The sequence below is a fragment of the Methylobacterium cerastii genome, from assembly GCF_022179125.1.
In the GTDB taxonomy this organism is placed as follows: Bacteria; Pseudomonadota; Alphaproteobacteria; order Rhizobiales; family Beijerinckiaceae; genus Methylobacterium; species Methylobacterium cerastii.
This window is the reverse complement of sequence record NZ_BPQG01000052.1, coordinates 1-110330: the sequence shown is the minus strand read 5'-3', so window position 1 is coordinate 110330 and position 110330 is coordinate 1. Positions and strand designations below refer to the sequence as shown.

Annotated in this window: 120 protein-coding genes and 1 pseudogene (1 of these 121 running past the window's edge); 50 read left to right on the top strand and 71 right to left on the bottom strand. The window is 69.9% G+C overall.

All coding sequences use genetic code 11. From position 1 onward, the window contains the following. The 10 genes from MFF13_RS17460 to MFF13_RS17410 all read right to left on the bottom strand — a co-directional run. A protein-coding gene (locus tag MFF13_RS17460) for an efflux RND transporter permease subunit (RefSeq protein WP_147708269.1) crosses the window boundary here: on the bottom strand, positions 1-1056 show its 5' portion. Its footprint begins 2103 nt before the window's first position; 1056 of the gene's 3159 nt are visible here — the first part of the coding sequence; the start codon lies at positions 1054-1056; its stop codon lies off the left edge, out of view. Then, positions 1053-2558, bottom strand: a complete 1506-nt coding sequence (locus MFF13_RS17455) for an efflux RND transporter periplasmic adaptor subunit (protein WP_147708268.1) — start codon at positions 2556-2558, stop codon at positions 1053-1055. The genes MFF13_RS17460 and MFF13_RS17455 overlap by 4 nt, the downstream gene beginning before the upstream one ends. Further along, complete coding sequence (locus tag MFF13_RS17450; protein WP_056220820.1) at positions 2555-2950, bottom strand: FixH family protein; 396 nt, start codon at positions 2948-2950, stop codon at positions 2555-2557. Before MFF13_RS17450 ends, MFF13_RS17455 begins: the two co-directional genes overlap by 4 nt. A gap of 82 nt (positions 2951-3032) precedes the next feature. Further along, positions 3033-3428: a hypothetical protein gene (locus MFF13_RS17445; RefSeq protein WP_147708345.1), complete on the bottom strand. Its 396-nt coding sequence runs from the start codon at positions 3426-3428 to the stop codon at positions 3033-3035. Between the two features lie 288 nt (positions 3429-3716). Continuing rightward, a complete protein-coding gene (locus MFF13_RS17435; RefSeq protein WP_147708267.1) occupies positions 3717-4697 on the bottom strand; it encodes an arsenic resistance protein in 981 nt (326 codons plus the stop codon). Continuing rightward, positions 4694-5080 (bottom strand): ArsR/SmtB family transcription factor, encoded by a 387-nt coding sequence (locus tag MFF13_RS17430; protein ID WP_147708266.1) that lies wholly within the window; start codon positions 5078-5080, stop codon positions 4694-4696. Before MFF13_RS17430 ends, MFF13_RS17435 begins: the two co-directional genes overlap by 4 nt. Positions 5081-5253: 173 nt before the next feature. Beyond that, positions 5254-6426: an MFS transporter gene (locus tag MFF13_RS17425; RefSeq protein ID WP_147708265.1), complete on the bottom strand. Its 1173-nt coding sequence runs from the start codon at positions 6424-6426 to the stop codon at positions 5254-5256. Positions 6427-6433: 7 nt separating this feature from the next. Then, positions 6434-7729, bottom strand: a complete 1296-nt coding sequence (locus tag MFF13_RS17420; protein ID WP_147708264.1) for an arsenic transporter — start codon at positions 7727-7729, stop codon at positions 6434-6436. Positions 7730-7765: 36 nt separating this feature from the next. Continuing rightward, positions 7766-8191, bottom strand: coding sequence for an arsenate reductase (glutaredoxin) (arsC, locus tag MFF13_RS17415; protein ID WP_147708262.1), 426 nt, complete (start codon positions 8189-8191; stop codon positions 7766-7768). Beyond that, a complete protein-coding gene (locus MFF13_RS17410; protein ID WP_147708344.1) occupies positions 8191-8538 on the bottom strand; it encodes an ArsR/SmtB family transcription factor in 348 nt (115 codons plus the stop codon). Before MFF13_RS17410 ends, arsC begins: the two co-directional genes overlap by 1 nt. A gap of 47 nt (positions 8539-8585) precedes the next feature. Between MFF13_RS17410 and arsH the strand changes: the two genes are divergently transcribed. Continuing rightward, positions 8586-9332: an arsenical resistance protein ArsH gene (gene arsH, locus MFF13_RS17405; RefSeq protein ID WP_147708260.1), complete on the top strand. Its 747-nt coding sequence runs from the start codon at positions 8586-8588 to the stop codon at positions 9330-9332. 216 nt (positions 9333-9548) lie between these two features. Here the strand turns inward: arsH and MFF13_RS17400 are convergent. Next, positions 9549-10433 (bottom strand): annotated as a pseudogene (locus MFF13_RS17400) (DUF4131 domain-containing protein); the annotation flags it as partial. A gap of 243 nt (positions 10434-10676) precedes the next feature. On the opposite strand from MFF13_RS17400, the gene gltX reads away from it, so the two are divergent. Continuing rightward, positions 10677-12104, top strand: coding sequence for a glutamate--tRNA ligase (gene gltX, locus MFF13_RS17395; protein WP_147827863.1), 1428 nt, complete (start codon positions 10677-10679; stop codon positions 12102-12104). 208 nt (positions 12105-12312) lie between these two features. Next, positions 12313-13602 (top strand): citrate synthase, encoded by a 1290-nt coding sequence (gene gltA / locus MFF13_RS17390; RefSeq protein WP_147750515.1) that lies wholly within the window; start codon positions 12313-12315, stop codon positions 13600-13602. 44 nt (positions 13603-13646) lie between these two features. Here gltA and lpxB read toward each other — a convergent pair whose 3' ends face one another. The 9 genes from lpxB to MFF13_RS17345 form a co-directional block, all read right to left on the bottom strand. After that, entirely contained in the window at positions 13647-14795 is a 1149-nt protein-coding gene (lpxB, locus tag MFF13_RS17385) for a lipid-A-disaccharide synthase (protein ID WP_238272590.1), read from the bottom strand. Beyond that, the gene (locus MFF13_RS17380; RefSeq protein ID WP_147827861.1) at positions 14792-15673 is read right to left on the bottom strand and encodes an LpxI family protein; all 882 of its coding nucleotides are present in this window, start codon (positions 15671-15673) and stop codon (positions 14792-14794) included. The genes lpxB and MFF13_RS17380 overlap by 4 nt, the downstream gene beginning before the upstream one ends. A gap of 8 nt (positions 15674-15681) precedes the next feature. Further along, entirely contained in the window at positions 15682-16500 is an 819-nt protein-coding gene (lpxA, locus tag MFF13_RS17375) for an acyl-ACP--UDP-N-acetylglucosamine O-acyltransferase (protein WP_147827860.1), read from the bottom strand. Next, complete coding sequence (gene fabZ / locus MFF13_RS17370; protein WP_147750511.1) at positions 16497-16961, bottom strand: 3-hydroxyacyl-ACP dehydratase FabZ; 465 nt, start codon at positions 16959-16961, stop codon at positions 16497-16499. Before fabZ ends, lpxA begins: the two co-directional genes overlap by 4 nt. 153 nt (positions 16962-17114) lie before the next feature. After that, positions 17115-18173, bottom strand: coding sequence for a UDP-3-O-(3-hydroxymyristoyl)glucosamine N-acyltransferase (gene lpxD / locus MFF13_RS17365; RefSeq protein ID WP_147827859.1), 1059 nt, complete (start codon positions 18171-18173; stop codon positions 17115-17117). A gap of 57 nt (positions 18174-18230) precedes the next feature. Further along, on the bottom strand, positions 18231-20810 hold the full coding sequence (gene bamA, locus MFF13_RS17360) for an outer membrane protein assembly factor BamA (RefSeq protein WP_147762662.1): 2580 nt from the start codon (positions 20808-20810) through the stop codon (positions 18231-18233). 417 nt (positions 20811-21227) lie between these two features. Further along, on the bottom strand, positions 21228-22382 hold the full coding sequence (gene rseP / locus MFF13_RS17355) for an RIP metalloprotease RseP (RefSeq protein WP_147762661.1): 1155 nt from the start codon (positions 22380-22382) through the stop codon (positions 21228-21230). A gap of 229 nt (positions 22383-22611) precedes the next feature. Further along, positions 22612-24210, bottom strand: coding sequence for a DHA2 family efflux MFS transporter permease subunit (locus tag MFF13_RS17350; protein WP_147827857.1), 1599 nt, complete (start codon positions 24208-24210; stop codon positions 22612-22614). Between the two features lie 5 nt (positions 24211-24215). After that, positions 24216-25436, bottom strand: coding sequence for an HlyD family secretion protein (locus MFF13_RS17345; RefSeq protein ID WP_238272589.1), 1221 nt, complete (start codon positions 25434-25436; stop codon positions 24216-24218). Positions 25437-25564: 128 nt separating this feature from the next. Between MFF13_RS17345 and MFF13_RS17340 the strand changes: the two genes are divergently transcribed. Further along, positions 25565-26206, top strand: coding sequence for a TetR/AcrR family transcriptional regulator (locus MFF13_RS17340; RefSeq protein WP_147750505.1), 642 nt, complete (start codon positions 25565-25567; stop codon positions 26204-26206). A 173-nt stretch (positions 26207-26379) separates the two neighbouring features. Here MFF13_RS17340 and dxr read toward each other — a convergent pair whose 3' ends face one another. The 5 genes from dxr to pyrH form a co-directional block, all read right to left on the bottom strand. Then, positions 26380-27558: a 1-deoxy-D-xylulose-5-phosphate reductoisomerase gene (gene dxr / locus MFF13_RS17335; protein ID WP_238272587.1), complete on the bottom strand. Its 1179-nt coding sequence runs from the start codon at positions 27556-27558 to the stop codon at positions 26380-26382. 14 nt (positions 27559-27572) lie between these two features. Next, complete coding sequence (locus tag MFF13_RS17330; RefSeq protein WP_147827854.1) at positions 27573-28433, bottom strand: phosphatidate cytidylyltransferase; 861 nt, start codon at positions 28431-28433, stop codon at positions 27573-27575. A gap of 174 nt (positions 28434-28607) precedes the next feature. After that, positions 28608-29174, bottom strand: a complete 567-nt coding sequence (frr, locus tag MFF13_RS17325) for a ribosome recycling factor (RefSeq protein WP_147750502.1) — start codon at positions 29172-29174, stop codon at positions 28608-28610. A 153-nt stretch (positions 29175-29327) separates the two neighbouring features. Further along, the gene (locus tag MFF13_RS17320) at positions 29328-29885 is read right to left on the bottom strand and encodes a BLUF domain-containing protein (RefSeq protein WP_238272586.1); all 558 of its coding nucleotides are present in this window, start codon (positions 29883-29885) and stop codon (positions 29328-29330) included. Between the two features lie 80 nt (positions 29886-29965). Then, the gene (gene pyrH / locus MFF13_RS17315) at positions 29966-30688 is read right to left on the bottom strand and encodes a UMP kinase (protein WP_147750500.1); all 723 of its coding nucleotides are present in this window, start codon (positions 30686-30688) and stop codon (positions 29966-29968) included. Between the two features lie 183 nt (positions 30689-30871). On the opposite strand from pyrH, the gene MFF13_RS17310 reads away from it, so the two are divergent. Together MFF13_RS17310 and MFF13_RS17305 are read left to right on the top strand one after the other, a co-directional pair. Beyond that, positions 30872-31144 carry a BrnT family toxin gene (locus MFF13_RS17310; RefSeq protein ID WP_147827908.1) on the top strand — a complete coding sequence of 91 codons (273 nt, stop codon included), beginning with the start codon at positions 30872-30874 and terminating at the stop codon, positions 31142-31144. Continuing rightward, the gene (locus MFF13_RS17305; RefSeq protein WP_147827853.1) at positions 31113-31391 is read left to right on the top strand and encodes a helix-turn-helix domain-containing protein; all 279 of its coding nucleotides are present in this window, start codon (positions 31113-31115) and stop codon (positions 31389-31391) included. The genes MFF13_RS17310 and MFF13_RS17305 overlap by 32 nt, the downstream gene beginning before the upstream one ends. A gap of 90 nt (positions 31392-31481) precedes the next feature. Here MFF13_RS17305 and tsf read toward each other — a convergent pair whose 3' ends face one another. The 11 genes from tsf to MFF13_RS17250 all read right to left on the bottom strand — a co-directional run bounded on the left by tsf (position 31482) and on the right by MFF13_RS17250 (position 41465). After that, positions 31482-32402 (bottom strand): translation elongation factor Ts, encoded by a 921-nt coding sequence (tsf, locus tag MFF13_RS17300; protein ID WP_238272585.1) that lies wholly within the window; start codon positions 32400-32402, stop codon positions 31482-31484. A 121-nt stretch (positions 32403-32523) separates the two neighbouring features. Continuing rightward, a complete protein-coding gene (locus MFF13_RS17295) occupies positions 32524-33591 on the bottom strand; it encodes a 30S ribosomal protein S2 (protein ID WP_147750497.1) in 1068 nt (355 codons plus the stop codon). A gap of 124 nt (positions 33592-33715) precedes the next feature. Then, positions 33716-35080, bottom strand: coding sequence for a diguanylate cyclase (locus MFF13_RS17290; RefSeq protein ID WP_238272584.1), 1365 nt, complete (start codon positions 35078-35080; stop codon positions 33716-33718). Positions 35081-35127: 47 nt separating this feature from the next. Continuing rightward, positions 35128-35871 (bottom strand): pseudouridine synthase, encoded by a 744-nt coding sequence (locus MFF13_RS17285; protein WP_238272583.1) that lies wholly within the window; start codon positions 35869-35871, stop codon positions 35128-35130. A 28-nt stretch (positions 35872-35899) separates the two neighbouring features. Then, on the bottom strand, positions 35900-36820 hold the full coding sequence (locus MFF13_RS17280; protein ID WP_147827850.1) for a class I SAM-dependent methyltransferase: 921 nt from the start codon (positions 36818-36820) through the stop codon (positions 35900-35902). Positions 36821-37041: 221 nt separating this feature from the next. Further along, a complete protein-coding gene (gene era, locus MFF13_RS17275; protein ID WP_147750522.1) occupies positions 37042-38040 on the bottom strand; it encodes a GTPase Era in 999 nt (332 codons plus the stop codon). A gap of 5 nt (positions 38041-38045) precedes the next feature. Next, a complete protein-coding gene (gene rnc / locus MFF13_RS17270) occupies positions 38046-38840 on the bottom strand; it encodes a ribonuclease III (RefSeq protein WP_147827849.1) in 795 nt (264 codons plus the stop codon). 8 nt (positions 38841-38848) lie between these two features. Next, the gene (gene lepB, locus MFF13_RS17265) at positions 38849-39646 is read right to left on the bottom strand and encodes a signal peptidase I (RefSeq protein WP_147750492.1); all 798 of its coding nucleotides are present in this window, start codon (positions 39644-39646) and stop codon (positions 38849-38851) included. 139 nt (positions 39647-39785) lie between these two features. After that, positions 39786-40199, bottom strand: a complete 414-nt coding sequence (acpS, locus tag MFF13_RS17260) for a holo-ACP synthase (RefSeq protein WP_147750491.1) — start codon at positions 40197-40199, stop codon at positions 39786-39788. Then, positions 40196-40957, bottom strand: coding sequence for a pyridoxine 5'-phosphate synthase (locus tag MFF13_RS17255; protein ID WP_147827848.1), 762 nt, complete (start codon positions 40955-40957; stop codon positions 40196-40198). The genes acpS and MFF13_RS17255 overlap by 4 nt, the downstream gene beginning before the upstream one ends. Positions 40958-41192: 235 nt before the next feature. Next, positions 41193-41465: a hypothetical protein gene (locus MFF13_RS17250; RefSeq protein ID WP_147827847.1), complete on the bottom strand. Its 273-nt coding sequence runs from the start codon at positions 41463-41465 to the stop codon at positions 41193-41195. A 520-nt stretch (positions 41466-41985) separates the two neighbouring features. On the opposite strand from MFF13_RS17250, the gene rpsF reads away from it, so the two are divergent. The 6 genes from rpsF to MFF13_RS17220 all read left to right on the top strand — a co-directional run bounded on the left by rpsF (position 41986) and on the right by MFF13_RS17220 (position 46811). Next, positions 41986-42459: a 30S ribosomal protein S6 gene (gene rpsF, locus MFF13_RS17245; RefSeq protein WP_147762646.1), complete on the top strand. Its 474-nt coding sequence runs from the start codon at positions 41986-41988 to the stop codon at positions 42457-42459. Between the two features lie 3 nt (positions 42460-42462). Beyond that, positions 42463-42729 carry a 30S ribosomal protein S18 gene (gene rpsR, locus MFF13_RS17240; RefSeq protein WP_147725733.1) on the top strand — a complete coding sequence of 89 codons (267 nt, stop codon included), beginning with the start codon at positions 42463-42465 and terminating at the stop codon, positions 42727-42729. Positions 42730-42875: 146 nt separating this feature from the next. Continuing rightward, entirely contained in the window at positions 42876-43910 is a 1035-nt protein-coding gene (locus MFF13_RS17235) for a hypothetical protein (protein WP_147762645.1), read from the top strand. Positions 43911-43960: 50 nt separating this feature from the next. Beyond that, positions 43961-44533 (top strand): 50S ribosomal protein L9, encoded by a 573-nt coding sequence (gene rplI / locus MFF13_RS17230; protein ID WP_147750486.1) that lies wholly within the window; start codon positions 43961-43963, stop codon positions 44531-44533. Between the two features lie 273 nt (positions 44534-44806). Beyond that, entirely contained in the window at positions 44807-46294 is a 1488-nt protein-coding gene (locus MFF13_RS17225; protein WP_147750485.1) for a replicative DNA helicase, read from the top strand. Positions 46295-46328: 34 nt separating this feature from the next. After that, positions 46329-46811, top strand: coding sequence for a DUF29 domain-containing protein (locus tag MFF13_RS17220; protein WP_147827846.1), 483 nt, complete (start codon positions 46329-46331; stop codon positions 46809-46811). Between the two features lie 9 nt (positions 46812-46820). Here the strand turns inward: MFF13_RS17220 and MFF13_RS17215 are convergent, their stop codons facing one another. Further along, positions 46821-47138 carry a cupin domain-containing protein gene (locus tag MFF13_RS17215; protein WP_147762643.1) on the bottom strand — a complete coding sequence of 106 codons (318 nt, stop codon included), beginning with the start codon at positions 47136-47138 and terminating at the stop codon, positions 46821-46823. Positions 47139-47332: 194 nt separating this feature from the next. Between MFF13_RS17215 and alr the strand changes: the two genes are divergently transcribed. The 8 genes from alr to MFF13_RS17175 all read left to right on the top strand — a co-directional run bounded on the left by alr (position 47333) and on the right by MFF13_RS17175 (position 55887). Next, positions 47333-48418: an alanine racemase gene (gene alr / locus MFF13_RS17210; protein ID WP_238272582.1), complete on the top strand. Its 1086-nt coding sequence runs from the start codon at positions 47333-47335 to the stop codon at positions 48416-48418. A 47-nt stretch (positions 48419-48465) separates the two neighbouring features. Further along, positions 48466-49905, top strand: coding sequence for a DNA repair protein RadA (radA, locus tag MFF13_RS17205; RefSeq protein WP_147827844.1), 1440 nt, complete (start codon positions 48466-48468; stop codon positions 49903-49905). Positions 49906-50124: 219 nt separating this feature from the next. Then, positions 50125-50733, top strand: coding sequence for a CvpA family protein (locus MFF13_RS17200; protein ID WP_147750480.1), 609 nt, complete (start codon positions 50125-50127; stop codon positions 50731-50733). Between the two features lie 184 nt (positions 50734-50917). Further along, positions 50918-52396 carry an amidophosphoribosyltransferase gene (gene purF, locus MFF13_RS17195; RefSeq protein WP_147827843.1) on the top strand — a complete coding sequence of 493 codons (1479 nt, stop codon included), beginning with the start codon at positions 50918-50920 and terminating at the stop codon, positions 52394-52396. Positions 52397-52406: 10 nt separating this feature from the next. Then, the gene (locus MFF13_RS17190) at positions 52407-53153 is read left to right on the top strand and encodes an SDR family NAD(P)-dependent oxidoreductase (RefSeq protein WP_147762641.1); all 747 of its coding nucleotides are present in this window, start codon (positions 52407-52409) and stop codon (positions 53151-53153) included. Positions 53154-53190: 37 nt separating this feature from the next. Then, a complete protein-coding gene (locus MFF13_RS17185) occupies positions 53191-53598 on the top strand; it encodes a dihydrofolate reductase (protein ID WP_147750477.1) in 408 nt (135 codons plus the stop codon). Between the two features lie 58 nt (positions 53599-53656). Further along, on the top strand, positions 53657-54781 hold the full coding sequence (locus MFF13_RS17180) for a carboxylate-amine ligase (RefSeq protein ID WP_147827841.1): 1125 nt from the start codon (positions 53657-53659) through the stop codon (positions 54779-54781). 35 nt (positions 54782-54816) lie between these two features. Beyond that, positions 54817-55887, top strand: coding sequence for an SGNH/GDSL hydrolase family protein (locus MFF13_RS17175; RefSeq protein ID WP_147827840.1), 1071 nt, complete (start codon positions 54817-54819; stop codon positions 55885-55887). Position 55888: 1 nt separating this feature from the next. Here MFF13_RS17175 and der read toward each other — a convergent pair whose 3' ends face one another. The 3 genes from der to MFF13_RS17160 all read right to left on the bottom strand — a co-directional run bounded on the left by der (position 55889) and on the right by MFF13_RS17160 (position 58767). Further along, the gene (gene der / locus MFF13_RS17170) at positions 55889-57232 is read right to left on the bottom strand and encodes a ribosome biogenesis GTPase Der (protein WP_147827839.1); all 1344 of its coding nucleotides are present in this window, start codon (positions 57230-57232) and stop codon (positions 55889-55891) included. A 124-nt stretch (positions 57233-57356) separates the two neighbouring features. Continuing rightward, positions 57357-58067, bottom strand: a complete 711-nt coding sequence (locus tag MFF13_RS17165) for a tetratricopeptide repeat protein (RefSeq protein ID WP_147827838.1) — start codon at positions 58065-58067, stop codon at positions 57357-57359. A gap of 94 nt (positions 58068-58161) precedes the next feature. Beyond that, the gene (locus MFF13_RS17160; RefSeq protein WP_147827837.1) at positions 58162-58767 is read right to left on the bottom strand and encodes an NnrU family protein; all 606 of its coding nucleotides are present in this window, start codon (positions 58765-58767) and stop codon (positions 58162-58164) included. A 165-nt stretch (positions 58768-58932) separates the two neighbouring features. Between MFF13_RS17160 and MFF13_RS17155 the strand changes: the two genes are divergently transcribed. Both MFF13_RS17155 and MFF13_RS17150 read left to right on the top strand, forming a co-directional pair. Continuing rightward, complete coding sequence (locus MFF13_RS17155; protein WP_147827836.1) at positions 58933-60135, top strand: hypothetical protein; 1203 nt, start codon at positions 58933-58935, stop codon at positions 60133-60135. Positions 60136-60197: 62 nt separating this feature from the next. After that, positions 60198-60509, top strand: coding sequence for a cupin domain-containing protein (locus tag MFF13_RS17150; RefSeq protein WP_147827835.1), 312 nt, complete (start codon positions 60198-60200; stop codon positions 60507-60509). A gap of 60 nt (positions 60510-60569) precedes the next feature. Here the strand turns inward: MFF13_RS17150 and MFF13_RS17145 are convergent, their stop codons facing one another. Both MFF13_RS17145 and MFF13_RS17140 read right to left on the bottom strand, forming a co-directional pair. Then, positions 60570-61019, bottom strand: coding sequence for a hypothetical protein (locus tag MFF13_RS17145; protein WP_238272581.1), 450 nt, complete (start codon positions 61017-61019; stop codon positions 60570-60572). A gap of 2 nt (positions 61020-61021) precedes the next feature. Next, positions 61022-61609 (bottom strand): hypothetical protein, encoded by a 588-nt coding sequence (locus tag MFF13_RS17140; RefSeq protein WP_147827834.1) that lies wholly within the window; start codon positions 61607-61609, stop codon positions 61022-61024. Positions 61610-61959: 350 nt separating this feature from the next. On the opposite strand from MFF13_RS17140, the gene glyA reads away from it, so the two are divergent. The 5 genes from glyA (at position 61960) to MFF13_RS17115 (ending at position 65887) form a co-directional block, all read left to right on the top strand. Then, positions 61960-63264: a serine hydroxymethyltransferase gene (gene glyA, locus MFF13_RS17135; RefSeq protein WP_147750467.1), complete on the top strand. Its 1305-nt coding sequence runs from the start codon at positions 61960-61962 to the stop codon at positions 63262-63264. Between the two features lie 135 nt (positions 63265-63399). Further along, the gene (nrdR, locus tag MFF13_RS17130; RefSeq protein ID WP_147750466.1) at positions 63400-63912 is read left to right on the top strand and encodes a transcriptional regulator NrdR; all 513 of its coding nucleotides are present in this window, start codon (positions 63400-63402) and stop codon (positions 63910-63912) included. Between the two features lie 17 nt (positions 63913-63929). Further along, entirely contained in the window at positions 63930-65024 is a 1095-nt protein-coding gene (gene ribD / locus MFF13_RS17125; protein WP_147827907.1) for a bifunctional diaminohydroxyphosphoribosylaminopyrimidine deaminase/5-amino-6-(5-phosphoribosylamino)uracil reductase RibD, read from the top strand. 3 nt (positions 65025-65027) lie between these two features. Then, positions 65028-65657: a riboflavin synthase gene (locus tag MFF13_RS17120; RefSeq protein WP_147750465.1), complete on the top strand. Its 630-nt coding sequence runs from the start codon at positions 65028-65030 to the stop codon at positions 65655-65657. Next, positions 65654-65887 (top strand): hypothetical protein, encoded by a 234-nt coding sequence (locus MFF13_RS17115; RefSeq protein ID WP_147827833.1) that lies wholly within the window; start codon positions 65654-65656, stop codon positions 65885-65887. The genes MFF13_RS17120 and MFF13_RS17115 overlap by 4 nt, the downstream gene beginning before the upstream one ends. Before the next feature lie 100 nt (positions 65888-65987). On the opposite strand, the gene MFF13_RS17110 is transcribed toward MFF13_RS17115, so the two are convergent. The 4 genes from MFF13_RS17110 to MFF13_RS17095 form a co-directional block, all read right to left on the bottom strand. Continuing rightward, a complete protein-coding gene (locus tag MFF13_RS17110) occupies positions 65988-66410 on the bottom strand; it encodes a PaaI family thioesterase (protein ID WP_147750463.1) in 423 nt (140 codons plus the stop codon). Positions 66411-66492: 82 nt separating this feature from the next. Further along, complete coding sequence (locus MFF13_RS17105; RefSeq protein ID WP_147750462.1) at positions 66493-67437, bottom strand: prephenate/arogenate dehydrogenase family protein; 945 nt, start codon at positions 67435-67437, stop codon at positions 66493-66495. Further along, on the bottom strand, positions 67430-68545 hold the full coding sequence (locus MFF13_RS17100) for a pyridoxal phosphate-dependent aminotransferase (protein ID WP_147750461.1): 1116 nt from the start codon (positions 68543-68545) through the stop codon (positions 67430-67432). Before MFF13_RS17100 ends, MFF13_RS17105 begins: the two co-directional genes overlap by 8 nt. Positions 68546-68644: 99 nt before the next feature. Next, positions 68645-69535 carry a chorismate mutase gene (locus MFF13_RS17095; RefSeq protein ID WP_238272580.1) on the bottom strand — a complete coding sequence of 297 codons (891 nt, stop codon included), beginning with the start codon at positions 69533-69535 and terminating at the stop codon, positions 68645-68647. Positions 69536-69774: 239 nt separating this feature from the next. On the opposite strand from MFF13_RS17095, the gene metX reads away from it, so the two are divergent. Next, entirely contained in the window at positions 69775-70980 is a 1206-nt protein-coding gene (gene metX / locus MFF13_RS17090) for a homoserine O-acetyltransferase MetX (RefSeq protein ID WP_147827831.1), read from the top strand. Positions 70981-71045: 65 nt separating this feature from the next. Next, positions 71046-71687, top strand: coding sequence for a methionine biosynthesis protein MetW (gene metW / locus MFF13_RS17085; RefSeq protein ID WP_147750519.1), 642 nt, complete (start codon positions 71046-71048; stop codon positions 71685-71687). An 83-nt stretch (positions 71688-71770) separates the two neighbouring features. Here the strand turns inward: metW and MFF13_RS17080 are convergent, their stop codons facing one another. From MFF13_RS17080 to MFF13_RS17070, 3 genes are all read right to left on the bottom strand, one after another. After that, complete coding sequence (locus MFF13_RS17080; protein WP_373322569.1) at positions 71771-72256, bottom strand: RES family NAD+ phosphorylase; 486 nt, start codon at positions 72254-72256, stop codon at positions 71771-71773. A 15-nt stretch (positions 72257-72271) separates the two neighbouring features. Continuing rightward, positions 72272-72697, bottom strand: coding sequence for an antitoxin Xre-like helix-turn-helix domain-containing protein (locus MFF13_RS17075; protein ID WP_238272578.1), 426 nt, complete (start codon positions 72695-72697; stop codon positions 72272-72274). Between the two features lie 104 nt (positions 72698-72801). Beyond that, positions 72802-73806, bottom strand: a complete 1005-nt coding sequence (locus tag MFF13_RS17070; RefSeq protein ID WP_147750457.1) for an alpha/beta fold hydrolase — start codon at positions 73804-73806, stop codon at positions 72802-72804. A gap of 341 nt (positions 73807-74147) precedes the next feature. Between MFF13_RS17070 and MFF13_RS17065 the strand changes: the two genes are divergently transcribed. Together MFF13_RS17065 and MFF13_RS17060 are read left to right on the top strand one after the other, a co-directional pair. Then, positions 74148-75467 (top strand): MFS transporter, encoded by a 1320-nt coding sequence (locus tag MFF13_RS17065; RefSeq protein WP_238272600.1) that lies wholly within the window; start codon positions 74148-74150, stop codon positions 75465-75467. Positions 75468-75530: 63 nt separating this feature from the next. Further along, positions 75531-76328, top strand: a complete 798-nt coding sequence (locus tag MFF13_RS17060; protein WP_147832347.1) for an SDR family NAD(P)-dependent oxidoreductase — start codon at positions 75531-75533, stop codon at positions 76326-76328. Between the two features lie 112 nt (positions 76329-76440). Here MFF13_RS17060 and MFF13_RS17055 read toward each other — a convergent pair whose 3' ends face one another. After that, the gene (locus MFF13_RS17055; RefSeq protein WP_147754595.1) at positions 76441-76797 is read right to left on the bottom strand and encodes an SWIB/MDM2 domain-containing protein; all 357 of its coding nucleotides are present in this window, start codon (positions 76795-76797) and stop codon (positions 76441-76443) included. Between the two features lie 216 nt (positions 76798-77013). On the opposite strand from MFF13_RS17055, the gene MFF13_RS26430 reads away from it, so the two are divergent. The 3 genes from MFF13_RS26430 to MFF13_RS17045 all read left to right on the top strand — a co-directional run bounded on the left by MFF13_RS26430 (position 77014) and on the right by MFF13_RS17045 (position 78320). Then, positions 77014-77136, top strand: coding sequence for a hypothetical protein (locus MFF13_RS26430; protein ID WP_281407971.1), 123 nt, complete (start codon positions 77014-77016; stop codon positions 77134-77136). 173 nt (positions 77137-77309) lie between these two features. Next, positions 77310-77792, top strand: coding sequence for a DUF2721 domain-containing protein (locus MFF13_RS17050; protein ID WP_147762622.1), 483 nt, complete (start codon positions 77310-77312; stop codon positions 77790-77792). A 90-nt stretch (positions 77793-77882) separates the two neighbouring features. After that, entirely contained in the window at positions 77883-78320 is a 438-nt protein-coding gene (locus tag MFF13_RS17045) for a PRC-barrel domain-containing protein (protein ID WP_238272577.1), read from the top strand. A 290-nt stretch (positions 78321-78610) separates the two neighbouring features. On the opposite strand, the gene MFF13_RS17040 is transcribed toward MFF13_RS17045, so the two are convergent. Continuing rightward, the gene (locus MFF13_RS17040; RefSeq protein WP_238272576.1) at positions 78611-79057 is read right to left on the bottom strand and encodes a hypothetical protein; all 447 of its coding nucleotides are present in this window, start codon (positions 79055-79057) and stop codon (positions 78611-78613) included. A gap of 341 nt (positions 79058-79398) precedes the next feature. Between MFF13_RS17040 and MFF13_RS17035 the strand changes: the two genes are divergently transcribed. From MFF13_RS17035 to MFF13_RS17025, 3 genes are all read left to right on the top strand, one after another. After that, a complete protein-coding gene (locus tag MFF13_RS17035) occupies positions 79399-80064 on the top strand; it encodes a PRC-barrel domain-containing protein (protein WP_238272599.1) in 666 nt (221 codons plus the stop codon). Then, entirely contained in the window at positions 80061-81410 is a 1350-nt protein-coding gene (locus tag MFF13_RS17030; protein ID WP_187273741.1) for an MFS transporter, read from the top strand. Before MFF13_RS17035 ends, MFF13_RS17030 begins: the two co-directional genes overlap by 4 nt. Positions 81411-81722: 312 nt before the next feature. Beyond that, a complete protein-coding gene (locus MFF13_RS17025; RefSeq protein ID WP_147831243.1) occupies positions 81723-83489 on the top strand; it encodes an ABC transporter ATP-binding protein in 1767 nt (588 codons plus the stop codon). Positions 83490-83686: 197 nt separating this feature from the next. Here the strand turns inward: MFF13_RS17025 and MFF13_RS17020 are convergent, their stop codons facing one another. The 3 genes from MFF13_RS17020 to MFF13_RS17010 form a co-directional block, all read right to left on the bottom strand. Beyond that, on the bottom strand, positions 83687-84367 hold the full coding sequence (locus MFF13_RS17020) for a glutathione S-transferase family protein (protein ID WP_147831209.1): 681 nt from the start codon (positions 84365-84367) through the stop codon (positions 83687-83689). A gap of 93 nt (positions 84368-84460) precedes the next feature. Next, positions 84461-85918 (bottom strand): M48 family metalloprotease, encoded by a 1458-nt coding sequence (locus tag MFF13_RS17015; RefSeq protein ID WP_238272575.1) that lies wholly within the window; start codon positions 85916-85918, stop codon positions 84461-84463. A 38-nt stretch (positions 85919-85956) separates the two neighbouring features. Beyond that, on the bottom strand, positions 85957-86766 hold the full coding sequence (locus tag MFF13_RS17010) for a thermonuclease family protein (protein ID WP_238272574.1): 810 nt from the start codon (positions 86764-86766) through the stop codon (positions 85957-85959). A 735-nt stretch (positions 86767-87501) separates the two neighbouring features. Between MFF13_RS17010 and MFF13_RS17005 the strand changes: the two genes are divergently transcribed. From MFF13_RS17005 to MFF13_RS16980, 6 genes are all read left to right on the top strand, one after another. Next, positions 87502-88959, top strand: a complete 1458-nt coding sequence (locus MFF13_RS17005) for a helix-turn-helix transcriptional regulator (protein ID WP_147750659.1) — start codon at positions 87502-87504, stop codon at positions 88957-88959. Between the two features lie 398 nt (positions 88960-89357). Beyond that, a complete protein-coding gene (locus MFF13_RS17000; RefSeq protein ID WP_147765095.1) occupies positions 89358-89702 on the top strand; it encodes a CsbD family protein in 345 nt (114 codons plus the stop codon). Positions 89703-89740: 38 nt separating this feature from the next. Then, positions 89741-90649, top strand: coding sequence for a PhnA-like protein (locus tag MFF13_RS16995; RefSeq protein ID WP_147831217.1), 909 nt, complete (start codon positions 89741-89743; stop codon positions 90647-90649). A gap of 97 nt (positions 90650-90746) precedes the next feature. Next, on the top strand, positions 90747-90950 hold the full coding sequence (locus MFF13_RS16990) for a CsbD family protein (protein WP_147831219.1): 204 nt from the start codon (positions 90747-90749) through the stop codon (positions 90948-90950). A gap of 100 nt (positions 90951-91050) precedes the next feature. Then, a complete protein-coding gene (locus MFF13_RS16985; protein WP_147831221.1) occupies positions 91051-91434 on the top strand; it encodes a CsbD family protein in 384 nt (127 codons plus the stop codon). 275 nt (positions 91435-91709) lie between these two features. Then, entirely contained in the window at positions 91710-92219 is a 510-nt protein-coding gene (locus MFF13_RS16980; RefSeq protein WP_147831223.1) for a MarR family winged helix-turn-helix transcriptional regulator, read from the top strand. A 21-nt stretch (positions 92220-92240) separates the two neighbouring features. Here MFF13_RS16980 and MFF13_RS16975 read toward each other — a convergent pair whose 3' ends face one another. Then, positions 92241-92684: a DMT family transporter gene (locus MFF13_RS16975; RefSeq protein ID WP_147750654.1), complete on the bottom strand. Its 444-nt coding sequence runs from the start codon at positions 92682-92684 to the stop codon at positions 92241-92243. Positions 92685-92818: 134 nt separating this feature from the next. On the opposite strand from MFF13_RS16975, the gene MFF13_RS16970 reads away from it, so the two are divergent. Beyond that, the gene (locus tag MFF13_RS16970) at positions 92819-93550 is read left to right on the top strand and encodes a DUF3750 domain-containing protein (protein ID WP_147831227.1); all 732 of its coding nucleotides are present in this window, start codon (positions 92819-92821) and stop codon (positions 93548-93550) included. 16 nt (positions 93551-93566) lie between these two features. Here MFF13_RS16970 and MFF13_RS16965 read toward each other — a convergent pair whose 3' ends face one another. The 5 genes from MFF13_RS16965 to MFF13_RS16945 form a co-directional block, all read right to left on the bottom strand. Continuing rightward, the gene (locus MFF13_RS16965; protein WP_147831229.1) at positions 93567-94940 is read right to left on the bottom strand and encodes an LLM class flavin-dependent oxidoreductase; all 1374 of its coding nucleotides are present in this window, start codon (positions 94938-94940) and stop codon (positions 93567-93569) included. After that, positions 94937-95590 carry a methionine ABC transporter permease gene (locus MFF13_RS16960; RefSeq protein ID WP_147750651.1) on the bottom strand — a complete coding sequence of 218 codons (654 nt, stop codon included), beginning with the start codon at positions 95588-95590 and terminating at the stop codon, positions 94937-94939. Before MFF13_RS16960 ends, MFF13_RS16965 begins: the two co-directional genes overlap by 4 nt. Continuing rightward, the gene (locus MFF13_RS16955; protein ID WP_373322567.1) at positions 95571-96704 is read right to left on the bottom strand and encodes a methionine ABC transporter ATP-binding protein; all 1134 of its coding nucleotides are present in this window, start codon (positions 96702-96704) and stop codon (positions 95571-95573) included. The genes MFF13_RS16960 and MFF13_RS16955 overlap by 20 nt, the downstream gene beginning before the upstream one ends. A gap of 2 nt (positions 96705-96706) precedes the next feature. Continuing rightward, positions 96707-97507, bottom strand: a complete 801-nt coding sequence (locus MFF13_RS16950) for a MetQ/NlpA family ABC transporter substrate-binding protein (RefSeq protein WP_147831233.1) — start codon at positions 97505-97507, stop codon at positions 96707-96709. An 86-nt stretch (positions 97508-97593) separates the two neighbouring features. Beyond that, positions 97594-98394 (bottom strand): MetQ/NlpA family ABC transporter substrate-binding protein, encoded by an 801-nt coding sequence (locus tag MFF13_RS16945; protein ID WP_238272572.1) that lies wholly within the window; start codon positions 98392-98394, stop codon positions 97594-97596. 367 nt (positions 98395-98761) lie between these two features. Between MFF13_RS16945 and MFF13_RS16940 the strand changes: the two genes are divergently transcribed. Continuing rightward, on the top strand, positions 98762-99418 hold the full coding sequence (locus MFF13_RS16940; protein WP_238272571.1) for a DUF47 domain-containing protein: 657 nt from the start codon (positions 98762-98764) through the stop codon (positions 99416-99418). Between the two features lie 5 nt (positions 99419-99423). Beyond that, positions 99424-100428: an inorganic phosphate transporter gene (locus MFF13_RS16935; protein WP_147750684.1), complete on the top strand. Its 1005-nt coding sequence runs from the start codon at positions 99424-99426 to the stop codon at positions 100426-100428. Between the two features lie 43 nt (positions 100429-100471). Here MFF13_RS16935 and MFF13_RS16930 read toward each other — a convergent pair whose 3' ends face one another. Both MFF13_RS16930 and MFF13_RS16925 read right to left on the bottom strand, forming a co-directional pair. Further along, entirely contained in the window at positions 100472-100939 is a 468-nt protein-coding gene (locus MFF13_RS16930; RefSeq protein WP_373322566.1) for a YeeE/YedE family protein, read from the bottom strand. Beyond that, positions 100936-101370, bottom strand: coding sequence for a YeeE/YedE family protein (locus MFF13_RS16925; RefSeq protein WP_147831235.1), 435 nt, complete (start codon positions 101368-101370; stop codon positions 100936-100938). Before MFF13_RS16925 ends, MFF13_RS16930 begins: the two co-directional genes overlap by 4 nt. Before the next feature lie 358 nt (positions 101371-101728). Here MFF13_RS16925 and MFF13_RS16920 point away from each other — a divergent pair, with 358 nt between their 5' ends. The 4 genes from MFF13_RS16920 to MFF13_RS16900 all read left to right on the top strand — a co-directional run bounded on the left by MFF13_RS16920 (position 101729) and on the right by MFF13_RS16900 (position 106768). Continuing rightward, a complete protein-coding gene (locus tag MFF13_RS16920; RefSeq protein ID WP_147750683.1) occupies positions 101729-101926 on the top strand; it encodes a hypothetical protein in 198 nt (65 codons plus the stop codon). 28 nt (positions 101927-101954) lie between these two features. Next, positions 101955-102815 (top strand): serine O-acetyltransferase, encoded by an 861-nt coding sequence (gene cysE, locus MFF13_RS16915; RefSeq protein ID WP_373322565.1) that lies wholly within the window; start codon positions 101955-101957, stop codon positions 102813-102815. A gap of 490 nt (positions 102816-103305) precedes the next feature. Beyond that, on the top strand, positions 103306-104697 hold the full coding sequence (locus tag MFF13_RS26425; RefSeq protein ID WP_147750647.1) for a family 2B encapsulin nanocompartment shell protein: 1392 nt from the start codon (positions 103306-103308) through the stop codon (positions 104695-104697). Then, entirely contained in the window at positions 104684-106768 is a 2085-nt protein-coding gene (locus MFF13_RS16900) for a family 2A encapsulin nanocompartment cargo protein cysteine desulfurase (RefSeq protein ID WP_147831239.1), read from the top strand. Before MFF13_RS26425 ends, MFF13_RS16900 begins: the two co-directional genes overlap by 14 nt. Before the next feature lie 1009 nt (positions 106769-107777). Here MFF13_RS16900 and MFF13_RS16895 read toward each other — a convergent pair. From MFF13_RS16895 to MFF13_RS16855, 9 genes are read right to left on the bottom strand one after another with little or no spacing between them, the layout of a single operon-like run. Next, positions 107778-107972, bottom strand: a complete 195-nt coding sequence (locus MFF13_RS16895) for a hypothetical protein (protein WP_238272569.1) — start codon at positions 107970-107972, stop codon at positions 107778-107780. Further along, the gene (locus tag MFF13_RS16890; protein ID WP_238272568.1) at positions 107969-108151 is read right to left on the bottom strand and encodes a hypothetical protein; all 183 of its coding nucleotides are present in this window, start codon (positions 108149-108151) and stop codon (positions 107969-107971) included. The genes MFF13_RS16895 and MFF13_RS16890 overlap by 4 nt, the downstream gene beginning before the upstream one ends. After that, on the bottom strand, positions 108148-108447 hold the full coding sequence (locus MFF13_RS16885; RefSeq protein WP_238272567.1) for a hypothetical protein: 300 nt from the start codon (positions 108445-108447) through the stop codon (positions 108148-108150). The genes MFF13_RS16890 and MFF13_RS16885 overlap by 4 nt, the downstream gene beginning before the upstream one ends. Next, entirely contained in the window at positions 108444-108692 is a 249-nt protein-coding gene (locus MFF13_RS16880) for a phage terminase large subunit family protein (RefSeq protein ID WP_238272566.1), read from the bottom strand. The genes MFF13_RS16885 and MFF13_RS16880 overlap by 4 nt, the downstream gene beginning before the upstream one ends. Then, positions 108689-108982: a hypothetical protein gene (locus MFF13_RS16875; RefSeq protein ID WP_238272565.1), complete on the bottom strand. Its 294-nt coding sequence runs from the start codon at positions 108980-108982 to the stop codon at positions 108689-108691. The genes MFF13_RS16880 and MFF13_RS16875 overlap by 4 nt, the downstream gene beginning before the upstream one ends. Before the next feature lie 3 nt (positions 108983-108985). After that, a complete protein-coding gene (locus MFF13_RS16870; protein ID WP_238272564.1) occupies positions 108986-109345 on the bottom strand; it encodes a hypothetical protein in 360 nt (119 codons plus the stop codon). A gap of 3 nt (positions 109346-109348) precedes the next feature. Then, complete coding sequence (locus tag MFF13_RS16865) at positions 109349-109609, bottom strand: hypothetical protein (protein WP_238272563.1); 261 nt, start codon at positions 109607-109609, stop codon at positions 109349-109351. A 2-nt stretch (positions 109610-109611) separates the two neighbouring features. Then, a complete protein-coding gene (locus tag MFF13_RS16860; protein WP_238272562.1) occupies positions 109612-109941 on the bottom strand; it encodes a hypothetical protein in 330 nt (109 codons plus the stop codon). After that, positions 109938-110162: a hypothetical protein gene (locus MFF13_RS16855; RefSeq protein WP_238272561.1), complete on the bottom strand. Its 225-nt coding sequence runs from the start codon at positions 110160-110162 to the stop codon at positions 109938-109940. Before MFF13_RS16855 ends, MFF13_RS16860 begins: the two co-directional genes overlap by 4 nt. Positions 110163-110330: the final 168 nt, after the last annotated feature.

The window sequence follows — 110330 nt, the reverse complement described above, 5'->3', positions numbered from 1 at the left end:
CACGACGCAGACGAGGGCTACGATGACGCTTTCCTCGATCAGCGTGCCCTTGAGGGTCTCGATGGCCGCCTCGATGAGGTGCGAGCGGTCGTAGACCGGAAGGATCTCCGTGCCCTCGGGCAGGCTGGCGGCGACATCGGAAAGCCGGGCCTTCACGTTCTCGATGACGTTCAGGGCGTTGGCACCGAACCGTTGCAGGACGATCCCGCCGGCGACCTCGCCGTCGCCGTTCATCTCGGTGATCCCGCGGCGCTCGTCGGGACCGAGCTCGACCCGAGCCACGTCCTTCACCCGCAGGGGTGTGCCCGCCTCCGTCCTCAGGACGATGCTCTCGATGTCGGCGACGCTCTTGAGGTAGCCGCGGCCACGGACGACGAACTCGAACTCGGAGAGCTCGACGGTACGGCCGCCGACGTCGGCGTTGCTCGACCGGATCGCCTCCCGGAGCTTGGACAGGGTGATGCCCTGTGCCCGCAACCGGTTCGGATCGACGACCACGTTGTACTGCTTCACGAAGCCGCCGACGCCGGCGACCTCCGCCACGCCCTCGGCCCGCGACGCCCCGAAGCGGACGACCCAGTCCTGCAGCGACCGGAGCTCGGCCAGCGTGCGCTCCTTGGCGACCACGACGTACTGGTAGACCCAGCCGACCCCGGTCGCGTCGGGTCCCAGGGTCGGGGTGACGCCGGCCGGCAGGCGTTTGGCCACGGTGTTCAGGTATTCGAGCACCCGGCTCCGGGCCCAGTACGGGTCGGTGCCGTCCTCGAAGATGACGTAGACGAACGACACCCCGAAGAACGAGAAGCCGCGCACGACTTTCGACCGGGGCACCGTCAGCATCGCGGTGGTCAGGGGGTAGGTGACCTGGTCCTCGATGACCTGGGGCGCCTGCCCGGGGTACTCGGTGTAGACGATGGTCTGGACGTCCGAGAGGTCCGGGATCGCGTCGAGCGGCAGGGTCCTCAGGGCGTAGAGCCCGGCTCCCACCGCGAAGACGGTCCCGATCAGCACCAGCACCAGATTCCGGGCCGACCAGGCGATGAGGCGGGCGATCATGGCGCCTTCCCCTCGGCGGCGGCCTGCGGCCCGGGATCGGGCTTGGGTTCCGAGAGCCCCTGCAGCGCCGCCTTCAGGTTGCTCTCGGCATCGATGAGGAAGTTGGCCGAGGTCACCACGCGGTCGCCGGCGACGATGCCGTCGCGGATCTCGACGTAGCCGTCGCCGCGGGTGCCGAGCCTGACCGGCCGCGGTTCGAAGCGACCCTCTCCCCTGTCCAGCAGGACGATCTGCCTGGTGCCGGTGTCGATGACCGCGTCGTCGGGCACCGCCACCACCGGCCTGTCGCTGCCGGTGGCGATCGTCACGTCGGCGAACATCCCCGGGCGCAGGTCGCCGTTCGGGTTGGGCAGCTCGATGCGCAGGCGGGCGGTCCGGGTCCCCATGGCGAGGTGCGGGTAGATCCGGGTCACCGCGCCGGTGAAGACGCGGTCCGGGAACGTCCGGGCGCGCACGGTCGCCGTCTGGCCCTCCGCCACGGCAGCCAGGTCGCGTTCGGTGACGTCGGCCAGGACCCAGACCCTGGAATGGTCGACGAGCTTGAACAGGGTGTCGCCGGACTTGGCGCGCATGCCGTCCGAGACGTTGCGCTCGACCACGACCCCGTCGCGGGGCGCCGACCACGTGATGGTGGAGGGCACCTTCCTGGTGCGCTCGATCTCGTCGATGACCTCGGGTGGGATGCCGAGGTTCTCCAGGCGGCGCCGGGCGCCCTCGTAGCCGATGCCGGTGAGGTACTGCGCGGCGGCCGCGTTCATCTCCGGCGAGAATAGGCGCAGGAGTGGCTGACCCTTGCGGACGTGGTCGCCGGTGGTGACGGCCTCAACCTTCTCGATGAACGCGTCGGTGCGCATCGCGATGACCGAGATCCGGCGCTCGTCCTCCTCGATGGCGCCCGGCGCGCGCACAGGCATCGACAGGACGCGTCGCTCGACGACCGCCGTCCGGACCCCGGTGCGCTGGAGCTTGCCGGGCGAGATTTTTACGGTGCCGTCGTCGGTGTCCTCCCCCTCGTAGACGGGGAGGTAGTCCATCCCCATCGAGTCCTTCTTGCGGGTCGGCGAGGTGTCCGGCAGGCCCATCGGGTTGCGGTAGAACCGCACCTTGCGGGCGCTCGCGGGCATCGTGGCCTGACCCATGGCCATGTCGCCGTGCCCGGCGTCGGGCATCGCCTCCGCCTCGTCGGGTTCGTCGAAGCGCACGTCCTCGCTGGCGCGGACGGCGCGAAAGTCGCGACCGTCCGCCGTGCGCCTCAGCTCGGAGGCGTAGTCCGGCTTCCCGTCCGGGTCCTGATAGTAGACGACCGGTCCCGTCGCCTTCGCCGCGTCCGATGCCTGTATCGGGGAAGCCGGCCGGGGCGTGCCCGGCAGCCAATGGGCGAACCCGGTCCGCGCCTGCTGGACGAGCGCCGGCACGGGGCTGCCCTCATGCCCCGCGCCAAATCCCAAAACCCCCGCCGCCAGCGCGGCGAGGGTCCCGGCGGCCCATGCCGTCCGGCTCACTTGGTGGCCTTGAACACCAGCTTGTTCTCGACGGTGCCGGTCTCACCCTGGACCTTGGCCCCGAGCGAGAGGCGCCAGCCACCGGCCATCGTCAGCTTCGCCTTGAACCGGTAGAGGCCCGGCTCCGGCGACGGCAGCTGCTCGATCTTCGAGGTCATCTCCTCCATGCTGTCGGGCGCCATGTCGATGCGCTTGGCGAAGATGACGGCGTTCGGCACGGGCTTGGACGTGCGCTTGTCGACGAGGCGGACATCGAGGATGGCCTCCCCCTGCTTGGCCTCGTCCTTTACCAGTTGGAACTCGTAGTCCTTGGTGTCGGCCCGGGCCGCGGCGGTCAGGGCGAGGCCGAGCAGCGCAGCCGTCAGGGCGCGCGAAAACGATGTCTTGGACACGGTCGTTGATCTCCTGAAAATGATGTGACCCGGGCCTTCAGGCGCGCGGGATCGACCGGCGCAGGCGCCGGCGGCATCGAATTCAGGCTCGGGGAGGCTCGGTGGGCGGCCCTTGCGACAGGCTGTCGAAGGAGGCGGTGCCGCCCCAGGTCGGCCCCTCGACGCCGGCGACGCGGCCCGGAAGTCCGAGGGCCACCGGCAGCCCGGTGGCGACCTTCGCCAGGCAGAGCGCCATCAAGGGGCAGACCTTCGAGCAGTCGGGCAAGTCCGGCCGCTCCTTGGGACAGCACGGCATCTCGTCCATGGCCATCCCGGCCATGTCGTCCATGGCCTCGTCGGGCGCCGCCATGGCGTGCCCCTGAACGGCTATCGGCGCGCGCATGCCCGCGGCGGCCGCGGAAGCGGTCACCGGCGCAAGGGCGAGGCCGAGTACCGCCATAAGCGGGAGCAGGCGCCGAAGGGCGAGCCAGAAGGTCACGAACGGACGATGCCACATCGCGTGTCGGCGCGGAAGGGACAGGGACTACCTGACGAAAGCCCCACCCGCGGAGAGACCGAACCCGCGACGGGGAAGCCGAGGGACAGGCCCCCGATGACCCATCTCAGAGGCCACCCCGTGTCCTCCGATATTAGGTTGGCGAGCATGCACAGCAGGTAGAACGAGGCCCCCCAGGTCAGGATTTGGATCGAGCCAAGGGCAGGGATCACCACGAGACGGTGGCGATGCGGGATCACGGGTACGCTCCGCCGTATCATCGGGGCCGACCTAGACGGCCGGGACCGGCAACGCCGACGTTCGGCCGAGCCTGGGCATGACACGGACGTAGACGAGCTCGCTCACGAGCTCGACCAGCGTCTGGGTGACGATGACGGCCGGCAGCAGCGGGACGGCGCCGGGGACGGCGAAGGCCAGCGGCAGGACCACCAGGGAGTTGCGGGTGGCGGCGCTGAAGGCCAACGTCCGCACCGTGGGGGCGTCGAGGCGGAACGCGCGCCCGACCGCCCAGCCCATCAAGGGAGCCGCCACCGCGAAGGCGACGTAGACAGGAACCACCCGCAGGGCATCGTCGAGGGCGGGTCCGAGTTGGGGCAGGACGGACGCGATCACCACGAACAGGACCAGCGCCGTCGCCGGCACCGGCAGGAGCCCGAGGCCCGTAATCACCCGTTGCCCGGCCGGGCGGCGTCCGGCCCAGATCTGCACGGCCGCAGCAAGTCCGAGGGGAACCGCGATGAGCCAGACGAACGCGTGCACGAAGGGACCGACCTGGACGAACCTGGCGGCATCCTCGCCGAGGAAGACGTTCAGATAGATCGGCAGCAGCAGCATCTGCGCGATCAGCAGCGCCGGGGTGGAAGCCAGCAGCACCTTGGCGTCGGCCCGTCCGAGATGGGCGAAGGTCACGACGTAGTCGATGCACGGCGTGAGAAGGACCATGAGCACGCCCAGCCGCAGCATCGGATTGGCGGGCAGGAACTGGATCAGGCCAGCCACCAGGATCGGCAGCACCACGAAGTTCGTGACGAGGAGCGCCGCCAGGAAGCGGACCCGCGTGAAGGCCCGGCCGAGTTCCGGCAACGGCACCTGCAGGAAGGTGACGAACAGCATCAGCGCCAGGGCCGGATTGATCCCGACCTCCAGGGCCGTGGTGCCGGGCAGCGTCAGGGCGATCAGCGCCGCCGCGCCGATGGCCGCGAAGTAGATCGCGATCTGGTTGCCTTCGAGGGTGTCGCGCAGGCCCGTCATGCTTCCTCACAGGCGATCTTGGATGGCTGAGCGACCTGCTGGGGCCGACCGGTGCACCGGGCGAACAGGGCGATGGCTCGGTCGCAGACCTCGCAGTGTCCCTCGCAGCAATCGCGCATCAGGAAGGCCACCAGGTCGGACAGGGCGGTGAACACCGCGCTGTAGATGATCGACCGCCCCTCCCGGCGGCTGACCACGAGCCCGGCGTTCTCAAGGTGGCTGAGGTGGAACGAGATGCGTGGCGCCGAGGCGCCCGCGATGGCCTCGGTGATGGCCCCGGCCGCCATCCCGTCCGCGCCGGCAGTGACCAGCAGGCGGACGATGCGAAGACGGGTTTCCTGGGCGATGGCTCCGAAACCGTCGAGGGCTTGCTTCTCGTCCACGTCACTTAAACCGTTATGGAAACGTTTAAGCGTCATTAGGCTCGGAATGGGTCGAGGGCAAGAGCCGCCTAGCCAGTCCACGCTCGCCGACGAGACCGCTTCGTCCCCGGACGGAAGGCGATCGGTCTGATCGGGATCGGATGCCGCGAACGTCGGAGGCGGACGTCGACCTGTTAGGCCTCGGACCGGACGCGCCACAGGGCCAGGGCAAGCGCGACATTCGCCACAGCGAGGACGCACAGGAGGACGTAGGTCGTATCCGCGCCTGCGTGGGTTAGGACCACGGCTCCGATGGAGGGGGCGAGCGCCTGAGCCACCAGTCCCGGACGGGCGAGCCGGCCTACGAGCGGGGCGTAACGCTCGGGTCCGAACAGTGCCAGGGGCACCGTTCCCCGGGCAATCGAGTAGATCCCGTTGCCCGCCCCGTACAGGACTAACGCCAGCCCGACCACGGGCAGTCCTGCGGCAAGCATCGCAACCCCGATGGCGACCAGCACCATCGCCGCCGTCAGGGTCCAGAGCGGATGGTGCCGGCCCTTTCCGGCCATCTCGACGATGCGTGCCCCAACCTGGGCCGGTCCGATCAGGGCGCCGTAGGCCACGGCCGAGGTAAGAGCCACCCCACGGGCCTGAAGCAGGGTGATGAGGTGCACCGAGACCATGGCCATCACCGTGCCGCCCAGCGTGAGGACCCCCGCCATGAAGAGGAAGGCGCGCCGCTCCCGACCATCGAGCCGAATGACGGGGCTTGGGCCTACGGGTCGCGTGATCGGATGTGCGGGGGGCCGGGGGATCGCGATCAGGACGAGCGGCAGCGTGACCGAGAGGTGCAGTCCGGCATAGGCGAGACAGGTCCCGCGCCAGCCCACCTGTTCGATCAGGAAGGCCGAGAGGGGCCAGCAGACCGTGCTCGCGAAGCCGCCCCACAGGGTCAGCGTGGTGATGGCGGGCCTTGCTTCGGCCCCGTAGAGCCGACCGAGGGTGGCGAAGGCGGGGTCGTACAGTCCGGTGCCCATGCCGAGGCCGATCAGGAGCCAGCCTCCGAGATATGTCGGTAGGTTCGGCGCCAGACCGAGGATGGCAAGGCCGACGGCGAGGGCGACGGACGCGAAGGCCAGGACGGGGCGCCCGCCATGCTCGCCGATGTAGGTGCCGACCCGCGGCGAGGCCAAGCCCGCAACGAGGAGACCGAGGGACAGGCCGCCGATGACCCATCCCAAGGGCCACCCCGTGTCCGCCGACATCGGGGCGGCCAACACCGACAGCAGGTAGAACGACGAGCCCCAGGTCAGGATCTGAACCACGCCCAGGGCCGAGATCACGGGCCATCGGCGCGCCGGGGCCATCGGATCGCTACCGGGCGCCGAGCACGGGTAGCCAGAGGGCCAGCGCCGCCAGGGTGGCGAGCAGCACCGGCGGGGTGATGACCAGGCCGACCCGCATGTACTGGCCCCAGGTGATGTGCTGGCCCTTGGTGTCGAGGACGTGGAGCCAGAGCAGGGTGGCGAGGCTGCCGATGGGCGTGAACTTCGGGCCGAGGTCGCAGCCGATGACGTTGGCGTAGACCATCAGCTCGCGCATCAGGGGCGACAGGTCCGGGGCCTGCTGGATCGACAGCGCGCCCACCAGCACGCTCGGCATGTTGTTCATGACCGAGGACAGGATGGCTGCGGCGACCCCCGTGCCGATGGTGGCGACGAACGGTCCGTGGCCCGAAAGCCAGGCGAGGCCTTGGGCCAGGTAATCGGTCAGGCCGGCGTTCTTCAGGCCGTAGACGACGAGGTACATTCCGAGGCTGAACAGGACGATCTGCCAGGGGGCGCCCGCCAGCACCTTGCGGATCGGGATGACGCGGCTCCGGCTGGCCAGCGCCAGCAGCACCACGGCGCCGGCGCAGGTCACCACCGAGACCGGCACGCCGAACGGGGCTGTCACGAAGTAGGCGACCAGCAGCAGGCCGAGGAGCGGGAAGGCTGCCTTGAACACCAGCGGATCCTTGATCGCGTGGCGCGGCGGTTCGAGCTCGGTCACCGGGTACGTCGCCGGTAGGTCGCGCCGGAAGAACAGCCACAGGACCACCAGGGTCGTGGCGAGCGAGACGAGGTTCACCGGGACCATCACGGCGGCGTAGCGGCTGAAGGTGATGTCGAAGAAGTTCGCCGAGACGATGTTGACCAGGTTCGAGATCACCAGGGGCAGGCTGGTCGAGTCCGCGACGAACCCGCAGGCCACGATGAAGGCCAGGGCGGCCGCCGGCTTGAAGTCCAGCCGCAGCAGGATGGCCAGCACGATGGGTGTGAGCAGTAGGGCGGCGCCGTCGTTGGCGAACACTGCCGCGATGGCGGCGCCGAGTAGGATCACCAGCGGGAACAGCAGGCGCCCCCTGCCTCCGCCCCAGCGGGCGATGTGGAGCGCCGCCCAGTGGAAGAAGCCGGCTTCGTCGAGCAGCAGCGAGATGATGATCAGCGCCACGAAGGTGAAGGTGGCGTCCCAGACGATGTGCCAGACCACCGGGATGTCACCCGGGTGGATGACGCCGGTGGCCAGGGCCACCGCGGCCCCGATGAGGGCGCTCCACCCGATCCCGAACCCCTTGGGCTGCCAGATGACGAAGACGAGGGTGACGACGAAGATGGCGAGCGCGAGCATCCGGACCGTTTCTTATTCTTGGTGGCTGGGGATGGATCAGGCGGTGGCGACGCGGCGCCCGTGCTCGTCGACGACGCGTTCGCCGCCCTCCTTGACGAACTCGCCCTGCTGGGCCGGCAGGAGGTCGAGGACCGCCTCTGACGGGCGGCATAGCGAGACGCCTTTCGGGCTCACCACCAGCGGCCGGTTCAGCAGGATCGGGTGCTCGGCGATGGCATCGAGAAGCTGGTCATCCGTGAGGTTCGGGTCCGCGAGGCCGAGCTCGGCGTAGGGCGTCCCCTTCTCCCGAAGCAGGTCGCGCACGGTGATGCCGGCGCGCTCGGCGAGTTGCCGGACCAGGAACCGGTTCGGCGGGGTCTTCAGGTACTCGACGACGTGCGGCTCGATGCCGGCGTTGCGGATCAGTGCCAGGGTGTTGCGGGACGTGCCGCAATCCGGGTTGTGGTAGATGACGACGTCCATCAGGCGGTCTCCGTGCAGCAGGCGGATAGGGCGGCGACGGCCGGGGCGCAGACCTCGGGGCGGCCCTGGCAGCAATCGCGCATCAGGAACTGGATGAGCTCGGACAGGTCCGGGTAGGCGGCGCCGTAGATGATCGACCGGCCTTCCCGGCGCGAGGTGACGAGGCCGGCATGGCTGAGCTCCTTGAGGTGGAACGACAGGTTGGTGCCCGAGATGCCGACCGCCTCGGCCAGGATACCGGCCGCCATGCCGTCCGGCCCGGCGGTGACGAGTTGGCGCACGATGCGCAGGCGATGCTCCTGCCCCAGGGCCGCGAAGGCGGCGACGGCTTGCCGTTCGTCCATCATCATGTCAATATCTCAACCATCATTGAAACGTAGAGGATAGACGTTCCTTGGACAAGCCCCGACAGCCCTTCGCCGACGGCCTGCCGAACCTGAGCGAGGGACACTTCGTCGTCCCGACGAGCGCCGACCTGGAGGTGGCGACGCCGTTCGCCCACGCCCCGCGCTTCCTGATCATCTACGGGTCGCTCCGGGAGCGCTCGTTCAGCCGCTTCCTCGCCTACGAGGCCGCGCGCCTTCTGGAGGCGATGGGCGGCGACGTGCGGATCTACGACGCGCACGGGCTGCCCCTGCCCGACGACAGCACCGCCGACCACCCCAAGGTCCAGGAGCTCCGGAACCTCTCGATCTGGTCCGAGGGGCATGTCTGGGTCAGCCCCGAGCGGCACGGCGCCATGACCGGTGTCATCAAGAGCCAGATCGACTGGCTCCCCCTTTCGGAAGGGTCAGTGCGTCCGACGCAAGGGCGGACCCTGGCCGTGATGCAGGTCTCGGGTGGGTCGCAGTCGTTCAACGCGGTCAACGGCCTGCGCATCCTCGGGCGCTGGATGCGGATGATCACCATCCCGAACCAGTCATCCGTGCCGATGGCCTACAAGGAGTTCGACGACGCCGGCCGGATGAAGCCGGGACCGCTCTACGACCGGGTGGTCGACGTCTGCGAGGAACTGATGAAGTTCACGCTCCTTACCCGCGAGCGGTCCGACGACCTCGTCGACCGCTACTCGGAGCGGAAGGAGCGCGAGCCGGAGCGGCTCAAGGCCGTCGCCGTAGACATCGGCTTCGTCAGGCGCTGAACCACCGACCGACGGTGGCAGGTTCGGCGACGGCGTCGACCTGTTCGAGTTTTACGACAAGATTGGTTTTGTCGAAATCCCCAAGCCTGGGCTTGCCTGAAGTCCGACCCATCCATGGACGATCGCGGGGAAGGCCACCGGGCGGCACTCAGGCGTCGAACGACGGCGTGGCGACACGAGAAGCGATGCGTCCGGGGAATGCCGGCCAACCCTGTCGATCGAGACGACGTGATAAATTCCGGCCGCCCGCAAGGTGTCGTTGGTCGCCGGCGCGATCAGCCCGCGCTTGCCGGTCACGAGGGCGGCCGCCACCGCGCCGGCCTGGCCGCCGTTGGCGTCGGTGATCCGGCGGGTGAGCGCGTTTCGGGCGTCGTCCACCGCAGCCGCAAGGCGGAGCGACCACGGCACCGGCTCCGGCGGCGGCTTCACCGCGATCTTTCCCAACAAGGACCCGACCGCGCCGATGCCGCGGAAGTAGGCGTCGCGGGCGAAGTCGTAGCCGCCCGGCCGCGCCGCCTCCGGGGGCGGCAGCAGGCGGGCGGTGGCGGCGATGAAGTCGCCCGGGCGCAAGGGCGGCGCCTTCTTGAACGAGACGCGCACGCGGACCGGGCGCTCGGCCGCCGCCATCGTGCCGAGGCTCGCGACCCGGACCACGACGCGGGCGCCCTCCTCCCGCTCCTCCAGCGACTCGATCAGCCCTTCGAGCGGCGCGATCATCGTGCGGTTCAGCACGGGCGCGGCCACTCGCGACACCCGCAGGGCGCTCGCCGAGAACCCGAGGAGCGCTGCGGCAAGCCCGAGCGCAATCGCCAAAGCCACCGGCCGACCACCGAGGAACGGCAGGGTCGCGGCGCAGGCCGCCGTCGCAGCGAGGGGGGCCCAGAGCGCGGGCATCCCGTCGGTGGCGGTGAAGAACACAAGGATGCCGGCGCCGAAGGCGACCGCGAGCCAGGGGAACAGCCGGCGCTGCTCGGCCTCGATCACAAGGCCGCTGATGACCCAGCCGCGCAAAGCCGGCCCGAGCACGGCGGGCGCGAGGAAGCGCCCGAGAGCCGGTCCAGCGACGGCCCGTCCCGTCGATCGTACGATGTCCCGCGCCATGATCGGCACACCGGCCGGCGCGAGGCCGCTGCGCCGTCGCGGATTGTTAACGCATCCGCGCGGGCGTGCTAGAGCCGTCCGAACCGGGTTCCGGTGCAGGTCCCCAGCTTTGCGTGCGTCGTCGCGGACGCCGAACCGCCTTTCCCTTCGCCGCGGAGCGATCTAGACGCGCGCAACCGGATCGGTCGATCCGCGCCACGACCAGAGTGCTCCTCGCCCCTTCACCAGAAGATCCATCGTCCGATGTCGTCAGCCGTCGTCACGCGCTTCGCGCCCTCGCCCACGGGCTACCTCCATATCGGCGGTGCCCGCACTGCGCTGTTCAACTGGCTCTACGCCCGCCGGATGGGCGGCCGGATGCTGCTGCGGATCGAGGACACCGACCGCGAGCGATCGACGCAAGGGGCGATCGACGCCATCCTCGACGGGATGCGCTGGCTCGGGCTCGACTGGGACGGCGACGTGGTGTTCCAGTACGCCCGCGCCGAGCGCCACCGCGAGGTCGCCGAGAATCTGCTGGCCTCGGGCAACGCCTATCGCTGCTACGCGACGCAGGACGAGCTGACGCAGATGCGTGAGCAGGCGCGGGCCGCCGGCAAGCCGCTGCGCTACGACGGGCGCTGGCGCGACCGCGACCCGTCCGACGCGCCGGCGGGGGTGAAGCCGGTGATCCGGCTGCGCGCCCCGAGCGAGGGCGAGACGGTGGTGGACGACGCGGTGCAGGGCCGCGTCACCTGGGCCAACCGCGACCTCGACGACCTCGTACTGCTGCGCTCGGACGGCAACCCGACCTATATGCTCGCCGTCGTCGTCGACGACCACGACATGGGCGTGACCCAGGTGATCCGCGGCGACGACCACCTCACCAACGCGGCCCGCCAGAGCCAGATCTTTGCAGCGCTGGGCTGGGAGGTGCCGCGGATGGCGCACATCCCGCTGATCCACGGGGCCGACGGGGCCAAGCTGTCCAAGCGCCACGGCGCGCTCGGCGTCGACGCCTACCGCGACCTCGGCTACCTGCCGGCGGCGCTCCGCAACTACCTCGTCCGCCTCGGCTGGAGCCACGGCGACCAGGAGGTGTTCTCCACCGAGGAGATGGTGGCGGCCTTCGACCTCAAGGCGATCGGCCGCTCGCCGGCGCGGTTCGACTTCGCCAAGCTCGAGAACCTCAACGGCCTCTACATCCGCGGCGCAGCGGATGGGGACCTGGTCGACGCGATCGAGCGCATCCTGCCGAACGTCGGCCCGGAGCGCGGCCTCGTCGCCCCCCTCGCGCCGGACCTGCGCGAAAAGCTCGTCGCGGCGATGCCGGGGCTGAAGGAGCGGGCCAAGACCCTGATCGAGCTGCTCGACAGCGCCTACTACCTGACCGCCGCGCGTCCGCTGGTACCGGACGAGAAGGCCGCCGCCCTCCTCACCGACGAGGCCCGCGCACGCCTCGCCGCGATCCTGCCGGCGCTCGAGGCCCTGCCCGAGTGGAGCGCCGCCGCGACGGAAGCCGCGGTGCGGCTCTTCGCCGAGACCGAGGGGCTGAAGCTCGGGCAGGTGGCGCAGCCGCTGCGGGCGGCGCTCACCGGCCGCACCACCTCGCCGCCGCTGTTCGACGTGATGGCGGTCCTCGGCCGCGAGGAAAGCCTCGCCCGGCTCGCCGACCGGATCACGAAAAGCTGAGCGGTTTGCCGCATCGCACGCGCGGCCCGGTTTTCGCTTGGCGTCGGGGCGTGGTTGTCATCCGCGCCGTTGCTGGCGCCCGGCCGATCCGCTAACCGGTGGGCCTGTGAGCACCTGCAGCAAAATGCAGGTGACTTCGGGTCCAGGGCGGCGCGGAGCCGAGCCTTGGGCCGGCACCGATTCGTTGCCAGGAAAGGGTCCACGTTCCATGAGCGCAGCCAGCACCATCACCGTGGACGGCAAAGAGGTCTCTCTGCCGGTCAAGAGCGGTACGATCGGCCCCGACGTCGTCGACATCGGCAAGCTCTACGCGCAGACCGGCGCCTTCACCTTCGATCCCGGCTTCACCTCGACCGCCTCGTGCGAATCGAAGATCACCTACATCGACGGCGACGAGGGCGTGCTGCTCTATCGCGGCTACCCGATCGAGCAGCTCGCCGAGCAGGGGGACTTCCTCGAGACCTGTTACCTGATGCTGTTCGGCGAGCTGCCGACGCCGGGTCAGAAGGCCGACTTCGACTACCGCGTCACGCGCCACACCATGGTGCACGACCAGATGAACCGGTTCTTCACCGGCTTCCGCCGCGACGCGCACCCGATGGCGGTGATGGTCGCCTCCGTCGGCGCGCTCTCGGCCTTCTACCACGACTCGACCGACATCACGGACGAGAGCCAGCGCATGATCGCGTCGATGCGCATGATCGCCAAGATGCCTACGCTGGCGGCGATGGCCTACAAATACTCGATCGGCCAGCCGTTCGTGTATCCGAAGAACGATCTCGACTACACCTCGAATTTCCTGCGGATGTGCTACGCCGTCCCGTGCGAGGACTACCAGGTTAACCCGATCTTTTCGAAGGCCCTGGACAAGATCTTCATCCTGCACGCCGACCACGAGCAGAACGCCTCGACCTCGACGGTGCGGCTCGCGGGCTCGTCGGGCGCGAACCCGTTCGCCTGCATCGCGGCCGGCGTCGCCTGCCTGTGGGGGCCGGCGCATGGCGGCGCCAACGAGGCGGCCTTGAAGATGCTGATGGAGATCGGCACGCCGGACCGCGTCGATCAGTACGTCGCCAAGGCCAAGGACAAGAACGACCCGTTCCGCCTGATGGGCTTCGGCCACCGGGTGTACAAGAACTACGACCCGCGCGCGCGGATCATGCAGAAGACCACCCACGAGGTGCTGAAGGAACTCGGCAAGAACGACGATCCGCTGCTTGAGGTCGCGATGAAGCTCGAGGAGATCGCGCTCAAGGACGAGTACTTCATCGAGAAGAAGCTTTACCCGAACATCGACTTCTACTCGGGCATCACCCTGAAGGCGATGGGCTTCCCGACCGACATGTTCACGGTGCTGTTCGCGGTGGCGCGCACCGTCGGCTGGATCGCGCAATGGGCCGAGATGATCGAGGACCCCTCGCAGAAGATCGGCCGCCCGCGCCAGCTCTACGTCGGCCCGACCAAGCGCGACTACGTCGGCATCAACGAGCGCGGCTGACGGCTGGTCTACCCTCCCCCCTCTGCGGGGGAGGGATGAGACGCTCAGCCCTTGATCGCAGCCAGAACCACCCGCGCCGCGCTGCGGCTCGGCGCCTCGTCGCCGGGGAGCCGCATCAGGCCGTCGATGCGCTTCAGGGCCGCCACCTGGCGGTCGCGCGCGGTGCCGCCGGTGACGAGGGGGGCGAGCGCCGCCGCGAGGCGGTCCTCCGTGCATTCCGCCTGAACGAATTCCGGCATGGCGTTCTCCGACAGGATCAGGTTCGGCAGCACGATGGTCGGCACCTGGATCAGGCGCCGGGCCACCGCTTCCTCCACCCGCGAGACCTTGTAGGCCACCACCATAGGCACCCCCGCCAGCGCGAGTTCCAGCGTCACCGTGCCGGAGGCGGCGAGCGCGGCCCGCGCCTGGCGGAAGGCGGCGTACTTCGCGCCCTCGCCCGCGACGATGCGCACGGGCGCGTCCCAGGCGTTCGCCATGCGCTCGATCAGGGCGCAGTGCCGGGTGACCGCGGGCAGCACCGCCTCGATCGGGCCGACGTCCCGCGCCAGCCGCGCCAACGTCCGGCCGAAGACCGGCATCAGCCGCTCGATCTCGGAGCGGCGAGAGCCCGGCAGCACCACCACGCGCCACGGCACGGCCTCCCGCAGGGCGGCGTCCGACGCGTCCGGCCGCAGCTCCGAGAACCGCTCGATCAGGGGGTGGCCGACATAGGTGCAGGGCGGCCCGTTCAGCCGTAGGTGCGCCGCCGGCTCGAACGGCAGCAGCGCCAGCACGTGATCGACGAACCCTCGCATCGAGGCCGCCCGCCACGGCCGCCACGCCCACACGCTCGGCGAGACGTAGTCGACGATCGGGATCTCCGGGGCGCGCTTGCGCACGCGCGAGGCGACCGCGTGGGTGAAGCCGGGGCTGTCGATGATGACGAGCACGTCTGGGCGGTTGGCGACCACGTCGTCCACGGTCTGGCGGATGCGGCGCAGCAGCGTGCGTAGGCGCGCCAGCACCGGCAGGTAGCCCATCACCGCCACGTCATCGAGGGGGAAGAGCGAGGTCAGCCCCCGCGCCGTCATCGCCTCCCCGCCGACGCCGCCGAAGGTTACCGGGCCGGGCGCGGCCTCGCGCAGCGACGCCATCAGCTTGGCGCCGAGCTGGTCGCCGGAATCCTCGCCCGCCACGAGCCAGATCTTCATGGGCCGACTCCGATGCCGATCAGGAAGAGGCCGAGCCGGTCGGCCTCGGCGATCGTTTCCGGGCGGTCGATCAACAGGGTGCGGCCGGCCTCGACCGCGAGGCCGACGCAGCCGGCGGCGGCCGCGTTGCGGACGGTCCGCGGGCCGATCGCCGGCAAGTCGATGCGCAAGTCCTGGCCGTCCTTGGCGCACTTCACCAGGACGGTCGCAGGCAGCGACCGCATGCGGCCCCAGGGCAACAGATCCCAAGGCTTCCGTGCGAGCGCGCGGGCGCGGGCGAGCATGCGGTCGGTGCCCTCCGGCCCCTCGACCGCGAGCACCCGGTCGGCCGCCACCACCACCGCTTGGCCGACATCGAAGGACGAGAGCGCGGCCAGCACCGCCCGGCCGGTCGCGATGGAGGCCTCACCCGCCGCGTCCGGCCGGTGGCCGCCGATCGTGCCGGCGGGGCTCAGCAGGTCGGGAGCGACCTCGTGGACGCCGCAGACGGTGTGGCCGTTCTCCTCCAGCAGCGCGAGGGCGCCGCGCAGCAGCCGGTCGTCGCCGCCGTCGGCGAGGTTTCGGAGCGCGACCCGGTTGCGGAAGGCGGCGGCCGCGTTGAGGATCGCGGCGGGGCTCGGCCGCGCGACGCCGCCGGCCGGCACGACGGTGGCCGGCCCCCAGCCTTCGAGGATGCGCAGGGTCTCGCCGATGTCGAGGAGGTCGACCGTGGCGTCGGCCCGCGCGCGCAGGGCGTGGTCGGTGAAGCCGCGCAGCGCCAGCACCTTGAAGGCGCGGCCGGCACGATCGAGGGAGTGGGCGACCTGTTCCGGCAGGCGCCCGGCGCCTGCGACCAGCACCAGCCTCGCGTCCGGCCGTGCGGCCCGAGGAGCCGACATCGGCGGGCTCAGGCGCCGCCGACGGGAGCCGGCGCCTCGCGCGGCGTGCAGATCGAGCGCTTGCCGCCGGCGCGGATGAAATCGAGGATCTCGCGGACCGCCGGGTGGCTGTCGAACTCCGAAGCCACGTCTTCCACCCGCTCCATCAGCGTGCCCTCGGCCGCGAAGAGCGAACGGTAAGCGCGGCGCAGCGCATGGATGTCTTCGCGGGCGAAGCCCCGTCGCTGGAGGCCGACGATGTTGAGGCCCGAGAGCGAAGCGCGGTTGCCGAGCGCCATGCCGTAGGGGATGCAGTCGTTCTCCAGGGCCGACAGACCGCCGACGAAAGCATGCGCGCCGACGCGGGCGAACTGGATCACCGCGGCGCCGCCGCCGAGGATCGCGTAGTCGCCGACGCTGCAATGGCCGGCGAGCATGACGTTGTTCGAGAAGATCACGTCGCTGCCGACATGGCCGTCATGGCCCACATGGGCGTTGGCCAGGAAGGTGCAGCGGTCGCCGACCACGGTCTCCAGGCCGCCGCCCTCGGTGCCCGGATTCATGGTCACGCCCTCGCGGATCAGGCAATCGGAGCCGATCCGCAGCGTCGAGGCCTCGCCCTTGTACTTCAGGTCCTGCGGCGGGTGGCCGATCGAGGCGAAGGGATAGATCTTCGTCCGCGCGCCGATCCGGGTGTCGCCCGCCACCACCGCGTGGCTCACGAGCTCGCAATCGACGCCGAGCACCACCTGCGGGCCGACATGGCAGAACGGCCCGATGCGGCAGCCATCGCCGATCTCGGCGCCGTCCTCGACAATCGCGCTCGAATGGATCGCGGGCGCGCTCACGCGGTCACCAGCATGGCCCCGATGTCGGCCTCCGCCACGAGGACGCCGTCGACGCGGGCCTCTCCGTGGAACCACCACATCGTCTTGCGATTGTTGGTCTTCTTCATGTGGAAGCGGACCTGGTCGCCCGGCACCACCGGCTTGCGGAACTTGCACTTGTCGATGGTCATGAAGAACACTTGCTTGGTCTGCACGTTGCTCTCCATGATGTGCCGGCAGCAGATCGCGCCCGCCGTCTGGGCCATGCCCTCGATCAGCAGCACCCCGGGGAACACCGGCATGTTCGGGAAGTGCCCGGTGAATTGCGGCTCGTTGACGGTGACGTTCTTGATGCCGATGCAGCTCTCGTCGCCGTCGATCTCGATGATCCGGTCGATCATCAGGAACGGGTAGCGGTGCGGCAGCAGCTCAAGCACCTTCTGGATGTCGGCCGAGCCGAGTTCACGCGCCGTCTCACTCATCGATCTCTTCGATCCTCGCCTCGACGCCGCGCATCCGCGCCCGCCCGTCGTCACCGATCCCCGTCCTTTCGACCCAAACGGCGCCCGGATGCAAGCGCGGCCGACGCCGGATCTTGGACGATCAGGGCCTTGGACGATCGGGAGCTTGGACGATCAGCCCTTGTCGGCAGGCTCGTCGCGGCCGCTGCGCTCGGCGAGGCGGGCGAGCGTGGTCAGCTCGCGGAACCAGGCGCGGACGGGCTTGGCCGGCGTGCCACCCCAGCGGCTGCCGGGCGGCACGTCGCGGTTGACGTTGGAGGAGCCGGCGATCTGCGACCCGCGGCCGATGCGAAGGTGGCCGACGACCCCGACCTGCCCGCCGAGTACGACGTAGTCCTCCAGCGTCGTCGAGCCGGAGATGCCGACGCCCGAGACGATCACGCAGTGGCGGCCGATCACCACGTTATGGGCGATCTGCACGAGGTTATCGATCTTGGTACCCTCGCCGATCACCGTGTCGCGCGAGGCACCGCGGTCCACCGTCGTGTTGGCGCCGATCTCGACGTCGTCCTGCACGATCACCCGGCCGACCTGCGGCACCTTGAGGTGGGTCGCGCCCATGTGGAACCCGAAGCCGTCCTGGCCGATGCGGGCGCCGGGATGGAGGATGACGCGGTTGCCGATGAGCGCGTGGCTCAAGGTGACGCCGGCGCCGACGGCGCAATCCCGCCCGATCCGCACGTTGGGACCGATGCTGGCGCCGGGGCCGATCACCGTGCCCGCGCCGACCTCGGCCCCGGGGCCGACGACCGCGCCGGGATCGACCGTGACGCCGTCTTCCAGGCGCGCGTCGGGGTGGACGTGGGCGCCCGGCGCGACGCCACGGGCGCCGAACTGCGAGCCGGGGCGGAGTGCGTCCGGATGCAGACGGCCGAGGAGATCGGCGTAGACGCGGTAGGGATCGCGCATGACGAGCCCGGCAGTGCCGGCGGGGACGCGGGCGGCGAAGCGCGGGGCGACGAGGCAGATGCCGGCCCGGGTCGCGGCGAGCGCCTCGCCGTAGCGGGCGTTGTCCATGTAGGCGAGGTCGTGCGACCCCGCGGTTTCCAGGGGCGCGGCGGCGTCGACCCGATGCGCCGGATCGAAGCCCTCGGGCACGAGAAGGCCCGCCGCCTCGGCGACGTGGCCGAGGGTCAGACCGGGCTGTGGGATGAAGAAGACGGGATCAGGCATGCACGACAACGCGCCGCCCCGGGAAACCCGAGGCGGCGCGTGACCTTTTTTCCGAGATCAGAACCGCGAGCCGCCGGAGAAGCGGAACGCCTGCGTCTGGTCCGCGCCGATATGGCCGTACTTGCCGAGCGTCGGCACGAAGACCTTCACACCTTCGTCCTTGCTGAGGGCATAGGCGTAGTCGAAGCGGATCGGACCGAGCGGCGAGTTCCACAGGATCGAGGCGCCGACCGACGAGCGAATCGTGGTCTTGTCGCGGACGTTCACGCATTCCGGCTCGACGCCGATGCTGAAGGCGTTGAAGTTGCAGGCGCCGCCGGGCGCGGTGCCGTTGATGAAGTTGTCGCCGTTCACGTCGAAGTTCGTGCGGCCGTGATAGCCGAACAGCGTGCCGGCGTCGGCAAAGACCGCGCCCTTCAGGCCGAGATCACGCGGCACGTAGGGGAGCGGGAACTGGATCTCGAGGGTGCCGCCGACGTAGGTCGAGCCGCCGATGGCGTTGGAGCGGGCGTCGGTGGTGCCGACGTCGCGCGGTCCGATGCCGTTGGGGGCGAAGCCGCGGACGAGCGACGGCCCGAGGAAGAACTGGTCGGTGATGCGCAGCGGGTTGCTGTCGAGTGCCTCGATGTGACCGCCCTGGATGCGGACGAAGCCGACGACGTCCTCGTAGAGCTCCTTGTAGTACCGGGCGTCGCCGGTGACGCGGAAGAACTTCGAGTCGCCGCCGAGACCCGCAAGGTCGGGCTTCAGCTCGGCGTAGAGGCCGTTGCGCGGCGCGCCGATCACGTCGAGCGTCGAGTAGGCCAGCGTCAGGCCGGCGAGCGAGGTGAGTGTGTTTCCCTGCGAGCCCTTGATCGCGATCGACGCTTCACCGTTGTAGGCGCAGTTCGGGTAGGAGGCGAGGCCGACGCGGCTCCGGCCGGTCGCGGGATCGACCGTCCCACGCGCGTCGTTGGCGGTGTAGACGTCGGTGAGGCCCGGGATCGGGTTCGAGCAGTCGTTGTAGGGCTGCTTGATCGAGTTCGGGACCTTCAGCTCGGTGTTGTACAGCGAGTAGCGCAACGTGACGCCGAACTGCTCGGTCACCGGCAGGCCGATGCGGAGCTGGCCGCCGTAGACGGTGGTCTCGTAGCGCGAGTAGCGGGTCAGGTCGCTGTACTTGTAGAACGCGTCGAAGCCGGCGGCGAGGCGGTAGCCGAGGAAGTACGGCTCCGTGAACGAGAAGTCGACGCCGCGGGAATACTGACCGCCGGTTCCGGCGAGGCGGACGTACTGGCCGCGGCCGAGGAAGTTCGACTCGGAGACCGAGACCTCGCCGATGATGCCGTCCTGGGTGGAGTAGCCGCCGGCCACCGAGAACGAGCCCGTGGGCTGATCCTCGACGTCGATGTTGATCACGACGCGATCGGGCGAGGAGCCCGGCTCGTTCGAGAAGCGGACCTTCTTGAAGAAGCCCAGGCCGTTCAGGCGGCGCTCGGCCCGGTCGGTCAGCACGCGGTTGTAGGCGTCGCCCTCGGCGATATCGAGCTCGCGGCGGATGACGTAGTCGCGCGTGCGGGTGTTGCCGCGGATGTTGATGCGCTCGACGTAGACGCGCGGGCCGTCCTCGACGACGAAGCCGAGGGAGACCTGGTGGGTCGCGCGGTCGCGCTGGCCGGTCGGGCGGACCTGGGCGAAGGGGTAGCCGGCACGCGCCACGTCGTTGGTCAGGCCCGACAGGGTCTTCTCGACGTCCTCGGCGTTGTAGATGTCGCCGACCGCGGTGCGGACCTCGCCATCGAGGCGCGTCGTGTCGAGGCCCGGCAGGCGGGAATCCACCGCCACGGCGCCGACGGTGTACTGCTCGCCTTCCTCGACGGTGACCGTGATCACCCAGCCGTTGGCATCCGGACCCTCGACGTAGCGGGCGTCGGCGTTGACGATGCGGAAGTCGGCGTAGCCCTTGCGCAGGTAGTAGCGGCGGACGAGGTCGAGGTCGTTGGCGATGCGATCGGGATCGTAAACGTCGGAGGTCTTGATGAACGACAGGAAGTTCATCTCGGACGAGGAGACCAGCCCCTTCAAGGTCCGCTCGCTCACGGCGCTGTTGCCGACGAAGCTGATCGACACGATGCCGGTCTTGTCGCCCTCGTCGATCTGGTAGATCACGTCGACCGAGCCGTTCGGCAGATCGACGGTGCGGTAGGTGACCTTGGCGGTCCCGCGGCCGGCGCGGCGGTAGACTTCCTTGATCCGGGCCATGTCGGACTTGACCACGGCCTCGTTGAAGGCGCCGCGAGCTTTCGCCTCGACCTGACCTTCGAGGGTCGCCTTCTCGATCTTCTTGTTGCCCTCGAACACGACCCGGTTGATCAGGTTGTTCTCGCGGACCGTCACGACGGTGCGACCGCCGCTGGCGGCGACCTTCACGTCGGCGAACATGCCGCTCGCCAGCAGGTTGCGGCGGGCTTCCTCGGCGGAGCCTGATGCGGTGCCGGTGACGTAGGAACGGATGGTGTCGGCGTCGACGCGCCGGTTGCCCTGGACGACGATCTGCTGGGCCTGCGCGACCCCGGTCAGCGCAATGCCCGCCGCGGCGGCTAGGACGATGGTCCGCTTCACCGACTTACGCCGGTGCTTCCCCGTCATCGACATCATCTATTCGCCCGTCTGTCTTATTATCGGATCGGGTTCGCACCCGCCACGGGCGGCCGTTGACCGGCCGTCCCGTAATACCTGGTCCAAGCGTAGCTCTTACCGGGATTCCCGAGCCAAGCAAACGGCGCGGGAGGCCCCATGACCTGGATTTTGGAGGGCCGTGGCCTTCAGGCCACTTAACGGTGACGCGAAGTTCCCGTCCAATTCGTCGCAGGGTAAACGAACGGTAAATCCCTGCCGCATCACGACATTCCTGGCGCGAATGGGATCGCCGCAACGCCTTCGAAACCATTTGGAGGCGTCTCGGCGGGTGCGGTGCCGCGGCCCGATCGGGCGCCCGGCAAGGCTCCAGCGGGCCCAATCACGGCGGGAATGCGGCGCCCCGCGCCGGGCGCCCGCCGAAGGGCGCCGCGACGCTCAGGTCGCGCGCCAGGAGGCGCCGAGATTGAGGATGTCGTTCCAGGCCGCGAAGATCATCAGGACCAGCACGAGCGCGAGCCCAAGTCGGAAGCCGATCTCCTGCGCACGCTCGCTCAGGGGGCGGCCGCGCACCACCTCGAAGGCGTAGAACAGCAGGTGCCCGCCATCGAGCAGCGGCACCGGGAACAGGTTGAGCAGGCCGATCGAGACCGAGAGCAGCGCGATCAGCCCGATCAGCCCGCCGATGCCGCCGACCTTGGCGACCTCGCCGGAGACGCGGGCGATGCCGATCGGGCCGGAGAGCTGGTCGGCGGATTCGCGGCCGGTCACCAGCTTGCCGAGATAGGAGAAGGTCCGCTCCACCACGAACGCGGTCTCGTGGACGCCGAGCCCGAGGGAGGCGACGGGGCCGTAGGTGACGAGCTTCGCCTCGGAGGCTGCCGGCGAGCGGATGCCGAGGCGCCCGATCCGGTGGCGGCCGAACTTGGTGCTCTCCTCGTAGACGGCCGGGGTCGCGACGATCGGGACGTCGGCCCCGGCGCGCTCGACGACGAAGTTCAGCGGCGTCCCGGCGCTGCCGGTGACGATGCGGTACATCGCGTTGAAGTCGGCGACCGGCTCGCCGTCGATGCTCTTCACGAGGTCGCCGGGCTGGAAGCCGGCCTGCGCGGCGGCGCTGTTGGGGTCGATCGCCGAGACCCGGGCCGGCAGCTCCATGCGGCCGCCGAGCCAGATCGCGCCGGCGAACAGCAGGATCGCCAGGATGAAGTTTGCCACCGGCCCTGCGACGACGATCGCCGCGCGCTTGGCCACCGGCTGGGTCGGGAAGCTGGTCGCCCGCTCCTGCGGGGTCATCCGCGAGATCGCCTCGGGCGAGGGTACACTGGCGCCGTTGGCGTCGCCGTGGAACTTGACGTAGCCGCCGAGCGGGATGGCGCAGAGCTTCCAGCGGGTGCCATGCCGGTCGTTAAAGCCGACGAGCTCCGGCCCGAAGCCGATCGAGAAGGCGTGGACGCCGACGCCGCACCAGCGGCCGACGAGGAAGTGCCCCATCTCGTGGACGAAGACCACGACGGTCAGAACGAACAGGAACGGGATCACCGCACCGAAGAAGCCGGTGGCCGTGCCGCCCATCGCGGTCAGGAAATCCATGCGTCGATCCTCGGGCCGCGCGCGGGCCCAGCGTTCCGTCCTAGCAGATCGGTGCCGTGGTGATCCAACGCAAACCTGCGCGACCCGATCTCAAGCGTGGCACGAGCGCGCGCGCGCCGCGACGCCTGCGGGGCGCAGGCCGTGGTTTTCCCCGCAATCCCGTTCTTCGAACGCCGCTTGCGAACGCAGCCTGCGAACCCAGCTTTCGAACGCAGCCTGGACCGATGCGTCAGTGCGCGCCGCCGGCGACGGCCGCCGGCTTACGGATCAGGGGGGTGGCGAGCGCCATCGTCAGGAACAGGCCGGTGAGCACCAGGAACACGTCCTCGAAGCTCATCACCAGGCCCTGCATCCGCACGGTGTTGGTCATCGCCTTCAAGGCCATCTTCTCCGCGTCGCCCCCGGTCGCCTCGAACTGGCGCCGCATCGCGTCGAGGCGCTCCAGGGCCGCGCCGTTGGCCCAGGTGAAGCGCTCGTGCAGGCGGGCGAGGTGCAGGTCCCAGCGGTCGTTGAGCAGGGTGTTGATCAGCGCGAGCCCCACCGCGCCGCCAAGGTTGCGGGTGAGGTTGTAGAGACCCGACGCGTTCTTGATCCGGGCCGGCGGCAGGGTGCCGAGCGCGATGTTGTTGATCGGAATCATGCACAGCATCAGCGAGCAGCCGCGCAGCACCTGCGGCCACAGCAGCTCCCAGAAGTCCCAATCCTTGGTCAGGCCGGTGACGATCCAGGTCCCGGCGGCGAAGCCCGTGAACCCGATCGCCATGAGGATGCGCGGATCGACCTTGCCGGAGAAACGCCCGGCGATCGGTGCGGTGGCGAACATGCACAGGCCCGAGACGAACATCGTCTCGCCGATCTGCAGCGCCGAGTAGCCGCGGACCCGGGCGAGGTAGACCGGATAGAGGTAGGTCAGCCCATACAGGCCGATGCCGAGGACGAAGCTTGCGGCGCAGCCGGCGGCGAAGTTCCGGTCGGTGAAGGCGCGCAGGTCCACGATCGGTTGTTTCGCGGTGAAGACCCGCCAGAAGAAGCCGACCGCCGACACCACGCCGATCACGGTGCAGATCGCCACCGCGTCGTCCTGCAGCCAATCGTGGTTCGGTCCCTCTTCGAGAACGTATTCGAGGCAACCGAGGAAGCCGGCCATGCCGGCGAGCCCGTACCAGTCGAAGCTCTTGAACAGGTCGAGGTTCGGCTCGTCGAAGTCGACGAGGACGTAGGTCGAGACCGTGACGGCGATACCGGGCACCACGTTGATCAGGAACAGCCAGTGCCAGGAGCCGAGATCCGTCAGGTAGCCGCCCACCGTCGGGCCGATGGTCGGCGCCAGCGTCGCCACGAGGCCGATCATCGGCGAGACGATCGAGCGCTTGGACGGGGGGAAGATGGTGAAGGCGGAGGCGAACACCGTCGGGATCATGCCGCCCCCGATGAAGCCCTGCAGCGCGCGCCAGACGATCATCTCGTTGATCGACGAGGAGGTGGCGCACATCACGCTCATCAGCGTGAAGCCGCCGGCCGAGATCACGAACATCCACCGGGTCGAGAGCACCCGCGAAAGGGTGCCCGAGAGCGGGATCGAGATCACCTCGGCGATGAGATAGCTGGTCTGGACCCAGGGGATTTCGTCGCCCGAGGCCGAGAGGCCCGCCTGGATCTCGTTGAGCGAGGCCGAGACGATCTGGATGTCCAGGATCGCCATGAACATCCCAAACACCATGCACAGGAACGCCACCATCCGGCGGCGGTCGAGCGGCGGCTCGGCCGCCACCGCCGGCACGGCGGGGATCGGGCCGCGGCCGGGGCCGACGGCGGCGCTCGCGGCCATGGGCGTCAGTCCTGCTTGTGCGCGGTGCGAAGCAGCGGCGCGTCGGCGCCGTCGCGGGTGTCGATGCGGACCGTCACCGACAGGCCGGGCCGGAGCAGGCCTTCGGCGGCCATGTCGGCCGGCACCTTCACCCGAACCGGCAGGCGCTGGACGATCTTGGTGAAGTTGCCCGTGGCGTTGTCGGGCGGCAACAGGCTGAAGACCGAACCGGAGGCGGGCGAGAGCGACTCGACCTCACCCTCGATCTCGCGGCCGGGATAGGCGTCGACCTTGACCTGGACGCGCTGCCCCGGGCGGACGCGCACGAGCTGCGTCTCCTTGAAGTTCGCATCGATGCGTACGCTTTTCAGCGGCACCAGAGCGGCGACGCGAGAGCCCGGCGCGACGTAGGCGCCAGCCTCGACAGCCTTGTTGCCGACGACGCCGTCGAACGGAGCCCGGATCGTCGAGAAGGCCACGTCGCGCTTGGCGCGATCGACGGCGGTGCGCAGTTCGGCGGCCAGGCTCTCGGCCTCGCGCTGCTGGGCATGCAGCACCTCGACGTTGGCCTTCGCCGCGATCAGCCCAGCCTCTGCGCCCTTCACCGCGGCGTCGGTCCGGTCGCGGTCGGCCTTGGCCTGGTCGAGGCGGGATTTGGCGACGTAGTCGGATTGCATCTGCGTCGCGCGGTTGTAGTCGGCGAGCGCGCGCACCGCGTCGGCCTTGGTGGCGTCGATCTGTGCGGCCATCTGCGCGACCTGCGCCTGGGCTGCGTCGGCCTGCCGGCCGATCCGCACGATCGTGCTTTCCTGGGTCGCGAGCTTGTCCTGCGCCGCCTGCTGCGCGAGCCGATAGTCGCCGTCGTCGAGCCGGGCGATCACGTCGCCCTTCTTCACCGACTGGCCGTTCACCACCGGCACCGCTTCGAGGTAACCGGACACCTTGGCCGCGAGCACCGAGATGTCGGCCTGCACGTAGGCGTCGTCCGTGGACACGAAGAACCGCCCGACCGTCCAGTACTGCCAGCCCTGGTAGCCGCCCCCAGCGAGGACCGCACAGAGCAGGCCGGCCAAGACCAGCTTCTTGCGCGAGCGCGTCTTTGCTGCCGGCGGCTCGGCGACCTTCGGGGCGGCGGGCGGCGGCTCAACCGCCTTCTGGGCAGCACGCGGCGCCTCGGCGCGGTCGTCCCGCACGGCGTCTGTCGTCTCGATCGCATCGATCCGGTCGCCATCCTCGCGCAACGACATGCCCGAAATCCCAGTCTCGTAACTTGCTGACCGAACCGTTCGGTCATCGGCGCTAAAAGTTTGACGTCTGCCGATCCAACGCGGTAAATACCATTGACCGAACGGTTCGGTCAATCAGGATCGGCAAGATGCCCGCGACCTCCGCCACGCTGGAACGAGATGCCGCGACGCCGGAAAGCGACAAGCGCCGCCAGATCCTCGACGGCGCGCGCCAGGTCTTCATGGGTGCGGGCTTCGACGGGGCGAGCATGGGCGAGATCGCCCGCACGGCTGGGGTCTCGAAAGGCACGCTCTACGTCTACTTCGACAGCAAGGAGGCGTTGTTCGAGGCGCTGACCCTGGAGGAGAAGCGCGGCCTCGCCGAGGCGCTGTTCAGGCTCGACGCCGACGACCCCGACGTCGCCGCCGTGCTGACGCGGCTCGGCACCACCTACCTCATCGAGATGGTCCGCCCCGAGCACGTGGCGGTGATCCGCATGGTGATCGGGGCGTGCGAGAAGTTTCCGCGCTTCGGCCAAGCCTTCTTCGAGGCCGGCCCGGCGATGGGCGTGGCGCGGCTCACCGCCTACCTCGACGCGCAGGTCACGGCCGGGCGCCTGAAGGCTGACGACACGAACCTCGCCGCCAAGCACTTCCTCCACCTCTGCCAGGCCGGCCTGCTGACGCGGTTGCTGTTCAATGCCGGCGATCCGGTGACGCGGGACGAGATCGACTATCGCATCCGGGAAGCCGTGCGGGTGTTCTTCGCGGGGTACGGCCCGGAGCGGTGACGAGCCGCGTTTGGGTATGATCGGCGTCGATGCTTACCGCATCCGCTCCATCATTCCGGGGCTGCGAAGCAGAACCCGGAATCCAGAACCCTAGGTCGTGATCGAGATGGCACCGTCGGCGGCTCTGGATTCCGGGCTCGCCTGCGGCGCCGCGGAATGACGGCGGAGACGGCTTACCCCGCCGCGCGCAACCGCGGCAGCGCCGCCGTGCTCCAGGCCCGGACTTCGGCATCGATGGCCAGGGCCTCCTCGACGCCGTCCGGCGCCGTGCGGTGGAGGCCTGAGAAATGCGCGATGGCGCGCTCGACGAGGTCGGCGATGCCGTAGAACGGGATCGCGCCGGCGATGAAGACCGCCACCGCGATCTCGTTGGCCGCGTTCATCACGGTCGGCGCGGCGCCGCCCTCGGCGAGCGCCGCGCGGGCTAGCGCCAGGCAGGGGAAGCGCGCTTCGTCGGCCGCCTCGAAGGTGAGGCTGCCGAGGGCCACGAGGTCGAGGGGCCGGCCGCGGGCGATGGTCAGGCGGTCACCGAGGCCCAGGCAGTGCGAGATCGGAACCCGCATGTCGGGCAGCGCCAGCTCGGCGGTGACGGCGCCGTCGAGCCAGTAGATCATGCCGTGGATCACCGATTGCGGATGCACCACCACGTCGAGGCGGTCCGGCTCGATGCCGAACAGGTGGTGCGCCTCGATCAACTCCAGCCCCTTGTTCATCAGGGAGGCGGAATCGATGTTGATCTTCATGCCCATCGACCAGGTCGGGTGGGCGGCGGCCTCGGCCGGCGAGGCGGCCGCGATGCGTTCGCGTGTCCAGGTCCGGAAGGGGCCGCCGGACGCGGTGATCATCATGGTGCGCACGTCCGCGAGCGGCCGCCCGGCCATCGCCTGGCTGAGCGCGTCGTGCTCGGAATCCATCGGCAGGATCGTCGCGCCGTAGCGCTTGGCGTCGCGCATGAAGGCGTCCCCGGCGCAGACCAGGCTCTCCTTGTTGGCGAGCGCGACCCGTCGCCCGAGGCGGAGCGCCGCGTGGGTCGGCTTCAGCCCGGCCGCGCCGCTGATCGCGGCGACGACGATGTCGGCGTCCTGCGCCACCGCGTCGAGGACCGCCGCCTCGCCCGCCCCGCTCGGGATGCCGGAGCCCGACAACGCCTCGGCGAGCGCCGGCCCGCCGGCCGGGTCGGCCAAGGCGGCGAAGCGCGCCCCGGTCTCGCGCGCGACCTTGGCCAGGGCGGCGGCGTCGCAGCCGCCGACGACGGCGCCGACCCGGAAGCGGTCCGGGTGCTGGGCCACCAAGTCGGTGGTCGAGCGGCCGATCGAGCCCGTGGCGCCCAGGATGGTGACGGTGTGGGTCACGGCGTAAAACTCCGTCAGGCCGCGAGGCGGCGCAGGATCAGGTAGAGGCCGGCCAGCAGCGCGACGGCAAAGAACCCGTCGAGCCGGTCCATCACCCCGCCATGGCCGGGGATCGACGCGCCGGAATCCTTCACGCCGTAACGGCGCTTCAGGCCCGATTCGACGAGGTCGCCGCCCTGGCTCAGGACGGAGGCGACGGCGCTGGCGAGCCCGACCCAGACCAGCGAGGTCGCGGCGAGCGGGCTCCAGCCCTGTGCCCGGGCGAGCATGACGACGCCGATCCCGGCGGCGACCGCCCCGGCGAGGCCGCCGAGCGCGCCGGACCAAGTCTTCTTCGGCGACACCCGCGGCATCAGCTTCGGGCCGCCGAGCGTCCGGCCGGTGAAGTAGGCGACGACGTCGGTCGACCAGACCACGGCGAACATCCAGGCCGGCCCGAGGATGCCGATCGTCGGCGCATCGCGCAGGGCCACCGGCACCAGGGCGATCACGGCGCCGCCGGACAGCGCACCGAGCGCCCGCAGGCGTCCAGCATTCCCCTGCGCCAGGACGAGGCAGAGCACGGCGCCGAGCACCAGGATGGCCGCCACTGCGTAGCGCGGCGCGGCGCCCTCGAAGCATGCGGCTGTCAGGATCAGCGTGCCGGCGACGACGGCGAGGAGCGCGCGGCGCGGCACCGTACGGCTCATGCCGATCCACTCGGCGGCCCCGACGATGCCGGCCACGAGCCAGATCGCGGCGAACGCCCAGCCGCCGAGCACCAGGGCGGCCACGACGATCGCCGCCAGCACCAGCCCCGAGACGACGCGAAGGCCGAACTCACGGTTCGCGAAAGGGTTCTTCCGGGCGCCAGCGGTGGCGTCGGGGACGGCCATCAGCGGATCTCCGGCCCTCGAAACCGCACGAGGGCAAGATGCGCAAAATGCTTCTCGTCCACGCCGCCCAACTCCGTCACATCGTCGTTTCGGACGCGATCGATCCCGGCGCCACACATCTCGGAAGCAGTCACGGGTTCGTTCTCCACTTGGGAGATTGAGCCGCAAGCCGCCTCACACCTGCATGATTTCCTTTTCCTTGGACGCCAGCACCCCGTCGACCTCGCCGATGTACTGGTCGGTGACCTTCTGCACTTCGGTGGCCTGGCGCTTCTCGTCGTCCTCGGAGATGGCGCTGTCCTTGAGCAGCTTCTTGAGGTGGTCGAGCCCGTCGCGGCGCACGTGGCGGACCGCGACGCGGGCCTCCTCGGTGTACTTGTGCGCGACCTTGACCATTTCCTTGCGGCGTTGCTCGTTCATCTCGGGGATGCGCAGGCGAATGGTCTGGCCTTCCGTCTGCGGGTTGAGGCCGAGGTCGGATTCGCGGATCGCCTTCTCCACCGCCGTGACCATGCCGCGGTCCCAGACCGAGATCGAGAGCAGGCGCGGCTCGGGCACGCTGACGGTGGCGACCTGCGCCATCGGCATCGAGGCGCCGTAGGCGTCGACCTGGATCGGGTCGAGGATGCTGGGGGTCGCGCGGCCGGTGCGCAGCGATCCGAGGTCCTTGGAGAGCGATGCGACGGCGCCCTGCATGCGGCGCTTGATGTCGGACAGGTCGAAAGGGGTTGGTGTAGCCATGCGGGCGGTATTCCGACGCGAAGATCAGGAGTGAGATGGGCCTTGGGGCCGTTCGGGCGTTTCCATGGACCAAAATCCGACTCGCCGCAAATGGCGTCCGTCCGGATCGGGACCGCGATCGGAGCCTCTCGGCTCGGCAGCGGGCGCGGGTTCTCAAGCGCCCCGGCGGGCCGGGTCTTTCGGCACGATCGGCCCAGCCCCGGACTTCTGGACGAAATGGCCGCCGTCGAGATGCGCGAAGGCACGCAGGAGTTTGATGGCGCTCTGGACCGGCATCGCGCTCGGGTCGAGCTTCGGGGTCGCGCCGTAATCCATGTAGATCGCGTCGAGGGCGTCGGAATGGCCGGCGAAGCCCACCATCCAACCCTCGAAGTCGCGCTGCTCGATGGGACGGCTCGACATGAGCACCATGCCGCTGTGGCGGTTGTCTGCGGCGAGCTTCCAAAGCTGTTCCGAGATCGCCGCCCTCTCCCCCTCCATCGCCTGAAGGAAGAAGTGATCGTTGAAGACCAGGGCCCCGGTCAGCCCGGACACGCGATCGTAGCGGTTGCAGGCAGTCAGGATGTCCTTGACCATCTCGCGCATGGAGCCACCGGCCAGCCTGATCTGATTTCGACTGAAAAACACGATTTGCGAAAGCGGCATTCGACGGGTCCGTCGTTTCCGCGCAAAGCTTATCCCGCGCGACGCGCCGGAATTAAAACCCTTCAATCCTCACCAAACCGTCACGACGAACTTCGCCCGCTGGTTGTTTTTCGCGGGCGTGCCCGAGCCGACCCGCGGGTGCCGTCTCAAGGCACGACCAGGGTGGAGGGCGCCTGCCCCGTCAGGATCGCGGTGATCGAGGACGGCGGGTGCACCGAGCCGACGACGATCGACAGCCGGCTCTCGCGGGCGAGGGCGAAGGCCGCCGTATCCATTATCTTGAGGTCACGACTGATCGCCTCGTCGTGGGTGATGCGGTCGTAGCGGGTCGCGTCGGGGTGGGTCTTGGGGTCGGCCGAGTAGACGCCGTCCACCTGCGTCGCCTTCAGAACCGCGTCGCAGCGCAGTTCCGCGGCACGGAGCACGGCGGCCGTATCGGTGGTGAAGAACGGGTTGCCGGTGCCGCCGGCGAGCACCACCACCTGGCCCTTGTCGAGGTGGTGCAGGGCGGGCTGGCGCGCGTAGGTCTCGCAGATCGTCGGCATCGACACCGCCGACATCGTGCGGGCGGGCACGCCGGCCGCGTTCAGCGCGGTCTCAAGCGCCAGCGAGTTCATCACCGTCGCCATCATGCCGAGCGAATCGCCGGTGGCTCGATCGATGAAGCCGGCCTGGGAGATCCGCGCGCCGCGGATCATGTTTCCGCCGCCAACCACCAGCGCGACCTCGATCCCGGCCTCGATGGCGCGGGCGATGTCCTCGGCGAGCCCCGCCAGCGTCGGCGGATGGAGCCAGTACCCGTCCGGGGCGGCCAGCGCCTCGCCGGAGAGTTTGACCAGCACGCGGCGAAACGGCGTCGTCTCCGGCATCGTCCACCTCATAGGGTCCGGCGACACGGCCGCACCTGATCCAGAACCGAGGGGCTTCTACGTCACCCCGCCCCGGACCGTCGAGGGCTCGGAGACCCGGTCGGCGAACCGCTTCCGAAAAATCGGCGGCCGACCACGAGGATGAACTTGCCAGAAGTACGGAAATTCCGCACTCATCATCGGATGAACGAGCCGTTCGATCCCGGCAAGGACGCGATCAACCGCGAGCGGCACGGCCTGTCGCTCGCATTCGGCGACAGGATCATGCCGGACGAAGCCCACCTGATCATTCCCTCTGTCCGCCCGCAGGACGGGGAGGAACGCTTCAAGGCCGTCGGGTCGGTTGAGGGCAAACTACATACGGTCGTGTTCACCTGGCGGAACGGGCGACCGCGGTTCATCTCGGTCAGAAGGAGCAACGCCGGTGAAGGACGAGCCTGCCATTCTGGCCTCTGAGACCAGAGACCCGGAGGATTTCGACGTCTCGGCCACGGCTTTGGATCGGGCGCAGAAGGCTCGGCTGATCCGTATGGCGCGCACGAGCCTCGGTTTATCGCAAGGCAAGTTCGCTCTGCGCTTTCGGGTGTCGCTCGGAACCTTGCGCGATTGGGAGCAGGCGCGGACCACGGCACCCGATTTCGCGGTCGCCTACGTCCGCGTCATCGCCCTGCATCCGGACATGGTCGCCGCCGCCATCGCCTGAGGCGAACGCCGGCAGCCACGCCGTTCGACGGTACAACGCAAAAAGCCCCGGCCTTGCGGCCGGGGCTTCCCGAAACGATCGTGCTGCGGCTCAGCGCGACATGGCGGCGACTTCGCTCGCGAAGTCGGGGCCCTCTTCCTTCTCGATGCCGTCGCCGAGCGCGTAGCGCACGAAACCGGTGAGCGCGACCGGGGCGCCGGCCTTGCCGGCGGCCTCCTTGATCACCTGGCTGATCGTCTTCGAGCCGTCGTGCACGAAGGGCTGCTCCAGGAGAGTGACCTCCTTGTAGTAGCTCTTGAGGCCGCTCTCCACGATCTTGGCCATCACGTGGTCGGGCTTGCCGGCGTTCTTCTCGCGCAGGATGTTCGACTCGCGCTCCAGCGTGGCGTCGTCGACGCCGGAGGCGTCGAGCGCAACCGGGTTGGTGGCGGCGACGTGCATGGCGATCTGGCGGCCCAGCGTCGAGAGGTACTCGACGTCCCCCTCGGACTCGAGCGCGACCAGCACGCCGATCTTGCCGAGGCCCTCGGAGATCTGGCCGTGGACGTAGCTCGCGATCACGCCCTTGCTCACGTCGAGCTTGGCGACGCGGCGCAGGTTCATGTTCTCGCCGATGGTGGCGATGAGGTTCTGCAGCTTCTCCGAGACGGTCTCGCTGCCGCCGGGGAAGTGGGCGGCCTGCAAGCTGTCGAGGGTGCCGTCGGAGTCGAGCGCCATCTTGGCGGCCTCGCGGGCGAAGGCCTGGAAGGCGTCGTTGCGGGCGACGAAGTCGGTCTCGGAGTTGACCTCGACGATCGCGGCGTGGTGGCCGGCGGACTCGACGGCGACGAGACCTTCCGCGGCGACGCGGCCGGCCTTCTTGGCGGCCTTGGCGAGACCCTTGGTGCGCAGCCAGTCGACGGCGGCCTCGAGGTCGCCCTGCGTCTCGTTGAGCGCGCCCTTGCAGTCCATCATGCCCGCGCCGGTCTTCTCGCGGAGTTCCTTCACCATCGCGGCGGTGATGTTGGCCATGGCCGGTCCTTTCGTATCGTTCAGATGAGAGGAGCCCGACGTTCAGGGGTGAACGCCGGGCCCGAATGTGATGGTGCGGATCACGGCGCCCCGGACGGGGCCGCCGCGATCCAGCGGGCGATCAGGCGGCGGCCTGGGCCTCGACGAAGCCGCGAGCCTGGGCGACCCAGCCGTCACGGCTGAAGCGGTCGTTGAGCTTCAGGTCAGCGTCGACCTTGGCGACGTCCTCGGGGCTCATCGCCGCGATCTGCCAGTAATGGTAGATGCCGCCTTCGTTGAGCTTCTGCACGATCTGCGGGCCGGCACCGTGGAGCTTGGACAGGTCGTCCGGCGCGCCGCGGGGGGCGGCGAGCAGCTCGAAGTGCTCGGTGGTCTCGGCGAGCATCGCCACGTCGGCCGGGTCGAGGGCGCCCGACTCCACCGAGACGGCGGCAGCCTCCTCGCCGGGAAGCTCCTCGGCCATCGGCTCCTCGGAGGCGCCGAGGTCGACGCCCGACGTGCCCTGGCCGCGGGAGATGCCGTCGATGGCGGCGCGGGCGATCAGGTCGCAGTAGAGCGCGATGGCGCGGCCGGCGTCGTCGTTGGCCGGGACCACGTAGGTGATGCCGTCCGGGTTGCAGTTGGTGTCGACGATGGCGGCGACCGGGATCCCGAGGCGCTGGGCCTCCTTGATCGCGAGCTGCTCCTTGTTGGTGTCGATCACGAACAGCAGGTCGGGCACGCCGCCCATGTCCTTGATGCCGCCGAGCGCCTTCTCGAGCTTGTCCTTCTCACGGGACAGCATCAGGCGCTCCTTCTTGGTGAGGCCCGGGCCGCCGGTGTCGAGGGTCTCGTCGACCTTGCGCAGGCGCGAGATCGAGCCGGAGATGGTCTTCCAGTTGGTCAGCATGCCGCCGAGCCAGCGGGAGTTGACGTAGTACTGGGCCGAACGCTTGGCGGCCTCGGCGATCGTGTCGGCCGCCTGGCGCTTGGTGCCGACGAACAGCACGCGGCCGCCCTTGGCGACCGTGTCGCTCACCGCCTGCAGCGCGGTGTGCAGGGCCGGCACCGTCTGGGCGAGGTCGATGATGTGGATGTTGTTGCGGGTACCGAAGATGTAGGGCTGCATCTTCGGGTTCCAGCGGTGCGACTGGTGCCCGAAGTGGGCGCCGGCCTCGAGGAGCTGGCGCATGGTGAAATCGACGGCCATGAGTGTTCGCTTTCTTTCCGGTTTATGCCGCCGCGGAGGTAGCGACCGGCTGAAGCTTCAGCCGATCACCGGAAACGCCCCATTCAGGCATGGGGCCGGCTCCGCGTGTGGAATGGGCGGGGCCTTAGCAGAGGATCGCCGCCGGGGCAACGGTGTCGCCGGGCTCCGACCGGTGCGAGGGAGGACCGTCCTGCTCCGCCGCCACGGGGACGGGGCCGGGAAGCGCGCGGTTGCGGCCGGCCCGCTTGGCGGCATAGAGCGCGGTGTCCGCGGCGGCGACGAGGTCGCTCAGCGCGATGCCCGGCACGAGGCCGCTGGCCACGCCCAGGCTGGCGGTGACCACGCGGCCGGCCCCGAGCGCCGGGTGCGGGATCGCGGTCGCCTCGATGGCCGCCCTCACCGCCTCCGCCAGCTGCATGCCGTCGGCCAGCTCCATGCCCTGCACCAGGATCAGGATCTCCTCGCCGCCGAATCGGAAGGTCACCCCGCCGCGCCGGGCGGCGACCGCGGCGACGCCGGCGCTCACCCGGCGCAGGCAGTCGTCGCCCTCGATATAACCGCGGCTGTCGTTGAAGGCCTTGAAGTGATCGATGTCGAGCAGGATCGCCAGGATGGTGCGGACCGGCGGCGATGGGGCCAGGGCGTCGAAGTATTCGGCCAGGTACCGCCGGTTGAAGAGGCCGGTCAGCGCGTCCGTCCGCGCGGCGCGCGTGATCTGCTCGCGAAGCAGGGTGGCATGGAGCCCGAAGAGGAAACTCCTGCGCTCGTGGTATTCGATGATGTAGGCCGCGATCGAGAGGTGGATCAAGCACGTCGAGTAGAACATGACGATCGCCATGGAGTTGGCGACGTCGAACATTCTCCACCAAAATATCACACTGAAATGGATGGCGATACTCGATACGAGCGCGATGAGCGCGTATCGAAAGCGGTTCTGCTGGACCACCGCTACGAACATCATGATGAGAACGTTCGTGTACTGATAATTGAGCTTGAAGACGCTGTCGCTCTGCGCCAGGACAAGTGTCGGCAACAGCAGGGAGAGCAGGCCGCAGACCACCGAGCTGCCTTCCATCCGAAACCGGGTCGGGTGCCGGCGTGCGATCCACAGCATTCCGAGCGCGAACGGCGTGAAGATCCCGATCCGGGCGACGACCATCATCGCGAAGACGTCGGGCAGGAGGATCTGGTCCAGCACGAGGAACAGGTCGTAGACCAGCACCCCGACGAGGGTCGTGATCGTCATGACGCGGGCGCGGGCCTCCCGGCCGTTCCGCTCGAACAACGTCTCGATCGGCCGCGCGAAGGCGAGCCGGCGGCTTCCCGCCGCGATTTCACGCTCGACGATGTCCGGCTGCAAGCCCTCGCCGATATCGTAGGATTGCATCGACGCGTACCTCGGCCTCTCGGCGACCACCTTAGGTCTAGATACCTTTCGAAGCGTTTTCATCGTCGATCGACGCCGTCGCATCGTCGGCGCCTGCGACAAGATGGACCACGCATCCGCAGGTGGGCGCGTAGGACCGACCGCCGGGCTTACTCCGCCGCCGCGAAGACCGCTGCGATCGCGAGCGAATCCATCACCCGATACGCCCCCGCCGGCAGGTCGGCCGGCAGGTCGAGCCCGCCGACGCGGTCTCGGTGGAGGGCCGTGACGTGGTTGCCCATCGCCGCGAACATGCGGCGGACCTGATGGTAGCGGCCCTCGTGCAGGGTCACGGTGGCGTGGGTCGCGTCGTCGGCGGAGAATCCCACGGGGAGGAGCGGCTTGTCGTCGTCCTCCAGGGTCAGGGTGCCGGCGGCGAGGATCGCGCCTTCGTCGCCCCGGAGCGGGCGATCCAGCGTGACGCGGTAGCGCTTGGCGACGTTGGCCTTGGGCGCGATGATCCGGTGCAGCAGCGCGCCGTCGTCGGTCAGGAGCAGCAGGCCGGAGGTTTCCTTGTCGAGGCGGCCGACGGTGGAGAGCGCCGGGTCGCGGCGGCGCCAGCGCTCGGGCAGCAGCCCGTAGACCAGCGGGCCGGCCTCCTTGTGCGAACAGGTCACGCCCAGCGGCTTGTGCAGCATCAGCGCGAGGCCGGGCGGCGGGTCGATGCCTTCGCCGTCGACGGTCAGGCGTGCGGGCAGGTCCAGGGTCACGGCGATGCGGGCGCCCGCGTCGTCGAGGGACGCGCCGTCGAGGACGATGCGGCCGGCCCGCGCCAGGCCCGCGATCTCGCGGCGCGAGCCGTAGCCGAGGTTGGCCAGCAGCTTGTCGAGCCGGGCGGTCGGGACCTTGCTCATCGAAGACCCCGACTCGGACGAATCCGCCTCACTTGCGCGCCTCGAACACCTTGTAGCCGTGGGCCGACGCCTTCACCGTCACCGCCTTGAAGGCCTCGCCGAGAACGCGCTCGTAGGGCAGGTGCGCGTTGGCCGTCAGCCACAGGCTGCCGCCGGGGCGAAGCGCCTCCGCGGCGCGGCGGATGAAGACCTGGCCGAGCTTCTGGTCCTCGGCACCCCCATCGTGGAAGGGCGGGTTCGTCACCACGAAGTCGAGGCGCGTCAGGCCCAGGTCGGCGGCGCGGATGTCGGCCCAGCGGATACTGCTACGCGGGTCGCCGACGTTGCGGCGCGCCATCTCGACGGCGCGGCGGTCGACGTCGACCAGCGTCAGCGCGGTGACGGCGGGCGAGGCCAGCACCGCGCGCGCCAGGATGCCGAGGCCGCAGCCGAGGTCGGCGCCGGCGCCCTTCAGCGCAGGCAGGGTCGCGAGCAGCAGTGCGCTGCCGGGATCGAGCCGGTCCCACGAGAAGATGCCGGGCTGCGTGCAGAGCGCGAGGTTGTCGATGTGGCGCGGTGCGCCCTCGGAGAGCGCCGCGTCCAGCGGCAACGCGCCCTCGGGCCGGACGACGCGGCAGATCCGGTGGTGGCGCCTGGCCTCCTCGGCGCTGCCGCAGCCGAGGTCGGAAAGTTCACGCGCGAGCCGCGCCCCGCCGCGATCCTTCGGCGCCAGCGCCAGGAGGTCGCCGCCGGGCCGGAGTGCGCGAAGCGCCTGCGCCAGGACGAAGCGGCGCTCCACGGTCCCGGGCGGCGCGAGCATCCAGACCCGCGCGAGGCTCAGGTCGGCGCAATCCTCCAGTCGGGCCGACCCGGGAACGAGGGGCGAGACCTGGACGGCGCCGGGCGGAACGTCGGCGAGCTCCGCGGGCGGTAGGCCGTAGACGGCATCGGATAAGGACGTGTCGGACATGGGTGTCGTGAATTTCGGTGTCGCGGATTTCGGTGTCAGTCGACGGAAGAGGCCATGGAGGATGCGGGCGACGCCGCGATGCGGCCGCTCCGCGCGGGAACGGCTCGGGATACGCGGTCGGCTCGTCGTCGCGGAATCCGCTCACCGCCGGGTCGGCACGGGGAGCCCGACGCATCAACACGCCGTTTCGCGCGATTCGAAAAGGCGCGCGCCGAAAAGAATCAGCCGCGCGGGAATTCCAGGCCCATCTCGCGGTAGCGGGCCGGGTCGTCGGCCCAGTTCTCGCGCACCTTCACATGCAGAAACAGATGCACTGTGGTCTCGGCCACCTCGGCGATCTCGCGGCGGGCCGCCGTGCCGATCGCCTTGATGGTCTGGCCGTCCTTGCCGAGCACGATCGAGCGCTGGCTCTCGCGCTCGACGAAGATGGTCTGCTCGATGCGCACCGAGCCGTCCTTGCGCACCTGCCACTGATCGGTCTCGACGGTGGAGCGGTAGGGCAGCTCCTCGTGCAACCGGTCGTAGAGCTTTTCGCGGGTGATTTCCGAAGCGAGCATGCGGATCGGCGCGTCCGAGACCTGATCCTCCGGGTAGAGCCAGGGGCCGGCCGGCATCAGCTTGGCCAGAGCCTGCTTCAGCGTGGCGATGCCGTCGCCGTTCAGCGCCGAGATCATGAAGGTGTCGGCGAAGGGGATGCGCTTGTTCAGCTCCTCGGCCAGCGCGAGCAGCTTCTCGCGCAGGATGAGGTCGATCTTGTTGAGGATCAGGATCTTGTGCCGGCGCACGTCCGGCAGGCGCGCCAGGATCGTCTCCAGCTCCTCGTCGATCCCCTTGCGGGCGTCGACCAGCAGGCAGACCGCGTCGGCGTCGGCCGCCCCGCTCCAGGCGGAGTGGACCATCGCCCGGTCGAGCCTGCGCTTCGGCTGGAAGATGCCGGGCGTGTCGACGAGCACCACCTGGGCCGAGCCCTCGATCAGGATGCCGCGCACCAGCGCCCGCGTGGTCTGGACCTTGCGCGAGACGATCGAGACCTTGGTGCCGACGAGGCTGTTCAGGAGCGTCGACTTGCCGGCGTTGGGCACGCCGATCAGGGCGACGAAGCCGGCCTTGGCATCGGTGGGCGTGCCCGGCAGCAGGCTCGGGGGCGCCCGCTCCGGCGCCGCCTCGAACGCGTCCTCGGAATCGTCCTGCGGGTCGTCCTGGGGCTCTTCTTGGGCCATCGCGCTCATGTTCGGTCCTCGCTCGGCCGCTCGCCGACCCCGTGCCTTGCCTCGTGCCCGCCAGGGCCGCCACCCTCGACGATGCCCTCGCGGCCCAGTACGGCGCGGGCGGCGTCCTGCTCGGCGAGGCGCTTCGAAGGCCCCTCCCCGATCCCCGCCTCCAGCCCGGCGACGCGGGCGGCGATGCGGAAATGCGGGGCGTGGTCGGGGCCGGAGCGCTCGACGACCTCGTAGACCGGGATCGCGAGGCCGCGGCCCATCGCCCATTCCTGCAGCGCCGACTTCGCGTCGCGGCCGCGGGGCGCGCCGGTCGGCTCGGCCGGGCGGAAGGCGGATTCGATAAGCGCCCGGGCGGCCTCGTAGCCGGCATCCATGTAGACCGCGCCGAGGATGGATTCGCACACGTCGGCCAGGATCGTCTGGTTGCGGCGCCCGCCGCCCAAAACCTCGCCCTGCCCGAGGACGAGGTGGGGGCCGACGTCCCAGGCGGTGGCGACGGCGGCGCAGGTCTCGCGCCGAACCAAGCCCGCGAGGCGCCGCGAAAGGTCGCCCTCGTCGGCCTCCGGGAAGGCGGCGTAGAGCCTGTCTGCGATGGCGAGGCCGAGGACGCGGTCGCCGAGGAACTCGAGGCGCTGGTAGCTGCCGACGCGGCCGGCCGCCTTGCTGACATGCGTCACCGCGCGGACGAGCAGCGACGGGTCGGCGAAGCTGTGCCCGATCCGCGCCTCCAGCGCCGACAGGTCGGGCCTGGGCCGCGCCTTGCGCCGGGCGCGGGCGGAGGGGCGCGCCTCGTCGGCCAAGGCGGAGGTCAGTGGATCGTCGAGAACAGGCGGCCCCAGCGCACGTGGGCCGGCCAGTTCCAGATCTGCCAGGCGGGCGTACCCTCGTCGATCGAGAAGAAGATCATCTCGGCGCGGCCGACGAAGTTCTCGAACGGCACGTAGCCGACGTTGGCGAGGTCGCGCGAATCGGTCGAGTTGTCGCGGTTGTCGCCCATCATGAAGAAGTGGCCCGGCGGCACGGTGTAGAGTTCGGTCTTGTCCCAGAACCCGTTGTCGCCGTCGCGCTCGATTGTGTGGTGCACGACGCCGTTCGGCAGCGTCTCGTTGTACTGCGGCACCTTCGTCGCCTGGCCGTAGGGGTCGATGGTCTCGTAGTCGGCGATGCGCTCGCGCTTGACCGGCTTGCCGTTGATGTTGAGCACGCCGTCGATCATCTGGATCTTGTCGCCGGGCAGGCCGATCACCCGCTTGATGTAGTCGGTGGCGTTGTCCTTGGGCAGCTTGAACACCGCGATGTCGCCGCGCTTGGGCTCGGCCGCCCAGACGCGCCCTTCCGACTTGATCGGAAGGTACTCGCTCAACGGCAGGGAGTATTTCGAGTAGCCGTAGGAGTACTTCGACACGAATAGGTAGTCGCCGATCAGCAGCGTCGGGATCAGGGAGCCGGAGGGGATGTTGAACGGCTGGAACAGGAGCGTGCGCACCACGAGCGCGATCAGCAGCGCCTGGATCCCGACCTTCAGCGTCTCGCGGATGCTGGCCCAGGTGCCCGGCTGCGTGCGGACTTCGTGCTTTCCGTCCCGATCCAAGCGCGCGCGTTCCATCTGTCGATCCGTCTGGCGATCCGTCCGGGACGAGGCCGACGGCCCGCGCGGGCGCCGCCCGCGGCGCCCCACCCGTGTCCGTTGCGTCGCGGGGGTCTAGACCAACCCGGGTTCCCCCGCAACGCGCCGGGATCGCGCGTCAATCCCGTCCGGTACCCTCCGGCACGGCCTCGATGATCACGAAAGCTTGTGCCATCGGCGGATCGTCGGTGAGCGTGACGTGGACTTTGGCCCCGTGGCCGGCCGGAAGCATCGCGGCGAGCCGCTCCTGGGCACCCCCGGTGAGGCGGAGGGTCGGCTGACCGCTGGGGAGGTTCACCACCTCCATGTCGCGCCAGAACACGCCGTTGGCGAGGCCGGTGCCGAGCGCCTTGGCGCAGGCCTCCTTGGCGGCGAAGCGCCGGGCGTAAGAGGGCGCGCGAGCGGCCTTGCGGTCGCATCGGGCGCGCTCGCCGTCGGTGAACACCCGGTGGGTGAAGCGCTCGCCGAAGCGCTCCAGCGAGCGCTCGATCCGGCGGATGTCGCAGAGGTCGGAACCGATCCCGAGGATCATCGGCCCCGGCCTCCGGCGCGGGCCTCATCCATCGCGGTGCGCATGTCGCGGATCGCCTGGGGCAGCCCGACGAAGATCGCGTCGGCGATGAGGGCGTGGCCGATGTTGAGCTCGCGGATCTCCGGGATCCGCGCGATCGGCCCGACGCTGCCGGTGGTGAGCCCGTGTCCGGCATGGATCTCGAGACCGAGACCCTGCCCGTGCGCGGCCGCGCGGACGATCCGGTCGCGCTCGTGCGCCGTGGCCGCCGCGTCTCCCGCGATCGCGGCCTCGCAGTAGCTGCCGGTGTGGAGTTCCACCACTGGCGCGCCCAGCGCGTGGGCCGCTTCCATCACGGCGGGGTCGGGCTCGACGAACAGCGAGACGCGGATGCCGGCCTCGGCCAGCGCCCGGATGCGGGGCGCCAGGTGCGCGCGCCCGCCGACGATGTCGAGGCCGCCCTCGGTGGTGCGCTCCTCGCGCTTCTCCGGGACGAGGCAGGCGGCGTGCGGCTTCAGCTTGAGCGCCAGCGCCACCATCTCGTCGGTGGCGGCCATCTCGAAGTTGAGCGGCACCGTGAGCGTGCGGGCGAGCGCCTCCATGTCGGCGTCGCGGATGTGCCGCCGGTCCTCGCGCAGATGCGCGGTGATCCCGTCGGCACCGGCTTCCACCGCCAGATGCGCGGCCTTCACCGGATCGGGATAGGCCCCGCCGCGGGCGTTGCGGACGGTGGCGACGTGGTCGATGTTCACGCCGAGGCGGAGAGGCTGTGCCGACATACGCCGACCTTTATCAGAGGGCTTCGGGTTGGACGCGTCGTCCATAGCCCAGATCGCGCCGCCGTGGCGCCTCGCCGGAGCGGAAAATCCGCCGCATCGCCGGGGCTTCGAAGGCGGATGCGCCCGCCGGCGGATCGTCGCGCCCTCCCTCGAAGGCGCCCTCGAACGCGAAAAGGCCGGGCGCGATACGCCCAGCCTTTCCGAAGATGCCGAAAGACTCGGCGGTATGCAGAGCTTAGCGAACCGGGTTGGCGCCGGCGTTGCCCGGAACCGTGCGGGTGCCGTCCTCGCGGGCGGCCGGCATCGTGGTGGCGGCGCCCGCGGCGCCCGGAGCGGTGCCGGTGGTGGCCGGCATGTCGCCGCGCACGGTACCACCCTTCTCCATCGCCTTCTCGGAGTTGCTCTTCACGCTGCCGGGGTTGTTCATGTTGCCGGTGGCGGACTGCGCGAACGCTGCACCCGACAGCGCGAGCACGAGCGCCGTGGCGGAGATGAGGGTCTTACGCATCAGATGTATCCTTTATTTGATCGATGTGGATCAGGAACGTTGCGCGACACCGATAGTTCGGAAGAATTTTTTCGCGGCGATGCCCGGCCACAGGGAACCGGGCCTAACCAGCTGTCCCCATTTCGATTTTCGGGACTGATAAATCACTGTCGCCGTCCCGAAGCGCTTCGCGCGGCGCGATCGCTACCGGGCAAGCATCCGTGCGACCCGGCGGGTGCGCCTTCTCGATCCGGCCTTGCGGGCGGGCCTTGCGATTTTCGGCGAAACCGACTATCGGCCCCTTCGCGTTCGCTCCGGCTGGGGGCTGAACGGACGGTGCCGTTCGCGGCACAGGCTTTCTTCGCGTCGCCTCGGGCGACATCCGAATGAGCCGTCGTCCCGTGTCTCCGCCTTCGATCAACCGCTCGGGCCCCTTAAACGGCTCGGAGGGCTTGGCGCCGGGCGATCTCGCGAACCGAACCGGCCCGGAACTCATCGTGCATCTGCATGTCCGGGCCTCATTCAAGCTGAAGGGCCCGTAATGCCTCTCTACGAGCACGTATTCCTGGCACGCCAGGACGTGACGTCCCAGCAGGTCGAGACGATGATCGAGACCTACAAGGGCGTCATCGAACAGAACGGCGGACGTTTCGAGAAGATCGAGATGTGGGGCGTCAAGTCCCTCGCCTACCGGATCAAGAAGAACCGCAAGGCGCACTTCACCCTGCTCAACATCGACGCCCCCCCGGCCGCCATGGCCGAGATGGAGCGCCAGATGCAGATCTCGGAAGACGTGCTCCGCTTCATGACCATCCGCGTGGAAGAGCTCGAGCACGAGCCGTCCGCGATGATGCAGAAGCGCGACCGCGACGACCGCAAGGATCGTGAGCGCGGCCGTCGTCGCGACGACGAGGGCTTCGGTGGTGGCGGCGGCGGCTTCGGCGGCGACCGCGACCGTGGGGATCGCGGCGATCGCGGCGACCGGCCCGAGCGCAACTTCGGCGGGGAGAACTAAGCCATGGCATTCGGTGCAAGTGCTGGTGGAGCCGCCGGCGGCGGTGGCCGTCGTCCGTTCTTCCGTCGTCGCAAGACCTGCCCCTTCTCCGGCGCCAACGCGCCGAAGATCGACTACAAGGACGTGAAGCTGCTGTCGCGTTACGTCTCGGAGCGCGGCAAGATCGTCCCGTCCCGCATCACCGCGGTCTCGGCCAAGAAGCAGCGCGAGCTCGCCCAGGCGATCAAGCGCTCGCGCTTCCTCGGCCTGCTCCCCTACGTCATCAAGTAGGCTTTTCACGAGGTTCGCCGGTCCGGTCTACCGAGCCGGCGGCCTCGATTCCCGGGCGGCGGACATCACCGCCGCCCGATCGTTGGGGCGCTTCCTGCCTCTAACCCCGCCCGCATTTCGAGCGCGGCGGCGGGACAGCGGATTTCATGGTCCAGAACCTCGGCATCGGTATCGGCGCGGGCCTCGTCTCGGCACTCCTGTTCGGAATGCTGCTGAAGGCCACCCCGCTCGCGATCGTCCTCTACCTCCTGGCGCCCCTGCCGATCCTCATCGTGGGTCTCGGCTGGAATTCGCGCGCCGCGCTCGCGGCGGCCGCCTCCGGCAGCCTCGCGCTGGCGCTCGTCGTCTCCCCTTATCTCGGCCTGGGCTTTGCGGCCTACCTCGCGGTGCCGGCCTGGTGGCTGGCCTACCTCGCCCTGCTCGGCCGCCCGAACGCCGACGGCACCCTCGAATGGTATCCGACCGGGCGCCTGCTCGGCTGGACCGGAGCCACGGCGGCGCTCGCCTTCATCGCCATCGCCGTGATGTCGGCGCCGAGCCACGAGGCGTTCGAGGGGCAGCTCAAGGGCTTGGCCGGAACCATCGTCCGCGCCCAGATGCGCGACCTGCCGAGCGCGCCGGCCAAACCCGGTACGGACAAGCCGGGCGCCGACACGGCCACCGCCGACAAGGCCGAAGCTGGCAAGCCCGGCGAGACCGCCGACGCCGCGCCCGCGGCCGCGGAAGCCCATGCCGAGCTGGTCGACGCGCTGGCCCGCACCGTGCCGGCCTTCGCCGCGAACGGTCTCGCCCTGCTCCTGACCTTCTATCTCTGGGCCTCCGCCCGCATCGTCCAGCTCTCGGGCCGCCTGCCGCGGCCCTGGCCGGACATCCCTGCGACCATCATGCCGCGCACCATGCTCGGCCTGCTGGCGGTGGCGGCGGTCCTCGCCTTCGCGCCGGGCTACGCGGGCGTCCTCGGCACCGCACTCGTCGGTTCGGTGAGCGCGGTCTTCGCGCTGCAGGGGCTCGCCGCCTTCCACGATCGCAGCCGCGGCCGGCCCGCCCGCGGCATGATGCTGTTCGGCCTCTACCTGATCCTGTTCTTCACGCAGGGCATCGCCCTGATCGTGCTCACCCTGTTCGGCCTCGCCGACACCGCGCTCAACCGCCGCCGTCGACCCGACGGCGCGGCCCCTTGAGACCCCGGCCGGCCCGCAGCGGCGGCCCCACTGAGAGAAGGACGAAGACCATGGAAGTGATCCTGCTTGAGCGCGTCGCCAAGCTCGGCCAGATGGGCGAGACCGTGAACGTGAAGCCGGGCTTCGCCCGCAACTTCCTCCTCGCCCGCGGCAAGGCGCTGCGCGCGACGGAGGGCAACAAGAAGCACTTCGAGACCCAGCGCGCCCAGCTCGAGGCGAAGAACCTCGACCGCAAGAAGGACGCCGAGGCCGTCGCCGAGAAGCTCGACGGCCAGACCTTCGTGCTCATCCGCCAGTCGGGCGAGTCCGGCGTGCTCTACGGCTCGGTCTCCACCCGCGACCTCGCCGAGGTCGTGACCAAGGACGGCTTCACCGTCGAGCGCGGCCAGTTCACCCTGAACCAGCCGATCAAGACGCTCGGCCTGCACGTGGTCCCGGTGGTGCTGCACCCCGAGGTCGACGTGAAGGTCACCGTCAACGTCGCCCGCAGCCCCGAGGAGGCCGAGCGTCAGGCCCGCGGCGAGTCGGTCACCGAGCGCGAGGCGTTCAACCTCGACGACCTCGGCCTGGAAGTCGGCATGGCGCTGGCCGAGGCCGGCGAAGGCGCCGACGACCGCGGCTGATCGCGCCGCCCTCCCGCCTCCTGCGATGGAGACGGAGGGCTGTGGATGGCGGTGACAGCGGGGACGGCGCCCCAAGAGGGTTGACGCGTTCATCGTTTGTTCCAAGATGGACGCCCGTTCCTCGAACCGAGGGGCGGGCGTCCTCGCGTTCCGGGCTACCGTGACGCGGACGTCGGCGGCTAAGCATCGGTCAACCCTACCGGTGCCATGGTCGTCGGATCTTGTTCGGGATGCGGGGCCGGCCCGGCCCGCATCGATTCGGAGCGACCGCCGATGGCCCTGCCCAATGCCCTAGCGGCCAAGCTCGAAGCCGTGCAGGCGGAGTACCGCGTCGCGCCGCACAACATCGACGCGGAGCAGGCGCTGCTCGGCGCGATGCTGGTGAACAACGACGCCTACTACCGCGTCTCGGACTTCCTGCTGCCCGAGCACTTCATGGAGGACGCCCACCAGCAGATCTTCCAGGTGGCGACCTCGCTGATCAAGGCAGGCAAGCTCGCGACCCCGATCACCCTGAAGACCTATCTCGGCGACGCCGACTTCGGCGGCCAGACGGTGATGCAATACCTCGCGCGGCTCGCCGCCGACGCCACCACCGTCATCAACGCCGGCGAGTACGGCCGCACGATCTACGACCTCGCGATCCGCCGCCGGCTGATCACCATCGGCGAGGACCTCGTCAACGGCGCCTACGAGGCGCCCGTCGAGCAGGCGCCGCGCGACCAGATCGAGGAAACGGAGCGGCGGCTCTACGAGCTGGCGGAAGCCGGCCGGTACAGCGGCGGCTTCCAGAAGTTCTCGGACGCGCTGACCACCGCCGTCGACATGGCGGCCAAGGCCTACCAGCGCGAGGGCAAGCTCTCGGGGCTGGCCACGGGGCTCTCGGACCTCGACGCCAAGATGGGAGGCCTGCAATCCTCCGACCTGATCATCCTCGCCGGCCGTCCGGCCATGGGCAAGACCTCGCTCGTGACCAACATCGCCTTCAACATCGCAAAGGCCTACCAGGGCGAGAAGCAGGCCGACGGCACGATCAAGACCAAGAACGGCGGCATCGTCGGGTTCTTCTCGCTCGAGATGTCGGCCGAGCAGCTCGCCACCCGCATCATCGCCGAGCAGTCGGGCGTGCCCTCCTACAAGATCCGCCGCGGCGACATCCGGCCGGAGGACTTCTACAAGATCACCGACGCCGCCCGCGACATGCAGACGATCCCGTTCTACATCGACCAGTCCGGCGGCATCTCGATCGCGCAGCTCGCCGCCCGCGCCCGGCGCCTCAAGCGCCAGAAGGGCCTCGACGTGCTGATTGTCGACTACCTGCAGCTGCTCGCCGGCTCCGGCAAGCGCTCGGACAACCGCGTGCAGGAGATGACCGAGATCACCACCGGCATGAAGGCGCTGGCCAAGGAGCTGTCGGTGCCGATCATCGCGCTGTCGCAGCTGTCGCGCCAGGTCGAGAACCGCGACGACAAGCGCCCGCAGCTCTCGGACCTGCGTGAATCGGGCTCGATCGAGCAGGACGCCGACGTGGTGATGTTCGTGTTCCGCGAGGAATACTACGTCAACAACAAGAAGCCCCGCGAGGGCACCGAGGAGTTCTTCGCCTGGGAGGCGGAGATGAACCGCGTCCACGGCAAGGCCGAGGTCATCCTCGGCAAGCAGCGCCACGGCCCGACCGGCACGGTGGAGCTGCAGTTCGACGCCAACATCACCCGGTTCTCCAACCTCGCCCAGAGTGACCGGCTGCCGGACCAGATGTGATAGGCTGTGACCGCGCGAATGAAGGAGGACGACCGTGGCGGCGCCGAGACGCGTGGAGAGCCCGAGATCCGGAACGGCATACGAGGCCGACCTCGCGGCCTGGTCGCTGGAGCAGGCCGCGCACCTGCGCGCGGGCACCTGGGATCGCCTCGATCTCGCGCATCTCGCCGATGAGATCGAAGCCTTGTCCCGCACGGAACACCATGCCCTGACGAGCGCCCTGCGCGTGATCCTGCTTCACCTGCTGAAATGGGATCACCAGCCCCAGCGGCGCACGTGCGGCTGGGCCACCTCGATCAAGACGCAGCGCCTCTCGGTCGCCGAACGGATCGAGGACTGCCCGAGCCTCGTGCCGCTGCTTCCGCAATTCCTGGCTCGCGCCTACCGCCGGGCTCGGATCGAGGCCGCAGGCGAGACCGGCCTCGACGAGTCGGTGTTCCCCGCCGCGTGCCCGTATCCCTACGAGGCGATCATGACCCGCGCGATCGCGTGGCCGCCCGAACCCGAGGTCTCGTAGGCGTTTGCGCTACAGCGTCACCAGCGCACCGGGCTGCTTCACCTCGATCTCGACGAAGGCGATCGGATGATCCGAGCCGTTCATCACGTCGTGGCGGATGCCGGCCGGGCGACTGTAGGCCTGCCCCGCGGCGAGCGCGGTCTCGCCGACCTTCTCGCCGTCGTGGACCCGGAGCGTCCCGGCCACCAGCATCACCACGAAGTAGGGCCAACCGTGCTCGTGCCAGCCGGTCACCGCGCCGGGGGCGAAGTCCCACCGGGTGATGCGAAGCGTCGCATCGTCCTGCTGGACGGTGGGAATCGCCGGGATCGTGCAGGCGAACGCCATTCTCGGTGATCCTTCCTCGCGGGCCTTCGACGCGCCGACGGCTCCGGCGTCGGCGGGAGCCCAGCCTTGCAGGCGCCGTGCCTTCCGGCCGCTGGCGCGTTAATGGCATGCCTTGCGGGTCGCCCGCACGCATGGCGAATCGACCGCACGTTTGGCAAAAACCTCGGAGCTCGACGATTTCCCGAGACAGCACCGTGACAGATGCCACCGGGCACGGCGCCCGCCTCACCGTCGATCTCGGCGCCGTCGCGGAGAACTGGCGGCGGCTCGCGGCCGAGGCGCCGGGCCGCGCCTGCGCCGCGGTGGTGAAGGCCGACGCCTACGGCTGCGGCTCCGACGCCGTCGTGCGGGCGCTGTGGACGGCCGGCTGCCGCACGTTCTTCGTCGCGCATCTCGGAGAGGCCGCACGGGTGCGGGATGCGCTGCCGGAGGCTGCGATCTACGTCCTGAACGGGCTGCTGCCCGGCGCGATGCCGGCCTATGCGGCACTGGACCTTCGCCCGGTGCTCGGCTCGGTGCAGGAGCTGTCCGATTGGGCCGCCTTCGGAGGCGGGACGCGGGCCGCCGCGCTGCACGTCGACACCGGCATGAACCGCCTCGGGCTCTCCGTCCCGGACGCGTTGGCGCTCGCCGGCGACCCGCGGATCGCGGCCGCCGGAATCGACCTGGTGATGAGCCACCTCGTCAGCGCCGAGCTGCCCGGGGAGCCGGTCAACGGCCGGCAGATCGCCGACTTCGCACGCGTGCGCGCGGCGTTCCCCGGCATTCCCGGCTCGCTCGCGAACTCGTCGGGCGTCTTCCTCGACGGGGCGACGCATCACGACCTGCTGCGCCCGGGCTACGCGCTGTTCGGCGGCAACCCGACGCCCTATCGCGCCGCCAACCCGATGCGGCCGGTGGTGCGGCTGGAGGCGACGATCCTGCAGATCCGCCACGTCGAGGCCGGCGCGCAGGCCGGCTACAACGGGCGGTGGACCGCACCCGCCCCCCGGCGCCTCGCGACGCTCTCGCTCGGCTACGCCGACGGCTATCCCCGTGCCGCGAGCGGCCGCGGTCATGCGCTCGTGGCCGGCATCCTTTGTCCGATCCTCGGCCTCGTCTCGATGGACCTGATCATCCTCGACGTCACCGAGGCGCCCGAGGCCGCGCGCGGCGGCGTCTCCACGCTGATCGGCGACGCGCTCGACGTCGATACGGTCGGACAAGCCGCGGGCACGATCGGCTACGAGATCCTGACGGGGCTGGGTTCCCGTTACGTTCGCACGTATATCGGGGGCTGACGCCGTCCTCCGCCACGGAGCCGGACCCGCTGATTCGTCGCGAGCGCATGGCAAAGATCCACCAGACCTTCATCTGCCAGGCCTGCGGCGCGGTCTACAACCGCTGGCGCGGGCGCTGCGAGGCCTGCAACGGCTGGAACACGATCGTCGAGGAGACGCCCGGCGGCTCCGGCCCGCAATCGGGACCGGCCGCGACCCGGCCCGGCCGCGCCCGCGGGCGCGTGTTCCCCCTCGAAGGCCTGACCGGCGAGGCCCGCGAGGCGCCGCGCATCCCGTCCGGCATCGGCGAGCTCGACCGCGTCACCGGCGGCGGCTTCGTGCGCGGCTCGGTGATCCTGCTCGGCGGCGATCCCGGCATCGGCAAGTCGACCCTGCTGATGCAGGCCTCGGCCGCCATGGCCGGGACCGGCGAGCGCGTCGCCTACATCTCCGGCGAGGAGGCGGTGGGGCAGGTGCGCCTGCGCGCCGAGCGCCTCGGACTGTCGGGCCACCCGGTGGAGCTGGCCGCCGAGACCAACGTCGAGGACATCGTCGAGACCCTGTCGCAGGGGCGCCCGCCCGCGCTCGCGATCATCGACTCGATCCAGACCATGTGGACCGAGACCGTCGAGTCGGCGCCCGGCACGGTCACGCAGGTGCGCTCCTCGGCGCAATCCCTCATCCGCTTCGCCAAGACCACGGGCACGGCCGTGATCCTCGTCGGCCACGTCACCAAGGACGGGCAGATCGCCGGCCCGCGCGTGGTGGAGCACATGGTCGACGCCGTCGCCTCGTTCGAGGGCGACCAGGGCCACCACTTCCGCATCCTGCGGGCGGTGAAGAACCGCTTCGGGCCGACCGACGAGATCGGCGTGTTCGAGATGACCGACATGGGGTTGGCCGAGGTGCCGAACCCCTCCGCCCTGTTCCTGGCCGGCCGGGACCACCAGGCCGCCGGCACCGCGGTCTTCGCCGGGATGGAGGGCACGCGCCCCCTGCTCGTGGAGATCCAGGCGCTGGTCGCGCCCTCGTCGCTCGGCATGCCGCGCCGGGCCGTCGTCGGCTGGGACCCGAACCGGCTCTCGATGGTGCTCGCGGTGCTGGAAGCCCATGGCGGCATCCGGCTGGGCACGCACGACGTCTACCTCAACGTCGCCGGGGGCCTGCGCATCTCCGAGCCTGCGGCGGACCTGGCGGTCGCGGCAGCCCTCGTCTCGTCCCTGTCGGGCGCGGTGCTGCCGCCGGAGACGGTGTATTTCGGCGAGATCGGCCTATCGGGCGCGATCCGGCCGGTGGCGCAGGCCGGCGCACGCCTCAAGGAGGCGCAGAAGCTCGGCTTCGCGAAGGCGATGACCCCGCAGGGGCGCGGCGAGACGGTGGATCGGGCGTTCGCGACGGAGTCGCTGCGCCACATCGCCGACCTCGTGGCCGGAATCGCCGCCAACGGGCCGCGACGGGTCGGCTCGGGCAAGCGCCGCCACACAGCCCACGACGAAGACGAGGATTGAGCGCCCGGCTCTATCCCGCTCGACGAACCATCCGCGCTGGGTTGTGGATTTCAACCAAGCCGCAGAAGCCTGTCTGCAACCGGCGGTTCCGGCGGCCGGCGGTCGCCGCCGAGGGTGACGGCCGAGTTTCACCGCGATATAAAGCGCGCGCGGTCCCAGGGGAGCCGCAGACCGCATCGCTTTCGTCGTGGCATCTCCCCATCCGATCCGAACCCGCAGATGCCGTTTTCCGTCCTCGACCTCGTGGTGCTCGGCATCGTCGTGATCTCCGCGCTGCTGGCGGCCGTCCGCGGCGTCACGCGGGAGGTGCTGGCGATCATCGCCTGGGTCGCCGCCGCCGCGGTGGCGTGGTCGCTCTATCCGATGCTGCTGCCGACGGTGAAGCAGCACGTGACCAGCGACACCGTGGCCCTCGTCGCCTCGATCGCGGCGATCTTCCTCGGCACGCTCATCGTCGTCTCTATCATCACCGTGAAGATCTCCGACGTGGTGCTCGATTCGCGCATCGGCGCGATCGACCGCTCGCTCGGCTTCCTGTTCGGCGCCGCCCGCGGCTTCCTGATCTGCGTGATCGGCTGGGTGTTCCTGTCCTGGCTGGTCCAGGGCAAGGTCCCGACCTGGGCCGCCGAGGCGCGCACCCGCCCGATGCTCGAGAAGTCCGGCGACGCGCTCGTCGCACAGCTGCCCGAGAACCCGGAGGGCTTCCTCAAGCAGTTCAAGAAGCCGAAGGTCGACACCCCGCAGAACGAGCCGGTCGACGCGCCGGCCGAGACCGAGACTCCGGTGGTGCGTCCGACCACCCCGGCCGTGCCCGCGCCGCGGCGCTGAGGCCGCCTCCGCATGCTTATGTCGCCGCGGTCACCCTGACCTGCGTTCGATCCGGCTTGGTTGCGATGCCGCGAGCGCTCAGATAACGCCTTGACGACGGCGCCGCGGGCCGACCGCGCGGATCCGCTCCGGGCGGCCCCTTGCGGCATTCCGGCGGACGGCAACCAGGGATCGACCTCAGGCCATGTCACACCACGCCGCAACCGTGGATTCCGTGTTCGATCCCGAGACCGATGGCGACACGCTCCGCGAGGAATGCGGCGTCTTCGGCATCTTCGGCCATCCCGACGCCTCGGCGATCGTCGCGCTCGGGCTGCACGCCCTGCAGCACCGCGGCCAGGAGGCGGCGGGCATCGTCGCCTTCGACGGCGAGGTCTTCCATTCCGAGCGCCGCCCCGGGCTCGTCGGCGATTCGTTCTCGGACGGCGGCACGATCGAGCGGCTGAAGGGCCGTGCCGCAATCGGCCACGTGCGCTACTCGACCACCGGCGGCACCATCCTGCGCAACGTCCAGCCGCTCTTCGCCGAACTCGCCGGCGGCGGGCTGGCGGTGGCGCATAACGGCAACCTCACCAACGCGCTCTCGATCCGCCGCGACCTCGTGCGCGACGGCGCGATCACCCAGTCGACCTCGGACACCGAGGTGATCCTGCACCTGGCCGCGCGCTCGCGGAAACCCCGGATCGTCGAGCGCTTCATCGACGCGCTGCAGGCGATCCAGGGCGCCTACGCCATCGTCGCGCTCACCAACAAGAAGCTGATCGGCGCCCGCGACCCGCTCGGCATCCGCCCGCTGGTGCTCGGCGAGCTCGACGGCCGCTACATGCTGGCCTCCGAGACCTGCGCGCTCGACATCATCGGCGCGAAGTTCGTGCGCGACGTCGAGAACGGCGAGGTCGTGGTGATTTCGGAGGACGGCATCGAGTCGATCCGCTTCGCCGACAAGGTGCCGATGCGGCCGTGCATCTTCGAGTATATCTACTTCGCCCGGCCGGATTCGGTGGTGAACGGCAAGAGCGTCTACGCCGTGCGCAAGAACATCGGCGTCGAGCTTGCCCGCGAGGCCGCGGTGCCGGCCGACGTGGTGGTGCCGGTGCCTGATTCCGGCGTGCCGGCCGCCCTCGGCTTTGCCCAGCAGACCGGCATCCCCTTCGAGATGGGGATCATCCGGAACCACTATGTCGGCCGCACCTTCATCCAGCCGACGCAATCGGTGCGCGAGCTCGGCGTGCGGATGAAGCATTCGGCCAACCGCGCGGCGATCGAGGGCAAGCGCATCGTGCTCGTCGACGACAGCCTCGTGCGCGGCACCACCTCGGTGAAGATCGTGCGGATGATGCGCGAGGCCGGCGCGGCGGAGGTGCATTTCCGCATCGCGAGCCCGCCGATCACCTATCCCGACTTCTACGGCATCGACACGCCTGAGCGCGAGAAACTGCTCGCCGCCACCCACGACCTGGAGGGCATGCGCCGCTACATCGGCGCGGACTCGCTGGCCTTCCTGTCGATCCCCGGCCTGTACCGGGCGATGGGGGAGAACGAGCGCGTCGAGGCCTGCCCGCAATACACCGACCATTGCTTCACCGGCGACTACCCGACCGGCCTGACGGACCTGGCCATCGCCGGCCCGAAGCGCCTCGCCATGCTCGCCGAAGCGGATTGACCGTCCACGCATGACCGAAACCAAGACCCTCGACGGCCGCGTCGCCGTCGTCACCGGCGCCTCCCGCGGGATCGGCCGTGCGGCGGCGCTCGCGCTCGCGGAAGCCGGCGCGCACGTCATCGCCGTGGCGCGCACGCAGGGCGCGCTGGAAGAGCTCGACGACGCGATCCGCCGGGTCGGGTCGAGCGCGACCCTCGTGCCCCTCGACCTCACCGACTACGACGGCATCGACCGGCTCGGCGCGGCGATCAACGACCGCTGGAAGCGCCTCGACATCGTCGTCGGCAACGCCGGCATCCTCGGCAACCTCATGCCGATCGGCCACATCACCCCCAAGGTGTGGGGCCAGGTGATGGACGTCAACGTCACCGCGAACTGGCGGCTGATCCGCTCGCTCGACCCGCTGCTGCGGATGTCGGATGCGGGCCGGGCGATCTTCGTCACCTCCGGGGCGGCTTCCAAGTGCAAGGCCTATTGGGGGCCCTACTCCGTGTCCAAGGCGGCGCTCGAGGCCCTGGTGCGGACCTACGCGGCCGAGAACGCGACTACGGCCGTCAAGGCGATGCTGCTCAATCCGGGACCGTTGCGCACCGACATGCGCCGCGCTGCGATGCCGGGCGAGGACCCGGAGACGCTGCGGACGCCGGAAGACCTCGCGCCGCACTTCGTCCGGCTGGCGAGCCCCGGATCGACGGATTCCGGCACCATCTACGACTTCCCGACCGACCGCATCCTGACCCCGCAAGCGACGCGCTGACGGGTCCGGACGGCGCCCGCACCATTCGGATATCCTGATGATCGACGTGCGCTGCATCTGCGCGATCGGCCAGCGCGGCCAGCTCGGGCTGAACGGCCAGCTCCCCTGGGAGGGCAACACCGATCCGCTCTTCGTCGAGGACGTGACGCGATTCTTCGCGCTGACCATGGGCCACGTGCTCATCGCCGGCCCGAAGACGGTGGCCTCGGTGCCGGCCTTCGCGTTCGAGGATCGCACCATCGACGTGATCCGCTCGCACGAGGACCCGGAGGCGGTGCTGGCGCGATATCCCGGCCGCCGCGTCTTCGTCGGCGGCGGCATCGCGGTCTGGAACGTCTACGCCAAGTACATCCAGAACTGGGACGTGACCCGCCTCCCCTACGACGGCGACGCCGACCGCTGGTTCGACCCGGCCTGGCTCGTCGGCGGGGCGCTGCGCGGGTGACGGCATCCTTCGCGGACCCGGCGCGTTTCAGCGGACGTGCCGAACGCGAAGGGATGCGATGACCACCGAGAGCTACCGCTTCGGCATCGAAGAAGAGTACTTCCTGGCCGACGCGGAGACGCGCGGCACGCCGCGGCGCTCGGTCAAGCCGTTCCATGTCGAGGCGGCCGAACGGTTGCCCGAGGCGGGGCGCGAGTTGCTGCAGTGCCAGGTCGAGGTCTGCACGCCGCCCGTCACCGATTTCGCCGAAGCAAGAGATTCGCTCGCCCGGCAGCGTGGGGCGCTCGCGGACCTCGCCGCCGAGCACGCGCTTCTGATCTTCGCCGCCGGCACCCATCCGGTGGCCGACTGGTCGCGGCAATTGCCGACCAAGGGCGACCGCTACCGCGGCATCCTGCGCGACGTCGGCTTGGCCGGGCGGCGCAGCCTGATCTGCGGCATGCACGTCCACGTCGAGGTGCCGGACCCGGAGGCGCGCGTCGACCTGATGAACCGGCTGCTGCCGTTCCAGCCGCTGCTGTTCGCGCTCTCGGCTTCCTCGCCGTTCTGGCAGGGCAAGCCCACGGGGCTCGCCGCCTATCGCCTCAGCGCCTTCGGCGAGCTGCCGCGCACCGGCCTGCCCGAACTCTTCGCCGACGCCGCGGCCTACGCGCGCTACGTGCGGATCATGACCGAGGCGGGGTCGATCCAGGATGCGAGCTTCCTGTGGTGGTCGCTGCGGCCCTCGATCAAGTTCCCGACGCTGGAGTTGCGCATCGCCGACAGCTGCACCCGGCTCGCCGACGCGCTGACCATCGCCGCCCTGTTCCGCTGCCTCGTGCGCCTCGTGGTGCGCCGGCCGGACCTCAACGCCGGCCTCGACGGGGTCTCGCGGGCGCTCGCCGACGAGAACCTGTGGCGCACCCAGCGCAGCGGCGTCGGCGCCGAGCTGATCGACGAGACGCGCGAGGCGGGCCTGCCCTTCGCCGACGCACTGGAGGCGGTGCTCGACCTCGTCGCCGAGGATGCGGCGGCTTTAGGCTGCGCGGCCGAGGTCGCCCACGCCCGGACCATCGCCACCGAGGGCACCAGCGCCGACGGCCAGATCGCCGCCTTCGAGGCGGCACGGGAAGCCGGCCTCAACAACCGCCAAGCCCTCGACGCCGTAGTGGATTGGCTGTCTCGAACGACGCGGGGTGCGTGAGCGTGCCGTCGCCCGGTGCGACTCCCGTTGCGCCCGTGCGCGTCCTCTGCCTCGGCTACAGCGTCACCGAGGAGGTCGGCTACGTGGAGCGGGCCGGCGAATGCGCCGCCGCGGAGGGGGCCGACCTCGTCTTCCTGAAATCCGGCTGGGGCGGGCACAGCGTCCACGCCATCGCCTACATGATCGATGAGATCCTCGACACGATCGCCTGCGATCGGGTCCTGCTGGAATTGTTCACCGGCAACGTGCGCTACTACGACCGCCGCGCGCTAAGCTTCTTCCTCGACCAGATCCTCGCGGCGACCGCCCGCCGCGGCCGGCCCGTCGCCTTCCTCAATCTGTATCAGGGCGGGGTCGACTACACGTCGGAGACGGTCGCCGGCCTCCTCGACGATTACGAGGCCTGCCTCGGTATCCCGATCCTCGATCTCGCCCGGCCCGTGGCCGCATCCGGCCCGGAAGAACGCGCGCTCTGGCTGAAGGACGGCACCCACGTGACGCCTGCCGGCGCCGACCTCTACGGGCGGCAGGTCTACGACTTCGTGCGCGGGCGCGGCTTCGGCGCGGCCTACATCCACCGCTACCGGGCGTTGCCGAGCCTGTTCACGCCCCTCAGGCTGGTGGCGATGCCGGACTGCTCCTGCCCCTTCGCGATGCAGCGGAACGGCATCCCGCTGCACTATGCGACGATCCCCGAGAACACGTCGCTCTCGATCGATCTCGGGCGCCGCGCCGACGTGCGCGCGGTCATGACGACCTACGGCCCCCTGAACGGGACGCTGCGCTTCTCGAGCCCGTCCAGCGAACGCACCCGCGACGTGCTGCTCTACGACCGCTTCAGCTACTACGCGCGCTCGATCGTCATGAACGTGAACCTCAAGGGCATCCGGACCCTGACGTGCTTCCAGCGCGACATCGTGCCGGACATCGAACTCGCGAAGGGCGAGAAGAACACCGGGCCGCGGATGGGCTACGTCTCGCACGTGTTCCTTCACCGGCGACTGACGCCGACGGAATGGCTGCGCCATCACCGGCACCGCGCGTTCTGGGGCATGCACCGCCTGCGCCGTGCCATCTCTCACTCTCGCAAGAGAACCGGCGCGTGACCTAACCCTTGTCGAACGGGTTCGACGAGGTCCGCAGGCTCCAGCGGATCGGCGTGCCCGGCAGGTCGAACGATTCGCGCAGGGAGTTGGTGAGGTAGCGCTGGTAGCTCTTCGGCAGGGCGTTGAGCTGGTTGCCGAACAGCGCGAAGTGCGGCGGGCGGCTCTTCACCTGGGTGGCGTAGCGGATCTTGATGCGCCGGCCCGACACCGCCGGCGGCGGGTTGCGCTGCGTCGCCTCGGAGAGCCAGTCGTTGATCCGCGACGTCGAGATGCGGGTATCCCAGACATCCGCCGCCTTGATCACGGCCTGCATCAGCTTGTCGAGGCCGTCGCCGGCGAGCCCCGAGAGCGGCACCACCGCGACGCCGCGCACCTGCGGCAGCAGCCGGGTGCAATCCTCGCGCAGGGTCTTGAGCAGGCCCGGCTGGTCGGCGACGAGGTCCCACTTGTTGAGGCCGATCACCAGGGAGCGGCCCTCGCTCTCGACGAGGTCGACGATGGTGAGGTCCTGCTTCTCGAACGGGATCGTGGCGTCGAGCAGCACCACCACCACCTCGGCGAAGCGCACGGCGCGGATGCCGTCCGACACCGCGAGCTTCTCGAGCTTGTCCTCGATCCGGGCGCGGCGGCGCATGCCGGCGGTGTCGTGCAGCTTGATCCGGCGGCCGTGCCACTCCCAATCGAGCGAGATCGAATCGCGGGTGATGCCGGCCTCCGGGCCGACGAGCAGTCGGTCCTCGCCGAGCATCCGGTTGATCAGCGTCGACTTGCCGGCGTTCGGGCGGCCGACGATGGCGACCTTGAGCGGCTTGCCGCGCGGGTCGTCGTCCTCCTCGTCCTCGTCGGATTCCGGCAGGTTCTCCTTCAGCGCCTCGTGCAGCTCGCCGATGCCCTCGCCGTGCTCGGCCGAGAACGGGATCGGGTCGCCGAGGCCGAGGCGGAACGACTCGTAGGCGCCGGCCATCCCGGCGCCGCCCTCGGCCTTGTTGGCGATGAGGATCACCTTGCAGCCGGCCCGGCGCACCAACTCGGCGAAGGGCTGGTCGGCGGGCAGGATGCCGGCGCGCGCGTCGATGACGAACAGCACTACGTCCGCTTCGAGGATCGCGGCCTCGGTCTGCATCCGCATCCGGCCGAGCAGCGTCGCCGAATCGGCCTCCTCGAGGCCCGCGGTGTCGATGATGCGGAAGTTCAGGCCGCCGAAGGCGACGTCGCCCTCGCGGCGGTCGCGGGTGACGCCGGGGCGGTCGTCGACCAGCGCCAGCTTCTTGCCCACGAGGCGGTTGAACAGGGTCGACTTGCCGACATTCGGCCGTCCGACGATCGCGACGGTCGGCAGTTCCATGGGGTGGTCCGTTCTATGATCGGTCGAGCCGCCGGGCCGGCCCGGCGGCGAAAGTCTGGAGAATGCCCAAAACCTCCGGTGCGAGCCAGTCGCACCGGAGGTTTTGGGCCAGCATCTTGGGCGATCAGCGGGTGATCGGCGGCGGGGGCGCGGCGGGCTCTGGCTTCGCCTGTGTCACAGTCACCGGGCCGCCGGCCACCAGTGCGACGTAGACCTCAATGCGCTGGCGCAGGTTCTGCGGCGTCTCGGGGTCCATGTTGAGCTGGTCGAACCAGCGCCCGGCCTCGTCGTACTGCCCGTTCTTCAGGGCGGCGAGCCCCAGCATTTCGCGGGCCGTGAAGCGGAAGGGCGAGCCGGCGGCCAGGCTCTGCAGGCTCGCCAGCGCCGGCGCCGGGTCCGGCAGGTCGAGGCGGATCAGCGCGGCACGAAGCCGGGCCAGGTCGCGCAGGCCGTCGCCGAGCGCCGTGTCGCCGGAGATGGCGTCGAAGGCGCCAGCGCCCGCGGCCGGGTCGCGCTTGGCGGTCTCGGCAGCCGAGCGGAAACGGGCGAGCAGGCGGTAGCCGGCCGGCCCCTGCGTGCCGAGGACCTCGTAGGCCTTGTCGGCCTCCGCGACCTTGCCGTCGCGGGCGAGGCGGTTGGCCTCGTCGAATTGCTGCGAGGCGGCCTCGGCAGCGTTGCGCTGGGCCGTCTGCCAGTAGCGCCAGCCGCCGACGCCGGCCACCACCAGGATCGCCACCGCGATGATCACGCCGCTGTAGCGGCGCCAGATCTCGGCGACCTTGTCCCGGCGATAGTCCTCGTTGACCTCGCGGATGAACTCGTTGTTCTCAGCCATCGTATCCCGGTCCGGCGCGTGAGCCGGACGACCTGAAGCGTCTCGATCGGCCCGCGCCTAGCACGCGGGCGCCGGTTTGGCGACCGGGCAGGCCTCAGGCTTGGCCCGGCCAGGCGTAGACGCCGATCAGCAGCGGGTGGAGGTACTTGCCGAACACGAACCAGGCGACGACGCCGACGACCACCGCGATCGCGTCGTTGCGCCAGCCCGCAGGCGCCGCGGCGCCGCCGTGCTGCGCGACGACCTGGCCCGCGGTGAGTGCCCGGCGCTTGGCGCTGATCCGTGCGACCACCGCCCAGGCGAGGAACGAGCCGAACAGCAGGATCGAGCCGAGGTCGCCGTTGGCGAGCAGGTGCGCGGTCGCCCAGATCTTCACCGCGAGCAGCATCGGGTGCTTGGCCTTCGCCCGGATGTGACCCGGCAGGTAGGCCGAGGCCAGCACGACGAAGGCGAGCAGCACCAGGACCAGGGACAGGTGGCGCGTCCAGACCGGCGGATCCCAGACCGCGATGTAGCCGGCGGCGCGGTAATTGTGGAAGCCGACCCCGATCAGCACCAGGCCGAGGACGGACAGGAGCATGTAGCCGAGCTTGTACTTGCCCTCGCCGACCTGGCCGACGACCTCCGAGCGCTTGGCGCGCAGCATCGAGAAGGCATGGGTGCCGAGGAACAGCACCAGCCCGAGGATCAGGATCAACATGGAAGGGGACACTCGGCTGGGGAGGATCGGACGCCCCGCACCGGCGGGAAGCCATTCTGTAACGGTTCTGAACAGAAACTCCGGTGGTTTGTCCAGGCGCGCAGGGTCTGCTTCAACCGCGCACGTCGTCCACGCGCGCTCTGGGCGCAACCACCGGTCACCCGCATGCGCCTCCGCCTCGTGCTCGCCGTCCTGTCGCTGCCGGCGCTCGCGCAGGCGGCGGCCGAGCCACCGCTGTCGAGCCTGACACTGGTCGGTCCGCCGGCCATCGTGTTCAAGGCCGGGCGCGACGCCTGCGACGGCGCCGACGTGCCGGACGCCTCGGCCCGCGCGTTCCGGGACGCCACCGGCGCCGTCGCCCTGTTCGGGATGCACTACCGCAACCGGGCCTTGCGCGGGCCGGACCTCGACCGGCTCAAGCTCGACTGCAAGGTGGTGCTCGACTCGGGCGAGAAGGCCGACCCGGCGCTCTACGACGACCGCTCCTGGATCACCGCCACCTGGACCGAGGACGGCACGGCGATCGCCGCGCTCGTGCACCACGAGTATCAGGCGAACGAACACCCGGGGCGCTGCACCGCCAAGGGCTACGAGGCGTGCTGGTACAACACGATCACCGCCGCCGCCTCCACGGACGGCGGCCGCAGCTTCCTGCGTACGACCCCGCCGGCGGTGGCGATGGCGGCCCCGTTCCGGCAGGAGGTCGGCCAGGGGCGCCACCGCGGCTTCTTCAACCCCTCGAACGTGTTCGCCGACGGGCGCTTCCGCTATGTCTTCGTCTCGACCACCGGCTGGGACCGTCCCGGCGACCAGGAGGCCGGCGTCTGCCTGTTCCGCACCGCGACGCCCGCCGACCCGGCGAGTTGGCGCGCCTGGACCGGCACCGGCTTCACCGCCGCCTTCCCGGACCCGTACCGCACGAAGGCCGCAGCGAAGGGGACCGAGACCTGCAAGCCGGTGGCGCCGTTCCCGACGCCGGTCGGCGCCGTGGTGCGCCACCGCGGCACGGGCGCCTTCGTCGCGGTCTTCATGGCCAAGAAAGGCGACATGGCCAAGAAAGGCGACGGTCCGGCCGGCGCGAATTTTCCGGAATCCGGCTTCTACTGGACGAGCTCGCGCGACCTGCTCAGCTGGGACGTGCCGCGGCTGCTCGTCGCCGGGACGACGCTCTACGACGACCCCTGCGCGGCGGCGGGCGGCCTGATCGCCTACCCGTCCCTCCTCGACCCCCGCGCCGAGGGCCGCAACTTCGACGACGTCGGCGACACCGCGATCCTCACCTACGTCACGCTGAAGACCGAGGGCTGCACCATCACCTCGGACCGCGACCTGCTGCGGCGGCCGGTGGCGATCAAGGTCTGGCCGTGACCGGTTCGTGACTTGATGGGCCGCGGGCTCGGCGGCATCGTGACGCCAGCAACGGAGCCGCCATGACCGCCCACCTGATCACCTGGGACGAATGCGACGCGAGCGTCGCCGCCAACGGCGTCGCCAAGCGCACGATCCCGGGCGCGGGCGCCAGCCTGGTGCGGATCGTCGTCCCCGCCGGCACCTCGGCCCCGCGGCACAGCCACGCCCACGAGCAGTTCGTGCAGGTGCTCTCCGGCTCCGGCACCCTGGAGACCGAGCAGGGCCGTGCGGCATTCGGCCCCGGCAGCGTGTTCCACTTCCCCCCGGAGGCGTGGCACGCGGCAGAGTTCACGACCGAGACCGTGCTGGTGGAGATCAACTTATCGGCGTGAAGTCCGGCGGACAGGTCGTTCGATGCCGCCCATATCGTCAGCACCTTGGACATTCGGCACTCAGGATGTCGTGCGACCAACCTGCCCTGATTCGATCTGATCGACCCCGTTTTCGGTATCCTGCGCATAGCGCACGGATTCTCTGGCACGAAGAATTTTTCCCTCTTGTGGGTCTAAGGCTATGCCATCGGTCAGCGCCAGGCAGGCGGCCAGTGCCAACCAAGTGCCGGCGCAGCCCGGCAGGGTCGCGAAATTGAAGGCGTAGGTGTAAGGCCACGGCCCACCGAGATCGATGTCTTCATAGGTCTCCGCCAATTCTGTGAATGCGCAAGCGCCGAACTCGAACCCGGCCTCCCGGCCACGCCAGAGCGCCGGAAGGTGTCCTCGATGATATGCGAGATCCCGAGCCGGTTTCAATTTCAGATCGAACCCGAGGGCATCGATCGATGCCTGCCATTCTTCGATCGAGCCGATCGGACGCGCACAAAATGCGTAAGCTTCCATCGTCATGATCAATATTCCTGAGTTTTTACGATTATTGCCGCGACGAATTTTGAAAACAATACCGAGGCATGCTTTACGGATATGCCGTGACTGATATGAATTTCGATGATTGGCACATCCAGGCCAATTCCCAGGCTACTGCGAAGATCTCGAATTCGAGACGGCGTCAGGAGAGCACCTCCTGTCTTGAAGTCCCATACTGCCAGGATCGGCGAAGATTCGGTTCTACCATCGCGTAGAACGACATCGGTGCGGACGCCACCATCCAAACCGTATCGGACGGTATCTCCAAGACTGAAGCTTTGCTCAATTCCATGTCGACCGATGCCTGGAATATCGAGATCACGAAGCATTGCTGCCGTCGTCGTGTGCACTTGAACACCGTAGGCCGCGCCACTGCCTTCACCACCGATCGAGACGGCCTCCTTGACGACGTCGACGAGAAGCTCGGTTTTCGCGTCGATCCTTGCATTCCCCGTTTTATCTATTCGCGTGCATACGATCTGGCCGGCGCCGCCGATCCAGCACCCGTCTGGGCCGCGAGGCTGATCCTGTCGAAAGCCGGCTTTGAGGGAATGGCTGAGCGCAGTCAGCATCGCGATCCGCTTCGGTCTCTGCGACCCTGTGCTTGAGCCGATGCCAGTCTCGTTGCTCGCTCATTGCAGCGCTCCCTCGCAAGAGAGGCCATGGCATAAAGTCCTATTATCGTCAATATTCCTATGCTTCAGACCTTCTGGAGGGCTGCCCGATCCCCCGGCAATGGTTCCGACGCGCAACCGGTGCCGCGGCCGGTCCGACCTCAACTTTTCTTGCCCCCCGCGGCAAAAAGGCCTGTGTTGGCGGGTCTCGTGCACGTGTGTAAAGAAGACGGCTACGAAGGCTCGTCCGTGCACGCCGACGGGACGAGCGCGCCGATTTCGCCCGCATACAAGAACAGAGGCCATCCATGAGCGCCGGTACCGCTGCCGACAAGCATTTCTCGAATTCGTTCTTCGCGGCCTCGCTGAGCGACGCGGACCCTGAGATCGCCAAGGCCGTCGATCAGGAGCTCGGACGCCAGCAGCACGAGATCGAGCTGATCGCCTCCGAGAACATCGTCTCGCGCGCCGTGCTCGAGGCGCAGGGCTCGGTGCTGACCAACAAGTACGCGGAGGGCTATCCCGGCCGCCGCTACTACGGCGGCTGCCAGTTCGTGGACGTGGCCGAGAACCTCGCCATCGAGCGCGCCAAGCGCCTGTTCGGCGTCGGCTTCGCCAACGTGCAGCCGAACTCCGGCTCGCAGGCGAACCAGGGCGTGTTCCTGGCGCTGATGCAGCCCGGCGACACCTTCCTCGGGCTCGACCTTGCCGCCGGCGGCCACCTCACCCACGGCGCCCCGCCGAACGTGTCGGGCAAGTGGTTCAAGCCTGTCTCCTACACCGTGCGCCGCGACGACCAGCGCATCGACATGGAGCAGGTCGAGGCGCTGGCCCACGAGCACAAGCCGAAGGTGATCATCGCCGGCGGCTCGGGTTATCCGCGCCACTGGGACTTCGCCAAGTTCCGCGAGATCGCCGACGCGGTCGGCGCGTACTTCTTCGTCGACATGGCCCACTTCGCCGGCCTCGTCGCCGCCGGCGTGCACCCGTCGCCGTTCCCGCACGCGCACGTCGCCACCACCACGACCCACAAGACGCTCCGCGGCCCGCGCGGCGGCATGATCCTGACGAACGACGAGGCGCTGGCCAAGAAGTTCAACTCGGCGATCTTCCCCGGCATCCAGGGCGGTCCGCTGATGCACGTCATCGCCGGCAAGGCGGTCGCCTTCGGCGAGGCCCTGAAGCCCGAGTTCAAGATCTACGCCCGCCAGGTGATCGAGAACGCCAAGGCGCTGGCCGACACGCTGATGTCGGGCGGCTACGACATCACCTCGGGCGGCACCGACAACCACCTGATGCTGGTCGACCTGCAGCGGAAGGGCCTCACCGGCAAGGCGGCGGAAGCCGCGCTGTCGCGGGCCGACATCACCTGCAACAAGAACGGCGTGCCCTTCGACACGCAGAAGCCGACGATCACGTCGGGCATCCGCCTCGGCACCCCGGCCGGCACCTCGCGCGGCTTCGGCGTCGCCGAGTTCAAGCAGATCGGCGGCTTCATCGTCGAAGTGCTCGACGGCCTGGCGGCCAAGGGCGAGACGGGGGATCCGGAGGTCGAGGCCTCGGTCAAGACCCGCGTCCACGCGCTCACCGACCGGTTCCCGATCTACGGCTGACCGGAACGCCGCCGGCACCTCACTTCCGGCGTGCACCGCAACACGATAGAGACGGCCGCGGATCGCCACGATCCGCGGCCGTTTTCGTTTCGCGAGAGGCAGCCGTCTTTCCGGCTCGATGAAAAGGTCCGCCCGATGCGGTGTCCCTATTGCGGCGGCTCCGAGACGCAGGTGAAGGATTCGCGGCCGAGCGAGGACGGGGCCGCGATCCGCCGCCGCCGGGTCTGCCCGGATTGCGCCGGCCGGTTCACCACCTTCGAGCGGGTGCAGCTGCGCGAGCTCGTGGTGCTCAAGCGCTCGGGCAAGCGCGTCCCCTTCGAGCGGGACAAGCTCCAGCGCTCGATCGGCGTCGCCCTGCGCAAGCGCGCGGTCGACCCCGAGCGGATCGAGCGGCTAGTCAGCGGCATCACTCGCCAGCTCGAGAGCGGCGGCGAGGCCGAGATCACCTCGGAGGCGATCGGGGAGCTGGTGATGGAGGGCCTGAAGGGCCTCGACGACGTCGCCTACGTGCGCTTCGCCTCCGTCTACAAGAACTTCCGCGAGGCCAAGGACTTCGAGGACCTGCTCGGAACGCTCGCAGAGGCCGGGGTCGCCCCGCCCGAGGGCGTCGTGGCGGGCAAGCCGCGCCCGGCGCGGTCCCGGTCGTGATCCCCGACGTGCGCTTCATGCGCCTCGCCCTGGCGCTCGGGCGGCGCAACCTCGGGCGGACCTGGCCGAACCCCTCGGTCGGCGCCGTGGTGGTCGCGGGCGAGCCGGGCGCCGAGCGGATCGTCGGCCAGGGCGTCACCGCCCCGGGCGGCCGGCCGCACGGCGAGCCGCTGGCCCTGGCGGATGCCGGCGAGGCCGCCCGCGGCGCGACGCTCTACGTGACGCTGGAACCCTGCTCGCATCATGGCCGCACCCCGCCCTGCACCGACGCGATCGTCACGGCTGGCATCGCGCGGGTGGTCAGCGCGATGGAGGACCCGGACGCGCGGGTCTCGGGCCGCGGCCACGCGCTCTTGCGCGACGCTGGCATCCCGGTCGAGACCGGGCTGCTTCGGAGCCAAGCCCGCCGCGACCATGCCGGGCACGTGACGCGCGTGACCCTCGGACGGCCGCATCTCCACCTCAAGCTCGCGCGCACGCAGGACGGGTTCGCCGCCGCCTCCGACACGGAGCGGCTGCGCATCACCGGCGCGATCGCCGACGGGGCGGTGCACCTGTGGCGGGCGCATGCCGACGCGATCCTGGTCGGCATCGGCACCGCCCGCGCCGACGACCCCTCGCTCACCGTGCGCCTACCCGGGCTCGCCCCCCGCTCGCCGCTGCGGGTGGTGCTCGATTCGCAGCTGCGGCTGTCGTCGTCGAGCGTGCTCGTGCGCAGCGCCCACGACGTGCCGACGCTGGTCGTGACGACGCGCGGCGCCCCGGCCCATGCCAAGCGGATGCTCGAATCGCTCGGCGTCGAGGTGGTGCGCGTGCCGGCGGACGAGCGCGGGCGGGTCGACCTGCACGCGGCGCTCGCGATGCTCGGCGAGCGCGGATTGACGCGGCTCTGCAGCGAGGGCGGCCCCCACCTTGCCGACGCGCTGGCCGAAGCCGATCTCGTGGATACCTGCACCCTCATCACCGGTCCCGGCACCTGCGGGCCGCAGGGCGGCCTGCCGGCGGTCGGCCCGCATCTCGGGGCGATGCTGGACGGCGAACGGTTCCGGATCGCCGAGTCCCTCGACCTGGGGGCAGACCGGGCGACGACCTACGAACGCAACGAGGCTTAAGCGATGTTCACCGGTCTCGTCAGCGACGTCGGCACGGTCCTCTCGGTCTCGGGCGACGCGCGCATGCGCCGCCTCACCATCCGCGCCGCCTACGACGCGGCTTCGATCGCGCTCGGCGCCTCGATCGCCTGCTCCGGCCCCTGCCTCACCGCGGTGTCGATCGAACCCTCCGACGGCGGCTGCGTCTTTGCGGTGGACGCCGCCGCCGAGACGCTGGCGTTGACCACGGTCGGCGCCTGGGAGGCCGGCACCCGGATCAACCTGGAACGGTCCCTCAAGATCGGCGACGAGCTCGGCGGCCATCTCGTCACCGGCCACGTCGACGGCGTCGCCGAGATCCTCGAGCGCGAGACCGTCACCGCCGGCGCCTGGGGCGCGAGCGAACGCTTCACCCTGCGGGCGCCGGCCGACATCGCCCACTTCATCGCCAAGAAGGGCTCGGTCTGCCTCGACGGCACGTCGCTGACCGTCAACGCGGTCGAGGGCGACACCTTCTCGGTCCTGCTGATCCCGCACACGCTGGAGGTGACCACCTGGGGCGAGCGCCGGGCGGGCGACCACTTGAACCTCGAGGTCGACCTGATCGCCCGCTACGCCGCGCGGCTCTCGGAGGGGCGCGGAAGAGCGGCATGAGCCTCGTCTCGAACGAGCGGATCACGCCGTCCGCGTCCTACCTGAACACCGCCGCGGGCGGCCCGTTCACCGCGGGCGTCATCGCGCCGCTCGCCGCCACCGTCTTCGGCGTTTCGGCGCAGACGAGCCTGTCGGCGTTGACTCTGGCAGTCGGCATCGCGAACTTTCTTCTGGCGAGCGTCGCGCTTTACACCTGTGCGCGCGTCGTTCTCGCAAGGCTGAAATTATGACCGATATTCAGATCGTCGCCTTCGTCGTGGCGCCGCTGATGGCGGTCGCCGTCGGCTTCGGCGTCACGCTCTGGTCCCGCTACGCCGATCGGTAGGTCCCTCACCGCGGCGGGATCGAATACGTCCCGTTCGCCTGCGCCACGAGGTCGTCCGAGCCGGGCGCCGTGATCCGCACCTCGCCGACGGCGAGGCGCCGGCCGAGCTTCAGCAGCGCGACGTCGGCGACCAGTACCAGCCCTGCGGGCTTCCTGAGGAAGTTGAAGGTGAGGCTCGTCGTCACCGCGAGCGCCACCGGGCCGATCTGGGCGAGGATCGCCGCGTAGAGCGCGTAGTCCGCCAGCGCCATCATCGCAGGGCCGGACAGCGTGCCGCCCGGGCGCAGGAAGCGGTCGTCTCCATCGAGCCGCATCCGCGCGGTCAGCGGTCCGACGGCCTCCAGGTGGAAGGCGCGACCGCCCGCCTGCATCTGCGGAAACTCCCGGTCGAGGAAGTCGCGGGTATCAGTAAGGGTCATCGCGGTCATGGAAGGGTCATCGCGGTCATGCCAGCCGTTGCAGCATGGCGGCACGGCGGCGGCAAGACGAACGGCCCGCCGTCCAGGCGAGCTACCCTGCGTTCGGGACGCCCTCCGCCGCCCGCGCGCGGCCGAAATCGGCCTCCGCCGTCTCCTGACCCTGTGCGACGATGCCCCGGCGGATCGCGCGGGTGCGGGTGAAGAGGTCGTGCAGCGCGTCGCCGTCGCCGTAGCGGATCGCCCGGGTCAGCACCGACAGGTCCTCGTTGAAGCGCCCGAGCATTTCCAGCACCGCCTCGCGGTTGGTCAGGAAGATGTCGCGCCACATGGTCGGATCGGACGAGGCGATGCGGGTGAAGTCGCGGAAGCCGCCGGCCGAGAACTTCATCACCTCGGATTGCGTCACCTGCTCGAGGTCGGCGGCGGTGCCGACGATGTTGTAGGCGATCAGGTGCGGCACGTGGCTGGTGATGGCGAGCACGAGATCGTGGTGCTCCGGCGTCATCGTCTCGACGACGGCGCCGAGCCCCTGCCACAGGGCGCGCACCCGCTCGACCGCGGCCTCAGGCGCGTCCTCCGGCGGGGTGAGGATGCACCAGCGGTTGGAGAACAGCGTCGAGAAGCCGGCATCCGGCCCGGAATACTCTGTGCCGGCGACGGGATGGCCCGGCACGAACACGATGCCGTCGGGCAGGTGCGGGCTCACGGCCGCGACGACCGAGGCCTTCACCGAGCCGACGTCCGAGACCACGGCGCCGGGCTTGAGGTGGGGGGCCATCACCGCGGCGACCGGGCCGATGGCGCCGACGGGCACGCACAGGATCACCAGGTCGGCCTGCGCCGCGCCGGCCGCGGCATCGCCGGTGACCGCGTCGGCGATGCCGAGGTCGAGGACCCGCGCGCGGACGGCTTCGTCCGCATCGATCGCGACGATGCGCTCGGCCAACCCGTAGCGGCGGGCGCCGCGGGCGATGGACGAGCCGATCAGGCCGAGGCCGACGACGGCGAGGCAGCCGAGCGGCGCGGCCTCAGGCATGGTCGCCTCGCATGAAGGCGCCGAGGGCGGCGAGGAAGGCTTCGTTGCTCTCCGCGCCGCCGATGGTGACGCGGAGCGCGTTCGGCAGCCCGTAGGCGGTCACCCGCCGCACGATCACGCCGTGGGCGGTCAGGAAGGCGTCGGCTTCCGCCGCCGAGCGGCCGGGCGCGTCCGGGAAGTGCACGAGCATGAAGTTCGCCACGCTGGGCGTCACGGTGAGGCCGAGCGCGCGGGCACCCTCGACCATCCGCGGCAGCCACTCGGCGTTGTGGGCGGCCGCAGCCGCGGCATGCGCCTCGTCGGCAAGCGCCGCCGCGCCGGCCGCCATGCCGGCGGTGGACAGGTTGAACGGCCCGCGGATGCGGTTGACCGCCTCCATCACGTGGGCCGGCCCGACCATCCAGCCGATCCGGAGGGCGGCGAGACCGTGGATCTTCGAGAAGGTACGGGTCATCACGACGTTGTCGGCGTCGCGCGCGAGCTCGAACCCGGCCGAATAGTCGTCCGCCTGGACGTATTCGGCGTAGGCGCCGTCGAGGACCAGCAGCACGTCGCCCGGCAGGCCGGCATGCAGGCGGCGCACCTCGGCGAGCGGCAGGTAGGTGCCCGTCGGGTTGTTGGGGTTCGCGACGTAGACGATCTTCGTCCGCGGGGTCACGGCGGCGAGGATCGCGTCGACGTCGGCCGTGAGATCGCGCTCGGGGACGACCACGGCGGTGCCGCCCGCCGCCAGGATGGCGATGCGGTAGACCAGGAACCCGTGCTCGCAGAACACGCCCTCGTCGCCGGGGCCGACATAGGCGTAGGCCAGCAGCGACAGCAGCTCGTCCGAGCCGGCGCCGCAGACGACTCGGCTCGCATCGATGTCGTGGCGCGCAGCGATGGCGTTCCGCAGCAGGGCGGAGGTGCCGTCGGGGTAGACCTCGAGCTTGGCCGTCGCCGCCTGCATCGCCGCCACCGCCGCCGGGCTCGGGCCGAGCGGCGTCTCGTTCGACGAGAGCTTGTGGATCTTGGCATGGCCCGGCGCCCCGCTCTTGCCGGGAACGTAGAGGTCGATCGCCAGGACGCCCGGACGGGGCACCGGGCGGAGACGGGGAGAGGCGGACATTCTTGTTCGCAGTCTGAAGAAGAAACGCGTGAGGCGCCCGTCTACAGCATTTCGCGCGCCGATGAAGCGGGGCGCGACCGGATTAGGGCGCCGAGGCGCTCACACCCGGAAGCGCGCCGCGTGGCTGCCGGTCTCGTCGAAGCTCGACGCCGCCGCGCCCGCGCCGTCGAGCGCGTCCGCGAGTTGCCGCGCGCCGACGCCGCCGGGCACCGCCAGAAGAAGACGCTCGGCTTCGCCCTTGGGCCTGCCCCGCGCCACCACCTCGCCGTAGAGCCCCTGCACGGCGCGCTCGGCCTCCTCCGTCCAGGCGGCACAGCGGACCGCCCACAGCACCCAGTCGCGCTGCGCCGCCGCCGGGTCGTCCAGCGGTTTGGCCACCACGAAGACCGGGGTGCCGGCCGGGTGGGCCGGCCGCTCGATGAAGGGCAGCCGGGCGATCACCTTCGGGCGGCCCTCGCCGATCAGCCCCTCCCACCAGGCCTCGCCCTTGCTTGGCCCCTTGCCCCGCCCCTTGCCAGGCGCTTGGGCGGCCCGCGGGTCGAAGCGGAAGATGCCGAGGTCGCCGCGCGAGGCAGCGACCGCCTCGATCACCGCCGCGCAGGTCGGGTGCGGGCGGTAGGGCACCGTGAAGCCGAAGTGGAACCGGGCGGAGTCGCGCATCGCCGGGTCGCCGGCGGAGATGTCGGCATGCACCGAGAACGGCGCCTGGACGTAGGTGAAGGTCGCGATGATGACCCGCCAGATCCCCTCGACGGTGTCGAGCGGCAGGAGCCCGCGGTGGCGCTCGGCCACGCGCCGCATCATCGCGGCCTCGCGGCCCGGACGGAAGGCGGAGCCCGAGGCCGAGGTGCCCTTCACCGCGATCAGGCGGTCGATGATCCCGCCGCGCTGGATCAGCAGCGCGTGCATCTCGGCGTCGATCCGGTCGATCTCGGCCCGGAGGGCGGCGAGGTCTTCCATCGGCGGCGCGGCTCGTTTGGGGAAGCGCATGGTTCGACAAGCTGAGGACGGGGCTGCTCGGGCGTGTTTACGGCCCGCCGCGCCGAAGGGCCAGCGTGCGCCCGCCGCAGGATCGACAACCGGCTGCGGATGAACGGGCCTGCCGGCCGCCCGCTTCGTTGACGCTCGACGGCGCGCACACTACCTCGGGTGTTGCGGCGGGCGCGGGAAGCCGACGATCTCGCAACCTTCGTCAGCGCCGCGCGCGGGAAGCCGTTTCCAGCAGCCTCATGGACAATCCCCTCGACCCGGCCCTCGCGGCCACCCCCGCGACGGAGCCGGAGACCCGCAGCCGCGAGCCGTCGCAGGCCCGCGACCCGGCGGGGCTCGTCGCCCGGTTCGAGGCCGACCGTCCGCTGACGATGGATTCGGGCGCCGAACTCGCACCGTTCCAGGTCGCCTACCAGACCGCGGGCACGCTCAACTCCGCGCGCACCAACGCGGTGCTGATCTGCCACGCGCTCACCGGCGACCAGCACTTCGCCCACCCGCACCCCGTCACCGGCAAGCCGGGCTGGTGGACGACCCTAGTCGGCCCGGGCAAGCCGATCGACACCGACCGCTACTTCGTCGTCTGCTCCAACGTGATCGGCTCGTGCATGGGCTCGACCGGGCCGGCCTCGATCGATCCGGGCACGGGCGCGGCCTACGGCCTCGACTTCCCGCTCGTCACCATCCGCGACATGGTCCGCGCGCAGGCGATGCTGCTCGACCATCTCGGCATCGACGACCTTTTCCTGTGCGTCGGCGGCTCGATGGGCGGGATGCAGGTGCTGCAATGGGCCTCGCTCTACCCGGAGCGGGTGTTCGCGGCGATGCCGATCGCCACCGGCGCGCGCCACTCGGCGCAGAACATCGCCTTCCACGAGGTCGGCCGGCAGGCGATCATGGCCGACCCCGCCTGGGCCGACGGGCGCTACCTCGAGGCCGGCACCCGGCCCTCGAAGGGCTTGGGCGTCGCGCGGATGGGCGCGCACATCACCTACCTCTCCGAACCGGCGCTCCACCGGAAGTTCGGCCGCCGCTTCCAGGGCGGCTCGGCGCCAACCTTCTCGTTCAACGCCGACTTCCAGATCGAGAGCTACCTGCGCCACCAGGGCCTCTCCTTCGTCGAGCGCTTCGACGCCAACGCCTACCTCTACCTCACGCGGGCGATGGACTATTTCGACCTCGCCGCCGACCATGGCGGCGTACTCGCCAACGCCTTCAAGGGCACCAAGACGCGGTTCTGCGTGGTCTCGTTCACCTCCGACTGGCTGTTCCCGACGGCCGATTCCCGCGCGATCGTCCACGCGCTGAACGCGGCCTCGGCCCCTGTCGCCTTCGTCGAGGTCGAGAGCGACAAGGGCCACGACGCCTTCCTCCTCGACGAGCCGATGCTGTTCTCGGCGGCCCGCGGCTTCGTCGACGCGGCCGCACGGGCGCGCGGGCTGTGAGCGGGCGCGACGACCTCGCCTTTGGCGACGCCGCCTCCGGCACGCCCTGGGAGGCGGCCAACGACCTGCCGCGCACGCCCGAATCCGGGGCTGCCCGCGTCGATCACCTCGTGGTCCTCGGCCTCGTGCCGCCGGGCGCCCGCGTCCTCGACATCGGCTGCGGCGACGGCTCGCTGCTGGCGCTGCTGCGCGACCGCCGCGGCGTCGACGGGCGCGGCATCGAGCTGTCGCGCGAGGGCGTGAACGCCTGCCTCGCCCGCGGCCTGCCGGTGATCCAGGGCGACGCCGACACGGATCTGGAAAACTACCCCGACGACGCGTTCGACGTGGTGGTCCTGTCCCAGACCATCCAGGCGACGCGCAACCCGCGCATCGTGCTGGAGCACCTGCTGCGCATCGGCCGGCAGGTGGTGATCTCGTTCCCGAACTTCGGGCATTGGCGGGTGCGGGCGGAGCTCGCCTTCCGCGGGCGGATGCCGATCACCAAGATCCTGCCTGAGGCCTGGTACGAGACCCCGAACATCCACCACTGCACCATGCGCGACTTCGTGGAGCTGTGCCACGCGGTCGACGCCCACATCGAGAAGGCGGCGGCGCTCGACGCCCGCGGCCGCCCGATGCGCTTTTCGATGCCGTGGTGGTTCTGGAACCTGATCGGCGCGCAGGGGGTGTTTTTGCTGCGGCGGGGTTCGCCCGGCAGAGCGTGAGCGGATGCAGGATGCCGGGTCCGCCGATCCTTCGGGTCGGTGGCCCGTCCACAGAGACCCGACATCCCGTGGTTGAGCGCAGATCAACGCGATGGAAACATACGTTGATCCCACCAGACCGGGCGATGTAGGCTGTATGCGATCCGATTGAATTCAGCGTGTCGCGGATTGATCAGAATGTTGTTCGCGACCCGCGCAACCACGCTGGGCACGAAGAGCAGGAGCGAACGCCCCTCGTGGAGCCATTCCTCGCCGTAGGCTTTCGATACCGCACAATCGGGATGATCCCACCCTGGAACGGCCGCCTGGTTCAGCTTCTCGTACGATAGGCCGACGGAGAGCGTGATCTCGACGAAGTGTTGGTTCGGCGGTAGCGCACCGCTTCCGTGAACGAGCTTCTCCAGTAGTACCGTCGCATAGTCTGCGGCGGCGTAGATCATCGGGCTTGCCGGCGTGTTCCAACGTCCGGGAAACAGGCCGGACCCGGTGGCATCGAAGATCGGATGGCTGCCGTCGGGATCACCGATGCGATAGGCCATCTGAACCTGACGGAGCGTCTGCCCCGTCACGCCTCCGAGCCGTATTTAAGGCGCCCGAGCACGGCCTCGACCCCGTGGGCCGCCGAACTCCGATTCTAGAACCACGTCGATCGGGGGCCGCCCTTCTAGAAGCGGATGCGGCCGATGCAGGAAGTCGCGGGCCGCGTCATCGTCCTTCCAGACCTCGCAAGCCATCTCCCAGACGCGCGCCACGCGGACGACCTTGGCGCCCTCCAGCGCGGAAAGCGTCGCATCGCCTGTCGATGCGGACCGCCGCCGATGCAGGGTCGCCCGCTTCACCAGATGAAAGGCAAAGGTCCGGTCGTCGGGCGCCACCGCGGTGGCGACGCGGGCGACGGCTCCGATCGGCAGGCCAGCATTGATTCGGGCGACCATTTCGGATTGCGGGATGGCGCCGGAAGCGTACGGCGCGATGCCGAGCAGATCGGCAAGAGCGGACTCGTTTTTCATCGGATGCTCCGAAACCAGATGACACCATAACAGGTCTCATTCGAGACTTTTGCCACCCGTAGCGCTTCAGATTCAGCTACTCGGGGCCGCGCCTCCCAGCGCCCTCAATGCGCATTCAAGAAATCCAGCATCGCCGCGTCGAACCGGTCGGTCGCCTCCATGTGGACGAGGTGGCCGATGCCCTCGAACACGATCGCCCGGCCGTTCGGCATCTTCGCCGCCAGCGCCGTCGCGTTGTCGGCGTTGCGGCCCATCTTGGCGGCGAGTTCCGGCGGCGCGAAGGGCTTTCCGGGCGCGTTGTGGTCGGCGCCGCCCATGATGAACAGCGTCGGCATCGGAAGCAGCGGGATCTCGTGCACCACCGGCTGGCCCCAGATCATCGTGTAGGAATTCACGAACGATTGCAGCCAGCGCGGATACTCGCCCGCCTCCTTCACCCGCTCGCGCACTGCGACGAAGGGCTCGATCGCGGCTTCCGGCAGGGACAGCGCGTAGCTCGTCATCAGCTGCCGGCGGTAGGCGGCCGCCGTCAGCTCGCCCTCGCGCTTGAGCAGGGTCTCGTTGCCGACCGGCGGCACGCTGTATCGGTAATCCTCGAGCCCGATCGGCGCTTCGAGGACGAGGCTGTTGACGCGCGCGGGCGCGTTGCGCGCCAGCCGCACCGCCAGCATCCCGCCCATCGAGTGGGCGACCACGTCGACCCGTGGCAGGTTGAGGCGGTCGAGCAGCGCGACGGTGTCGGCGGCCATCGCGTCGAAGGTGAACGGGCCGACCGGCTTCGAGGACTTGCCGAAGCCGAGCTGGTCCGGCGCCACCACGCGGTAGCCCGCTCCGGTCAGCGCCGCGATGACCGGGGCCCAGTAGCTCGCCGGAAAGTTGCGGCCGTGCAGCAGCAGGGCGGTACGGCCGTTGGCGGCGCCGGTCGGCGCCACGTCCATGTAGGCGAGGCGCTGGGCCTCGCCGTCGCGCGACAGGGCGAGGAAGCGCACCGGATACGGGTAGGCGAACCCTTCCAGCCCGATCCCGAGGGGAGTCGCATCCTGCGCGGCCGCCGCCATCGGCATCAGGGGAAGCAGGGCGAGCAGGAGGGCTGTGGTCCGTGTCGTCATCGGCATTTCGGGGCGTCCCTCGGATCGAAGCGAAGACCCGATGCCGTGTCGCGAAGGCGGAAAAGCGGCGCGCGCGGGAAGGGTCGCACCGCCATGTCACCGGCGCGCTGCTCGATCCTGCGTGAGGCCCCTATGTCCGAAGCGAGGCAGCGGATGCAGGCCGTCGAGGCCGGCGTCGCGAAGCGGGGTTATCGAGGATGACCGAGACGGCCGGATCGTCCGGACGACGCGAGGCCGGCGGCCCGGAGGACGGCCCGCCCCGTGACGGCGGTCCCGTCGGCCCGCCCCCGGCCCCCACCCAGGCGTCAGACGGGCTGCCGCCGCGCGAGCGCCTTCTGGCGATGGCGGCGGTGTCGCTCGCCATGACCATGGCGGTGCTCGATGGGGCGATCGTCAACGTGGCGCTGCCGGTGATGGCCAAGGACCTCGCCGTCGACCCGTCCGCGGCGATCTTCGTGGTCAACGGCTACCAGATCGCGGTGACGGCGGCGCTCCTGCCCTTCGCCTCGCTCGGCGACATCCTCGGCTACAAGCGCGTGTACCTCGCCGGGCTCACGGTGTTCGTGGCGGCCTCTCTCGCCTGCGCCTTCGCGCCGAGCCTCGGCTTCCTCGTCGCCGGGCGCCTCGCGCAGGGGCTGGGGGCCGCCGGCGTGATGAGCGTGAACATCGCGCTGGTGCGTTTCATCTACCCCCACCGGATGATCGGCCGCGGCGTCGGCAACGTCGCGCTCGTCGTCGCCGTCGCCTCGGCGGCCGGCCCGACGGTCGCCGCCGCGATCCTCTCGGTGGCGTCCTGGCCCTGGCTGTTCCTGGTCAACCTGCCGGTGGGCGGGCTCGCGCTCTTCGTCGCCTCGCGGACGCTGCCGGCGACGCCGCGCAGCGGCGCGCGGTTCGATGCGTTGAGCGCGGTGCTGAACGCGCTGACCTTCGGCCTGCTGATCGTCGGCGTCGATCGGCTCGGCGACCCCGCCGGGCGGATGGTCGCCTTCGCCGAGATCGGGGCGGCGATCGCGGTCGGCGCGGTGTTCGTGCTGTACCAGCTGCGCCTGCCGGCGCCGCTGCTGCCGGTGGACCTGCTGCGGATCCCGGCCTTCGCGCTGTCGATGGCGACCTCGATCGCCGCGTTCGCTGCGCAGATGAGCGCCTACATCGCCCTGCCCTTCTACTTCCAGGACGTGTTGCACCTCTCGGGCACGCAGACCGGCTTCCTGATGACGCCGTGGCCGATCGCGATCGCGGCGATGGCGCCGATCTCCGGACGGCTCGCCGACCGTTACCCGCCGGGCCTGCTCGGGGGCGTCGGCCTCGGTCTGATGGCGTCCGGCATCGCCGCGATGGCGCTGCTGCCGGCCGCGCCCGCGACCCTCGACGTCGTCTGGCGGCTGACGCTGTGCGGCCTCGGCTTCGGCCTGTTCCAGACCCCGAACAACAAGGTGATCATCACCTCGGCCCCGCGCGAGCGCAGCGGCGGCGCCAGCGGCATGCAGTCGACCGCCAGGCTCACCGGCCAGTCGCTGGGCGCGGCGATGGTGGCGGTGATCTTCGGGATCACCCACGGCGCCGGATCGGACCGGGCGGTCTCGGCGGCGTTGTGGTGCGCGGTGCTGCTCGCGCTGTTCGGCGGCTGCGCCAGCGTGCTGCGGCGGGGCAGGGCCGGGTAGGCTGCATGCCACCCGGGGCGCGGGGGCCGCGTTGACGGACATCCACAACAGGGATCGACCAGCATGGACATGAACCTGAAGGGCCGCAGCGCCCTCGTCACCGGCTCCACCGGCGGCATCGGCTACGGCATCGCCAAGGCGCTGCTCGAGCTGGGCGCCCGCGTCGGCATCAACGGGCGCACGGCCCAGCGCGTCGAGGCGGCGATCGCGCGACTGCGCGCGGAAAACCCGGCGGGCGAGCCCTTCGCGGCGGTCGGCGACGTGGCGACGGCCGAGGGCGTCGATGCGCTCGTGGCAGCGCTGCCGGACGTGGACATCCTGGTCAACAACACCGGGATCTTCGAGCCCAAGCCATTCTTCGAGATTCCGGACGCGGACTGGCAGCGCTTCTTCGACGTCAACGTGATGAGCGGCGTGCGGCTGTCGCGCGCCTACGCACCGGGGATGGTGGCGCGCGGCTGGGGCCGGGTGGTGTTCATCGCCAGCGAGTCCGGCATCAACATCCCGGTCGAGATGGTCCATTACGGGATGACGAAGACCGCGCAGCTCGCAGTCTCCCGCGGGCTCGCCGAGACGGTCTCCGGCACCGGCGTGACAGTCAACAGCGTGCTGCCCGGCCCGACCCTTTCGGAGGGCGTCGCCGAGTTCATGAAGCAGATGGCCAAGGGATCGGGCGAGGCCGACCTCGATGCGCTCGGCCGGAAGTTCGTCGCAGAGCACCGGCCGACGTCGCTGATCGGACGGCTAGCCAGCGTCGAGGAGGTGGCCAACATGGTGGCCTACGTCTGCAGCCCGGCAGCGAGCGCGACCAGCGGCGCGGCGCTCCGGGTGGATGGTGGCGTCCTGCGCAACATCGCGTAGCGGGCGGACGACGCGCGGGGCGGCGCGAGGCCGCCCCGTTCGGGCGCCCGCCGGCACGGGACGATCCGGGAACGAGGTCTCCGGACCGGGCCGAGGACGGGGCGCGACCGGCTCAGGCCTTCAGGTGGGCGGCGAGGTGCTTATTCATCTCGAACATGCTGCACTTGTCCTTGCCGAAGACCTTCTTGAGCTTGTCGTCGGCGAGGATCTCGCGCTTGTTCTCCGGGTTCTGGAGATTGTGCTTCTTGATGTATTCCCAGACCTTGCTGACGACCTCGCCGCGCGGGATCGGGTTGGTGCCGACGATGGCGCCGAGGTCGGCCGAGGGCTTCAGCGGCTGCTGCAGGGCGTTGGGCTTCGCGCCGGCGGCGGCCTTGGTCGCCTTGGGGGCCGCGGCCTTCGCGGGCTTGGCATCCTTGGTCTCTTTCGCCGCCTTCGGAGCGGCCTTTTCCGTCGTCTTGGTTGCCATGGGGGTTCCTCCGGTTCTCGCTGCGAGCGTGAACGTGACATCCCCGCAGCAGGGGGTAGCCTAGCAGCAAGAACTAAGGGCTAGCGCTGCCGTTCCAAGGGAAAACAGGAACAGTTCCCGTTATCATCCACAGGGTGTGACGCCAGCGGGCACACGTGGCGCCGGATTTCGCGCGGCGAAACCCTTTCTTCACCGGATCGGAAGACAGATCCGAGGATGGTCAGCACCGCCCTCGCCCTCGCCTTCGTGTCCGCGTTCGCCCTGGTCCTCTGCCTCGGGCTCGGCATCGCGTCCGAGCCGAATGCTTGCGAGCGACCGCCCGGCGCCGGGCTGGTCTGAGGTCGGACGCCCGCCCCGCATCGAAGACTTGGGATCGACGTCTTGCGCGCAGGCGCGTCCTTCGCCTTGCACGCAAGACGCGATCCGGGCGAACCGGCCGGCCGCCCGGACGTTTCAGGCGGCGGAGGACGGCCCTCCCCGCCTTCGTCCTCCCGCCGCGGAACGCCCCTTCCATGTCGAGCCTCGAGCCGAACACCCTCGACGGCATCGCGCACATCATCCAGGTGGCGCTGACGCCGGTGTTCCTGCTGTCCGGGGTCGCGACCCTGCTCAACGTCTTCGGCGCCCGCCTCGCCCGCGTCTCGGACCAGGCCGAGCGGGTCTCAGGCCTGCTCGCCGGCGCGACCGAGACGGAGCGCCTGCGCCTCGACCACCGGCTCGACCGCCTGCGGCTGCGCGCGCTGCTGCTCGACGCGGCGGTGGTGCTGGCGGCGCTCTCGGGCGTCTCGACCTGCGGCGCCGTCCTCACGCTCTTCGTCGGCGCGCTCCGCGACGCCACCGTGGCCGGCGTGCTGTTCGCGCTGTTCGGCGCGGCGATCCTGTGCACGCTCCTGGCCCTGGTCGCCTTCGGCGCCGAGATGCTGTTTGCCAGCCGCGGCGTCCGCAACCGGGTCGCCCTGCGCCGGGCCGAGGCGGAAGCCGGGCCAGAAGGCTGAGACGCGGCGGAACCCATCGCGAATCCGGGCTTTCCTAGGCCGACGCCCGGATCACCGGGCGACCCAGTCCTTGCGATAAGGGAGATCGCGATGCCGACGGAACTTCCCAACGAGCGCAGCATCCGCAAGCCCGGCTCGATGGAGCTCGACTCCTCCGGCGAGGGCGTGGCCATCGACGAGACCGTCCGGCTGATCGCCTCGAACAAGGTCGAGGGCACGGCGGTCTACGACGCGGCCGGCAAGCACCTCGGAACGGTGCACAACTTCATGGTCGACAAGGTCTCGGGCCAGGTCGCCTACGCGGTGCTCGCGTTCGGCGGCTTCCTTGGCCTCGGCGAGAACCACCACCCGCTGCCGTGGAAGGCGCTGACCTACAGCGTCGAACTAAGCGGCTACGTGGTCGACATCGACCCGGCGACGCTCGCCGGCGCGCCGAGCCACGGCCCGGGCGAGGACGGCTTCGCCGACCCGGCCTATGGCGGCCGGCTCGACGACTATTACGGCCCGCGGCTGACGGCGGCCGTCTAGAACGTGACGGGTTAAAGCATTCTCCGTGATCTCTGGATCACGGAGAATGCTCTAACCTGCTGTTTGGTCGTATTTTCTTCACGCGAGCCGGCATCCACCTCGCTTGAAAATGCTCTAACAGGCTGCTGAAAAAGTCCCGAGATGGAGAAAGACGTTCTCCTGCCGCAGGCACTCGCGGGCCGAGCCCCCACGATCGAGAACCGTCGAGACGCGAGAACCGCCCCATTCTCTAACAAATGGTGTGATTCGGAGATGATTGTTCTACCTCGCCCGACTTTTTCAGCAGCCTGCTAGAACTTGCCACCGAGGCCGACGCCACCGCCCGGGGTCAGGGCCGGCGCCATCGAGCTCGACGAACCGCCGGCGGTCGGCTCTCCGTCGATCTCGTCGCGGCGGATGCGGCGCGGGCCATCGTTGGCCGCGCGCGCCTCGTTGCGCTTGTCGCGGGGCAGGTCGAGGGTCCGGGTCGGGGCGGTCGCCAGCGGGCGGCCGTCGGCGTCGACGTTGGCCATGCGTGCCTCGCGGCCCGGCAGGGCGCTGCGCAGCGACGGCGGCGGGCCGACCTCGGCCGCCGGCATCACGCCGCCGCCGCCGCCCAGCGCACCGCCGAGCGCTTGGCACCCGGCCAGGGCCGCGCCGAGGGAGAGCGCGGCGGCCGTCAGGGCGAGCGGGCGGCGCAGGCGCAGCGCGCCGGTCGTGACGGACGAAATTGCGGCAGACGAGATCCGGGCAGACATGGGCGGTGCGGTCCTGTTTCCTCGTGGCGGCCGGTCTCGAACCGGGCCGCCGTGACGGGGTTGACGGCCTGTCTACGATGCAGATTGGGCGAAAACCAGACGCCGCCGCGTCCGCCGCGGGACGGCTCGTGAGCCGCAGGCGCGGCCGAGGCGAGGGCGAACGGCCCGAAACATGCGGGTCCGCCCGCGGATCGCGATTCACAACTTCGCCTTGGTCGAACGGCATGCGAAGGTCGTGCTCCCGCAGCCCGTGACGACCCGGTGGACAGATCCCCGCCGCGCCACGGCCGCGCCGCGCCGACGCCAGCACTTGAGGACCTTGCGTGACCACATCGATCCGGATGATCGCGACCGCGACGATCACCCTTTGGACCGCCCCCTTCGGGAGCGCGTCCGCCATCGCGCAGACGCCCGCCCCCCAGGCCGCGCCGGCCGCCGGCGAGGCGCCCCCCGCGACGCCGGCCCTGCCGCCTGTCGCCCCGGCCGCACCGCCGGTCGCCCCGGTTGCGCCGCCCCAGGCGCAGCAACAGGGCACGCCCGCCACCGTACTCGACACCCAGGATTACGAGAGCGTGCTCGGGAAGAGCGTGCGCAGCGCCAACGGCGACGAGCTCGGGCGGATCATCGATCTGATCATCGACAAGGACGGGCGCCCGCGCGCGGCGATCATCGATTTCGGCGGCTTCCTCGGCGTCGGCTCGCGCAAGATCGCCGTCGACTGGCGCGCCCTGCGCTTCACCTCCGACGGCAAGGTCGGGCGGCTGTCGCTGCAGCTGAGCCGCAACCAGGTCCGCGTCTCGCCCGAGTACAAGGCCGGCGAGCCGATCGTGGTCCTCGGCCCGGCGAGCCCCGGCCCCGAGGGCGAGCAGGCGACCGCGCCGGCCGCGGCTCCGCCTACCGTCACGCCGACGCCCGCACCGAGTGCGGCCCCCGCGCCGCCGCCCGCGGCCGCCCCTGCGCCGAAGCCGGCCGACAAGCCGGCCTCGGAGAAGGTGCCCGATAAGTGACGGTGGCCCGTCCGAAGGACCGGCGCGTCATCCCCCCCCGCGAGGCGCAGCGCCAGCCGAGGCTCGACCACGAGATCCGCGCCCGGCCCGTCCGGCTGCGCGAGGCGGCCGTCGAGCCGGCGCCCGCGGCCTCCGGTGCGGACGGCCTGTCGCGGGCGAGCCGGCGCGGCCTCGACCTCTTCGCCTTCTTCGTCGCCAACCTGCAGACCGGGTTCGGGCCGTTTCTGGCGGTGTACTTCACGCAATCGAAGTGGACCCAGTCCGACATAGGCTTCGCGCTCACCGTCGGCAGCCTCGTCAGCCTGCTCGGCCAGGTGCCCGGCGGCGCCTTCGTCGACGCGATGCGCTCGAAGCGCTTCGCCGCCGGCGTCTCGGTGGCTGCGATCTCGGCGAGCGCGCTGGCACTAGCCCTGTGGCCGAACTTCCTGATCGTCCTTTTGGCGATGGCGGTTCATTCCGCGGCGAGCTGCATTCTGACGCCTGCGATCGCCGCGATCAGCATCGGCCTCGTCGGCCATGCCCACGCCGGCGAGCGCCTCGGGCGCAACGCCAGCTTCCAGGCGATGGGCAACGCGGTCGCGGCTGCCGGCATGGGCGCCTGCGGGTACTACCTGTCGAACGACGCGGTGTTCTATCTCACCGCCGCCCTGGTGGTGCCGACGATCATGGCGCTCTCCGCCATCCGTGCCGAGGAGATCGATGCCGGCGTGCGCACGCAGGAACCCGAGGCACGCCCCGCGGACGCCGCTTCCGGCGGCGTGCGGGCGCTGCTCACCAACCGCGCGCTTCTCAGCTTCGCCGCCTGCATGACGCTGTTCTTCCTGGCCAACGCCGCGATGCTGCCGCTCGTCGGCAGCGTGCTGACCCTGCGGGCGAGCGAGACCGCGACCGCGCTGGTGGCCGCCTGCATCATGGTCCCGCAGGCGGTGCTGGCGGTGCTGGCCCCCGCCGTCGGCCGCGCGGCCGAGCGCTTCGGCCGCTACCCGGTGCTGCTCGCGGGCTTCGCCGCGCTTCCCATTCGCGGCCTGCTCTTCGCCTACACAGACAACCCGTACCTGCTGGTGGCGATCCAGGTGTTCGACGGCGTCTCGGCCGCGGTTCTCGGGGTCATGGTGCCGCTCGTGGTCTCCGACCTCACCCGCGGCACCGGCCGCTTCAACCTCGCATTGGGCGCCGTCGGCACCGCCATGGGGATCGGTGCCGCGCTGTCGACCTCGCTCGCGGGGATCCTCGCCGACCGGCTCGGCAGCCACACCGCCTTCCTCGGGCTCGCAGTGGTGGGCGCCGCCGCCTTCGCGCTGGTGGCGCTGATCATGCCCGAGACCCGGCGCGAGGCGGCGCGATGAGGGTCGATGCGTGGGGCGCAACGGCGTCCGGCACCGGATTCGCATGCCGGTCAAACGCCGTTCAGGTTCGCGGGATAAAAGCGCGGCGTAGGTTGGGGCTCACGCAACGGTCGACGAGGCTGTTGCGTTGCCCCGCCGGCGCTGATTTTTATTCGCGTCTCGTCGCCGTGCCGTCCGCCAACGCGTACACCGTGTCGCCCGCCCCTCCGTTCGCACCCTTCTCCATTGCTTCGTTCGCACGCTTGTCCGCCCCTTCGCCCCTCCCCGTTCCGCCGGCCCTCCGCGTCGCCTGAAATCGAGATGCTCATCGCGATGGAAGACCTCTGCCAATACGCCGACCGGCCCTTCGCCTTCGTCGGCCGCTACCTCCGGCGCCGGGCCCTGCCGCACGCCGTGATCTTGGTCGCGGTGCTCGGCGCCGTCGGGTTCTCGGTCTCGACCGACTACGCGCTGAAGGGCGTCGTCGACGCGCTGAGCAAGGGACCCGACGCGCACCTGATCTGGGGGGCGCTCGCGATCCTCATCGCCTTCATCGCCGCCGACAACATGCTCTGGCGCGTGGCCTCGCTCGTCGGGTCCTTCACCTTCGTCGGCGTCACCGGCGACATCCGCCGCGACCTGTTCCGGCACATGACCGGGCATTCGCCGAGCTTCTTCGCCGACCGGCAGCCGGGTACCCTGGCCTCGCGCATCACCGCGACCTCGAACGCGATCTTCACGGTCGAGAACATGTTCGTGTTCAACGTGATGCCGCCCTGCGTCGCGGCCTTCGGCTCGATCCTCTACATCGGTAGCGTCAACCTCACGATGGCGCTCGTGCTGGCCGGCATCTTCGCCGCCGTCGTGGTGCTGATGTTCAAGATGGCGGCGGCCGGAAAGCCGCTGCACCACGACTTCGCCTCCAAGGCCGCCAGCGTCGACGGCGAGATGGTGGACCTCGTCGGCAACATGCCGCTGGTCCGCGCCTTCTCGGCGTTCAAGCGCGAGGGCGTGCGCTTCGAGGGCACCATCGCCAAGGAGATGCGCGCTCGTCGCTCCTCGCTGCTCTACCTCGAGAAGCTCCGGATCGTGCACGCGGTCCTCACCGTGCTCGCCGTGCTCGGCCTGCTCTACTGGGCGATCACCATGTGGGAGGCGGGCCAGGCGACCAACGGCCAGGTGGTGCTCGTCTGCACCCTCGGCATCCGCATCCTCGCCGCCACCCGCGACCTCGCCGTGGCGCTGGTCGACGCGACCCAGCACACCGCCCGCCTCTCGGAGGCGCTGCACACCCTGCTGCAGCCGCACGACCTGATCGACCATCCCGAGGCCGTGCCGCTCTCAGGGTCCGGCGCGCGCATCGAGTTCCAGCACGTCGCCTTCGCCTACCCGGACGGGCGCTCGGTCTTCACCGACTTCGACCTCGTGCTCGAGCCCGGCCAGCGCGTCGGCCTCGTCGGCAAGTCGGGCGGCGGCAAGTCGACCCTGTTCTCGCTGATCCAGCGCTTCTACGAGGCCAAGGGCGGCAAGATCCTGATCAACGGGCACGACATCGACCGGGTGACGCAGGAATCTCTGCGCGAGGCGATCACGGTCGTGCCGCAGGACGTGTCGATGTTCCACCGCACGCTTCGCGAGAACATCCGCTACGGCCGGCCGGAAGCCTCGGACGAGGACGTGTGGAAGGCGGCCGACGCCGCCCACTGCACCGACTTCATCAACGCCCTGCCGGAGGGCTTCGACACCATCGTCGGCGACCGCGGCGTCAAGCTCTCGGGCGGCCAGCGCCAGCGCATCGCGATCGCCCGCGCCATCCTCAAGGACTCGCCGATCCTGCTCCTCGACGAGGCGACCTCGGCGCTCGACGCCGAATCGGAGGAGGCGATCCGCCATGCGCTCGCCAACCTGATGAAGGGCCGCACCGTCATCGCGATCGCCCACCGGCTCTCGACCCTGAAGGACTTCGACCGGATCGTGGTTCTCGAGGGCGGTCGCATCATCCAGGACGGCTCGCCGGACAAGCTCACCCATCTCGACGGGTTCTATCGCGAGCTGATGAAGAAGGAATCGATGTCGATGGGCGCGTTGGTGGCGGCGTAGCCCCGTCACCCCGTCGCCTGTCGGGGCGCATCGATCAGACGAGCCCATTCACCCCGCGACCTCATCCTGAGGCGCCGCAGCGAAGCGAAGGCCTCGAAGGAGCCTTCCAGACTTCACCGCGATCCCTGGCCCCCTCCTTCGAGGCCCGCCGGGGCGGGCACCTCAGGATGAGGGCGAGGTCAGGATAAGGTTTTTCCTCAGATCACCTTCATCGACCGGAACATGAAGCGCCGGGCCTCGTCGTCGAGTTCGGCCTTGAACGCGTGGCGGCCCTTGAGGCTTTCCGCCTTCTGCGCAGCGGGGCGGGCGCTTACCGTGTCGAGCAGCCGTTTCACGTTGGGGAATTCGAGGATCGCGTCCTCGCCGAGGATGAAGGGCAGCATCCGCGCCCAGCCCCACACCGCCATGTCGACGATGCCGTACTCGGCCAGCACGAAGCTGCGGCCGGAAAGATGCGCGTCGAGCACGCTCCAATGGCGCCGCGCCTCGAACACGTAGCGCTCGGCGGCGTAGCCCGTCCGCTCGGCCTCGGGGGCGAAGTGACGGAAGTGCACGCACTGGCCCGAGAACGGCCCGATGCCGGTGGCGACGAACATCAGCCACGACAGCATCTCGCCCCGCGCCGCCTCGCCGTGTGGCAGGAAAGCCCCGGCCTTCTCGGCCAGATGCAGCAGGATCGCGTTCGAATCGAACACCGTCGCGTCGCCGTCGACGAGTGCGGGCACTTTCGCGTTCGGGTTGATCGCGGCGTAGGTCTCCGCGAACTGCTCGCCCCGGCGGGTGTCGATCGGAATTGGTTCGTAGGCGAGGCCGGTCTCCTCCAGGCAGAGGGCGACCTTCATCGGGTTCGGCGAGAGGTTGTAGTAGAAGCGGATCATGGCGTGCGCGTCCTGCATGTGGCCCCGACCGGGGCTTCGCGCGAAGGGCGTATCGGTTGCAAGGCCTCGACGCCCCGATCGGCGCGCGCCCGCCTACTCCACCACCACCTTGTAGCTCTGGCCCGGTTTCAGCGGCACCCCGCGCTCGAGGCCGTTGAGCACCAGGAACCGATCCAGCGCCCTGTCGGGCACCGCCATGCGGCGGGCGAGGTCCTCGGCGCTCGAAGACGCGGCGGCGACGACCTGCAGGCGCAGGGGCTTCAGCGAGGCGGTCTCGGCGGCGGAGACCGAAGCGAGGCTCGCGGTCCAGCGGCGGAAGGCCGGGTCGGGGTCGGTCGCGCCTTTGGCCGCCATGATCAGGCGGAAGGTGGTCTCGCCGACGCGGATCGCGGCGAGCCGGAAGGTCCAGTCCTTGCCACGCGACAGGGCGGTCGCCGCCGGGTGGCCGGCGATCGGCGCCACCTCGATCGAGGCCGGGTCGATCGCGTCGTTCCACGTCGCCTTGAGGATGGCGTCGAGGCCCTGGCCGTCCTTGGCCTCGACCTGGTCGAACAGCAGGCGCCGGCTGCCCTCGTTGGTGGTGCCGAGCACCGCGTTGCGGGTGTTCTCGATCGAGAAGCCGTCTGGAACCTCGAAGGCGATGCCGAGGCTCGGATGCACGAAGCGGTGCCCGCGCACCGCGCCCTCGCCGGGGTTGTCGCCGTAGGCGAGACCGTCGACCGCCGCGAGGTGGACGGCCCGGTCGTCGACGCCGATGCCGGGCGCGCCGGTGCGCCGCGCGGCGCGGGTGACGAGGCCGATGCGCTCGGTGGTGCCCGGATGGGTCGCGAGCATGTCGGGCTCGGCCGCGGTGCCGCCGCCGGCCTTCAGCGCCAGCGTCCGGTTGAGCGCCGTGAGGAAGCGGCCGGCGCCGTAGGGGTCGTAGCCGGCCTTCGCCAGCGTGCGCACACCGGCGGCGTCGGCCTCCAGCTCCTGCTCGCGGGAGAAGCGGGCGAGGGCGAAGCGCGACTGGCTCTGCAGCTGCGCGCCGGTGGCGGGATCGTTCAGCACGTCGGCGACCACGCGGCTGACGAGCTGCGAGCGCAGCTCGAGTTCGGTCCGCGCGGTCGCGTGGTTCAGCGTCACGTGCGCGATCTCGTGGGCGAGCACCGCCGCGATCTCCGAGGTGTCGCTCGCCAGCGCCACCAGGCCGCGGGTGACGTAGAGGCGGCCGCTCGGCAGGGCGAAGGCGTTGACCACGGGCGAATCGAGCAGCGTCACCACGTAGGTCTGATCGGGCCGGTCGCTCGCCGCGACGAGGCGGTCGGTCACCTCGGTGAGCAGGCGCAGGGTCGCGGGCGCACGGTATTCCCCGCCGAAGGAGGCGACGAGCTTGGTGTGGTCGGCATCGGTGACGTTGGCCGGCCGGCCGGTGGTGCGCGGCGCCTCCGGCGGCACGGCGACGACGGCAGGGACCAGCACCGAGCCGGTCTGCTCGCCGGCGCAGGCCGAGAGCGCGAGCAGCAGCGCGAGCGCCAGCGGCCGGCGCGCCGCCGCTCCGCCCCGCCGCATCTCCGTTCTGCCCTGCGTCCTGCCGTCCATCATGCCGTTCAGCGCCGCAGCGCCCGCTCCCCGTCCACGCCGGCGACCGCCGTCGGCGCCTCCAGCACTTCGATCGTCTCCGGCACCGCGACCTCGAGGGTCGGCCCACGACGGATCTCGACGACCCCGCGCACCCGCACCCGCGCATCCTTGAGCCGATCCGCACTCAAACCATGTTCGCGCATCCTGCGCCAAGTGCGTTTCGACACTGTGACCGTGAGCCCATCCTCGCCCCGCCCCGCGAAGTCGAGGTAGCTCCGGCTCGGGCGTTCGCCGACGTGGCGGATCGTGCCCTGGACCACCGCGAACCGGCCCGCCGCCGCCCGCAGGGCCGCACCGTCCCCGGCCTCGATCGGCGGATGGCGCCAGAGCCCGAGCCCGGCGCGCCGCGCGGTCTCCTCGACCGCGAGCAGTCCCGGGCGGCACAGGGCGTCGCCCTCGCCGGCGTCCACCAAACCCAACCCCGCGCCGACGAGGTCGCCGGCGAGGTCGATCCCGTCATCCTCCGCCACCGCGTCGATCCGCACGCGTCCCCAGCGGTCGGCCTCGCCGCGGGCGACGACGGTGAGCGTGCCGCCGCGCCGAGCCGTCAGCCGGTCGGCCGCGGCTTTGGCGACCTCCGGGTCGTCGGGCCAGCGCAGGGACCCGAGCACCGCACGGGCGCCGGAGGCGAGCACGAGCTCGCCGCGGGGCTCGACCGCGGACAGGGTGTCGGCCCGCGCCGCCCCCGCTACGCATTCGCCAGCCCCGGATCGCGGTGCCGCCGAGGCGCAGGAGCGGGCGCCGAGGATCGTGGCGCAGGCCACGCCCACGAGCATCCGCCCCGTCCTTCCCATCGCCCCGCCTCCCGCGCCCCAATCGGAACACCGCGAATCCCTAAGGACAGCATGCCCCGGATCGGGCCGCTCCGCCCAGCGCAGGCTGGCAACAGGTCGGCCGCTTTGGGTTCCGGGTGGACTCGCGCTGCGACGATGGTACAAACGATCGGTACGTCTCCGTAGCTCAGCTGGACAGAGCACAGGTTTCCTAAACGCAAATTGGGCGCCGCATCGGGAAACCGCGCGGCGGATCCGCTCAAATTCGGGGAACGCTTCCGGTCCCGGCGATTCAGGTCGCCGGAACCCTGCCGATCCCGAGCCAAGCCCGCGCAGTGCCATGCACGGGAAGGTGTAGAGACTAGACGGGCGGCACCTAAGGGCGCCTTCGGGCGCCTACGGCGAAGGGATAGTCCAGGCCACGAACGCGGGCACCCGCCCGCGGCGGCGAAAGCCGAAGTGGTATGAAACCTGGGGTCGCAGGTTCGAGCCCTGCCGGGGACGCCACATCTCTCATCGCTGCGGAATGCGGCCGAGCGGCGGGGCCTGGAAGCGCATGCGTCCACCCAACTTGAACGCCGTTCCGGTCCTGAGCCGGCTGCACCAGCGATCAAGACTACGGTGACGGGACGATCGTACCAGTGAAATCGACGGGAAGTGGGAACCAGTTGCTCGCGCAACGGTTGCCGCCGGGATCGTCCACCCTGGGACGATCCTTTCCCAGGACCACACCCACCCGTGACCGCGAGCGTCGACAGATCGGAACTCCGGCAGATCATCGCCGGCCTGACCGAAGGGGTGATCCTCGTCGAGCCCGACCAGAGCATCGTCTGGGCGAACGACGCGGCGCTCGCCATGCACGGCGCCGAAAACCTCGCCGAGCTCGGCGAGACGGTCGATGCGTATCGCGCCCGGTTCTCCCTGCGCTACCGCAACAACCGTCTGCCGGAGCAATACCCGATCGAGCGCGTGGTGCGCGGCGAGACCTTCCACGACGTCATCGTCGACGTGAAGCGCACCGACAAGCCGGACGTGGACTTCGTCCACTCGCTCCGCAGCATTGTGGTGACGGACGCCTCCGGCACGCCGAGCTGCCTCGCCCTGATCCTCCAGAACGTAACCCCGCAATTCGAGGCGGAGGAGCGGTTCGAGAAGACCTTCAACGCCAACCCGGCGCCGGCCGTGATCTGCCGGCTGTCGGACCTGCGCCACGTCAAGGTGAACGTCGGCTTCCTCGAGATGACCGGCTACACCCGTGACGCCGTGATCGGCCGCAGCGTCTACGAGGTCGACGTGCTGGCCGGGGCGCGCAGCCGCGACCTCGCGATCTCCCGCCTCAACGAAGGCGCCACCATCCCGCAGATGGAGGCCTGCCTCGAGCTGCCGGATGGCGGCACCCGCTTCGTCATCGTCGCCGGGCAGCCGATGGAGCTCGGCGACGAGCCGTGCATGCTGTTCAGTTTCGCCGACCTGGAGCTGCGCAAGAAGGCCGAGACGGCACTCCGCCAGAGCGAGGAGCGCTTCGCCAAGGCGTTCCAGCTGACGCCCGTGCCGACCATGCTGTGCCGGGCCGAGGGCTTCGCCATCACCGGCGTGAACGAGGCCTTCACCCGCGTCTTCGGCTACGGGCAGGACCGAGTGGTGGGCCGCACGCCCGACGAGATCGGCCTCTGGACGAAGGATGCGGCCCGCCTGCGCTTCGAAGGCGCCGTGATGCGTACCGGCTTCGTGCTCGGGCTCGAGACCTGCCTGCACGCGGAAAGCGCCGGCGACCTCGATTGCCTCGTCTCCGCCGAGCGCGTCACCATCAACGACGAGGCGTTCGTCCTGGCGGTGCTGCAGGACATCACCGACCGCAAGCGCTCCGAGCGCGACCTGTTCGAGGCGATCGAGGCGGTGATGGCCGACACGTCCTGGTTCAGCCGCGGGCTGATCGAGAAGCTCGCGAGCCTGCGTCATCCGGGGGCGGAGACCGCCGAGGACCCGACCCTCAGCCTGACCGTGCGCGAGCGGCAGATGCTCGGCCTCGTCTGCGCGGGGTTGAGCGACGACACCATCGCCAAGCGACTGAACCTGTCGCGCAACACCGTCCGCAACCACACCGCCGCGCTCTACCGCAAGCTCGGCCTGCACAAGCGCTCCGAGGTGATCGTATGGGCGCGGGAGCACAACCTGCCGGCAACGATCCCGAAATGAATAAATCAGAATACCAGTACTTTCGTACCATTGCCTCCGGAGGTGACGCCACCATCTCCAAGGTGACCCGAAGCTGAGGCCAAGCTCGGTCAAAGAGCACCGGAAGGGCACCCCACCAAGCGCAACGACAGTACGGCACCGGAGCAAGAACAGCGCGGGCCGAAACCGTCCCCTCGAACCTGTGCGGATCACGCCGCGCGTTCGATCGGACGGGATCGTGCCCAGCGAAACCAACGCACCCAGAACCGCAGGTCCGGCCCGAACGCGGGCAGAACCGCGCGGGCCACACCGAACCTCGTTTTTCGAAGTCCGACGCGAAGCCCGGGTCCACGCGCATGTCGTAGCCCGGGCGACGCGCCGCACACGTCTCCACACCCTCTCAGAACAGGACGGACATCATGGTCGATACGGATCGCGTCACCGGCGCAGCGAAAGAGTTCGTCGGCAGGGCACAGGGCGCCGTCGGCGACCTCGTCGGGTCGCGCAACGACTCGGTCGAAGGCCGCTTTCGCGAAGCGCAAGGCTCGGCCGAGAACCTCTACGGCCAAGCCAAGGACGCCGTCCGGAACGTCGCCGACGACGCCGCGGACTACGCCGAGGACGCCTACGAGAACGGCGGCCACTACCTGCGCCAGGGCCGTCGGGCCGTGAGCCACCAGGTCGAGGAGAGCCCCTTCGTCGCCCTGATGATCGCCGGCGCCGTCGGCTACGGCCTCGCCCTCCTCATCCATTCCCGCCGCTGACACCCGTCCTCGTCGCGTCTAGTCTTTCGGAGTCCATCGTGGCCACAACCTCCACCATCCCCACCGCACCCTCGGCGAGCGCCGTCTCGACCGTCCACCTGCACCAGGCCTCCTGGGGCGCGATCTTCGCCGGCGCCGTCCTGGCGCTGGTCGCCCAGGTGATCCTGAACATGGTCGGCGTCGGCATCGGCCTGTCCAGCGTCGGCGGTCCCGCCGCCGACAACCCCGCCGCCTCGACCCTGTCGATGGGCGCCGGCCTCTGGTTCGTCGGGTCCGGCATCGTCGCCGCCCTCGTCGGCGGCTTCCTCGCCGGCCGCCTTTCGGGCAAGCCGGTCGCCGCCACCGCCGGCTATCACGGCCTGGTGTCGTGGGCGGTGAGCACCCTCGTCGTGCTCTACCTGCTCACCTCCGCCGTCGGCGGGATCGTCGGCGGCGCGTTCGGCGCGGTGACCAGCACGCTGGGCGGCGCCGGCTCGCTCGTCGGCGGCACCGTGCAGACCGCGGCCCAGGCGGCTGCGCCCTCGCTGTCCAAGATCTCGAACCCGCTCGACGGGATCGAGAACACCGTCCGCCAGCAGGCGGCCGGCCAGGACCCGCAGGCGCTCCGCGACGCCGCCGCCTCCGCCGTCCGCGCCCTGCTCTCGGGCGACCCGGCCCAGAAGGCCCAGGCCGAGAACCGCGCCGCCGACGCGCTGGCCAAGGCCCAGGGCATTCCGGCCGACCAGGCCAAGGCGCAGATCCAGGACTACGAGAAGCAGTACGACGCCGCCGTCGCCGACGCCAAGCAGAAGGCCAAGGTCGCCGCCGAGGCCACCCGCAGCGCCGCCACCCAGGGCGCGTTCTACGGCGCCCTGGCGCTGATCCTCGGCGCGCTCGCCGGCTTCCTCGGCGGCCGCTTCGGCGCCGTCGGCCCGGCTGTCGCCTACGGCACCACCCGCCGCGCCTGATCCCCACCTCGCCCCTTCGGCCCCGGTACGCCGGGGCCGGCATCCCGCCGGTCGGATCGGGCCGGTTTCCGATCGACCCAAGACAGGAGCACGTTCGATGAGCAGCACCACCGACAAGATCAAGGGCCTGGCCAACGAGGCCGTCGGCAACGTCAAGCAGGGCGTCGGCAACGTCACCGGCAACGACAAGCTCGTGGCCGAAGGCAAGGCGCAGGAGCTGAAGGGCGAAGCCCAGAAGATCGTCGGCGACGCCAAGGACGGCGCCCAGAACCTCGCCGACAAGGTGAAGAGCAAGTTCTGATCACCGCGCGCGTCCCCGCGACGCGCCCGACCCGATGTGGCGGGACGGCCCACGACGCCGTCCCGCCCCCCTTTTCACCCCTCACCGACGGAGCCCGACCATGAACCGCGATGAATTCCGTGGCGCCAAGCGCCACCTCAAGGGCCGCGCCCAGACCACCCTCGGCGGCCTCACCGGCGACGCCGGCCGTCAAGTCCGCGGCGCCGTCGACCAAGTGGCCGGCGGGGCGCAGTACGCCTACGGTCGCGCCCGAGACCGGGCCGAGGACCTGATCGACGACGGCACGCACCTTGCCCGCGAGGCCCGGCGCCGCGGTGAATCGCTCGTCGACGACGGCAGCCGCTACGCCCGCGACGCGCGTCGCCGTGGCGAGACCTACGGCCGGCAGGCCCTCGGCTACGCCGACGAGAACCGCGCCACCACCCTCATCGCCTTCGCCGCCGTGGCCTTCGCCGCCGGCTGGCTGCTGCGTCCCACGCGCTGACACCCACCGAACAGGACAGCCCCCATGATCCGCAAGCTCCTCACGGCGTTCATCGTGCCGAAGCTCATCGCCTATGTCGGCCGGCGCTTCGGCGGCGGCGTCGGTCGCCGCCCGCGCTGAGCCATCCCAGGCTCCGGAGGCGTCCGCATCCGGAGCCGGTTACCGCGGCCCGACCCAGCGGTCCGATCGGAGCGCAGTTAAACGCAGGCATATGCCTGCATCTTCGGTCATGGTATCTGGGCATCGTCGGCAAGCCGGCCGACACGAGGCGAACGATGGCGAAGGGTGTGCGAGCCCGCACCGATGTGGAAGTCGCCTCCGGCACCCATCGGAGCCGGTGCAGCAACGCCGCCCTGCGTAAGGCGACGCGCAACATCGGGCAGCTCTACGACGAGGTGCTGGCGCCGTGCGGCCTGCGCACGACGCAGCACAGCCTGCTCGTGACGGTCCGCGCGCTGGGCACCCCGACCATGGGACAGCTCGCCGAGACCATGGTGATGGACTTGTCCGGCCTCGGCCATACGCTGAAGCCGCTGGCTCGCGACGGGTATCTCCGCCTCGTCCCCGACGCGGCCGACCGCCGCGTCCGCCGCGTGGCGCTCACCGATCTCGGCGCCGCGAAGCTGGAACAGTCGATCCCGCTCTGGCAGGACGCGCAAACGCGCTTCGAGGCCGCCTTCGGCCGCGAGCGGACCGATGCGCTGCGCGACGTCCTCGCCGCCCTGGCCAGGCCGGGGTTCCGCGCGGCGTTCGCTCGAGGCGCGCGACCCGACGAGGCGGGCTGACCCGACCGCGCCGGCGATTCCTCAGAACAGGGCGACCAGGGCGACGCCGCCGACCATCAGGATGCCGCCGAGGATGCGCCAGGGCGTCGCCGGATGCACCGCGAAGCCGACCCAGCCGAAGTGATCCAGCAGCACCGAGGTGACGACGCCCGCCGTCACCAGCAGGCCGAGGAAGGCGCCGGCGCCGATCTCGCGGGCGATCAGCAGCTGCGTGATCACGATGCCGCCGCCGAAGACGCCGCCGAACCAGCCCCACCATGGGATCGACGCCATCCCCCCGGAGGACGGCCAGGACAGACGGCCGGTGACGAGGCCGACGACGAGCACGGTGGTGGCCGTGGTGATCCCGACGACGAGGCCGGCGGTGATCGGCTGCGAGAAGCCCTTGGCCAAGGCCGCGTTCTGTCCGGGCTGGATGGCGTTGGCGATCCCGGCGAGCAGGACGACGCCGTAAAGGTACCACATGCGAGGATTCCAGGCCGGTGGGGGTGATGCCGTCCGGCCGACCAACCGAGGCGCGATGACGCCGCACCGCTCTGCCAACCGCCCGGCGCCGTCCCTAGATCCGAACTTCCCGCCCTGTCCCGGACCCGACCCGCGTGCTCCGCATCGCCCTCCTCGTCTTCGTGTTCGTATTCCTCGCCCCGATCGCGGTGTCGGCGGCCCTCTACTACCTGCGCAACGACGTCGCCGACTGGCGCACCGCCGACCGGTCGAGCGCCGGCCTCCTGCCGCCGGCGGCGCAGAACCCGGCGGCCGTGGTGCGGGTGTTCTCGGCGCGGACGGTGAGCTGGCGCGGCATCATCGCGAGCCACAGCTGGATCGTCGTGAAGGGCGCGGGCGACCGCGCCTACCGGCGGTTCGACTACACCGCCTGGGGCATGCCGATCTGGGTCGACCGCTTCGTGCCGGACGGGCGCTGGTTCGGCAGCGTGCCGGAGCTGGTCTTCGCCGCCGACGGGGCCGATGCGGAGCAGATGCTGCCGCGCATCCGCGAGACCATCGCCACCTACCGCTATGCCAAGCTCGGCGACTACCACCTCTGGCCCGGGCCGAACTCGAACACCTTCGTGGCCGCGGTGATGAGCGCCGTACCGGAGATGCGCGCCAGCCTGCCGGCGACGGCGATCGGCAAGGACTTCCCCTACGACGGCCGCTGGGTCGGCCTCACGCCGTCGGGAACCGGGTTCCGGATCAACCTCGGCGGCTATCTCGGGCTGACGCTCGGCTGGGTCGAGGGCTTCGAGGTCAACCTCCTCGGCGCCGTCGCGGGCCTCGACATCCGCCGCCCCGGCCTCAAGCTGCCGGGCCTCGGCCGCGTCGGCATCTGACCCGTCGCGCCGGCCGTCAGCCCGTGACGGCGGCGGCGCTGCGGTAGGCCTGCGCTGCGTGGCGGGCGGGCAGGCGGTCGCCCTGGCCGAACAGCTTGTTCCGAAACGAGCCCGGCGCGTAGCCGGTCTTGTACAGGCCGCGGTCCTGAAGCTCCGGGATCACGACGTCGATGAAGTCGGAGAAGCTTTCCGGCACGACGATGCGGCTGAGGTTGAACCCGTCCACCTCGCCCTCCTCGACCCAGGATTGCAGCTCGTCGGCGATGGCCACGGCGTCGCCGGTCAACACCGCGTAGCGGCCGCCGAGGCCCATTTCCGAGAGTAGGTCGCGCTTGGTCAGCCCGCGCTTGGCCGCGGCCGCGGTGGCCGACTGGATGGCGTTGCCGGGGGCGTAGGAAATCGGCTCGTCGAGGCCGTAGCGGGAAAAATCGATGCCGGTGGAGGCGGAGAAGTGCGCGAGCCCGGCCTCGGCGCTGGCGTAGCGCATGTACTCGGCGCGCTTGTCCTCCGCTTCGGCACGGGTGCGGCCGGGGATGGCGGCGATGCCGATGAACACCTTCACGTCCTGCGGGTCGCGGCCCGCGGCGGCGGCCTCGGCGCGGATCGCGCGGACGGCCTCCCGGGCCGAGTCCTTGTCCCGCGCCGAGATGAAGACGCACTCGGCGTGCCGTCCCGCGAAGGCGCGGCCGCGGCCGGAGGCGCCGGCCTGGTAGAGGACGGGCGTCCGCTGCGGCGAGGGCTCGCACAGGTGGTAGCCGTCGACCGACAGGAACTCGCCGCGATGGGAGACCGGCCGGATCAGCGCCGGATCGCTGAACACGCGGGCCTCGCGGTCCCGGCGCACCGCCGCGTCGTCCCAGCTTCCCTCCCAGAGCTTGTAGAGCACCTCCAGGTACTCGTCGGCGTAATCGTAGCGCCGGTCGTGGGCCGGAAGCGCCTCGCCGCGGCCGCGGTGGGCGCTCTCGAGGTAGCCGGTGACGACGTTCCAGCCGACCCGCCCGCCGGTGAGGTGGTCCAGCGTCGAGAGGCGCCGGGCGAAGGTGTAGGGCGCCTCGGCGAAGACGTTGAGCGTGATGCCGAAGCCCAGGTGCTCCGTCACCGCCGCCATGGCCGGAACGATCAGCGTCGGGTCGTTCACCGGCAGCTGCACGGCCTCCCGCGCCGTCACGCCGATGCCGCCGCCGTAGATGTCGTAGACGCCGAGGATGTCGGCGATGAACATCCCGTCGAACAGGCCGCGCTCCAGAAGCTTCGCCTGGTCCGTCCAGTAGCGCAGGGTGTTGTACTCGGCCGAGCGGTCGCGCGGATGGGTCCACAGGCCGTGGTTGATGTGGCCGACGCAGTTCATGTTGAACGCGTTGAGCCGGATCTGCTTGGCGGCGCCTGTCATCGCGCCCGAAGCCTCCGCACCACGCTGTCGCCCGTGAACTGCACGAGGCAGACGAGGACGATCAGGATCGCGATCACCACCGACATCACGGTCGTGTCGAAGCGCTGGTAGCCGTAGCGGATCGCCACGTCGCCGAGCCCGCCCGCGCCGACCGCGCCGGCCACGGCCGAGGCGCCGATCATCGAGACGATGGTGATGGTGAAGCCGCCGACGATCCCCGGCAGGGCCTCGGGCAGCAGCACGTGGAGCAGGATGTGGCGGCGTCGGCAGCCGATGGATTGGGCCGCCTCGACCAGTCCCGGATCGACCTCTCGCAGCGAGACCTCGGCGATCCGCGCGAAGAACGGCGTCGCGCTCACCGCCAGCGGAACGATGGCGGCCCAGACGCCGATCGTGGTCCCGACGACGAGCCGGGTGAACGGGATCAGCGCGACCAGCAGCACGATGAAGGGCACGGCGCGGAAGCCGTTGACGACAACGCCCACGAGGCGGTTCGCCCGCGGGGCCGGAAAGATGCCGTTAGGCCCGGAGGTGACGAGGAACAGCGCGAGCGGGATGCCCGCCAGCACCGCGATCCCTGCCGACACGCCCACCATGAAGATCGTGTCGAACGCCGCCTGCCAGAGGCGGTCAATCATCTGCGGCGACATAGCCGATCCCCTCCACGGTTTCCCCGATGGCCCTCAGTCGGGCCTCCGCCTCCGTGCCCTCGGCGGCGATGAGCATGCGGCCGACGGCGTGCCCCTGGATGCGCTCGACGCCCGCCTGCAGGAGCCGGACCGTGCCGCCCGTCGCCGCGACGAGGGCCGACAGGTCGGGCGCGGACCGTCCGGAATAGGTGATCCGCAGCACGGCCTGCGCGCCCGGCACGGGATGCGGCAGGAGCCGCTGCGCCAGCTCGTCGGGCACGTCGCGGGTAAGCGGCGCGAGCAGCGCCCGCGTCGCCGGGTGCTCGGGCGCGCCGAACACCCGCCAGACCGGCCCGGATTCGGCGACCCGCCCGGCTTCCAGCACCAGGACGTCGGTGCAGACCTCGCGGATCACGCTCATCTCGTGCGTGATGAGGATGATGGTCAGGCCGAGCCGCCGGTTGATGTCCCTCAGCAGGCCGAGGATCGACAGGGTGGTCTCCGGGTCCAGCGCCGAGGTCGCCTCGTCGCAGAGCAGGATTTCGGGGTCGCTGACCAGGGCGCGGGCGACGCCGACCCGCTGCTTCTGCCCGCCCGAGAGGCGCGACGGGTAGGTGTCGGCCTTGCCCTCCAAGCCGACGAGGCGCAGCACCTCGTCCACCCGGCGCGCGATCTCCGCCGGCCTGATCCCGGCCACCTTGAGCGGCAGGGCCACGTTCTGCCGGACGGTCTTGGCGGACAGCAGGTTGAAGTGCTGGAAGATCATGCCGATGCGGCGGCGCAGGGCCACGAGGCCCACCGTTCTCAAGGCCTCGATGGGCTCGCCGTCGACCAGCACCCGGCCCGAGGTCGGCTCCTCCAGCCGGTTGACGGTTCGGAGCAGGGTCGACTTGCCGGCGCCCGAGCGGCCGATGATGCCGAAGATCGCCCCGGACGGAACGTCGAGGCTGACGTCGTCCAGCGCGCGGACCTCGCCGCCCGCGGAGCGATAGGTCTTCGAGACGTTCTCGAACCGCACCGTGCCGGCGCCGCGCCGGGCTGCCTCGTCCCAGGCGGCGGGGATCACGTCCGCCGCGAGCCGGTTCGGCCTCGCCGAATCCGTCGCCCCGAGGCTGTCCAAGGCCAAGCTCACCATCGTCAGTTCTGCCACGCGAGCAGGTACAGCTTGTCGCTGTCGGCGAAGGATGTCTTGATCTGCTGCTTCACGGCCTCGGAGTTCTGGAAGATCTGGACGAATTTCCGGATCGTCGGGTCGTCCTTGCGGGCGGCCTTGGTGACGAAGCTTACGGCAAACAGCTTGTCCTCGATGCCGGAATAGATCAGCCCGCTCGTCGGATCGAAGGCGCCGGCGGCGACGATGAAATGCGGGTAGCCCTGGGCGAGGTCGACGTCGCCGGTGATCCGCACCAGCTGCGGCCCCTCGACTTCGGTGAATTTCAGCTTCTTCGGGTTCTCGACGACGTCGTCGACGGTGCCGAGGAAGCCGACGTCGTCCTTGAGCTTGATGAGGCCGGCCTTCTGCAGCAGCAGCAGGCCTCGGCCCTGGTTCACCGGATCGTTGGCGATGGCGACCTTGCCCCCCGCCGGGACCTGGTCGAGGCTCTTATGCTTGAGCGAGAACAGACCGATGTTCTGCAGGATGCCGAGCCCGACGATGTCGAACCGGTAGCCCTTCTGCTTCGACGCGTTCTCTAGGAAGGGGCGATGCTGGAAGAAGTTCAGGTCGATGTCGCCGGCATCGAGGGCGACGTTGGGCGTCGTCCAGTCGCTGAACTCGATCACCTTCACGTCGATGCCCTGCGCCTTCGCCTCATTGGCGGCGGCGGTGACGGCGTCGCTGTAGGCGCCCGGCACCGTGCCGATCTTCAGGGTCTCGGCCTGGGCGGCCATCGCGCCGACAGACAGGAGGGCGATGGCGAGGGTCTTCAGGAAGCGCATCGGTCGTGGACTCCGCTCGCCCGTTTCGGCGAGGACAGGGCAGGATGGGGCTGTCGAAGGGCGGGTGATGGCCGCGTCCGCGCCGGTCAGGACGGGCGGACGGGGACGACCGAGCCGCGGTAGCGTTTGCCGATGAAATCCGCGACCTCGGCCGAGGTCAGCAGGGTTCCGAGGCGCAGCACCCGGGGATCCTTCGCCAGGCCCTCGGTGGTGACGAGGACGTTCGCATACGGGTTGCCCTCGGCGCGTTCGAGCGCCAGCGCATCCCGCGCAGGCTCGAGCCCCGCTTCGAGCGCGTAGTTGCCGTTGATGACCGCGAGCGCCACGTCGTCGAGGGAGCGCGGCAGTTGCGGCGGGGCGATCTCGACGAAGCGGAAGTTCTTCGGGTTCTCGACGAGGTCGTCCACGGTGGCGTTCACGTCCGCCGCCTTCGCCCGCAGGCGGATCAGGCCGTTGGCCTGAAGCAGCGACAGCCCGCGGCTGGTGTTGGAGACGTTGTTCGACAGGGAGACGACGCCGCCGGCCGGCAGGTCCGCGAGCGCCTTGGCACGGCGGCTGTACAAGCCCAGGGGCTCGACATGCACCGCCGCGACGACGGCGAAGCGCATCCCCATGGCGGCTTCCTCAGAGCGTAGGAAGGGGACGTGCTGGAAGAAGTTGGCGTCGGCGTCGCCGTCACGCAGCAGGGCGTTCGGGCGCAGATCGCCCGAAATCTCGATGACCTTCAGCGGCAGGTCGGGGGCGAGCTTGTCGACGACGAACTCGAGGATCTCCGCATGCGGCAGCGAGGAGGCCACGACCCGCAGGGGCGCCGAGGCGGCGCGGGCCGGCCCGATGCTCAGGGCGAGGGCGCCGGACAGGAAGACGCGACGGGTCGATGCAGGCACGGCGCACGCTTTTCGATTGAATTTCGGTGACGAAGACTGGTCTTGGTATCTCGAAACCAAGGTTCCGCATCAAGAGCAGCGATTGCCGAATTTCGGCCCGTTCGAAGGGGATCGTCACCGTGTTTCGCGGCGCGAGGATAGCGATGTTCTCCTGGCCTGTTGTCGCGACGGGATTCACGCCGAGGCGGCATCGTCGCGCCGGCCGCGATCGCCTCCGGCGTGCCCGCGACGATGGGAGGGCCGACCCAGAAGTTAGCCGACTTTCCGACGCGCCTTGGAACGCCTCAGCTTGGTCTCGGGTTTTGCTGCCACGCACGCAGCCAACGGCAGTTCGGCCGAGCGTCACGGTCACCCGAGGGGTCGTTCGATGCTTGGCTGGTTTCGCGCCCTGATGCCGCGGGAAGACCGCTTCTTCGATCTCTTCGCGCGGCATTCCCACACCTTGGTCGCCGGCGCGGAAGCCCTCCAGGGCGTACTGCAGGGCGGTGCGGAGGTTCCGCGTTACTGTCAGGTGATCGTCGACCGGGAGCAGGAGGCGGACGCCATCGCCGCCGAGGTCCTGCTGGCGGTGCGCCGCAGCTTCATCACCCCGTTCGACCGCGGCGACATCAAGGACCTGATCCAGTCGATGGACGACGCGATCGACCAGATGAACAAGACCGTGAAGGCGGTCCAACTCTACGAGCTGCGCGACTTCACTCCCCTGATGCGCGCCATGGGCGAGACGGTGATCGAGGCGGCCCGCCTCACGGCCGAAGCCGTACCGCTGCTCAATGCGGTGGGAAGCCATGCCGGGCGCATCAACCAGCTCACCGAGGCGATCACCCAGATCGAGGGCCACTCGGACGCGTTGGAGGAGCAGGGCCTGAAGGCGCTCTATCAGGCGCATCGCCGCGACGGCGGGGACGGCGACGCGATGGCCTACATGATCGGCGCGGAGATCTACGGGCACCTGGAGGACGTGGTCGACCGCTTCGAGGACGTCGCCAACGAGATCAGCGGCATCGTGATCGAGAACGTGTGACCGCCATGGAGGTCACCACCCTCGCCCTCCCCTACCTCGTCGCCCTGATCGCGGTGGCGCTGGTCTTCGACTTCCTCAACGGGCTGCACGATGCGGCCAACTCCATCGCCACCATCGTCTCGACGCGGGTCCTGCGGCCGCAATATGCGGTGCTCTGGGCGGCGTTCTTCAACTTCATCGCGTTCCTGTTCTTCGGCCTGCACGTGGCCGAGACGCTGGGGACCGGCATCGTCGACGCCGGGATCGTCGACCCGCAGGTGATCCTCAGCGCCCTCGTCGGCGCCATCGTGTGGAACGTCGTCACCTGGGTGTTCGGCATCCCGTCGAGCAGCTCGCACGCGCTCGTCGGCGGCCTCGTCGGGGCGGGCGTCAGCAAGGCGGGCCTCGGCGTCGTGGTCTGGTCGGGCCTGGGCAAGACGGTCGCGGCCATCGTGCTGTCGCCGCTCATCGGCTTCGTCCTGGCGCTCGTGCTCGTGCTCGTCGTGTCCTGGAGCTGCGTGCGGGCGACGCCGTTCGGCGTGGACAAGACCTTTCGCGTGCTGCAGTTCGCCTCCGCCTCGCTCTACTCGCTCGGGCACGGCGGCAACGACGCGCAGAAGACCATGGGCATCATCGCGGTGCTGCTCTACTCGCAGGGCCGGCTGACGGGCGACTTCCACGTGCCGCTCTGGGTGGTGCTCGCATGTCAATCCGCGATGGCGCTGGGCACGCTGTCGGGCGGCTGGCGCATCGTGCACACGATGGGATCGCGGATCACCCGGCTGAACCCGACGCAGGGCTTCTGCGCCGAGACCGGAGGGGCCATCACGCTGTTCCTGGCGACGTGGCTCGGCGTGCCGGTCTCGACGACGCACACGATCACGGGTGCGATCATCGGGGTCGGCGCCGCGCGGCGGACCTCGGCGGTGCGCTGGGGACTTGCCGGCAACATCGTCGTGGCTTGGGTCGTCACCCTGCCAGCTGCGGCCGGCATCTCGGCGGCCTGCTACGCGCTGACCCGGCTTTTTTGAGCTGAGAAGCCGAACGCACGGTGCTCATCCGCGGTCGAACGGTTCACCGGAACGCTTTCGACGACGAAAGCGGCTCCGGCACCACCGCGTCCGTTCGCGTCGTCCAGGCGTGACCGGCCATACCGGCCAGCATCGCGAGCACGAACACGACGACCGGCAGGCCGCCGATCGACAGCGCCGCGACGGCCGGGCCGGGACAGAAACCGGACAGCCCCCAGCCGATCCCGAACAGGGCGGACCCGCCGACGAGGGCCGGATCGATCCGGCGGTTCGTCGGAATTTGGAAGCGTTCGTCGAGGACCGGCCGCGGCAGGCGGCGGGATAGCAGGTAGCCGAGCGCCGAGACCGTGACGGCGCCGCCGAGCACGAACATCAGGCTCGGATCCCAAGGTCCGGTCACGTCGAGGAAGCCGCGGACCCGCACCGGATCGAGCATGCCGGAGAGCGACAGGCCGAGACCGAAGACCAGGCCCGCGGCGAGCCCCGCGAGGATGCGCCAGAGGCCGATCACCACGACACGCCCGAGGTCGGCATCAAAGTGCGCATCAGCGCCACCGTCGCCATGCCGGCCGCCAGGAAGGTGAGCACGGCGACGAGCGAGCGCGACGAAAGCCGCGCCAACCCGGCGACGCCGTGGCCGCTGGTGCAGCCCGAGCCGAGCCGGGTGCCGAACCCGACGAGGAGGCCCGCGACGACGAGAACCGGCAGGGAGGCGACGATCCGCATCTCCGGCCAGGCCCCGGCGAGCCACGCGAAGGCGGGTGGCCCGAAGAGCAGCCCGGCGACGAAGGCGGCGTCCACGCGCCGGCGCTCGCCCCTGTCGGTGCCGAGGCCGACGACCAGGCCGCTGATCCCGGCGATGCGGCCGTTCAGCAGCAGCAGCATCGCGACCGAGAGGCCGATGAGCGCGCCGCCGGCGAGCGCGGGGAGAAAGGCGCTCATGCCCGCACGCCGCGCCGAGGCACCGCGCGCACGGCCGTGTCGCCGCGGCACGCAGCCGATAGGCGGCTTTCGACAAGGGACTTCATCATCCGCGGGGGTTCCGGCCGACCGGAAATGCCGACATCTCCTCCGGCCTATCGCGCCCCTGGAACGGAAACAAGGCTTGCAATCGAGGTTCGCATCGCTAATTATCCAATTCAAACAATTACTTAACGGAATATTCATGCTGCTGGACAGGGCTTCCGCCACGCAAAGCTTCTCCGATTTCGACGCGACGGAGGACATGGACTCTCCCGCCCCTTCGGTCGCGGATCGGCCTCGCCGGCCGGCGGCGAATCGGACCGCACGGGCCGATTCCATCGTCGAGGGCGACCAGGTGATCTTCGCACGGCTCGACGTGGCGGAAGCGCTCGGCATCTGGCGCCATGCGCTGGGCCGCGTGGTCGAGACGCATGCGGAGGCGCCGGCGGCGAGCCTCACCCTGGACGTGAAGTTCGACGGCCACGAGACCCTGCACCGCTACCTGCCGGATCTCTTCAAGAAGCAGGCGGCGTGAGGATGCCTTTCGAATCGAGGATCGTCGCGTGAGTCTCGGCGCCATTTTGGAGGCGCGCTCCGCCCTGCCGCAGGCGCCGCTGCGGACGACGAGCCGAAGCACCTCCGTCGACGCCGTCTGGCAGGAGGTCCGTCGCGAGGCGGAGGCGGCGCTCGTCGAGGAGCCGCTCTATGCCGGCATCATCCAGGCGACGGTACTCGACCAGCGCAGCATCGCGCAGGCCTTCGCCTACCGGCTCGCGCATCGGCTCGGCGACGGCGACCTCTCCCGGCTGGCGATGCGCGACCTGTGCCTGGCGGCATTCGAAGCCGACCCGCATGCGGGCGCCCACGCGGTGCGCGACCTCGTCGCCATCCGCGAGCGCGACCCGACCTGCCGCCGCTATCTCGATCCGTTCCTGTTCTACAAGGGGCTGGCGGCGCTGGAGGGCTACCGCGTCGCGCATTGGCTCTGGCACCAGGGCCGGGCGACGCTGGCGCTGCACGTGCAGAGCCGGATCTCGGAGGTGTTCGGCGCCGACATCCATCCGGCGGCGCGGATCGGTTCGGGCGTGTTCATCGATCACGCCACCGGCGTGGTGATCGGCGAGACCACGGTGATCGCCGACGACGTCTCGATCCTCCAATCCGTGACCCTCGGCGGCAACGGCAAGGAAAGCGGCGACCGCCATCCCAAGATCGAGCGCGGCGTGCTGCTCAGCGTCGGCGCCAAGGTGCTCGGCAACATCCGCGTCGGCGAAGGCGCCCGGGTCGCCGCCGCCGCGGTCGTGCTGCACGACGTACCGGCCCACACCACCGTCGCCGGCGTGCCCGCCCGGGTGGTGTCGAAGCTGCCGCGCAACGAGGAGCCGGCGCAGAGCATGGACCAGTTCTTCGGAGACGGGATCTGACCCGACGATGATTCGACTTGGGCGCCGTTGAAGGCTGCCGCCCGATCTCGGCGGAATCAAAGGTCGCAAAGGCCGGCCACGCCACTCGTGACCCGGGAAGAGGCGCAAGGCCGCGCGGACCGGCTCCGCCGCACGGGACGCCGTTGAAGAGGATTTCCCGTCGAACCTCGCGTTCGGAGCGTAATTTCTAGAATTTCATTCTCTCGAGATGCCCTTTTCCAGAAATCGTCCTCATCATACGGTCGATAGACAGGAAGCGATACTGCAGCGCTCCACAAATTCGGAATATTATTCTATTGACGATGCGTCGCAGTCGAGGCTAGACCGTCATTCTATCCCGATGCTGCATAGGTTTCGCAACGGCATGTAAAGCATTCGATTTCTTAGCCGAGCGTGCTTGCTCTCAACGCAGCGTTAATGCGGCTGATCGATCGCGCCTGTTCTTCAGAGGGCGCGACACAATTCAAAAACAAAGTGGGGACGACCGGACATGAGCGGACAAGGACTGAGCGTGGGCGCATCGGCAGCACGCAATCTATCGACCGCGACCGTCACCTCGGTCCAGAACCTCGCGAACACCCCGCGCTGGCTCCTGCGGCTGCTGCCCTTCGTCAACGTGGACGGCGGCGTCTACCGCGTGAACCGGCGCGCCGTGGTGCTGGCCAAACCCGGCCGCATCGACCTCGCCACGGACGGCAACGCCCGCACGATCAGTCCCGCCTCGCTCCGCGCCGTGCCGGCGTTCAGCCGCCTGGGCGACGCCGAGCTGTCCGCGCTCGCCGGCAAGTTCACCGAGAGCCGGCACAACGCCGGGGAGACGATCTCGGAAGGCGGCGCCGGCGACCGCAGCCTGACCGTCGTCGCCGACGGCACCGTCGAGCTCTCGCTGTCGGGCCCGTACAAGAACCGCCTGCGCTCGGGGCTGGCCACCCGCGGCGACTTCTTCGGCGACGAAACCCTCGTCGGCGACGGCCAGCCCGCACCGGCCGTCAAGGCGCTCTCGGCGGTGACGCTGCTGACCCTCGACCGCGCGGCGCTCGACGACGACGCGGTCAAGAACCGCATCGCGCACTATGTCGAGGAGCGCGACCGCCTGAAGGGCCACACCAACAGCCACGGCGAGCAGGGCATCGAGCTGCTGGCCGTGCACACCGGCGCGCCGCGCCTGCCGACGACCTTCGTCGACTACGAGATCGATCCGCGCGAGTACCATCTCTCGACGATCCAGACGATCCTCAACACCCACACCCGCGTCACCGATCTCTACTCGAACGAGATCGACCAGCTCCGCGAGCAGATCCGCCTGACGGTGGATGCCGTGAAGGAGCGCGAGGAGTGGGAGCTGCTTAACAACTCCGAGTTCGGCCTCCTCAACGAAGTGGGCGGGCGCCAGCGCATCCCGACCCGCTCGGGTCCGCCGACCCCGGACGACCTCGACGAGTTGCTGACCCTCGTCTGGAAGAAGCCCGCCTTCTTCGTCGCCCACCCCCGCGCCATCGCCGCCTTCGGCCGCGAGGCCACCCGCCGCGGCGTGCCGCCGGTCGTGGTGCACCTGTTCGGCGCCCCGTTCCTCACCTGGCGCGGCGTGCCGCTGGTGCCGAGCGACAAGCTACCGATCGACGTCGACCCGGCCACCGGCGCGCAGACCACCTCGATCCTGCTGCTGCGCGTCGGCGAAGGCGAGCAGGGCGTCGTCGGCCTGCAGAAGTCCGGCGTCACCGGCGAGATCGAACCGGGCCTGTCGGTGCGCTACATGGGCACCAACGACCATTCCATCGCCTCGCACCTGGTGACCCGCTACTTCTCCGCTGCGGTCCTGGTCGAGGATGCGATCGCACGCCTCGATAACGTGCTGCTCGGCAACTACCATGACTACGCCTGAGGCCGGCGCGTTGAGCACGTCCGCCATCGGCATCCCCACGGGCGACAGCGCCGCGTCCCTAGCCCACGCCGACCTCGTCGGGCGCCTCGCCCGCGAGATCTACGGCCAGGGGCAGGCGGCGTCCGCGCCGTTCGCCCCGTCGCCGCCGGCCTCGCCGCAACTGCCGCAGGGCCTGGAGAGCCTTCCCCAGGGCCCCGGACAGCCCTCGCTGCCGGGTGCCGGCCTCGGCACCCCCTCGGCGGCGTCGGGATTCCAGCCCGACGCCGCCAGCCTCGGCGCGCGCAATGTCGGCGGCCCTGCCGCCGGGATTCTGGGCCTGACGGGGCCTTCCGCGGCGAACCCGTTCGGCGGGACGCCCGCGCCCGCCGGCGCCGGCTTCCTCGACACGGCGACGATCCCGTCGGTGCATCCGCTCGCGGACCCGCTGGCGTCGCAGCGCGGCGTTCCGTCAGCGCGGCACGGCCTGCCGGAATTCTTCGTGCCGAGCCTGCCGGACGTGGCCGCCTTCCTCCCCGGCGGACCCGACCTGCATCGGCGGGTCGCGGCGGATCATCCGCGCGCGAACGCCTTCGCCAGCGCCGTCGCGCCGAGCCTCGTGCCGGCCGACCCGTCGAAGGCCGGCGTCGACATTGCCCAGGAGAACTTCCAGCGCACGGGCCGCCCTTCCGGCGACCCCGTGCGGACGGTGAAGCATGGCGGCGACCAGCCGTTCACGTCGGGCGACTATTACTTCCTGACGGGATCGCCGCGGAACGCCAAGCCGCACGCCAAGCTGCAGGCCGCGCCCCGCGTCGAGCCTTCACGGCATCACGGCCCGGTTCCGCGGGTTACCTCGACCCCGTCGAGCCTGGTCGGCGCCCCCTTCGACGTCGAGCGTGTCCGCAAGGACTTTCCGGCCCTTCACCAGAGCGTGAACGGGCATCGGCTGGTCTGGCTCGACAACGCGGCGACCACGCACAAGCCGCAATCGGTCATCGACGCGACCTCCGAGTTCTACGCCCGCCACAACTCGAACATCCACCGGGCGGCGCACACGCTGGCCGCCCGCTCCACCGACCTGTTCGAGGGCGGCCGCGAGAAGGTGCGCCGCTTCCTCAACGCCCCATCGAAGGACGACATCGTCTTCGTGCGCGGCACCACCGAGGCGATCAACCTCGTGGCGAACTCGTACGGACGCGCCAACATCGGCCCGGGCGACGAGATCATCGTCTCGACGATCGAGCATCATGCCAACATCGTACCCTGGCAGCTGCTCAGCCAGGCCACCGGCGCGACCCTGCGCGTGGTCCCGGTCAACGATCGCGGCGAGATCATCTTCGAGCAATACGCGGCCCTGCTCTCAGGGAGGACCAAGATCGTATCGGTGACCCACGTCGCCAACGCGCTCGGCACGGTGAACCCAGTCCGCGAGATCATCGCGCTGGCCCACGCCTACGGCGTGCCGGTGCTCGTGGACGCCGCGCAGTCGACGCCGCACATCCCCATCGACGTGCAGTCGCTCGATGCCGACTTCGTGGTCTTCTCCGGTCACAAGGTGTTCGGGCCGACCGGCATCGGCGCCCTCTACGGCAAGACGCACCTGCTCGAGGCGATGCCGCCGTGGCAAGGCGGCGGCCACATGATCGAGGACGTCACCTTCACCAGGACGGTCTACAAGGGCGCGCCCGAGAAGTTCGAGGCGGGCACACCCGATATCGCCGGCGCCGTCGGCCTCGGCGCGGCGCTCGACTACCTGGAGAGCGTCGGCCTCCCGGCCATCGCCGCCTACGAGCACGACCTGCTCGACTACGCGCAAGCGGGTCTCGCCGACATCAAGGGCCTGCGCCTGATCGGCACCGCCCGCGAGAAGGCCAGCGTGATGTCCTTCACGATCGAAGGCCAGGCGAACGAAGCGGTGGCCCACCATCTCGACCGCCACGGCGTCGCCGTCCGCTCCGGCCACCACTGCGCCCTGCCGGCGTTGCGACGCTTCGGCGTCGACCAATCGATCCGCGCCTCGCTGGCCTTCTACAACACCCGCGAGGACGTGGACGTCTTCCTCCAGGCTCTGCACCGCCTGGCGCGGCACTAGCGGGTCAAGATTTCCGTTGCTGCAGCTTGCTTGATCGAACGAGACGTCGATGCCATTAATCTGGCACCGGCATCTCGCCGTTTCACGCGTCTATCCATTGACTTTTTGTACCAATAAATTCGACTTGATCAATAAATCGATCGAAACATAAATTCAATGTCGATTTGTTATATCAAAACCAAGACGTAATATATTATTTTTAAATATATGAGATCTGTCAATCCATGACGACCGCCACGCGATTGCCTTCCACGCGGCTCGACCAAAGATACCGGTCAGGTGAGCGGCGTTTGATCCCGTAGCGCATCGCGCCTCCGGACGATCGAGATGCCGGTGTCGATCTCGCGATAGAGGCTGAGGTGGAACAGGTCCCGGCATTTCCGGTCGGCGGCGAACCGATTGCGCGGCTCTCGCGCAAACCTTTGATTGTGCTGATGCTCTCTGAGCCGGGAAGACCCGTTTCCGAAAGGAAACTTTGGTCGGAGTGGCAGGATTTGAACCTGCGACCCCCACGTCCCGAACGGGGGGACGAACGGTGTCCGCCTCCCAGGCCGGTCCGGTTTCCGCTCTGCGCCGCGCGTGGTTTCCTGCTCGGCCATCGGCGCTCATCGTTCGCAATCCGTGGCCGTGGAGCCTGAACCTGTGGCCGACATGTGGCCCGAGGCATACCTACGGCCCTGGTGAGTTCCAAGCCTCACCGCAGCTGCACGACCGTCCGTTAACCACGGATCCTGTTCCGGCGTGACGGCGGGGACGGTGTTCGGTATGAAGATGGTCCCTGCCCTAATGGGTGGGGATTACCCCGGCGTATTCGCCGTCAGGTTCGATAAGTCGCTGCCCTGCCCTCGTGCGTGGGGATGACTTCAGGGAAGGCCTTGGGGAAACCCGGGGCCTTCCTTCGTTCAGGCTCGCGGCGGGCCGTCGCCCCACGCGATCGCCAGGCCGACGGCGGTGCCCAGCGGGATCGACAGGACGACCCAGATGACCAGGACCTGCCATGCCCCTTGGGTCATGGCCTCGTCCTCCCCACCCGGCGCCGGTCGTTGCGGGTCTCGCGGTTCACGGCGTGCGCGATCCACGTGGCGAGCGCGATCCGGATCGGGATCTCCCTCTCGGCCGGGCCGTCCCCGGGACGCTCGGCGATGATCCGCTCGACGTCGCGGTAGGCCCCGAGGGCGATCGAATCGATGGTGGCCTGCCTCACGATACGATCTCCGTCACCGGTGGACGGACCCGCTCGATCAGGCGCACCTTGTCCATGTCGATCTCGCAATCGTTGCCGGTCGCGAATGCGCACCGGCCGGTGAACACGCCGTCGTAGATCTCCACGACCTGCGGCTCGTTCCCTTCGACGGAAGCCCACCAGAATTCGCGCTCGTTCATGCCGTCACTCCCATGGCGATCTCGATGCACGTGGCCCTGGTCCGCTCCCACAGGGCGTCGTGCTCCCTCTTGATGGCGAGCCTGACCAGGCGGCCGGCGGATCCCGGCGGGTGGTCCCAGAACGATCCGGGATTCCTGCGGTAGAGACGGGCGTTCTCCCGCCACTCGGCCCGCATCGCCGGCGGCCGGAGCGCCCAATGCCGGCGGCATAGGAAGCCCCCGTCCACGAAGCCGTCCTCGGTCGGCGCCGTGATCCGGCAGAACGGGACGGCGCAGCGGGCGCGACCGGGCTTCATGGCGTCTCGTCCTTCCCCCGCGCCATCGCCTCCTGGATCGCCTCAAAGATCACCGACCGAGTGTTCCCGACCTGCGAGGGCATGCGGATCATGACCCGCTCGATGGGGTGGTCGCCGAACCTCTTCATGAGCTCCACGAGGTACGGTGTGGCATCGCTGCGGTAGCGGCAGTCGCCGAGCTCGACCTTCCCCTCGGTCCACGCATAGGGGTCGACCTCGTCGAAGATGATGATGTGCTCGCTCATGAGATGCGTCCCTCCGGTCGGACGAAGCCGGCCAACGTCAGGATCTGCAGGGCCCGCTCCGCGTCGTTCTCGTACTCGTCGCAGCTAACCCGAAGCGTCTCGCGGACGGCTTCGAGGTCGGTCATCGCCTGAAGCTCGACCCCGTACTGTCGCTCCGCCTCAGCCTTGAGGGCGGCTGCCTCGGCCTGCTCGGCCTTGAACCGGCGGACCCAATCCTCGTGGTTGGCGACCTCGCCGGGGGTCATCCCCGCGTATAGGCGCGCTAGGCTGCGGACCTTCGACGGCGACATCGCTCAGGCCTCCCCCATCTCAGCGCGGACCTTGGCGACGATGCCTTCCAGCACGGCGAGGACCTGCGCGAATCCCGCGCTGGCGGCCGGACCGGTGCGGAAGTTCCCCTCGGCAAGGGCGACCTTCTCGTAGGAGATCGTGATCTCGGCGTCGGTGAACTCGGTGCCGCCGAAGCCGGCATAGGGGCGGTGGCCGGCGACCGAGATCTCCAGGCTGCTGCCGTCGGACATGATCGCCATCCCGCTGCTCCGGGCGAACGGGTAGCCCTCGTGGTCCTCCTCATCGACGACCGCGCTGGCGAACGCCGGCAGGGCCATCTCCTCGCTGCGGATCGTCGTCGTGCGGATGTTGATGCGCGCCATGGTTCAGGCCCTCTCGGGGATCGGTTGCAGCCCGAGCAGTTCGAGCCATGCGGTCCAGACGAATTCGACGGCGGCCTTGGCCTCAGCCTCGGTCGCCGCGGTGCCGGCCATGTCCAGGCCCGGCACCTTCGGCAGCGTGAGGGCCCACTCCCAGGCAGGCTTGCCCGGGCGCAGGTCGCGCGGATGGAAGGTAAGGACGTGGGCAACCGGCTTCTCGCCGCTGAAGCCCTGCCGCCCGCCGGGACCCGTCTCGACCCAGCGCATGGTCAGGCCTCGTCCTGAAGCAGGTTGCGAAGGTCCCGTTTCACGCTCTTGCGGCCGGCCTTGTGGCCGAGCATCTCGCCGACCTGGTGCCCGGACATGAAGGCTTCGTAGAGGGCCTTCAGGACGTCATCCGACGGCTTGTCGCCGACGAGGTTCTTCGACACCCGGAAGAGGGAATCGTCCCCCCGAACGAACTCCCAGCAGTTGAAGAACGTGTACCCACCCTGGATCCGGTCGTCGGTGATGCGGATCTTGCCGAAATGGATCGTCGCGTAGGTCTGGCCGTCGGAGTTGCGCCAGTTGTCGTCGGTTTTGCGGATGTGATCGATCACGACCGGCCCTCCGAGATCAGGCCCCGGGCGACCATCACCGTGTAGACGCCACCGGCGAGCTGGCGGTCGTTCAGGCCGTCGCGGCGTCCCTGCACGAGGACGTCCTCGATGATGCTCCAGGGCGTCTCGGGCTCGGGCGGGAACCACCTCGGCGCCTTGGGGAACCGCTTGTGGAGCGGCGCCCGGATGTGCTCGGGGATGACCTCGCGGGGGAGGATCATGCCGCCACCTCGTCGATCGGCTTCGGCGCCAGGTGCGCGGCCATGTAAAGGGCGGACCAATTCCAGGCCGCTGTGGCGGAGTAAAACCAGGCCAGTGGCGGCCGGCAGCTTGAACGATGAAGGGGCCCGATCGGGCGCCTTCATCGTTCAAGCTGCCGGCCGCCACTG

Excerpts from the sequence above, each read along its gene's own strand:
- MFF13_RS17225 (WP_147750485.1), top strand. The coding sequence starts at position 44,807 with ATGGCCCTGCCCAATGCCCTAGCGGCCAAGCTCGAAGCCGTGCAGGCG.
- MFF13_RS17160 (WP_147827837.1), bottom strand. The coding sequence starts at position 58,767 with ATGTTGATCCTGATCCTCGGGCTGGTGCTGTTCCTCGGCACCCATGCC.
- acpS (WP_147750491.1), bottom strand. The coding sequence starts at position 40,199 with ATGATCCTCGGGATCGGTTCCGACCTCTGCGACATCCGCCGGATCGAG.
- MFF13_RS17000 (WP_147765095.1), top strand. The coding sequence starts at position 89,358 with ATGGTCGATACGGATCGCGTCACCGGCGCAGCGAAAGAGTTCGTCGGC.
- rseP (WP_147762661.1), bottom strand. The coding sequence starts at position 22,382 with ATGGATTTCCTGACCGCGATGGGCGGCACGGCCACCGGCTTCTTCGGT.
- MFF13_RS16865 (WP_238272563.1), bottom strand. The coding sequence starts at position 109,609 with ATGCGCTGGGTCGAGACGGGTCCCGGCGGGCGGCAGGGCTTCAGCGGC.
- MFF13_RS16890 (WP_238272568.1), bottom strand. The coding sequence starts at position 108,151 with ATGAACGAGCGCGAATTCTGGTGGGCTTCCGTCGAAGGGAACGAGCCG.
- MFF13_RS16985 (WP_147831221.1), top strand. The coding sequence starts at position 91,051 with ATGAACCGCGATGAATTCCGTGGCGCCAAGCGCCACCTCAAGGGCCGC.
- MFF13_RS17075 (WP_238272578.1), bottom strand. The coding sequence starts at position 72,697 with ATGAAAAACGAGTCCGCTCTTGCCGATCTGCTCGGCATCGCGCCGTAC.
- MFF13_RS16880 (WP_238272566.1), bottom strand. The coding sequence starts at position 108,692 with ATGAGCGAGCACATCATCATCTTCGACGAGGTCGACCCCTATGCGTGG.
- MFF13_RS16965 (WP_147831229.1), bottom strand. The coding sequence starts at position 94,940 with ATGACAGGCGCCGCCAAGCAGATCCGGCTCAACGCGTTCAACATGAAC.
- tsf (WP_238272585.1), bottom strand. The coding sequence starts at position 32,402 with ATGGCCAACATCACCGCCGCGATGGTGAAGGAACTCCGCGAGAAGACC.
- ribD (WP_147827907.1), top strand. The coding sequence starts at position 63,930 with ATGCGCCTCGCCCTGGCGCTCGGGCGGCGCAACCTCGGGCGGACCTGG.
- MFF13_RS17070 (WP_147750457.1), bottom strand. The coding sequence starts at position 73,806 with ATGACGACACGGACCACAGCCCTCCTGCTCGCCCTGCTTCCCCTGATG.
- MFF13_RS16855 (WP_238272561.1), bottom strand. The coding sequence starts at position 110,162 with ATGATCCTCCCCCGCGAGGTCATCCCCGAGCACATCCGGGCGCCGCTC.
- MFF13_RS16955 (WP_373322567.1), bottom strand. The coding sequence starts at position 96,704 with ATGGTGAGCTTGGCCTTGGACAGCCTCGGGGCGACGGATTCGGCGAGG.
- rplI (WP_147750486.1), top strand. The coding sequence starts at position 43,961 with ATGGAAGTGATCCTGCTTGAGCGCGTCGCCAAGCTCGGCCAGATGGGC.
- MFF13_RS17235 (WP_147762645.1), top strand. The coding sequence starts at position 42,876 with ATGGTCCAGAACCTCGGCATCGGTATCGGCGCGGGCCTCGTCTCGGCA.
- MFF13_RS26430 (WP_281407971.1), top strand. The coding sequence starts at position 77,014 with ATGGTCAGCACCGCCCTCGCCCTCGCCTTCGTGTCCGCGTTCGCCCTG.
- MFF13_RS17015 (WP_238272575.1), bottom strand. The coding sequence starts at position 85,918 with ATGCGGCGGGGCGGAGCGGCGGCGCGCCGGCCGCTGGCGCTCGCGCTG.
- MFF13_RS17250 (WP_147827847.1), bottom strand. The coding sequence starts at position 41,465 with ATGCGTAAGACCCTCATCTCCGCCACGGCGCTCGTGCTCGCGCTGTCG.
- MFF13_RS17010 (WP_238272574.1), bottom strand. The coding sequence starts at position 86,766 with ATGCTCGTGGGCGTGGCCTGCGCCACGATCCTCGGCGCCCGCTCCTGC.
- MFF13_RS16960 (WP_147750651.1), bottom strand. The coding sequence starts at position 95,590 with ATGTCGCCGCAGATGATTGACCGCCTCTGGCAGGCGGCGTTCGACACG.
- MFF13_RS16980 (WP_147831223.1), top strand. The coding sequence starts at position 91,710 with ATGGCGAAGGGTGTGCGAGCCCGCACCGATGTGGAAGTCGCCTCCGGC.
- MFF13_RS17185 (WP_147750477.1), top strand. The coding sequence starts at position 53,191 with ATGATCGACGTGCGCTGCATCTGCGCGATCGGCCAGCGCGGCCAGCTC.
- MFF13_RS17350 (WP_147827857.1), bottom strand. The coding sequence starts at position 24,210 with ATGGCCGCGAGCGCCGCCGTCGGCCCCGGCCGCGGCCCGATCCCCGCC.
- MFF13_RS16940 (WP_238272571.1), top strand. The coding sequence starts at position 98,762 with ATGCTTGGCTGGTTTCGCGCCCTGATGCCGCGGGAAGACCGCTTCTTC.
- frr (WP_147750502.1), bottom strand. The coding sequence starts at position 29,174 with ATGGCTACACCAACCCCTTTCGACCTGTCCGACATCAAGCGCCGCATG.
- MFF13_RS17410 (WP_147708344.1), bottom strand. The coding sequence starts at position 8,538 with ATGATGGACGAACGGCAAGCCGTCGCCGCCTTCGCGGCCCTGGGGCAG.
- MFF13_RS17115 (WP_147827833.1), top strand. The coding sequence starts at position 65,654 with ATGAGCCTCGTCTCGAACGAGCGGATCACGCCGTCCGCGTCCTACCTG.
- era (WP_147750522.1), bottom strand. The coding sequence starts at position 38,040 with ATGGCCCAAGAAGAGCCCCAGGACGACCCGCAGGACGATTCCGAGGAC.
- MFF13_RS17255 (WP_147827848.1), bottom strand. The coding sequence starts at position 40,957 with ATGTCGGCACAGCCTCTCCGCCTCGGCGTGAACATCGACCACGTCGCC.
- purF (WP_147827843.1), top strand. The coding sequence starts at position 50,918 with ATGTCACACCACGCCGCAACCGTGGATTCCGTGTTCGATCCCGAGACC.
- MFF13_RS16935 (WP_147750684.1), top strand. The coding sequence starts at position 99,424 with ATGGAGGTCACCACCCTCGCCCTCCCCTACCTCGTCGCCCTGATCGCG.
- MFF13_RS17425 (WP_147708265.1), bottom strand. The coding sequence starts at position 6,426 with ATGGCCCCGGCGCGCCGATGGCCCGTGATCTCGGCCCTGGGCGTGGTT.
- MFF13_RS17040 (WP_238272576.1), bottom strand. The coding sequence starts at position 79,057 with ATGTCTGCCCGGATCTCGTCTGCCGCAATTTCGTCCGTCACGACCGGC.
- radA (WP_147827844.1), top strand. The coding sequence starts at position 48,466 with ATGGCAAAGATCCACCAGACCTTCATCTGCCAGGCCTGCGGCGCGGTC.
- MFF13_RS17285 (WP_238272583.1), bottom strand. The coding sequence starts at position 35,871 with ATGAGCAAGGTCCCGACCGCCCGGCTCGACAAGCTGCTGGCCAACCTC.
- gltX (WP_147827863.1), top strand. The coding sequence starts at position 10,677 with ATGTCGTCAGCCGTCGTCACGCGCTTCGCGCCCTCGCCCACGGGCTAC.
- MFF13_RS17145 (WP_238272581.1), bottom strand. The coding sequence starts at position 61,019 with ATGACGATGGAAGCTTACGCATTTTGTGCGCGTCCGATCGGCTCGATC.
- lpxB (WP_238272590.1), bottom strand. The coding sequence starts at position 14,795 with ATGAAGATCTGGCTCGTGGCGGGCGAGGATTCCGGCGACCAGCTCGGC.
- der (WP_147827839.1), bottom strand. The coding sequence starts at position 57,232 with ATGGAACTGCCGACCGTCGCGATCGTCGGACGGCCGAATGTCGGCAAG.
- arsC (WP_147708262.1), bottom strand. The coding sequence starts at position 8,191 with ATGGACGTCGTCATCTACCACAACCCGGATTGCGGCACGTCCCGCAAC.
- MFF13_RS16975 (WP_147750654.1), bottom strand. The coding sequence starts at position 92,684 with ATGTGGTACCTTTACGGCGTCGTCCTGCTCGCCGGGATCGCCAACGCC.
- MFF13_RS17330 (WP_147827854.1), bottom strand. The coding sequence starts at position 28,433 with ATGGCCGTCCCCGACGCCACCGCTGGCGCCCGGAAGAACCCTTTCGCG.
- MFF13_RS17165 (WP_147827838.1), bottom strand. The coding sequence starts at position 58,067 with ATGGCTGAGAACAACGAGTTCATCCGCGAGGTCAACGAGGACTATCGC.
- MFF13_RS17310 (WP_147827908.1), top strand. The coding sequence starts at position 30,872 with ATGAACGAGCCGTTCGATCCCGGCAAGGACGCGATCAACCGCGAGCGG.
- MFF13_RS17055 (WP_147754595.1), bottom strand. The coding sequence starts at position 76,797 with ATGGCAACCAAGACGACGGAAAAGGCCGCTCCGAAGGCGGCGAAAGAG.
- MFF13_RS17280 (WP_147827850.1), bottom strand. The coding sequence starts at position 36,820 with ATGTCCGACACGTCCTTATCCGATGCCGTCTACGGCCTACCGCCCGCG.
- MFF13_RS17380 (WP_147827861.1), bottom strand. The coding sequence starts at position 15,673 with ATGTCGGCTCCTCGGGCCGCACGGCCGGACGCGAGGCTGGTGCTGGTC.
- MFF13_RS16950 (WP_147831233.1), bottom strand. The coding sequence starts at position 97,507 with ATGCGCTTCCTGAAGACCCTCGCCATCGCCCTCCTGTCTGTCGGCGCG.
- MFF13_RS17420 (WP_147708264.1), bottom strand. The coding sequence starts at position 7,729 with ATGCTCGCGCTCGCCATCTTCGTCGTCACCCTCGTCTTCGTCATCTGG.
- rpsF (WP_147762646.1), top strand. The coding sequence starts at position 41,986 with ATGCCTCTCTACGAGCACGTATTCCTGGCACGCCAGGACGTGACGTCC.
- MFF13_RS16870 (WP_238272564.1), bottom strand. The coding sequence starts at position 109,345 with ATGGCGCGCATCAACATCCGCACGACGACGATCCGCAGCGAGGAGATG.
- gltA (WP_147750515.1), top strand. The coding sequence starts at position 12,313 with ATGAGCGCAGCCAGCACCATCACCGTGGACGGCAAAGAGGTCTCTCTG.
- metX (WP_147827831.1), top strand. The coding sequence starts at position 69,775 with ATGGACAATCCCCTCGACCCGGCCCTCGCGGCCACCCCCGCGACGGAG.
- MFF13_RS17095 (WP_238272580.1), bottom strand. The coding sequence starts at position 69,535 with ATGCGCTTCCCCAAACGAGCCGCGCCGCCGATGGAAGACCTCGCCGCC.
- rpsR (WP_147725733.1), top strand. The coding sequence starts at position 42,463 with ATGGCATTCGGTGCAAGTGCTGGTGGAGCCGCCGGCGGCGGTGGCCGT.
- pyrH (WP_147750500.1), bottom strand. The coding sequence starts at position 30,688 with ATGCCGGAGACGACGCCGTTTCGCCGCGTGCTGGTCAAACTCTCCGGC.
- MFF13_RS17105 (WP_147750462.1), bottom strand. The coding sequence starts at position 67,437 with ATGCCTGAGGCCGCGCCGCTCGGCTGCCTCGCCGTCGTCGGCCTCGGC.
- MFF13_RS17340 (WP_147750505.1), top strand. The coding sequence starts at position 25,565 with ATGCCCGCGACCTCCGCCACGCTGGAACGAGATGCCGCGACGCCGGAA.
- MFF13_RS17020 (WP_147831209.1), bottom strand. The coding sequence starts at position 84,367 with ATGATCCGCTTCTACTACAACCTCTCGCCGAACCCGATGAAGGTCGCC.
- fabZ (WP_147750511.1), bottom strand. The coding sequence starts at position 16,961 with ATGAGTGAGACGGCGCGTGAACTCGGCTCGGCCGACATCCAGAAGGTG.
- MFF13_RS16875 (WP_238272565.1), bottom strand. The coding sequence starts at position 108,982 with ATGTCGCCGTCGAAGGTCCGCAGCCTAGCGCGCCTATACGCGGGGATG.
- MFF13_RS17100 (WP_147750461.1), bottom strand. The coding sequence starts at position 68,545 with ATGTCCGCCTCTCCCCGTCTCCGCCCGGTGCCCCGTCCGGGCGTCCTG.
- MFF13_RS17215 (WP_147762643.1), bottom strand. The coding sequence starts at position 47,138 with ATGGCGTTCGCCTGCACGATCCCGGCGATTCCCACCGTCCAGCAGGAC.
- MFF13_RS17025 (WP_147831243.1), top strand. The coding sequence starts at position 81,723 with ATGGAAGACCTCTGCCAATACGCCGACCGGCCCTTCGCCTTCGTCGGC.
- MFF13_RS16900 (WP_147831239.1), top strand. The coding sequence starts at position 104,684 with ATGACTACGCCTGAGGCCGGCGCGTTGAGCACGTCCGCCATCGGCATC.
- MFF13_RS17050 (WP_147762622.1), top strand. The coding sequence starts at position 77,310 with ATGTCGAGCCTCGAGCCGAACACCCTCGACGGCATCGCGCACATCATC.
- MFF13_RS16925 (WP_147831235.1), bottom strand. The coding sequence starts at position 101,370 with ATGAGCGCCTTTCTCCCCGCGCTCGCCGGCGGCGCGCTCATCGGCCTC.
- MFF13_RS17295 (WP_147750497.1), bottom strand. The coding sequence starts at position 33,591 with ATGGCCGTCGATTTCACCATGCGCCAGCTCCTCGAGGCCGGCGCCCAC.
- MFF13_RS17150 (WP_147827835.1), top strand. The coding sequence starts at position 60,198 with ATGACCGCCCACCTGATCACCTGGGACGAATGCGACGCGAGCGTCGCC.
- bamA (WP_147762662.1), bottom strand. The coding sequence starts at position 20,810 with ATGATGTCGATGACGGGGAAGCACCGGCGTAAGTCGGTGAAGCGGACC.
- MFF13_RS17045 (WP_238272577.1), top strand. The coding sequence starts at position 77,883 with ATGCCGACGGAACTTCCCAACGAGCGCAGCATCCGCAAGCCCGGCTCG.
- MFF13_RS17155 (WP_147827836.1), top strand. The coding sequence starts at position 58,933 with ATGCGCCTCCGCCTCGTGCTCGCCGTCCTGTCGCTGCCGGCGCTCGCG.
- lepB (WP_147750492.1), bottom strand. The coding sequence starts at position 39,646 with ATGGAACGCGCGCGCTTGGATCGGGACGGAAAGCACGAAGTCCGCACG.
- MFF13_RS17435 (WP_147708267.1), bottom strand. The coding sequence starts at position 4,697 with ATGACGGGCCTGCGCGACACCCTCGAAGGCAACCAGATCGCGATCTAC.
- MFF13_RS17065 (WP_238272600.1), top strand. The coding sequence starts at position 74,148 with ATGGCGGCGGTGTCGCTCGCCATGACCATGGCGGTGCTCGATGGGGCG.
- MFF13_RS17060 (WP_147832347.1), top strand. The coding sequence starts at position 75,531 with ATGGACATGAACCTGAAGGGCCGCAGCGCCCTCGTCACCGGCTCCACC.
- MFF13_RS16885 (WP_238272567.1), bottom strand. The coding sequence starts at position 108,447 with ATGAAGCCCGGTCGCGCCCGCTGCGCCGTCCCGTTCTGCCGGATCACG.
- nrdR (WP_147750466.1), top strand. The coding sequence starts at position 63,400 with ATGCGGTGTCCCTATTGCGGCGGCTCCGAGACGCAGGTGAAGGATTCG.
- MFF13_RS17190 (WP_147762641.1), top strand. The coding sequence starts at position 52,407 with ATGACCGAAACCAAGACCCTCGACGGCCGCGTCGCCGTCGTCACCGGC.
- MFF13_RS26425 (WP_147750647.1), top strand. The coding sequence starts at position 103,306 with ATGAGCGGACAAGGACTGAGCGTGGGCGCATCGGCAGCACGCAATCTA.
- MFF13_RS16990 (WP_147831219.1), top strand. The coding sequence starts at position 90,747 with ATGAGCAGCACCACCGACAAGATCAAGGGCCTGGCCAACGAGGCCGTC.
- lpxD (WP_147827859.1), bottom strand. The coding sequence starts at position 18,173 with ATGCCTGATCCCGTCTTCTTCATCCCACAGCCCGGTCTGACCCTCGGC.
- MFF13_RS17140 (WP_147827834.1), bottom strand. The coding sequence starts at position 61,609 with ATGCTGACTGCGCTCAGCCATTCCCTCAAAGCCGGCTTTCGACAGGAT.
- MFF13_RS17035 (WP_238272599.1), top strand. The coding sequence starts at position 79,399 with ATGATCGCGACCGCGACGATCACCCTTTGGACCGCCCCCTTCGGGAGC.
- glyA (WP_147750467.1), top strand. The coding sequence starts at position 61,960 with ATGAGCGCCGGTACCGCTGCCGACAAGCATTTCTCGAATTCGTTCTTC.
- MFF13_RS17200 (WP_147750480.1), top strand. The coding sequence starts at position 50,125 with ATGCCGTTTTCCGTCCTCGACCTCGTGGTGCTCGGCATCGTCGTGATC.
- MFF13_RS17345 (WP_238272589.1), bottom strand. The coding sequence starts at position 25,436 with ATGTCGTTGCGCGAGGATGGCGACCGGATCGATGCGATCGAGACGACA.
- MFF13_RS17120 (WP_147750465.1), top strand. The coding sequence starts at position 65,028 with ATGTTCACCGGTCTCGTCAGCGACGTCGGCACGGTCCTCTCGGTCTCG.
- MFF13_RS17110 (WP_147750463.1), bottom strand. The coding sequence starts at position 66,410 with ATGACCGCGATGACCCTTACTGATACCCGCGACTTCCTCGACCGGGAG.
- MFF13_RS17180 (WP_147827841.1), top strand. The coding sequence starts at position 53,657 with ATGACCACCGAGAGCTACCGCTTCGGCATCGAAGAAGAGTACTTCCTG.